Source organism: Lysinibacillus sp. ZYM-1, from assembly GCF_001308875.1.
GTDB lineage: Bacteria > Bacillota > Bacilli > Bacillales_A > Planococcaceae > Lysinibacillus.
Window position 1 is genome coordinate 56,781 of the sequence record NZ_KQ465113.1, and the last position, 114,565, is coordinate 171,345.

General features: G+C 35.7%; 105 protein-coding genes, 1 other RNA gene, 1 pseudogene and 1 riboswitch (1 of these 108 running past the window's edge). Of the genes and pseudogenes, 24 read left to right on the plus strand and 83 right to left on the minus strand.

Features of this window, described 5'->3' with window-relative positions:
* From AO843_RS24510 to AO843_RS08445, 4 genes are all read right to left on the minus strand, one after another.
* Positions 1-30: the beginning of a hypothetical protein gene (locus AO843_RS24510; RefSeq protein ID WP_156313945.1), read on the minus strand. Its footprint begins 132 nt before the window's first position; only the first 30 of its 162 coding nucleotides appear in the window; its start codon is at positions 28-30; its stop codon lies off the left edge, out of view.
* Positions 30-317 (minus strand): hypothetical protein, encoded by a 288-nt coding sequence (locus AO843_RS08440; protein WP_054610679.1) that lies wholly within the window; start codon positions 315-317, stop codon positions 30-32. The genes AO843_RS24510 and AO843_RS08440 overlap by 1 nt, the downstream gene beginning before the upstream one ends.
* Positions 318-446: 129 nt before the next feature.
* Positions 447-584 (minus strand): hypothetical protein, encoded by a 138-nt coding sequence (locus AO843_RS23965; protein ID WP_156313946.1) that lies wholly within the window; start codon positions 582-584, stop codon positions 447-449.
* Between the two features lie 19 nt (positions 585-603).
* Positions 604-846 (minus strand): hypothetical protein, encoded by a 243-nt coding sequence (locus tag AO843_RS08445; RefSeq protein WP_054610680.1) that lies wholly within the window; start codon positions 844-846, stop codon positions 604-606.
* Between the two features lie 51 nt (positions 847-897).
* On the opposite strand from AO843_RS08445, the gene AO843_RS08450 reads away from it, so the two are divergent.
* A complete protein-coding gene (locus AO843_RS08450; protein ID WP_255350370.1) occupies positions 898-1,950 on the plus strand; it encodes a site-specific integrase in 1,053 nt (350 codons plus the stop codon).
* 69 nt (positions 1,951-2,019) lie between these two features.
* Here the strand turns inward: AO843_RS08450 and sufB are convergent, their stop codons facing one another.
* The 5 genes from sufB to sufC all read right to left on the minus strand — a co-directional run bounded on the left by sufB (position 2,020) and on the right by sufC (position 7,265).
* The gene (sufB, locus tag AO843_RS08455) at positions 2,020-3,417 is read right to left on the minus strand and encodes a Fe-S cluster assembly protein SufB (RefSeq protein WP_054610682.1); all 1,398 of its coding nucleotides are present in this window, start codon (positions 3,415-3,417) and stop codon (positions 2,020-2,022) included.
* A 98-nt stretch (positions 3,418-3,515) separates the two neighbouring features.
* The gene (gene sufU / locus AO843_RS08460) at positions 3,516-3,941 is read right to left on the minus strand and encodes a Fe-S cluster assembly sulfur transfer protein SufU (protein WP_054610683.1); all 426 of its coding nucleotides are present in this window, start codon (positions 3,939-3,941) and stop codon (positions 3,516-3,518) included.
* The gene (locus AO843_RS08465; protein WP_054610684.1) at positions 3,931-5,160 is read right to left on the minus strand and encodes a cysteine desulfurase; all 1,230 of its coding nucleotides are present in this window, start codon (positions 5,158-5,160) and stop codon (positions 3,931-3,933) included. The genes sufU and AO843_RS08465 overlap by 11 nt, the downstream gene beginning before the upstream one ends.
* Entirely contained in the window at positions 5,160-6,467 is a 1,308-nt protein-coding gene (gene sufD, locus AO843_RS08470; RefSeq protein ID WP_054610685.1) for a Fe-S cluster assembly protein SufD, read from the minus strand. The genes AO843_RS08465 and sufD overlap by 1 nt, the downstream gene beginning before the upstream one ends.
* Positions 6,468-6,485: 18 nt before the next feature.
* On the minus strand, positions 6,486-7,265 hold the full coding sequence (sufC, locus tag AO843_RS08475; RefSeq protein ID WP_004228249.1) for a Fe-S cluster assembly ATPase SufC: 780 nt from the start codon (positions 7,263-7,265) through the stop codon (positions 6,486-6,488).
* 524 nt (positions 7,266-7,789) lie between these two features.
* On the opposite strand from sufC, the gene AO843_RS08480 reads away from it, so the two are divergent.
* Positions 7,790-8,692, plus strand: a complete 903-nt coding sequence (locus AO843_RS08480; RefSeq protein ID WP_054610686.1) for a LysR family transcriptional regulator — start codon at positions 7,790-7,792, stop codon at positions 8,690-8,692.
* A gap of 26 nt (positions 8,693-8,718) precedes the next feature.
* Here AO843_RS08480 and AO843_RS08485 read toward each other — a convergent pair whose 3' ends face one another.
* The 19 genes from AO843_RS08485 to AO843_RS08575 all read right to left on the minus strand — a co-directional run bounded on the left by AO843_RS08485 (position 8,719) and on the right by AO843_RS08575 (position 33,748).
* Positions 8,719-9,780, minus strand: coding sequence for a glycosyl hydrolase family 18 protein (locus tag AO843_RS08485; RefSeq protein WP_231630105.1), 1,062 nt, complete (start codon positions 9,778-9,780; stop codon positions 8,719-8,721).
* Between the two features lie 22 nt (positions 9,781-9,802).
* Positions 9,803-11,554, minus strand: a complete 1,752-nt coding sequence (locus AO843_RS08490) for a polysaccharide deacetylase family protein (RefSeq protein WP_054610688.1) — start codon at positions 11,552-11,554, stop codon at positions 9,803-9,805.
* Positions 11,551-13,422 (minus strand): glycosyltransferase family 2 protein, encoded by a 1,872-nt coding sequence (locus AO843_RS08495; protein WP_054610689.1) that lies wholly within the window; start codon positions 13,420-13,422, stop codon positions 11,551-11,553. The genes AO843_RS08490 and AO843_RS08495 overlap by 4 nt, the downstream gene beginning before the upstream one ends.
* Complete coding sequence (locus AO843_RS08500; protein ID WP_231630100.1) at positions 13,419-14,849, minus strand: polysaccharide deacetylase family protein; 1,431 nt, start codon at positions 14,847-14,849, stop codon at positions 13,419-13,421. The genes AO843_RS08495 and AO843_RS08500 overlap by 4 nt, the downstream gene beginning before the upstream one ends.
* Before the next feature lie 16 nt (positions 14,850-14,865).
* Positions 14,866-16,191, minus strand: a complete 1,326-nt coding sequence (locus tag AO843_RS08505; RefSeq protein ID WP_054610690.1) for a nucleotide sugar dehydrogenase — start codon at positions 16,189-16,191, stop codon at positions 14,866-14,868.
* 538 nt (positions 16,192-16,729) lie between these two features.
* Complete coding sequence (locus AO843_RS08510) at positions 16,730-19,909, minus strand: hypothetical protein (protein ID WP_054610691.1); 3,180 nt, start codon at positions 19,907-19,909, stop codon at positions 16,730-16,732.
* A complete protein-coding gene (locus AO843_RS08515; RefSeq protein ID WP_054610692.1) occupies positions 19,906-21,327 on the minus strand; it encodes a glycosyltransferase family 2 protein in 1,422 nt (473 codons plus the stop codon). Before AO843_RS08515 ends, AO843_RS08510 begins: the two co-directional genes overlap by 4 nt.
* Positions 21,324-22,370 (minus strand): HEAT repeat domain-containing protein, encoded by a 1,047-nt coding sequence (locus tag AO843_RS08520; protein WP_054610693.1) that lies wholly within the window; start codon positions 22,368-22,370, stop codon positions 21,324-21,326. Before AO843_RS08520 ends, AO843_RS08515 begins: the two co-directional genes overlap by 4 nt.
* The gene (locus tag AO843_RS08525) at positions 22,367-23,242 is read right to left on the minus strand and encodes a response regulator (protein ID WP_054610694.1); all 876 of its coding nucleotides are present in this window, start codon (positions 23,240-23,242) and stop codon (positions 22,367-22,369) included. The genes AO843_RS08520 and AO843_RS08525 overlap by 4 nt, the downstream gene beginning before the upstream one ends.
* A 262-nt stretch (positions 23,243-23,504) precedes the next feature.
* Positions 23,505-24,356, minus strand: a complete 852-nt coding sequence (locus AO843_RS08530; protein ID WP_054610695.1) for a MetQ/NlpA family ABC transporter substrate-binding protein — start codon at positions 24,354-24,356, stop codon at positions 23,505-23,507.
* 66 nt (positions 24,357-24,422) lie between these two features.
* On the minus strand, positions 24,423-25,091 hold the full coding sequence (locus AO843_RS08535) for a methionine ABC transporter permease (protein WP_054610696.1): 669 nt from the start codon (positions 25,089-25,091) through the stop codon (positions 24,423-24,425).
* Positions 25,081-26,109 (minus strand): methionine ABC transporter ATP-binding protein, encoded by a 1,029-nt coding sequence (locus AO843_RS08540; RefSeq protein WP_054610697.1) that lies wholly within the window; start codon positions 26,107-26,109, stop codon positions 25,081-25,083. The genes AO843_RS08535 and AO843_RS08540 overlap by 11 nt, the downstream gene beginning before the upstream one ends.
* Before the next feature lie 84 nt (positions 26,110-26,193).
* Positions 26,194-26,297, minus strand: a riboswitch (SAM riboswitch).
* A gap of 56 nt (positions 26,298-26,353) precedes the next feature.
* Positions 26,354-26,665, minus strand: coding sequence for a thioredoxin family protein (locus tag AO843_RS08545; RefSeq protein ID WP_054610698.1), 312 nt, complete (start codon positions 26,663-26,665; stop codon positions 26,354-26,356).
* A 15-nt stretch (positions 26,666-26,680) separates the two neighbouring features.
* Positions 26,681-27,022, minus strand: a complete 342-nt coding sequence (locus tag AO843_RS08550) for a toprim domain-containing protein (protein ID WP_054610699.1) — start codon at positions 27,020-27,022, stop codon at positions 26,681-26,683.
* A gap of 91 nt (positions 27,023-27,113) precedes the next feature.
* Positions 27,114-27,494, minus strand: coding sequence for a glycine cleavage system protein GcvH (gene gcvH / locus AO843_RS08555; RefSeq protein WP_054610700.1), 381 nt, complete (start codon positions 27,492-27,494; stop codon positions 27,114-27,116).
* A gap of 81 nt (positions 27,495-27,575) precedes the next feature.
* A complete protein-coding gene (locus tag AO843_RS08560) occupies positions 27,576-27,932 on the minus strand; it encodes an arsenate reductase family protein (protein WP_054610701.1) in 357 nt (118 codons plus the stop codon).
* A 183-nt stretch (positions 27,933-28,115) separates the two neighbouring features.
* Positions 28,116-29,900: an acyl-CoA dehydrogenase family protein gene (locus AO843_RS08565; RefSeq protein ID WP_054610702.1), complete on the minus strand. Its 1,785-nt coding sequence runs from the start codon at positions 29,898-29,900 to the stop codon at positions 28,116-28,118.
* 242 nt (positions 29,901-30,142) lie between these two features.
* Positions 30,143-31,315, minus strand: coding sequence for an acetyl-CoA C-acetyltransferase (locus AO843_RS08570; protein ID WP_054610703.1), 1,173 nt, complete (start codon positions 31,313-31,315; stop codon positions 30,143-30,145).
* 48 nt (positions 31,316-31,363) lie between these two features.
* Positions 31,364-33,748 carry a 3-hydroxyacyl-CoA dehydrogenase/enoyl-CoA hydratase family protein gene (locus AO843_RS08575; protein ID WP_054610704.1) on the minus strand — a complete coding sequence of 795 codons (2,385 nt, stop codon included), beginning with the start codon at positions 33,746-33,748 and terminating at the stop codon, positions 31,364-31,366.
* A gap of 375 nt (positions 33,749-34,123) precedes the next feature.
* Between AO843_RS08575 and AO843_RS08580 the strand changes: the two genes are divergently transcribed.
* Both AO843_RS08580 and AO843_RS08585 read left to right on the plus strand, forming a co-directional pair.
* Positions 34,124-34,441 carry a thioredoxin family protein gene (locus AO843_RS08580; RefSeq protein WP_054610705.1) on the plus strand — a complete coding sequence of 106 codons (318 nt, stop codon included), beginning with the start codon at positions 34,124-34,126 and terminating at the stop codon, positions 34,439-34,441.
* Between the two features lie 56 nt (positions 34,442-34,497).
* The gene (locus AO843_RS08585; protein ID WP_054610706.1) at positions 34,498-35,001 is read left to right on the plus strand and encodes a C39 family peptidase; all 504 of its coding nucleotides are present in this window, start codon (positions 34,498-34,500) and stop codon (positions 34,999-35,001) included.
* A 103-nt stretch (positions 35,002-35,104) separates the two neighbouring features.
* Here AO843_RS08585 and AO843_RS08590 read toward each other — a convergent pair whose 3' ends face one another.
* From AO843_RS08590 to AO843_RS08630, 9 genes are all read right to left on the minus strand, one after another.
* Positions 35,105-35,992: a 5'-3' exonuclease gene (locus AO843_RS08590; RefSeq protein WP_054610707.1), complete on the minus strand. Its 888-nt coding sequence runs from the start codon at positions 35,990-35,992 to the stop codon at positions 35,105-35,107.
* Between the two features lie 113 nt (positions 35,993-36,105).
* Complete coding sequence (locus AO843_RS08595; protein ID WP_054610708.1) at positions 36,106-37,098, minus strand: agmatinase family protein; 993 nt, start codon at positions 37,096-37,098, stop codon at positions 36,106-36,108.
* 270 nt (positions 37,099-37,368) lie between these two features.
* Positions 37,369-38,361, minus strand: coding sequence for a polysaccharide deacetylase family protein (locus AO843_RS08600; RefSeq protein ID WP_054610709.1), 993 nt, complete (start codon positions 38,359-38,361; stop codon positions 37,369-37,371).
* Positions 38,362-38,365: 4 nt separating this feature from the next.
* Complete coding sequence (locus tag AO843_RS08605) at positions 38,366-39,112, minus strand: hypothetical protein (protein WP_231630101.1); 747 nt, start codon at positions 39,110-39,112, stop codon at positions 38,366-38,368.
* Entirely contained in the window at positions 39,093-40,766 is a 1,674-nt protein-coding gene (locus AO843_RS08610; protein ID WP_054610710.1) for a GNAT family N-acetyltransferase, read from the minus strand. Before AO843_RS08610 ends, AO843_RS08605 begins: the two co-directional genes overlap by 20 nt.
* A gap of 1 nt (position 40,767) precedes the next feature.
* A complete protein-coding gene (locus AO843_RS08615) occupies positions 40,768-41,922 on the minus strand; it encodes a glycosyltransferase family 4 protein (RefSeq protein WP_231630102.1) in 1,155 nt (384 codons plus the stop codon).
* Positions 41,912-42,547: a sugar transferase gene (locus AO843_RS08620; RefSeq protein ID WP_054610711.1), complete on the minus strand. Its 636-nt coding sequence runs from the start codon at positions 42,545-42,547 to the stop codon at positions 41,912-41,914. The genes AO843_RS08615 and AO843_RS08620 overlap by 11 nt, the downstream gene beginning before the upstream one ends.
* A 141-nt stretch (positions 42,548-42,688) precedes the next feature.
* A complete protein-coding gene (locus AO843_RS08625) occupies positions 42,689-43,138 on the minus strand; it encodes an SACOL1771 family peroxiredoxin (protein ID WP_054610712.1) in 450 nt (149 codons plus the stop codon).
* A gap of 68 nt (positions 43,139-43,206) precedes the next feature.
* Entirely contained in the window at positions 43,207-44,808 is a 1,602-nt protein-coding gene (locus AO843_RS08630) for a Na/Pi cotransporter family protein (protein WP_231630106.1), read from the minus strand.
* 221 nt (positions 44,809-45,029) lie between these two features.
* On the opposite strand from AO843_RS08630, the gene AO843_RS08635 reads away from it, so the two are divergent.
* The gene (locus AO843_RS08635; RefSeq protein WP_054610714.1) at positions 45,030-45,653 is read left to right on the plus strand and encodes a hypothetical protein; all 624 of its coding nucleotides are present in this window, start codon (positions 45,030-45,032) and stop codon (positions 45,651-45,653) included.
* A 79-nt stretch (positions 45,654-45,732) separates the two neighbouring features.
* Here AO843_RS08635 and AO843_RS08640 read toward each other — a convergent pair whose 3' ends face one another.
* Together AO843_RS08640 and AO843_RS08645 are read right to left on the minus strand one after the other, a co-directional pair.
* Positions 45,733-47,346 (minus strand): GNAT family N-acetyltransferase, encoded by a 1,614-nt coding sequence (locus AO843_RS08640; protein WP_054610715.1) that lies wholly within the window; start codon positions 47,344-47,346, stop codon positions 45,733-45,735.
* A gap of 133 nt (positions 47,347-47,479) precedes the next feature.
* Positions 47,480-49,168 (minus strand): FAD-binding protein, encoded by a 1,689-nt coding sequence (locus AO843_RS08645; protein WP_054610716.1) that lies wholly within the window; start codon positions 49,166-49,168, stop codon positions 47,480-47,482.
* 232 nt (positions 49,169-49,400) lie between these two features.
* Here AO843_RS08645 and AO843_RS08650 point away from each other — a divergent pair, with 232 nt between their 5' ends.
* Positions 49,401-50,087 carry a ZIP family metal transporter gene (locus AO843_RS08650; protein WP_231630107.1) on the plus strand — a complete coding sequence of 229 codons (687 nt, stop codon included), beginning with the start codon at positions 49,401-49,403 and terminating at the stop codon, positions 50,085-50,087.
* Between the two features lie 48 nt (positions 50,088-50,135).
* Here the strand turns inward: AO843_RS08650 and AO843_RS08655 are convergent, their stop codons facing one another.
* Positions 50,136-51,197: an S-layer homology domain-containing protein gene (locus AO843_RS08655; RefSeq protein WP_054610718.1), complete on the minus strand. Its 1,062-nt coding sequence runs from the start codon at positions 51,195-51,197 to the stop codon at positions 50,136-50,138.
* A gap of 397 nt (positions 51,198-51,594) precedes the next feature.
* On the opposite strand from AO843_RS08655, the gene AO843_RS08660 reads away from it, so the two are divergent.
* Complete coding sequence (locus tag AO843_RS08660) at positions 51,595-52,494, plus strand: 3-hydroxyacyl-CoA dehydrogenase (RefSeq protein WP_054610719.1); 900 nt, start codon at positions 51,595-51,597, stop codon at positions 52,492-52,494.
* 49 nt (positions 52,495-52,543) lie between these two features.
* On the opposite strand, the gene AO843_RS08665 is transcribed toward AO843_RS08660, so the two are convergent.
* Entirely contained in the window at positions 52,544-52,741 is a 198-nt protein-coding gene (locus tag AO843_RS08665; protein WP_054610720.1) for a hypothetical protein, read from the minus strand.
* Positions 52,742-52,743: 2 nt separating this feature from the next.
* Entirely contained in the window at positions 52,744-53,301 is a 558-nt protein-coding gene (locus AO843_RS08670) for a sigma-70 family RNA polymerase sigma factor (protein ID WP_197278897.1), read from the minus strand.
* A gap of 166 nt (positions 53,302-53,467) precedes the next feature.
* On the opposite strand from AO843_RS08670, the gene AO843_RS23970 reads away from it, so the two are divergent.
* Both AO843_RS23970 and AO843_RS08675 read left to right on the plus strand, forming a co-directional pair.
* The gene (locus tag AO843_RS23970; RefSeq protein ID WP_082389422.1) at positions 53,468-53,623 is read left to right on the plus strand and encodes a YvrJ family protein; all 156 of its coding nucleotides are present in this window, start codon (positions 53,468-53,470) and stop codon (positions 53,621-53,623) included.
* 110 nt (positions 53,624-53,733) lie between these two features.
* Complete coding sequence (locus tag AO843_RS08675; RefSeq protein WP_054610722.1) at positions 53,734-54,018, plus strand: hypothetical protein; 285 nt, start codon at positions 53,734-53,736, stop codon at positions 54,016-54,018.
* A 25-nt stretch (positions 54,019-54,043) separates the two neighbouring features.
* Here AO843_RS08675 and AO843_RS08680 read toward each other — a convergent pair whose 3' ends face one another.
* On the minus strand, positions 54,044-54,553 hold the full coding sequence (locus tag AO843_RS08680) for a GNAT family N-acetyltransferase (protein ID WP_054610723.1): 510 nt from the start codon (positions 54,551-54,553) through the stop codon (positions 54,044-54,046).
* Between the two features lie 101 nt (positions 54,554-54,654).
* Positions 54,655-55,500: a pyridoxamine kinase gene (locus AO843_RS08685; protein WP_054610724.1), complete on the minus strand. Its 846-nt coding sequence runs from the start codon at positions 55,498-55,500 to the stop codon at positions 54,655-54,657.
* Positions 55,501-55,679: 179 nt separating this feature from the next.
* Here AO843_RS08685 and AO843_RS08690 point away from each other — a divergent pair, with 179 nt between their 5' ends.
* Positions 55,680-56,231, plus strand: a complete 552-nt coding sequence (locus AO843_RS08690; RefSeq protein ID WP_054610725.1) for an ECF transporter S component — start codon at positions 55,680-55,682, stop codon at positions 56,229-56,231.
* A gap of 140 nt (positions 56,232-56,371) precedes the next feature.
* On the plus strand, positions 56,372-56,812 hold the full coding sequence (locus AO843_RS08695; RefSeq protein WP_054610779.1) for a cell wall hydrolase: 441 nt from the start codon (positions 56,372-56,374) through the stop codon (positions 56,810-56,812).
* A gap of 75 nt (positions 56,813-56,887) precedes the next feature.
* Here the strand turns inward: AO843_RS08695 and AO843_RS08700 are convergent, their stop codons facing one another.
* Positions 56,888-57,097, minus strand: a complete 210-nt coding sequence (locus tag AO843_RS08700; RefSeq protein WP_054610726.1) for a YdbC family protein — start codon at positions 57,095-57,097, stop codon at positions 56,888-56,890.
* 366 nt (positions 57,098-57,463) lie between these two features.
* On the opposite strand from AO843_RS08700, the gene AO843_RS08705 reads away from it, so the two are divergent.
* Both AO843_RS08705 and AO843_RS08710 read left to right on the plus strand, forming a co-directional pair.
* Positions 57,464-58,828, plus strand: a complete 1,365-nt coding sequence (locus AO843_RS08705; protein ID WP_054610727.1) for an AAA family ATPase — start codon at positions 57,464-57,466, stop codon at positions 58,826-58,828.
* Positions 58,821-59,885 (plus strand): 5-methylcytosine restriction system specificity protein McrC, encoded by a 1,065-nt coding sequence (locus AO843_RS08710; RefSeq protein ID WP_054610728.1) that lies wholly within the window; start codon positions 58,821-58,823, stop codon positions 59,883-59,885. Before AO843_RS08705 ends, AO843_RS08710 begins: the two co-directional genes overlap by 8 nt.
* 174 nt (positions 59,886-60,059) lie before the next feature.
* Here the strand turns inward: AO843_RS08710 and AO843_RS08715 are convergent, their stop codons facing one another.
* The 3 genes from AO843_RS08715 to AO843_RS08725 form a co-directional block, all read right to left on the minus strand.
* Positions 60,060-62,303, minus strand: a complete 2,244-nt coding sequence (locus AO843_RS08715) for a 5'-nucleotidase C-terminal domain-containing protein (protein WP_054610729.1) — start codon at positions 62,301-62,303, stop codon at positions 60,060-60,062.
* 280 nt (positions 62,304-62,583) lie between these two features.
* The gene (locus AO843_RS08720) at positions 62,584-63,843 is read right to left on the minus strand and encodes an MFS transporter (protein WP_054610730.1); all 1,260 of its coding nucleotides are present in this window, start codon (positions 63,841-63,843) and stop codon (positions 62,584-62,586) included.
* Positions 63,844-64,011: 168 nt separating this feature from the next.
* On the minus strand, positions 64,012-65,475 hold the full coding sequence (locus AO843_RS08725; RefSeq protein WP_054610731.1) for an amidase: 1,464 nt from the start codon (positions 65,473-65,475) through the stop codon (positions 64,012-64,014).
* A gap of 129 nt (positions 65,476-65,604) precedes the next feature.
* On the opposite strand from AO843_RS08725, the gene AO843_RS08730 reads away from it, so the two are divergent.
* Both AO843_RS08730 and deoC read left to right on the plus strand, forming a co-directional pair.
* Positions 65,605-66,336, plus strand: coding sequence for a helix-turn-helix transcriptional regulator (locus AO843_RS08730; protein ID WP_054610732.1), 732 nt, complete (start codon positions 65,605-65,607; stop codon positions 66,334-66,336).
* Positions 66,337-66,651: 315 nt separating this feature from the next.
* On the plus strand, positions 66,652-67,299 hold the full coding sequence (gene deoC, locus AO843_RS08735) for a deoxyribose-phosphate aldolase (RefSeq protein WP_054610733.1): 648 nt from the start codon (positions 66,652-66,654) through the stop codon (positions 67,297-67,299).
* Between the two features lie 217 nt (positions 67,300-67,516).
* Here deoC and AO843_RS08740 read toward each other — a convergent pair whose 3' ends face one another.
* From AO843_RS08740 to AO843_RS08780, 9 genes are all read right to left on the minus strand, one after another.
* Positions 67,517-68,458, minus strand: coding sequence for an alpha/beta fold hydrolase (locus AO843_RS08740; RefSeq protein WP_054610734.1), 942 nt, complete (start codon positions 68,456-68,458; stop codon positions 67,517-67,519).
* 1,103 nt (positions 68,459-69,561) lie between these two features.
* Positions 69,562-70,749 carry a hypothetical protein gene (locus tag AO843_RS08745; RefSeq protein WP_054610735.1) on the minus strand — a complete coding sequence of 396 codons (1,188 nt, stop codon included), beginning with the start codon at positions 70,747-70,749 and terminating at the stop codon, positions 69,562-69,564.
* Complete coding sequence (locus AO843_RS08750) at positions 70,742-71,254, minus strand: hypothetical protein (protein ID WP_054610736.1); 513 nt, start codon at positions 71,252-71,254, stop codon at positions 70,742-70,744. Before AO843_RS08750 ends, AO843_RS08745 begins: the two co-directional genes overlap by 8 nt.
* 481 nt (positions 71,255-71,735) lie before the next feature.
* Positions 71,736-72,779, minus strand: coding sequence for a DNA-methyltransferase (locus tag AO843_RS08755; protein ID WP_054610737.1), 1,044 nt, complete (start codon positions 72,777-72,779; stop codon positions 71,736-71,738).
* Between the two features lie 77 nt (positions 72,780-72,856).
* Entirely contained in the window at positions 72,857-73,714 is an 858-nt protein-coding gene (locus AO843_RS08760) for a phospholipase D-like domain-containing protein (RefSeq protein WP_054610738.1), read from the minus strand.
* Complete coding sequence (locus AO843_RS08765) at positions 73,711-75,630, minus strand: DUF1998 domain-containing protein (protein WP_082389423.1); 1,920 nt, start codon at positions 75,628-75,630, stop codon at positions 73,711-73,713. The genes AO843_RS08760 and AO843_RS08765 overlap by 4 nt, the downstream gene beginning before the upstream one ends.
* Positions 75,631-79,146 (minus strand): helicase-related protein, encoded by a 3,516-nt coding sequence (locus AO843_RS08770; protein WP_054610739.1) that lies wholly within the window; start codon positions 79,144-79,146, stop codon positions 75,631-75,633.
* Positions 79,143-81,800 carry a DrmE family protein gene (locus AO843_RS08775; protein ID WP_054610740.1) on the minus strand — a complete coding sequence of 886 codons (2,658 nt, stop codon included), beginning with the start codon at positions 81,798-81,800 and terminating at the stop codon, positions 79,143-79,145. Before AO843_RS08775 ends, AO843_RS08770 begins: the two co-directional genes overlap by 4 nt.
* 1,024 nt (positions 81,801-82,824) lie before the next feature.
* Complete coding sequence (locus AO843_RS08780) at positions 82,825-84,003, minus strand: RNA-guided endonuclease InsQ/TnpB family protein (RefSeq protein WP_054610741.1); 1,179 nt, start codon at positions 84,001-84,003, stop codon at positions 82,825-82,827.
* A 1,096-nt stretch (positions 84,004-85,099) separates the two neighbouring features.
* On the opposite strand from AO843_RS08780, the gene AO843_RS08785 reads away from it, so the two are divergent.
* Both AO843_RS08785 and AO843_RS08790 read left to right on the plus strand, forming a co-directional pair.
* Positions 85,100-86,095, plus strand: a complete 996-nt coding sequence (locus AO843_RS08785) for a tyrosine-type recombinase/integrase (protein ID WP_054610742.1) — start codon at positions 85,100-85,102, stop codon at positions 86,093-86,095.
* 53 nt (positions 86,096-86,148) lie between these two features.
* Positions 86,149-86,556, plus strand: a complete 408-nt coding sequence (locus tag AO843_RS08790) for a hypothetical protein (RefSeq protein WP_054610743.1) — start codon at positions 86,149-86,151, stop codon at positions 86,554-86,556.
* Positions 86,557-86,743: 187 nt separating this feature from the next.
* Here AO843_RS08790 and AO843_RS08795 read toward each other — a convergent pair whose 3' ends face one another.
* Entirely contained in the window at positions 86,744-87,043 is a 300-nt protein-coding gene (locus AO843_RS08795) for a hypothetical protein (RefSeq protein ID WP_054610744.1), read from the minus strand.
* Between the two features lie 414 nt (positions 87,044-87,457).
* Here AO843_RS08795 and AO843_RS08805 point away from each other — a divergent pair, with 414 nt between their 5' ends.
* Complete coding sequence (locus AO843_RS08805; protein WP_054610746.1) at positions 87,458-87,811, plus strand: helix-turn-helix domain-containing protein; 354 nt, start codon at positions 87,458-87,460, stop codon at positions 87,809-87,811.
* An 81-nt stretch (positions 87,812-87,892) separates the two neighbouring features.
* Here the strand turns inward: AO843_RS08805 and AO843_RS08810 are convergent, their stop codons facing one another.
* Together AO843_RS08810 and AO843_RS08815 are read right to left on the minus strand one after the other, a co-directional pair.
* On the minus strand, positions 87,893-88,231 hold the full coding sequence (locus tag AO843_RS08810; RefSeq protein WP_054610747.1) for a nucleotide pyrophosphohydrolase: 339 nt from the start codon (positions 88,229-88,231) through the stop codon (positions 87,893-87,895).
* Position 88,232: 1 nt separating this feature from the next.
* Complete coding sequence (locus AO843_RS08815) at positions 88,233-89,870, minus strand: DUF2075 domain-containing protein (RefSeq protein ID WP_054610748.1); 1,638 nt, start codon at positions 89,868-89,870, stop codon at positions 88,233-88,235.
* A 482-nt stretch (positions 89,871-90,352) separates the two neighbouring features.
* Between AO843_RS08815 and AO843_RS24515 the strand changes: the two genes are divergently transcribed.
* Positions 90,353-90,511: a hypothetical protein gene (locus tag AO843_RS24515; protein ID WP_156313949.1), complete on the plus strand. Its 159-nt coding sequence runs from the start codon at positions 90,353-90,355 to the stop codon at positions 90,509-90,511.
* Between the two features lie 751 nt (positions 90,512-91,262).
* Here the strand turns inward: AO843_RS24515 and AO843_RS08820 are convergent.
* Both AO843_RS08820 and AO843_RS23975 read right to left on the minus strand, forming a co-directional pair.
* A complete protein-coding gene (locus tag AO843_RS08820; protein WP_054610749.1) occupies positions 91,263-92,306 on the minus strand; it encodes a PIN domain-containing protein in 1,044 nt (347 codons plus the stop codon).
* A 392-nt stretch (positions 92,307-92,698) separates the two neighbouring features.
* Positions 92,699-94,059, minus strand: a pseudogene (locus AO843_RS23975) (IS3 family transposase).
* 748 nt (positions 94,060-94,807) lie between these two features.
* Between AO843_RS23975 and AO843_RS08835 the strand changes: the two are divergent.
* The 3 genes from AO843_RS08835 (at position 94,808) to AO843_RS08845 (ending at position 97,499) form a co-directional block, all read left to right on the plus strand.
* On the plus strand, positions 94,808-95,056 hold the full coding sequence (locus AO843_RS08835; protein WP_054610750.1) for a helix-turn-helix domain-containing protein: 249 nt from the start codon (positions 94,808-94,810) through the stop codon (positions 95,054-95,056).
* Between the two features lie 17 nt (positions 95,057-95,073).
* Positions 95,074-96,192, plus strand: coding sequence for a tyrosine-type recombinase/integrase (locus AO843_RS08840; protein WP_054610751.1), 1,119 nt, complete (start codon positions 95,074-95,076; stop codon positions 96,190-96,192).
* A gap of 143 nt (positions 96,193-96,335) precedes the next feature.
* Complete coding sequence (locus AO843_RS08845) at positions 96,336-97,499, plus strand: tyrosine-type recombinase/integrase (protein ID WP_054610752.1); 1,164 nt, start codon at positions 96,336-96,338, stop codon at positions 97,497-97,499.
* Between the two features lie 355 nt (positions 97,500-97,854).
* On the opposite strand, the gene AO843_RS08850 is transcribed toward AO843_RS08845, so the two are convergent.
* The 16 genes from AO843_RS08850 to AO843_RS08920 form a co-directional block, all read right to left on the minus strand.
* On the minus strand, positions 97,855-98,124 hold the full coding sequence (locus AO843_RS08850) for a hypothetical protein (RefSeq protein ID WP_054610753.1): 270 nt from the start codon (positions 98,122-98,124) through the stop codon (positions 97,855-97,857).
* Positions 98,125-98,365: 241 nt separating this feature from the next.
* A complete protein-coding gene (locus AO843_RS08855) occupies positions 98,366-98,914 on the minus strand; it encodes a hypothetical protein (RefSeq protein WP_054610754.1) in 549 nt (182 codons plus the stop codon).
* A 227-nt stretch (positions 98,915-99,141) separates the two neighbouring features.
* Positions 99,142-99,717 (minus strand): recombinase family protein, encoded by a 576-nt coding sequence (locus AO843_RS08860; RefSeq protein WP_054610755.1) that lies wholly within the window; start codon positions 99,715-99,717, stop codon positions 99,142-99,144.
* A gap of 729 nt (positions 99,718-100,446) precedes the next feature.
* Positions 100,447-100,926: a hypothetical protein gene (locus AO843_RS08865; RefSeq protein ID WP_054610756.1), complete on the minus strand. Its 480-nt coding sequence runs from the start codon at positions 100,924-100,926 to the stop codon at positions 100,447-100,449.
* A 72-nt stretch (positions 100,927-100,998) separates the two neighbouring features.
* Positions 100,999-103,224, minus strand: a complete 2,226-nt coding sequence (locus tag AO843_RS08870) for a phage tail protein (protein WP_054610757.1) — start codon at positions 103,222-103,224, stop codon at positions 100,999-101,001.
* Positions 103,224-103,559, minus strand: a complete 336-nt coding sequence (locus tag AO843_RS08875; protein ID WP_054610758.1) for a hypothetical protein — start codon at positions 103,557-103,559, stop codon at positions 103,224-103,226. The genes AO843_RS08870 and AO843_RS08875 overlap by 1 nt, the downstream gene beginning before the upstream one ends.
* 83 nt (positions 103,560-103,642) lie before the next feature.
* Positions 103,643-103,873, minus strand: coding sequence for a hypothetical protein (locus AO843_RS08880; protein WP_036120754.1), 231 nt, complete (start codon positions 103,871-103,873; stop codon positions 103,643-103,645).
* A gap of 2 nt (positions 103,874-103,875) precedes the next feature.
* Positions 103,876-104,556 (minus strand): hypothetical protein, encoded by a 681-nt coding sequence (locus AO843_RS08885; RefSeq protein WP_054610759.1) that lies wholly within the window; start codon positions 104,554-104,556, stop codon positions 103,876-103,878.
* Positions 104,546-104,971, minus strand: a complete 426-nt coding sequence (locus tag AO843_RS08890; RefSeq protein ID WP_054610760.1) for a hypothetical protein — start codon at positions 104,969-104,971, stop codon at positions 104,546-104,548. Before AO843_RS08890 ends, AO843_RS08885 begins: the two co-directional genes overlap by 11 nt.
* Positions 104,972-105,145, minus strand: a complete 174-nt coding sequence (locus AO843_RS24840; RefSeq protein WP_197278898.1) for a hypothetical protein — start codon at positions 105,143-105,145, stop codon at positions 104,972-104,974.
* Between the two features lie 141 nt (positions 105,146-105,286).
* Positions 105,287-105,841 carry a hypothetical protein gene (locus AO843_RS08895; protein ID WP_054610761.1) on the minus strand — a complete coding sequence of 185 codons (555 nt, stop codon included), beginning with the start codon at positions 105,839-105,841 and terminating at the stop codon, positions 105,287-105,289.
* 34 nt (positions 105,842-105,875) lie between these two features.
* Positions 105,876-106,121, minus strand: coding sequence for a helix-turn-helix domain-containing protein (locus AO843_RS08900; RefSeq protein WP_054610762.1), 246 nt, complete (start codon positions 106,119-106,121; stop codon positions 105,876-105,878).
* A gap of 62 nt (positions 106,122-106,183) precedes the next feature.
* A complete protein-coding gene (locus AO843_RS08905) occupies positions 106,184-107,140 on the minus strand; it encodes a hypothetical protein (RefSeq protein WP_054610763.1) in 957 nt (318 codons plus the stop codon).
* A gap of 43 nt (positions 107,141-107,183) precedes the next feature.
* Positions 107,184-108,392, minus strand: coding sequence for a DEAD/DEAH box helicase family protein (locus AO843_RS08910; RefSeq protein WP_054610764.1), 1,209 nt, complete (start codon positions 108,390-108,392; stop codon positions 107,184-107,186).
* Between the two features lie 273 nt (positions 108,393-108,665).
* On the minus strand, positions 108,666-108,860 hold the full coding sequence (locus tag AO843_RS08915; protein ID WP_054610765.1) for a hypothetical protein: 195 nt from the start codon (positions 108,858-108,860) through the stop codon (positions 108,666-108,668).
* Positions 108,861-109,091: 231 nt separating this feature from the next.
* A complete protein-coding gene (locus AO843_RS08920; protein ID WP_054610766.1) occupies positions 109,092-109,634 on the minus strand; it encodes a DUF3102 domain-containing protein in 543 nt (180 codons plus the stop codon).
* Positions 109,635-109,847: 213 nt separating this feature from the next.
* On the opposite strand from AO843_RS08920, the gene AO843_RS08925 reads away from it, so the two are divergent.
* Entirely contained in the window at positions 109,848-110,180 is a 333-nt protein-coding gene (locus tag AO843_RS08925; protein WP_054610767.1) for a hypothetical protein, read from the plus strand.
* Between the two features lie 251 nt (positions 110,181-110,431).
* On the opposite strand, the gene AO843_RS08930 is transcribed toward AO843_RS08925, so the two are convergent.
* Positions 110,432-110,653 (minus strand): hypothetical protein, encoded by a 222-nt coding sequence (locus AO843_RS08930; RefSeq protein ID WP_054610768.1) that lies wholly within the window; start codon positions 110,651-110,653, stop codon positions 110,432-110,434.
* Complete coding sequence (locus tag AO843_RS08935; RefSeq protein WP_054610769.1) at positions 110,650-111,123, minus strand: hypothetical protein; 474 nt, start codon at positions 111,121-111,123, stop codon at positions 110,650-110,652. Before AO843_RS08935 ends, AO843_RS08930 begins: the two co-directional genes overlap by 4 nt.
* A 152-nt stretch (positions 111,124-111,275) precedes the next feature.
* On the opposite strand from AO843_RS08935, the gene AO843_RS08940 reads away from it, so the two are divergent.
* Entirely contained in the window at positions 111,276-111,497 is a 222-nt protein-coding gene (locus tag AO843_RS08940; RefSeq protein WP_054610770.1) for a helix-turn-helix domain-containing protein, read from the plus strand.
* A 72-nt stretch (positions 111,498-111,569) separates the two neighbouring features.
* Here AO843_RS08940 and AO843_RS08945 read toward each other — a convergent pair whose 3' ends face one another.
* From AO843_RS08945 to ssrA, 3 genes are all read right to left on the minus strand, one after another.
* The gene (locus AO843_RS08945) at positions 111,570-112,001 is read right to left on the minus strand and encodes a DUF4259 domain-containing protein (protein WP_054610771.1); all 432 of its coding nucleotides are present in this window, start codon (positions 111,999-112,001) and stop codon (positions 111,570-111,572) included.
* A gap of 714 nt (positions 112,002-112,715) precedes the next feature.
* Positions 112,716-113,690, minus strand: coding sequence for a tyrosine-type recombinase/integrase (locus tag AO843_RS08950; protein ID WP_054610772.1), 975 nt, complete (start codon positions 113,688-113,690; stop codon positions 112,716-112,718).
* 130 nt (positions 113,691-113,820) lie between these two features.
* Positions 113,821-114,176: a transfer-messenger RNA gene (gene ssrA, locus AO843_RS23980) on the minus strand.
* Positions 114,177-114,565 lie beyond the last annotated feature (389 nt).

Consider the following 114,565-nt stretch of genomic DNA (forward strand, 5'->3'; position numbering starts at 1 on the left):
TAAAAATTTACATAAGTCATATACCTTCATTATAATTTTCCTCCCTCGATGCCCATTTCATTCATGGTAATTAAGTATTCTGTATTGATAAGCGTTTGAGCTTGCATTTCTTCGGCTGTTGGTGGTGGCTCAACTGGCGGTGGATTGTATTCAGCTGGCGGTGTAAATTCACCTGTTTTACTGTTGTAGTACCATCCTTCTTGAATATGATTTTTCCCAGTAATATCAACCAATTTAATATTTGGTGCAAAATCAGGTTTTTCATTAGCTTCAAAAATCCAATGTGCTTTGTTGTAAAGTATCAGTGCAAATTTCATTTAATCACTCCCACCATTTCACAGTTAGTATGCCGTTACCACCGTCACCACCAAGCCCCCGGATGTCACCCACACCGCCAGCCCCTTTGCCGCCGATACCAATTGTAACGTTGACTACGGTACCAGGTGTTACCGTGACAGGTTGGTCAATAACAAAATGACCACCACCGCCACCGTGGTAGATTGGGTTAGCACCACCGCCACCAGAACAGTAAGCACCTTTACCGCCACCGCCACCACCACCGCTATAGTAGCCACTACTGCCACCCCAACCACCTGTGTTATCTTAGAACTGGCTGATGCCAGTAATAGACGCGTTACCCGTAGCACCACCAGCACCGCCAGGTAGCGTTAACAGCGTGCCGAAGCTTGTTGCGCCACCTGTCGCGCCTGTATGGTAAGTAGCAGTACCGCCAACATTACTATAGCCACCACCGCCACCACCTGCGCCACCACCTGTTAAATAAACCTCGGTTACGCCTGCAGGAACAACGAAAGTTCCGTTTGTGGTGAAAACTTTAGTTTTCATAACTTTCCCAGCATCTTTATTTTCTATCTGTGTACCAATATTGCCTATGCCCTGTTTAAAGACGAGGCAAGGAAAACTTGGTATTTCAAATTACGGTATAAAGATATGTATGGCCGTAATAAACAGAAAATGCAACGAGGTTTTAAAACAAGTAGAGAAGCAAAAAAAGCCGAAGCTGAATTTATAACAAGTATAGACAACATGTTTTCGGACCAAGTTACCATCCAAGAAGTTTTCGAACACAACATCAAACATAAAGCTCTTAAAGAGAAAACTATTACAAGACGAACAAACGAATATAATTTACACATTAAACCATTTTTCGGACATATTAAAATTAAAGACCTAAACACGAATCACTTTTTAGAATTTAAAACTTATCTAGAGAAACACTTCACTTCACTGAATAGTGCAAGAACCGTTTACAGCAATTTAAAAGTAATTGTAAATCACGCCATAAAATTTTTTGGTCTTCGAGTTGATCCCAGTATTTCTATTGATCCTATTAAGCGAATCAAGCCTGAAATAGAGATAATAAAACTTGCTGAGTTTAAAGAAAGAGTGAATCATGAAGCATTAGATTTACACTATTATCGACAAATGACAATGCTAATCTTTTTTACAGGTCTTAGAGTAGGTGAAGCTTTAGCGCTTCAATGGCAGTTTGTTGACTTAGAAAAGAATCAGATTTATATAAAGCACACTTGGGATTTTAATAAGAAAAAATTAGGACGACCTAAAACAGAGGCAAGCGAAGCATTTGTTCCTTTACCAAAATTCATAACAAAATTATTAGTTCAAATGAAAAAAGAATCCGAAGAAAAAATCTACGGATTCAAAGAAAATAACAATGAGTATTTTGTGTTTGGAGGGCTAGCTCCATACCACTATAGTCATTACCATAAAAAATATAAACAAGCTTTTCCTGAGTTGCGTATACATGACTTACGGCATAGTTACGCTGCACATTTAATCAACAAGAAAGTAGATATTTATTTAGTAAAAGAATTAATGCGTCACGATGATATTAAGCAAACCTCAAATACCTACGGCCATTTATATGTTGAACGTAAACATGAAGCTATGCATGTTTTCGATGATTAAAGTGGTATCAAAATGGTATCACACTATTATAGATACCACTTTAAAACATTGATATATCAACAACTACGCTTATCCAATACTACCTTCCATCTCGAATTTAATGAGACGGTTCATTTCTACTGCGTATTCCATTGGTAATTCTTTTGTGAATGGCTCGATGAAGCCCATTACGATCATTTCTGTCGCTTCTTCTTCAGAGATTCCACGAGACATTAAATAGAATAATTGTTCTTCAGACACTTTTGAAACTTTCGCTTCATGCTCTAAAGAAACATTATCATTAAGGATTTCGTTGTATGGAATTGTATCAGAAGTCGATTGGTTATCCATAATCAACGTATCACATTCAATGTTGGCACGTGCACCGCTAGCTTTCGGACCGAAACGAACTTGTCCCATATACGTAACTTTACCACCTTGTTTAGCAATCGATTTAGAAACGATTGTAGAAGATGTGTTTGGTGCCATATGAATCATTTTTGCGCCAGCATGTTGATGTTGACCTTTACCTGCTAATGCAATGGATAATGTCATACCACGAGCACCTTCACCTTTTAAGATACATGCTGGGTATTTCATTGTTAATTTAGAACCAATGTTACCATCAATCCATTCCATTGTACCATTTTCTTCAACAACTGTTCGTTTCGTTACAAGATTGTATACGTTGTTTGCCCAGTTTTGAATCGTTGTATAACGGCAATAAGCATCTTTACCGACAATAATTTCTACAACTGCTGAGTGTAAAGAGTTTGTTGTGTAAACAGGAGCTGTACAACCTTCAACATAGTGTACGTGCGCGCCTTCATCCACAATAATTAGCGTACGTTCGAATTGGCCCATATTTTCAGAGTTAATGCGGAAGTAAGCTTGTAACGGTGTTTCTACTTTTACACCTGGTGGTACATAGATAAATGATCCACCTGACCATACAGCTGAGTTTAAAGCAGCAAATTTATTGTCCGTGTAAGGAATCACTTTGCCCCAATATTTTTTGAAAATATCTTCGTTTTCACGTAATGCAGAGTCAGTATCTTTAAACACAATACCAAGATCTTCAAGGTCTTTTTTCATGTTGTGATAAACTACCTCAGATTCATATTGTGCTGATACACCTGCAAGATATTTTTGTTCTGCTTCTGGAATACCTAATTTGTCAAAAGTAGCTTTAATCTCATCAGGTACTTCATCCCATGATTTTTGTGTAGCTTCTGATGGTTTTACATAGTACGTAATTTCATCAAAATCTAAATCTCCAAGATCGCCACCCCATTGTGGCATTGGTTTTGTATAAAATGTTTCAAGTGCTTTTAAGCGGTACTCAAGCATCCACTCTGGCTCTTGTTTCATATTTGAAATTTCACGAACGATTTCTTCAGTTAAACCACGTTTTGAACGGAAAATTGATACGTCCTTGTCATGGAATCCGTATTTGTAATCGCCGATATCAGGCATTTTTTTAGCCATCTTTTCTCCTCCGTTCGTTGAGATGTATTATTCGGGTATCCACCCCTTGCTTGAATGAAAGCTAAGCCGTTTTCACCCAAGCAACAAGGATGAAAGATTTATTTCACACCTTTTTCCATTGCTTTCCAAGCTAATGTCGCACATTTAATTCGTGCAGGAAATTGTGAAACACCTTGTAATGCTTCAACATCCTCAAGGTCATATTTATCGCTATAATCCTCACCCATCATCATTTTAGAAAAAATATCTGAAAGCTCTATAGCTTCTTCAACTTTTTTCCCTTTGATGAGCTGTGTCATCATCGATGCAGAGGACATAGAAATAGAACAGCCTTCACCGTCAAATTTTGCATCCTCTACAATACCATCAGTCACCTTTAATGTTAAGTGAATACGGTCGCCACACGTTGGATTGTTCATATCAATCGTTACAGCATCCTCTTCTAAAGATCCTTTATTACGCGGATTTTTATAATGATCCATAATGACTGAACGATATAGTTGATCTAAATTATTAAAAGACATCGCCAAAATACTCCTTCGCAGAACGTAACCCTGCAACAAGACGGTCAATATCCTCCTCTGTATTGTACAGATAGAAGCTTGCACGCGCTGTCGCTACTTGCTGAAGACATTTCATTAGTGGCTGTGCACAATGATGGCCAGCACGAACAGCAATACCATTCATGTCTAGCACCGTTGCCACATCATGTGGATGTACATCATCTAAGTTAAATGTCACAAGTCCACAACGTTTCATTGGGTCACGTGGGCCAAAAATCTTCAAACCGTCAATTGTCTCAAGCTGATCCATTGCGTAGCCAGCAAGCTTATGCTCATGCTCTGCAATGTTATCTAGCCCGATCTCAGTTAAGAAATCAATAGCGGCTCCTAAACCTATTGCACCTGCAATAATAGGCGTTCCACCTTCAAATTTCCACGGTAATTCCTTCCACGTTGAATCATATAACCCAACAAAATCGATCATTTCGCCACCAAACTCAATTGGCTCCATCTTTTCAAGGTGTTCCTTTTTACCATATAGTACACCTATTCCAGTTGGTCCGCACATTTTATGCCCAGAGAAACCTAAGAAATCTACATCCAAATCTTGCACATCAATTTTCATATGCGGGGCAGCTTGTGCACCATCGGCTACCATGACAGCACCGTTAGCATGTGCAATTTGCGCAATTTCTTTAATTGGATTTATCGTTCCAAGTACGTTTGATGCCATTGACACCGAAACGATTTTTGTTCGAGGTGTAATCGTCGCACGTACTTTATCCAGGCTAATAGTGCCATCTGCTTCTAGATCAATGTATTTTAATGTCGCCTTTTTCTCTTTAGCTAACTGTTGCCAAGGAATAATATTGGAGTGATGCTCCATGTGAGTAATCACAATTTCATCACCCTCAACAACATTTGCACGTCCATAACTTGCAGCTACTGTATTTAAAGCTGTCGTTGTTCCACGCGTAAAAATAATCTCTTGTGTTGATTGAGCATTAATAAACTTACGAACCTTTTCACGTGCACCTTCATATTTATCTGTAGCACGGTTTCCTAATGTATGCACGCCACGGTGAACATTGGAATTATCATATTCATAATAAGCCTTGATTGCTTCAATCACTTGAACAGGTTTTTGTGACGTCGCTGCACTATCAAGATACACAAGTCTATGACCATTTACATCCTGATTTAAAATTGGGAAATAGCTTTTAATGTCTTTATTCATCATTAGCGAACTTTCCTTTCAATAACCTCCGTCAGTTGCTTTTGAACGCCCTCAATTGGTAATTGCGTAACAACTGGCGCAAGGAATCCATGGATAACAAGGCGCTCTGCCTCTGTTTTCGAGATACCACGGCTCATTAAATAGTAAAGCTGTAATGGATCTACTCGACCAACAGATGCTGCGTGTCCTGCTGTTACATCATCTTCATCAATTAATAAAATTGGGTTTGCATCCCCACGAGCTTTTTCTGAAAGCATTAATACACGTGATTCTTGCTGTGCATCTGCTTTCGTTGCACCATGTTCGATATAGCCAATACCATTAAAGATGGATTGAGCTGCATCTTTCATCACACCATGTTTTAAGATATGCCCGTTAGAGTTTTTACCCCAGTGACGAACCTCTGTAGTGAAGTTAAGTTTTTGTTCTCCTCGACCAACAACTACTGTTTTTGTATCTGCATGAGAACCGTCACCAATTAAATGAGTAATGTTTTCGGAAATTGTGTCTGAGTCATTCATTAAACCAAGAGCCCAATCTACTTTTGCGTCACGTGCTAAACGTGCACGACGATTTACATATGTTGTAAAGCCTTTTGCAAGTACATCCACTGCACCGTATGTTACTTGTGCATTATCTTGGACAACTACTTCCGCAATAATATTTGCTTGACCTTTTGCTTCTTCAACTGTTGAAATATATGTTTCCACATATGTTACAGCAGAATTTGCTTCAGCCACTACTAAAACGTGGTTGTATAATGAGGCTTCTGCATTATCATTTAAGAAAACAACTTGAAGTGGTTGTTCGATGATCACATTTTTTGGCACGTAGACAAATACGCCACCATTGACAAGTGCTGTATGAAGCGCCGTTAGCTTATGCTCATCCACTTTTACAGCTTCTGTCATAAAGTATTTTTGAACAAGCTCACCATGTTCACGAACTGCTGTGAAAATATCCGTAAAAATAACACCTTTATCAACAAGTTCTTGAGTTGTTTTAATGTATGCTGGTGTATTATTGCGTTGAATATAAAGATTTTCTTGTGCTTCAAGGTCAATTAACCCTTTTGCTTCTTCAGGTAGAGCATCCAATGATGGAAATGCCTCACTATGAACTGTAAATGCTGGGAAGTTCATGAAATCCCATTTTGTAATATTAGTTCTATCTGGTTTTGGCAAATCTAAACCAGTTACTTTGTCTAGTGCTGCCGCGCGAAGCTCTGTAAACCAAGTTGGTTCACCATTTGCTTCTGAGAACGAGCGCACGTCCTGTAATGTTACAGGCAAGTTAAGTTCCACTGTCATGCTAGTTCGTCCTCCCTCTTATGCTTCTTGTTCTTCTGTTTCTTCTTCAATACCTAATTCTTTTTTGATCCAGTCATAACCTTCTGCTTCTAAGCGTTGTGCAAGCTCTGCACCACCTGATTTCACAACACGTCCTTGCATCATTACGTGTACATGATCAGGTGTAATGTAGTTAAGAAGACGTTGATAGTGCGTAATCATTAAGCAGCCAAAGCCTTCGCCGCGCATTGCGTTGATTCCTTTTGATACTACTTTAAGCGCATCAATATCAAGACCAGAGTCAATTTCGTCTAAAATTGCGATCGTTGGTTTAATCATCATTAATTGAAGAATTTCATTACGTTTTTTCTCACCGCCAGAGAAACCTTCATTTAAATAACGTTGAGCCATATCTTCGTTCATTTCTAGGAATTCCATGTTTTTATCCAGTTCACGGATAAATTTCATTAATGAAATTTCATCGCCTTCTTCACGACGAGCATTAATAGCTGAACGTAAGAAATCAGCATTTGTTACTCCAGCAATTTCTGATGGATATTGCATAGCTAGGAATAAACCAGCTTGAGCACGCTCGTCTACTTCCATTTCAAGTACATCTTCGCCGTCAAGCTCAACAGTACCTGAAGTTACTTCATATTTAGGATGACCCATAATAGCAGAAGCTAGTGTCGATTTACCAGTTCCGTTTGGTCCCATGATTGCATGAATTTCATTTGTATTAATAGTAAGATTTACGCCTTTTAAAATCTCTTTCCCGTCGATTGCAACGTGAAGATCTTTAATAACTAAAGTTGACATGAAAATACCTCCATAGTGTTCAGTGAATGGGTCAACCATTCCTTAATTATCATCATTCTAATCTTAACTGAAAATCGTTCTCTATGCAAACCATTTCAATTACTTTCCTACTCCTCAAATAAATTCTTGAAAAATAAAGGCTTTGTAAGCATTTTCAGATTATTACTATTTCAAATAGACAATGAGAATGGACTTTCTTCATTTTCAATGAATTATCTTTAAATGAGAATCGATTTCATCTAGCTACATAGTGAAAACCTCGTGAAAAGTGCTAATTGTAGCGGTTTTGTGACAAATTTGCATAAACAACCATAACTATACTATAACCTATTTCATTAAAATGGAATCAATTAAAAAGAAGATATTTTCTATGCGATCTCTTTTATACTCAAAAGCAAATTCTTCCCTACGAGATTACAGAATACTTTAACTTTTTTAAGCAATTACAGTCACTTTTCAACTTCAATACTATATAATTAAGCTATAATCAATCTTATTTTTAGATTAATAGAGGTGAATTGTTAGTGGAGTTACGTCAATTACGCTATTTTGTGGAGGTTGCTGAACGTGAGCATATTTCAGAAGCCGCTGAGCATCTCCATGTAGCTCAATCAGCCATTAGTCGGCAGATCGCAAATCTTGAAGATGAGTTAGGCACTCCGTTATTCGAACGAGTGGGAAGAAATGTGAAATTGACTCCTATTGGGAAGACCTTTCTTGAACATACCATTACAGCATTAAAGGCCATTGATTTTGCTGCCAAGCAAGTAGAAGAATATCTCGATCCTGCTAAGGGATCTATTAAAATTGGTTTTCCAACAAGTTTGGCTAGCTATGTACTGCCAACCGTTATCTCGGCCTTTAAACGAGAATATCCTAATTTACAATTTCAGCTACGACAAGGATCTTATCGATTTTTAATTGACGCTGTCAAAAATCGGGAGTTAAACCTTGCCTTTTTAGGACCGCTTCCTCCAAAGGATGAAACAATTGAGTCGACTATTTTGTTTACTGAAAATATTGCAGCTCTTCTACCAGCCAATCATCCATTAGCGAAAAGAGAGTGTATTCAGCTTGCAGAGTTGAGAAATGATCTATTTGTGTTATTTCCGGAGGGCTACATTTTACATAAAGTAGCAATGGATGCTTGCCGTGCTGCTGGTTTTTCACCTAATATTATTTCAGAAGGGGAAGATTTGGATGCGCTTAAAGGCTTAGTGGCAGCTGGAATAGGCGTTAGCCTGTTACCAGAAAGTTCACTTTATGATTCAGCTGCTCGCTTTACTGTAAAGGTGCCCATTGAATCGCCCACAATTCCAAGAACAGTTGGTATTATTTCTCCTGTAAATCGGGAAATCGCCCCATCAGAAACCATTTTTTTAAATTTCGTAAAAAACTTCTTTTCTCGTTTGTCCCAATTTCAATAAAAAAATCGCCAATAAAGGCGATTTTTTTATTGAGACGAGCGCTCTTCAGTTGCCTGCTCACGAATCCATTGTAATGTTTTTACCCCTAATCCACCTGCTCGCCACAATACCACATCATGATAGCTTTTCTTTTGTACATGTTTGACCCACTTTTCAAGTGTTTCTTGATCAGCATACCAAACCTCATGACTAATATTGTTAGTATCTATATACGTAAAATAAACAGCTCCACTCGCCTTATCGCGTTGTTTGTCTGCGTTCGTTTCAGCGAGTACTTTCTCAGCCTCAAGCTCCGTTAAGGCAACTGTTTTACCTTGTGCTACCCAATCGAAACCACCAGTAGCAAAGGCAATGGCTAAATCTTGATTAGATTTCTTTATTTTTTTTAATAAATCATTGAGAAACGTAAAAGTAGCTTTCGCACCTGGACCACTATGATAACCATGTACATTATAGGCCATTACGGTATAGTTAGGCCCATCTGGTAATTTCACATCAAACGGAAAACGTGGCTCTAGCACTACATGCAGCGTAACATCCTTTTTAGCAAGTTCCCGGTAAAGCTCACTTAAAAATTGAACATATTTAGGAAGATCTTCTTTAGCTATCTTTTCATAATCAATCTCAATGCCATTCGGTTGGTATTGTTCAACTACCTGTAAAATATTACTGATATGCTTTTGCCTCGCTGAAGAATCTTGTAATAGTCTATGCAAAAGCGTACTATCTTTTTGAACAGATGGCGCATTTTCCGTAACATAATCATTAATAAGCGTTAGTATCACATGATGTGATTCATTAAATTGCTGCTGTGTTTGTTGCAACATATCGATTGCATTATCTGTTAACAATAATTCATCTTTACTATTAAAATAGGCACCGAAAACGCGTATATCTTGTAATCCATGTTGAGAACTTTGAACATCTTCCAGTGCGGATTTATTTTGCCATTCGGGTAACCAAATGGACAAACGGAGCTTGGCCTTATCCTTTAATTCTTCCTTTGCTATAGCTGGTGGTTCTTTACTATTACTGCAAGCAGTGATAAATAGTAAAGCTATACAGATAAACAACACAAAGTTTTTCACTTGTTTCAAATTTCACCCCGATTTAGAAGGTTTCAATAAAGAAATCTACAACATGATTAAACAATGTTGTACTTTTATACTTAACCTTCTCGAAATTCGTATATTGGTTCGTAAAAATGGTTTGATCATTTCTATCTGTAATTAAAATATCTTCAATTAATGTATCGTAAATATCATCTGCATACTGTTCATGTGACGTATCTTTATGACTAAACAATGCCCCAAATCCTATTTGTGATCCTTGAAGGTTTGGATTCATTTGAATAGTCTCAGATAATACATTATCTACATCTATTTCTATTTTATCCTTATTTACAAAAATGTTAAATACTCTATTTTCCGATAAGTTTCTTGGATACTCTTCTTCAGCAATCCGTGATCCCTTTTGTGTATCTTGATACGTATATACTGTTGCTTTATTAAATGCATACTCCTCTTCATTCCACTTAATCTCATTTAATGGAAAACGCGCCTTCTCCACTATGCCTGATGCAGGTAATTTTTCACTCACTACAAGCTCATTATCAATTAAGGCAACCCGCAGATAGCTATTCGTTTTATCATCATAATTTACGTAGAACGCCTGCTGACCAACAACATTCCCTTTAAATGTAAAGTTGACATTATATTCTTCTGGTAATGACTCCTTTAAGAGAATTCTACCTTCACTAGATGGAGCTGATGTTAACGTGATCTCATTATTTTCAAATTCTGCCGCCCCGTTAATCGTACGCCATTTTTGTGCTAATTCAGGATCCCCTACTTTAAATTCTACGTTTTGTTTACTAGCCTGTCTGATTTTCATCATCACATGATTGGTTGACCAATAGGGAGAAACCTGTAATCGATTTAAGTTATAAAGATCGCTATCTTTATCATTATAAGCACCCAATTCTAAATTAAAATGCATTAGAAACTTATCTTTAATTTCCTTGTCATTGACACTCTGTACCAGTGGATCCATATTGTTATACAGTGAGTTTGCATGCATAATCGCATAGGCTTTTGGTACTTCACCAAACTCTTGTTGATAGATATCCTGCATAAGCTTGTAATCTTTCTTAATACGAATGTCCATCTCTTGTCGAGTTTCACTTGGAATCATATATTGATTACGAATAAAATCCATTAAATAGTGGTTATAGTATTCGATCGTTGTTTTATTCGGTATATTATTTTCATCAATGACACCTAAGGACTGCCCTTTATCATTAAAAATATTAATATAAGTTAGCCGATATCCATTAGAACCTAATTCCCAATAACCACTTCTCTCCATTAACTTTAAATCTTTTGGTTTTAAAAATTTCTGATCGTGGGTATCCATTTTATTGGCATACGTAAACATCGTAGCCTTATAATTTAATTTTTCCATAATGTTTTGAGCAAAAATACTAGAATCTGTGCGTCCATCCTCAAATGATAAATACAACGCTTTTTCTGGTAAAGGTTTATTCTTTTGGTAAAAATCTAAAATATCCTTTTGTGTAATGGTTTGATAACCCTGTTTTTCAAGCAGCGTTAATTGTTCTTCTAAATTCTTTTTTGACACATATTTAGGGGAGTCATTTCTACTCACACCAAAATAGGAAAGTGCAATAAAACCCTCTTTATTGTTTAAAGGTACCGCCTCGGCAAATCTCTTGTCTGTCAGAAAAACGGCTTTTATTAAAATTATAGCTAACAAGACAACAATAATTAATTGAGCTATCGAGCGTATAAATTTCCGTCGATTTTTTTTAGCCGGCTGAAAGATTACATTTTTTTCATTCATTCCTTCTCACCCATTTTTCTAATTTTCAACATCGAAAATCGGGATTTTCGTAATTTTTGCTTTTCCATTTTCTTTTCTTTTGCCAGAATATCTTGAGGTGTTTCCCTTGTCCCCCATGTTGATTTCCAAAATGTAACCCAGGCAACTGGCATTTGCCAAAGCAAAATAAATTCATAATAAAGAACGAAGATAAACCCGAATAACCACAATTTACTTTTTCTAAAGAATAAATGAGCCAAACTCATCAGCATGGCCATTAAGAGTAAACCTATTAAAAAAGTTGTCGGAAAAATGCCATACATCATCGGCACATAAATTAAGTTGTATACAACGACAATTGGCGCAGCAATGGGCACGATTAAACCTATGATGAAGAAAAGAAACATGAAGGGTTCTTTTTTCCACATAAATAAAAACGCTCGTAAAGATTCTCGAAGCCAAGAACGTTTCCATCGCATTTGCTGTGATAAAAAAACTTTTGTGTTAGAAGGAACAATTGTAGAGCATATAGCATTATCCTGATAGCCTGTTCGATGAGTTTTCAAAATGTAGTTTGTCATACTACGATCATCACCAAATGTAGCAGGCTGCCCGAGGAATTTTTGATTGAGCCAAGCTGTTTCATTTTTTAAAATAAGCTCTTTTCGATAACAAGCTAATGGTCCCGATAAGCAAGTAACCGTATCAAACCACGATTCAGCTGCTTTCATAATACGAAAGGCAATATAATAACGGACTGTTTGTAATTTTGTCAGGGCATTTGTAAATTTATTTTCTACCTCTGTCCGACCAGCCACACCACCCATTTTGGGATCTTGGAAAGGCTGTACTAAATTGCGGATAGCATGGGGCTCTAAAAAACTATCTGAATCCACAAAAACCACTAAGTCATGTTTTGCTTGATGAACGCCCGCTACAAGCGCTTCCCGTTTTCCACCGTTTTGAGGCAGCTTAGAAAATTTTAAGCGATCGGTCGTTTTAAAACGTTCTCCCTCATAATGAATAAGGTCAATCATTCCCCTTGCTTTCTCCTCCGTCTCATCTGTAGAGCAATCATCCACAACAATCACTTCTAATTTATCAACAGGATAGTATTGATTAATACAGCTTGAAATCGTGCGATGTATCCATTCTTCCTCATTAAACACAGGGATAATAATGGATACGCCAGGCTCATAATTAGGGTTGATGGGTACATTTTTATAGAAAATACCAAATATATATCTACTTAATAGAAACGTTGCGGCGATAATGCTATAAAGATATAAAAATTTATTGAACCTAAAATAAATAACACTTTCTGCTCTCATCAGCATAACAATTAGAGAAACGACCAATAAGAATAAACTGGCCACAAAAATAGACATGCCCCACCGTTTTTTTATCATATAGTCATTTAAGGGTTGAAGAAATTCACAAGCAAAGTAATACCGTATTTGTCCATCTACTTCTTTAGTAAAATGCCGCACTATTTTTGCCTTTAATTTTACTTTTGCCTCATATCCCTCGGGCATTGCACCACCAGGAATCGTAAAATTCATTGCTAAAATTTCATCCATTAATAATTGTTGAGGATGTAGAGAATAAACAAGGATTCCGGTTACTGAAATATCTTCCGCATAGTATTTGTCTGAACTTATTCTACGTCTTGCTCTCTTAATCTGGACCTCAAAATGAGTTTCATAGCGTAAGCTTAACTGTTGGAGACGATAAATTTCATTGACATCAGTCGGATCAATTTCCTCTTTCTGATAAGAAGCACCTCGCCGATTTACAAGGTTTCGGACATTTTCGGGATCAGGAATATTTGATAGAATCCGGCGATCTGAACGTGGTACAGTTAAAACCTCTTTTTTCGTTTTCATCATTTATTCACATCCCCATTTGTATCTTCTTCAATCCAAGTTGACATTTTACTAAAGCTATATCCATCTTGTTGTAGCTTTTCAATAATTAATGGCAGTGCTTCTACTGTTTTAGTACCATCTAAGATGTGCATAACAATCACTTTTCCAGGCGCAGCTCTAGATACAACCCTTTCATAAATGTCTTGTGCACTGTAATCTAAATTCCAATCAAAAGAAGCAATGTCATACATGGCAATGGTTTTAATTCCTGCAGCGGTAACGACCTTGGCAGTTCGCTCATCCATGATTCCTTGTGCTGGTCTAAAATAAAGTAGTGGTGGTTCCTGTAAAGCATAGGTAAGAGCCTTATGGGCCTTTACCAAATCATCTTGTATTTCCTCCGGCGTCATCTTAGTAACATCTAAATGGTAATAAGAGTGACTGGCTACCTCATGCCCTTCCTCTAAAATCAACTTTGCTAATTGTGGATTCTTTTCCACCCCACTGCCGATTAAGAAAAACGTACTTTTAATATTATATTTTTGTAAAACATCCAAAACATCCTTCACTTGCTTTTCATGTGCCCAATCATCAAAAGTGATAGCAATTTCCTTTTTTGATGTCTCTTTTCGATAATATAAATTTGGTTTGACATCTTCATAATTTAAATTAGGGCTGATTGCATCATGACCAGCAATTTCTTCTACAGACTTTGTTAAATAACGTTCATCTAACACATCGCTTAAAGTAGTAATACTATACCCATGTTCTTCTGCTAATTGAGCTAGTAAAGGAACGGTATCTATAATGGCAGGATTAATGTAAGTGTTGAGATGAATAATAGAGCCTCTATCAATATATTTGCCAATATAGTCAATCAGTTCTTCGGCATTTTGCATTTTTCTATCAAGTGGATTAATAGATAACCCGACTACTGCTTTCATATCCAACGCAGCAGCTGCTAAGCGCATATTATCTGTAATATCACCCGAACGACTTCGAACAAATTTTGGTGTATATCCTAAATGTTCCTCAAATATTTGATTCGTTAAAAGAATCTCCTCATAGGTTTGGTCATAGTTCAAAGTTGATACATCTGGGAATGTCAATGTACCGTTTTGTACCTCATGACCTCTATTTATAATGTCTTGAACAAGCTCCGGCTCCTGTGCCACACGTAGACCCTCTAAGAAAAAGGTTGCTTTCATATTAGATTCATCTAATTTTGCCAGTAGTAGCTCCATTGTTTTATTATCCGCAAAACCATTAAATGTTAGTGCAACTTTTGGCACGATAATATCGGCATGGCTGATTGAATCACTCATCGTACCATCGGATTCCTTAATCTCTATAGAAGAATCAACAGGTTGAATGGTCTTTTGTGGAGCGGATTGGCATCCTGCTAAGAACATCAGGATTAGAAGCCCACATATTTTTAGCTGTTTCATGTCCCACGAACTCCCCTTATAATTTGTAATAATTTTTATTTTTAAACAGAAAATGGGTATTGCGTGTATCAAAAATTAGCGAAGCTTGTTGATCAATTAATGAATAATCAATTTTTGAATGATTTGTTAAAATTAATACCGCATCAGCATTTTGGATAATTTCTTCTGTTAATGGAACTGTATTGAAAAGGGATTGTTCTATAGGGAATGTTTGAATAAAAGGATCGATAATCTGTAGTGCGCACTGACTATCTAATAGTTGTTGAATAACACGAAGTGCGGGAGATTCTCGTGAATCATTTATATCTGGCTTATAAGTGACACCAATGACAACTATTTTTGCCTGGCTCAGTTTTATATTTTGCGTACGTAAGTAATGTTCAAGTCTCTCCACAACAAAATTGGGCATTGAATCATTAATTTTATCTGCCGCTTCAATTAATGATGCTGAGATACCATGCTGTTGACCAGCCCACAGTAAATACTTAGGGTCGACAGGGATACAATGTCCTCCCACACCTGGACCTGGTGTAAATGGCATAAATCCATAAGGCTTTGTCGATGCGGCATCTATGACTTCCCATATATCAATGTTCATTTTATAGCAAATCTGACTTAACTCATTCACAAGGGCGATATTGATTTGGCGAAACGTATTTTCCAACAGTTTCTCCATTTCAGCAACTTTCGGACTTGTTACAGTACATACATTGGTATGAATGACTGTTTCATAAAAAGCCTTTGACACTTCCAAACATGCTGAAGTGACACCTCCAACGACTTTCGGTGTATTGGAAACAGAAAAATTACTATTACCAGGATCCACTCGCTCTGGTGAATAAGCTAAAAATAAATCTTGACCTATGACAAAGCCATGTTTTTGCAAAATAGGTTGAACAATTTCCTCTGTTGTCCCAGGATAAGTGGTACTTTCAAGAATGACTAATGCATTTGCTTTTATATATTGCCCGATGTCATTTGCTGCATCTTCTATATAAGAAATATTAGGAGTGCCATCCACAGTTGTAGGCGTTGGAACACAAATGATGACAACATCTACAAATGAAAGTTTGGAAAAATCATAGGTCGCTTCAAATTGATGATGCGCTAATAGTTGCTGTATTTTTTCTTTTGAGATGTCAGCTATATAGCTTTCACCGTTTTGCAACAGTGCAATTTTTTCTTGATTTTTATCAAAGCCTAAAACATGAAAACCTCTCTGGACAATTTCGACAGCAAATGGTAACCCTACATAGCCGAGACCAATTACCCCTATTGTCGCTTTTTTTGTTTGAATTTTATTTAATAAAGCTGAGCTCAATGATTTCGTTTTTATCGTCATAAAAATAACTCCTTTAGCTAAACTTTCATTTTATTTTCATCGCCATTTTTTTCAGTACCTTCTCATTCGCAATACTTATTTATGGCGAGCATACTGCAAAGCAATTGGTCACTTCTCATCACCATTCTATACATACCCCTTTCATCTCCACATACATACGTATGATTTTTTTAGTCAAAGTAGATCAAAAAGATTCAAATTCCATAAAAAAACTTTCCCAACATTTATATAGTACTAATTGCAACTAAACAATTTCTAAACAATCTCTGCAATCACTATAAAACACCTATTTTAAAAAATTTCTAATAAAAATAGTGCAATAAATGTAGTAGTATTTAGCAAATAAATCCAGAGTCACTTATTAACTGTAAATGAAAAAAATAAAAAGCAATACTGATGAATGTTAATAATTAGAAAATTAACATTTTTCATTTTCCGAAAATCCCCTAAAAAAACCCCTCAAGCTTCGACTTTCATCAATACTTGAGGGGATGAGAATAAAAAAAATTAAGGTAGAAAAACTACCTTAATTTCTTTTTTAATAGGCTTTAAAGAGATCTTGTAACATGTAATAGGACTGTTTTAAACGCTCCTCATATTTTGGGCTTTGCCATGTCTCCCAAGTATACGCCGAAAGCGGTGGTAGAACATGATGATTAGCTACTGGTAAGGATTGAATAACGTTATTCTCCTTATCTACAAATAATGCTCCAACATAAATATTATCTACTTTAATAGAAGCTGTATCACCATCTTTATAAAGGTCACCTATAAACTCACGCTGACTAGGATCCTTGGCTTGAATTAATAACCAAGGGATACGAAGCTCGATGACATTGTCATCAGTCCATGTATAATCAACAAGAAAGTTATAATCTTTTCCTTTTGGATTAGCATTTCCTTGAAGTAATTTCCCTGTTTCATAATAACTAAAATCCGTAGTGGTATTTTGTTCAGGTAAAAATAGTCGCTTGTTTAACACATAATATATCGGTGCAAACCTCCCACTATTTTTAGCAACAATAGACATCCTTGGAGAGATTAAGTTTAAACGATGACCGTAAAAATAATCATGGAAGTCGTAGTATTCATCAATTAAAACTCTAGAATCTCCATTTTTATTGAGTTCCACTATAAAATCAACGCCATTTGAAAACGTCATATCTTTAATGGATGTAGCTGAAGAACTCCCTTGATCTGGTACAACATCTAATAAAATGCGAGGAGAAGTATTTTCTAACGCCTCACTTTTTAATTTCATGTATAAATATCGTTCATCATAATCTACAGCAAAATCTGTTGAATCATTTGGTGAAGTATCGTATAACTGCTGTCCTTCCCATTCATCTGTACTGCCATCTACTTTCACTTTAAGTCTATCAAAGCTAAGTAAACCAAACTGTTGCTCATTTGTTTGTGCGTTGGACCAAAATGGTCTACGATTCGGATCATCATAGTCCATCGTGTTCCATGTTCGTTTAAACCATTCATCTTGCCATGTAAAAACAAGCCCTCCTAATAATCCTTCATGCATAATATCCTCAAATAAATGTTGAAGTGTCTCCCCTTGTGCCTGTTCTGACATTTGCCCTTGATTCCAGCCATAAACATTATCATGGGTTTTACCACGTGATGCCGGGATGCCAAATTCTGCAATAAGAACAGGCATCTTATGAGCTGCATGAAGCTCTTTCAAATACCCTGCATAACTATTTTTATTTCCTCGGAAATCGACGTAATTTAAATAGTCCTTATCGAAATTAAAGAAATCAGGGTAATAGGGATACACATGATAGGAGGCAAATTGACCAGGTACTTTCATCTCTCTCTTTGTATAAATAACATTTGGATTGACACCGACTAAATCCTCTTCCTCAGATGGTTCTGATGGATGTTCAAGTATATCCGTTGTCACCCAGTTCGTAAAACTCATTGGGCGCATCCAATTATATTTATTCTTTTCATAGACTGTAATCAAATCCATTTGCTCGGCTAACCAGTACTCAAATGGTGTAGCGCCCTTCGTTTCAAAAAATGTACCGTTATATTGACCGATATTAGCATGTTTTTCATTGGTCCCAACAACCATATGTGGATACCATTCGATTCCTAGTACCCAACCTATCACGTATTTAGATACATCGACATCATACAAGCCAGATGCATGTCCTGGTCGAGGTGCCACATAAACATCTCCATGAATAACATCTACCATACGTTTCATTTCAGCTTGAAAATCTTCTAAGGTCTCTTTATCATAGGCATCCAATGAATTAGCTAACCCTTCTTCATTAATCCAAACACCGTGTAAAACATAAAGTGGTTTAGTTGGATTTTCTTCATTATATTTAGCAAGGGCCCTGTAAAAACCTGGCGGGTGTAAAGTATAAACACGTATTGTGTTGGCATTCATATCCGCAATTTGATTGAACCACCGATAATATTCCTCTTCGGTAATTGCGGCCTCCCCAGGGAAAGCACCAGGTTTCCCCATCCCAATATTGACACCCTTAAAGACTATTGATTCCCATTTGCCATCTCTTAACACTTCAAAAGATTGCCCCTGAATACGGGCATTATAGTTCAATTTTTCATGGTTGACAGTTTCTTGAACCTTTTTGTGTTCAAAAGTCTCAAATATTCTATCCATCACTGGTATGTAAATGGACCAATAAAAGGAACTGTCTGCATATTTCTCAGCGTATTTATAGATAGTTGGTAACCCTTTTATTTTATATAATGTAGGAACACGAGCTACATCATTGAAGTCTCCTGCAAAATAATAACTAGATGTATAGCGTTTATCTTGTGCAACAATTGCTGCAAATTGCTCAGGAATATCATTTTTTTGTAAAAGATCTGTACCTTCTTTTGTCAAATTCCATTTATAATTTGCAAGCGCATCATTGGCATATTTAGGCGTAATAATATCAAACCAATAATCGTATTTAGCACTTGCAGAGGAATGAAAGAATTTTTCCCCTTTTTCAGTAAATTGCACTTGAATACCTTTTGTTTGAACATGCTTGTCCAATTCTAAAACAAGGAGCTTGTTAGTTATTTCATTAAATAATAAAAAGCCGCCACCTTTATAGGACCAATCATCGCCGTACTCATCTATAACCCATTGCGGAATTTCTAAATTTTTATGATAATCAAGTTCATCAAAATAACGCCCAATCCAACCTGACCAAGTGATGCCTAAATAATCCTGTACCTCTTTTCGTACAGCTTCTGAGGTTGGCGATGCAAAAGTATTGAACTCCGCAATTAACATACTCTTCTTTTTACTAGCTAAACGTTCTACAATTGCCTGCCATTCTTTTGCGTCAAGTCCACCAACGATTTTTTCCGAACGTTCACCTAAACGCTTTTCTTTTTCTAAATCATCTTTGTAAACACCATACGTATCTGCCAAATAAATGACATCCATATCACTATATTCCTTTGGTAAGTCCTTTTCAGTGACACTTTTGGTTGTATCGTTTGGGATGGTGCCATAATAATCATTTTTTACATCGTATGGATGATCATTTAACCTATATTTATAATGATTTAAAAACCAATTCACTCCCAAATGCTCTCGATAGGATTCATTCGGAACCGTTTTATCGACAATCGCCACATTTAGCTGTTTTTCATCTTTCAAGTACCACCATGCAATTGGGATAAGAATAAGAATCAATATGACTATAACCCCTACATAGATTCGTTTCATATATTTTTCTCCTTTTCAGCAATGCCGACACGTTTCATATTTCCCCAATCACTTTTTCTTCGTAAAAAACGAACTAATCCTTCACAGCGCCAAAATAATGTAAGCGGGCGATACCAAAAAATTTCTGTAAACGCTAAAAGAATCATGCGTAATATTTCTCTTTTTTTCGGATAGGTATTCATACTCCAAGATTCGAACAAGATCGCCGCTATTGAAAAAATAACGCCGTAAATTACGAATAGTAATAGCAATATGAGAGCAACTTCATAATAAATTTTTCCTAAGAAAAATGCTACGACAATATAAATATACCCGCCTAGCTCAACAACAGGGCCTAGACATTCTACTAGCCAAAAATACGGGAATGAAATAAATCCAATCAAGCCAAACCTAGGATTCAAGGTCATTTTTTTATGCTTCCATAAGCTTTCAAATAAACCTTGATGCCACCTTCTTCGTTGATTTCGGAGCACTCCCAATGTTTGAGGTGCCTCAGTCCAGCAAACCGGGTCAGGTACAAATTCGATACGCTTATTTTCTTTTTTCTCCTTAATAAGCCGGTGAATATTTACAACAAGTTCCATATCTTCACCAATAATATTCGTTGAATATCCCCCTGCTTCAACAGCCCACTTTTTAGAAAAGACGCTAAATGCTCCTGAAATAATAAGAACTAAATTAAATTTGCTTAAGGCTATTCTCCCCATCAAAAATGCCCGCAGGTACTCTATTACTTGCATGATCACTAAGTAATTACTTGGTAATTGCGTCTCATAAATAGAACCAAATTGCATCTTTGCACCATTTGCAATACGAATATTACCACCAGCTGCAATGACTTCACCATCAGATAAAATAATCGGCTTCATCACACGAAGCAATGATTTCTCATCTAAAATGGAATCCCCATCTATGGAGCAAAAATACGGATATTGAGATACATTAATCCCTACATTTAATGCATCTGCCTTACCGCCGTTTTCTTTATCAACTAAAATACAATTTTTATAGATTTCAGATTCGTATATTTGCTTTATTTGTTTTGTAGGGATATTTGTTTGGACAATTTTATTGATTGGCTTCATTCGAAAATGTTTAATAACCGTTTGAAGTGTTTGATCTGTGGAGCCGTCGTTAATAATAATAATTTCTGTTTGGGGATATCGTAAATTCAGTAATGAGTAAACTGTATCTACCACCCCTACTTCTTCATTGTAAGCAGGGACAAGTAATGACACTGGTTTTGAATAAAAAGCATCGATATGAGCATCATCATACTCTGATGGATCTAAACGATAACGTTTTCTTAAATCAAGCATGGCGATGATGAACATTGTACAATATGAAACAATAACGAAAAGCATATAAAATAGAATGATGCCTCCAAAAAACATCATGCAATAATCGATTATTTTCATTTACTTCCCTCTTTTCTAGCTGCAATCTCCTGTGCCATTTCAATTGCATATGGATCATTTGAGGATTCGATGAATTGCTGTAACTTAGCTATTCCATGTCGATCTTCTACAATCGTCTTCGCGGCTTGGGAACGTACCCACCAATTCTCATCCTGAAGAAGTTGCTCTAAGTAACTATAAGTGTAAGCAAGTGGTACATGCTTAAAAATTTTGGCTACCATCAACCTTGCTTCCCACATATCTGAAGTTACAAATGGTATAAAGGGATCGATTTCATCAATAATACCAATTTCGTAAAGACCTTTTAATGCTCTGATGTTGATCTCCATCACATCATGACTTAATAATTTTTTTAATTCGTCTAGGTACTGCATATTTCGTTTTACAGCAGCAGTATCTATAACTGCAAATTGAATATTGGTTGGCCAGCAATTAAAATCATCAAAAAATCTAATAAAAACGTCTTCCTCTAATAAGACAAACAGTCTCCTATATTCACTTTCTGAATAATTGATATTGGGATTTTTTATCTTTTCCATAAATAAATCTGGTTGGAAAAGGGAGTATATCTTTAACAATTGGAAATGTTCTTCATCTGAAATTTTGTTTTTTTCAAATTCCTGACAAGAAAGTAGCAATTCCTCTATTTGTAAGTCTGCAATTCGATAGAGGGCATTCATTCGAATACTCCATCGTCTACTTGATAAATCCTTTTCATAGAATTTTTTTAAGTATTGATTGGCAAATTGTTTAATTTTCTGTTCCACATTTTCACTTATTATATTTTTTAAATAGGATGAAAAAATTCTTTCAATGGCTTCCACTTGAGCCGCGCCTCGAGGTACCAGGACCATACTAAATAGAGCATTGTTAAATAAGTAATCGTACCAGAGCTGAGAATAGTTTAGTAAATATCGATCCCTGACTTGTTCAAAGCGACTTTCACGCTGTCGTTGAACAAATAAATATATTAAAAAGGTAAAAAGTACAACTAGTAAGAGGGCTATTACTGTAAAAAGAAAAGTGATAGACAGCTTGATCATAGCCAAAACCTCGCAAAAGTCCTTTTTATTTTTGCTTCTAGCAAACGTAAATTAAATGGCTTAACGATATATTCATCAACGCCGCCTTCATATGCATTAAGAGCCGCTCCTTCAGAATTCCGTTCTGACATCATATATATTATAAATTTCTTTTCATTTGGCATATGGCGCAAAATATGCAAAATCTCTAAACCATTTTTACGAGGTAAAATATCATTCATCACAATTAAATGCATATGTCCTGTTTTATAACCGTCCGATTGTAAAAAGCTATAGCCGTCCTCATAAACTTTTACCTCTAAAGTAAAATGAGGAATGACTATTTGGTTAAGCGTTGACTCTAATACTTGTCTAAAAATGGCGTTCTGTTCAATAATACTGACTTTCACCAATTCTATTGGCTGAACACCATAATCGTGCACTTCGACTACGGACCATGATATTTGCCCATTCTCTGTAAGGACTTGCTTATTCTTCTCTAATAAATCTTCAAAGGTGACAGTATTATTTCTTATTTCAGTTATAGAGGCTTTCAAAGCTATCTGTTGAAATTTCCTTTCAGCTTTTAAGATAGCAAAAATCCGTTTTAGAAATGCTCTAGCCTCTACATCACTACTTTGCAAAAAGAATATTCCCCAATGATTTCCATCTGACAATTGAAAAAGTAAGTCTGTCTTACGTATTTTAGATTGTAAAAATGCAGTAATTTGATGATTATTTTCATTTGGCTTTGATTGCGTAGAATCAGCTTCTTTTAAAAAGACTGCTGTGATAGTATGGCGGGAACGAATAACACTTTCACGCCATATTTCAAAATAACGTCGTACTTCATGCTCCTGCATAACGTCCTGTTCGATTATTAAATCACTCATTAGGTTCACTCCATATTGTTGAAAGTATCTCTATCTAAATATTTTCTATCATTCATTTAATAGATAAACAACATAACAATAGTAATAAAAATAACTATTGAATTTCTAGACTTAATTATTGGAAGAGAATAATGTCACGAAAAAACTATTATAGTGTAATCCAAAATTCATACTATGTGATAAAGAAAAATAATTCTGATAAACGACGTCAAAAGAAAAAGGGTACGTAAGTATTTAATACTTACGTACCCTTTTATTTGGATTAGTTAACTGGTACTACTGCACCTTTCCATTCTTCTAAGATGAAGTCTTGGATTTCTTCAGATGTTAGTACTTCTAATAATGTTTTAATTTCTGGTCTTGATTCTTCTCCAGCACGTACTGCGATAATGTTTACATATGGAGATTCTTTGTCTTCAAGTGAAATAGCATCTTCAATTGGATTTAAGCCATTATCAATAGCAAAGTTAGAGTTGATAAGTACTGCGTCCCCTTCATCGTTTTCGTACATTTGTACAAGCATTTCTGGAGCAGTATTGGCATCGAATTTAAAGTTTTTAGGGTTTTCTTCAATATCCTTTAATTCTGCAGCTGTTTTATCAATGCCATCTTTTAATTTAATTAAGCCCTTAGCTTCTAATAATGACAGCATACGACCGTGATCTGATACTGAGTTAGAAAGTAAGATTGTTGCACCTTCAGGAAGTTCTTCTAAAGATTTATATTTTTTAGAGTAAATACCGATTGGTTCGATGTGAACACCACCAGCATTAACAAAATCATAGCCATTGTCTTTAATTTGTAACTCTAGGTAAGGAATATGTTGGAAGTAGTTTGCATCCAACTCTTTTGATTCTAAATCTTGGTTTGGTAGCACATAGTCTGTATATGGTTCGATTTTAAGATCAATACCTTTCTTAGCTAAGATCGGTTTTGCTTGTTCCAGAATAACTGCATGTGGTGTATTAGAAGCCCCCACTTTTAATGTAACATTTTCTTTACTATCTGTTTTATCACCAGATGCTGAATTTGAATCCTCTTTTTTATCAGTACCGCAAGCTGCTAGAGCTAGTACAAGTATTGATAAAAATAACCCTGCTAATAACTTCTTCATTTATGACACTCCCTTTATTTTGATGAAAATATGTTAGCGGTAAGAACCGGAATAACCTCATTATTGCTAGCGTTTATCGATTTTCACTGTAATGAAATCACCAATCCATTGAATGATAAAGACGACTACTAAGATCAAAATAGTTGCCATTAATGTCACATCTTGGCGATTTCGTTGGAAACCGTCTAGGAAAGCTAAGTTTCCAAGACCACCTGCACCGATAATTCCAGCCATTGCTGTATAACCAACAAGGGCTACAGCCGTAACCGTAATACCAGAAATCAATGCTGGTAATGATTCAGGGATTAGAACTTTCCAGATAATTGTGGATGTTTTTGCCCCCATTGAGCGAGCTGCTTCAATGACACCTTTATCAATCTCACGTAACGCAATTAATACCATACGTGCATAGAATGGAGCCGCACCGATAATTAAAGCAGGTAAAGCAGCATTGGCCCCACGGATTGTATCGAGTAAAAATTTAGTAAATGGAATTAATAAAATAATTAACACGATAAACGGGATAGAACGGAATATATTAACAATTGATCCCGTTAAAAAATTGATAAGTTTATTAGCCCATAACTGATTCGGACTTGTTAAAAATAATACGATCCCAATAACTAACCCAAGAATAAATGTGACAACCGTAGAAATAGCCGTCATATACAATGTTTCATACGTAGCTTGCAACATCTTGTCCCAGTCTACATTCGGAAAGAGATTAGTTAGCATCTGCAATCACCTCCGTTTGTACTTCAACAGTATTTAAATAGCTTAGGGCTTCAGTCACGTTTGCTTTCGACCCGTCAATTTGCACAATGAGGGTACCATATGCACCATTTTTCGTTTGTGAAATATTTCCGTGTACAATGCTTACTTCCACATCGAATTGCTTCACTAGATGTGAAATAACTGGCTGTTCTGTTTTTTCACCAACAAAAATCAATTTGACAAGTTGTCCAGTTGGGTAATTTGCTTTGATTTGTTCTACTGTATCCTGTGTTTCCTTTGTATTTGTAATTTGAGCTACAAATTTTTTGGTAATGGCCGCTTGTGGAGCTTGGAAAACTTGCAATACCTCTCCACGCTCGACAATTTCACCAGCCTCCATCACGGCTACACGATGACAAATTTTGCGAATTACATGCATTTCATGAGTAATGAGTACAATCGTTAACCCTAAACGTTCGTTAATATCAACCAATAAATCGAGAATGGCATCCGTCGTTTCAGGATCCAGTGCAGATGTTGCCTCATCACATAGTAGAACCTCTGGATTATTTGCTAATGCACGCGCAATCCCTACACGTTGCTTTTGTCCACCAGACAGCTGTGATGGGTATGCTTTATCGCGCCCTTCTAAGCCAACAAGTGCTATCAATTCTTTTACCCGTGCCTCACGTTGTGTTTTTGATACTCCTGCAATTTCTAAAGGGAAAGCAATATTTTCTGCAACTGTTCGTGACCAAAGTAAGTTGAAATGTTGGAAAATCATACTAACTCTTTGTCTGGCTGCTCGAAGTTTTTGCCCTTTTATCGATGAAAATTCTTGATTGTTCACCGTCACTGTTCCTGTTGTCGGTTTCTCTAAACCATTCAGTAAACGAATCATCGTACTTTTACCAGCGCCACTATAGCCGATAATGCCAAAAATTTCACCTTTATTAATAGTAAGGTTAACGTCTTTGACTGCCGTTAATTCGCCATTTGCTGTTTTGTATTTTTTCGTTATATTTTGAAGCTGTATCATAGCGAATACTCCTTTTCCTTATATAAAAAAACCCCTTCACTTATAGACAAGTAGAAGGGGTCACGTATCATACGTTAAACCGTTCTCTCATCTTTCAAAGAAAAATCTTTGGGTGATTTGGCACCTTTTCACTATGTGATGGTTGCCGGGCTTCATAGGGCACTTCCCTCCGCCGCTCTTCATAAGAGTTCGATATATTTAATGTTTTAGTAATATATTTGTTACTTTACCATGCTAATAAAGTTCAGTCAATTGATTTTTTTAACAATTCGTACAAAAAAGGTACGGATTGAAAAGCATATATCTTTTCTGTCACTTTTCCGTCATCACAGACAAGTAAGCATGGGACACTTTCAATTTGATACTCATAAGCAATTTGTTCTAAAAAATTGATATTTGCTTTACCCAATTTTAATTGAGGCAGTAATTGTTCTACAATTGACATCATTTTCGATGCTATTGCACACGTGCCACACATAGGTGTATATAAATAAAATGCAGCTTTTTCTCCCGACTGTAATGCCGTTTCCCACTGCTCTTTTGACCATTCTTCCATTTATTTCACGCAACCTTACAAAATATATTCATTATGGATTGAGAAATGTGCACGCAGTAAAATCGTCGCTAACACTTTTCTCGGTGTTGTTTCTACTTCCTTATAGGTTGGCATTGTACGTAAATGCTCTGCTTCAGGATAATATCTGTCCATTAATGCACGTAGCTTATCGCCTGAAGTATCGGCATCGAAAAAAGTGAACAGCTCGCAGCCCTCATAGGGATCGAGTAACTCTTCTAATTGATGCACACCAATTGTACCATTCGTACATAGTATTGTAACATTCTCACTTAAAATTGGCTCAATTTGTAGCTTATCTGAGCGTCCTTCTACTATCAAGCATTTCCCCTCGAACATTACGCCACCTCCATTTAGACATACCCACTTATAAGTCATTATATAATAAAAAACGCCGGTAGTTTCCGACGTTTTTTGATTATGGCTTGTCTTATTCCGCAGTCATCTCTTCGTATTGTTCTGCTGTCATCAGTTTGTCAATTTCTGATGCATCAGCAGGTTCTACGACGATCATCCATGCTTTTTCATATGGTGATTCATTAACGAATTCTGGGCTATCTTCTAAATCTGCATTTACTTCAACTACAGTACCTGAGATTGGTGCATATAATTCAGAAACAGTTTTTACTGATTCTACGCTACCGAATGGATCATCTGTTTTGATTTCATCGCCAACTTGTGGAAGCTCAACGAAAACGATATCTCCTAATTCAGATTGTGCGAAGTGCGTAATACCAATACGTACTTTTCCATCTTCTACTTTTACCCATTCATGCTCTTCAGAGTAACGTAAGTCTTTCGGTGTGCTCATGCAAAAAACCCCTCCATAATTATGTAATATATTCACTTTCAGTGTGCCATACTTCTCCTATAAAAACAAGAATAAAAACGGCTATATCCAAGCTTGTTCAAAATCGGATTCTTTAAACCCTAAAGTTACTTTTTTTCCATCCGTTACAATTGGACGTTTCATTAACATACCATCCGAAGCAAGTAGCTCAAGCTGTTCTTCCTCTGACATATCCGCTAGCTTGTCCTTCAAACCAAGGTCACGATATTTCATGCCGGACGTGTTAAAAAACTTCTTCAAAGGCAGTCCACTTGCTTGCCATAAAGCTGTTATTTCATCCTTTGTGGGCGGTTGCTCTACGATGTGTACCTCTTCATAGGAAACATCATGATCATTTAACCACTTTTGTGCTTTTTTACATGTTGTACATTTGGGATAATGGATAAACTGAATCGTCATTAAAATACTCCTCTGCTGTCTTTTTCTGTAGTATACCATCATAATCCTTTGGAATGGTGGAACTTCGCTCATTTTCGTAAGTCTATCCATCCGTTTCGTATTTTTATCCGTCACTTTCAAACTTTATCTGGAACAACAAAAAGACTAGCTACCCTCTCACGGATGCTAGCCTTTTTCATACGATTAAACGATATATTTTTCTGCTTCAATTAATTTCACAGATGCCTCACGTTTCTTCGTAATTAGGTTGTATGGATTATTACGTGTTAATTTACGTAATGCAGATAAAGTCATACGTGCTGCATCACCATCTGCTGATGCAAGAATTGTATCTTTTGCTTCTTTCTCAATTTCAGCAAATGCTTCTTGGCAGAAGATTTGAGTATATAGCAATTTTTGATGCGCTTTTTCAACACCATCACGAGCAATTGCTTTTTCTGTACGTAATACAGCTGATTCCAATGCAAATAATTGGTTAGCGATATTCGCAATATTCACTAATACTTCTTGCTCTTGATCAAGCTTCTCACCAAAGCGTTGGGCTGCTAAGCCTGCAGCTAATACAGCAATCTTCTTCGCATTTTTCACCAAGTATTTTTCCTGAGCTAGTGGCTCTGTACCGATATCCTCTGGCATTAACATAAGAAGCTCTTGCTGTAAATTTTGCGCCACTTGTAATAATGGCAGCTCTCCTTTTAGTGCCTTCTTCATAAATGTACCTGGTACAATCAAACGGTTAATTTCATTTGTGCCTTCAAAAATTCGATTAATACGAGAATCGCGGTAAATACGCTCAACCTCATATTCAGCCATGAAGCCATAGCCGCCGTGTAATTGTACCGCTTCATCTGCAATATAATCTAATGTTTCTGATCCAAATACTTTAGCAATTGAGCACTCAATTGCATACTCAGCGATAGCACCTGCAATTACTTTTCCTTGCTTTTGCTCCTCAAGACTCAGTTGACTTAAACGATCTTCAAATAGACCAACCGTACGATAATTTAATGATTCTGATGCATACAATTGAGAAGCCATCGTTGATAATTTTTCTTTTGTAAGGTTGAAATCAGAAAGCTTTGTTTTAAATTGCTGACGTTGGTTTGTATATTGTATCGCTAACTCTAATGCACGTTTTGATCCACCAATTGTACCAACCCCAAGTTTATAACGACCAATATTTAAAATATTGAAGGCAATAACATGCCCACGACCGATTTCACCTAATAGATTTTCTACAGGTACTTCCGCATCTTCTAACACTAGTGTACGAGTGGACGAAGATTTAATTCCCATTTTCTTTTCTTCAGGCCCAACTGAGACACCATTGAATGCACGCTCCACAATAAATGCAGAGAATTTATCGCCATCAATTTTAGCGTAAACGACAAACACATCTGCAAAGCCTGCATTTGTAATCCATTGCTTTTCACCATTTAATATATAATGTGTACCTGCATCATTTAGTTTCGCAGTTGTTTTTGCCCCTAAAGCATCTGAGCCTGAACCTGGTTCTGTTAATGCATAAGCAGCAATTAATTCGCCTGAAGCAAGCTTAGGTAAATATTTTTTCTTTTGATCTTCGTTACCGAATAGTACGATTGGTAAAGAGCCAATACCTACATGCGCACCATGAGTGATGGAGAAACCACCTGCTACAGACATTTTTTCAGCAATTAACGCTGAAGAAACTTTGTCTAAGCCAAGTCCTTCGTATTCTTCCGGCACATCTGCTCCAAGTAAACCTAATTCACCAGCACTTTTAAGGAGACGTACTGAATGCTCAAATTCATGATGTTCTAAATTTTCAACTACAGGTAACACTTCATTCGCTACATATTCTTCTGTTGTTTTAGCAATCATTTTGTGCTCGTCAGTGAAATCTTCAGGTGTAAACACACGATCTAATTCCACATCTTCAATTAGAAATCCGCCGCCTTTAATGAAATCCGTTGTTTTTTCAGTCATATTAATTCCTCCCAATATATCTATTTTGATAGTTTAATCCCCTCATCAATAAAGCCTCTTCCTGGCCGGAGGCTTTATCTTGATTCAGCATGTTCTTCTTCTCTATAGAGAAGGTTCTTAACGCGCCAATTTTGGTACACAAAACAGTTGTGAACTACAACAAACATATATAGAAAAGCCTGAAGTATACAATGTTCGGAGGCAACCGTAAACAGTACACCTCAAGCTGATCTAGCGAAAAATTATAGAATTTCAAATACTCCAGCAGCCCCCATGCCGCCGCCAATACACATTGTTACTACGCCATATTTCTTACCTTGACGCTTTAATTCATGAATAAGCTTTAATGTTAAAATTGCACCCGTTGCACCAAGTGGATGTCCTAATGCAATAGCTCCACCATTCACATTGACTTTATCTTGATTGATGCCTAAATGACGAACCACCTGTAAGGATTGTGAAGCAAATGCTTCATTGATTTCCCATAGATCAATATCATCTATTGATAAACCTGCAATTTCTAGCGCTTTGGGTACCGCCACAATCGGACCAATCCCCATTACTTCAGGCGGTACACCACCTACTGCAAAGCCTAGGAATTTTGCCATTGGTGTCAACCCTTGCTTGACAGCCTCCTCACGATCCATCACTAGTACAGCTGCTGCACCATCAGAAGTTTGAGAAGAGTTACCCGCTGTTACACTCCCCTTCACATGGAAAGCTGGACGAAGCTTTGCTAAACCTTCCACAGATGTACCTGGGCGGACACCTTCATCCATACTGAACGTGAATTGTTTAACCTGCGGCTTATTGTTATCATCAACGTAATGTTGTTCCACTTCGATTGGTACAATCTCATCATTGAATTTACCTTCTTTAATTGCCTTTTCAGCAAGCGCATGTGAACGAACTGCAAAAGCATCTTGATCTTCTCGACTAACAGTATACTGGCGAGCCACTTCCTCAGCTGTATGTCCCATACCCATATAATATTGTGGAGCTGTTTCAGCTAACGTTGGATTTAAGCGAGGTGTGTTCCCCACCATTGGCACCATACTCATTGACTCTACACCACCAGCAAGTATGGCCTTTGAATGTCCTAGCATGATTCGCTCAGCTGCATAGGCAATCGCCTGTAAACCTGAAGAACAAAATCTATTAATCGTTAGAGCAGGAGTCGTGTCTGGTAATCCAGCAAGTGCGCCAATACTGCGTGCTACATTCATCCCTTGTTCCGCTTCTGGCATAGCACAGCCTAAGATTAAATCATCAATCGGTCCCTCATAGCCCGCTCTTTTTAACGTTTCTTTCACAACGGCAGCACCAAAATCATCTGGTCTTACTGTTGCTAAAGAACCTTTTTTTGCTTTTCCAATTGGAGTTCGTGCTCCTGCTACAATAACGGCTTCACGCATCGTATAATCCCCCTTTGTTTCATGTGCAAGTTTTGTCTATTTCGTCCATTAGTTACGAAGTGGTTTCCCTTTTAACAGCATATGTTGCATTCTTTGCTGTGAAAGTGGGTCAGCAACAAGGCTAAGGAATGCCTCACGCTCTAAGTTTAATAGATACTGTTCATCGACTAATGTGCCGTACGGAACCTTACCACCCGCAATAACATAAGCTAGCTTTTTAGCAATTTTCAAATCATGCTTACTGATAAAGCCTGACTCATACATACCTTGCGCACCAATGAGTAATGTACCGTAGCCTGATGCACCAACCACAGGAACTTTTGTTGGCACAGGTGGTTGATAGCCTGCTTCGTAAAGCGCTAATGCCGCTTGCTTCGCGTCATACAATTGATGATCTGGGTTAACAGAGACACCATCTGCGAAGTTTAAGAAGTTGTTTTCATGAGCTTCCTCACCAGATGTTGAAACCTTCGCCATCGCAATTGTTTCAAATACTTTATTAGCAATATGTTGATAGTCTACCTCTACACCATTTGGTAGACCCTTTAGGAATTTTTGATAAAGCGCTTTATTACCCCCACCGCCTGGAATTAACCCAACGCCTACTTCCACTAAGCCCATATATGTTTCCATCGTTGCTTGGATATGCGCTGCAGGTAAGCAAACCTCTGCACCGCCACCTAATGTCATTGCAAACGGTGCTGCCACAACTGGTTTACGTGAATATTTAATTTTTTGCATCGCATCTTGGAAAGCCTTAATCACGAAATCTAGCTCAAAGATATTATCATCCTGTGCTTCTACTAAAATCATTCCTAGATTTGCGCCAACACAGAAGTTTTTCCCCTGGTTCCCTATAACTAAGCCCTTATAATTAGTCTCTACCTCGTCGATTGCAAAGTTAATCATTTGAATAATATCTAAGCCAATAGCATTCGACTGCGAATGGAATTCTAATAATGCAATACCATCACCTAAATCTATTAAACTAGCACCTGTGTTTGACTTAATCACACCGTGCTTTTTCTTATATCGTTTTAAATCAATTTCTTTGTCATTAATTGGCACTTTCACATATTGTGAACCATTAAAGTAAGCCAAATCACCATCTATGTCTGAATAGAATGTTTCAAAGCCATTTGCTAACATCTCTTTTACAAAGGCAGGTACTTCTCGACCCTCTGCCTCCATTTTTGCTACAGCTTCTTTCACACCAAGAGCATCCCAAATTTCAAATGGTCCTTGTTGCCAGCCGAAGCCCCATTTCATCGCATTATCAATAGCCACAATATCATCTGCAATTTTACCGTATAGCTGAGCAGAATAAATTAATGTTGGAGCAAAAATTCCCCATAACAACTCTCCTGTACGATCTTTTGCATATGTCAAAGCCTTCACTTTATTTGCCAACCCACGAGTTTGTTTCGCCATTTCAATAGAAGGTGTCTTTAATTTTTTCACAGGACTATATGCCAAAGTTGTTGGATCAATTTCATGGATCTCTTTTCCTTGCTTTAGGAAGAAGCCTTGGCCTGATTTTGCACCTAACCAACCGTTCGCGACCATCTTTTGCAAAAATTCTGGGACAGCAAACACCTGCTGCTCCTCACCAGTTGTTTGATCGTAGACATTTTTTGCGACATGAATAAATGTATCTAAACCAACAACATCTAGCGTACGGAAAGTTGCCGATTTAGGACGCCCAATAAGTGGACCCGTCACAGAATCTACTTCACCAACTGAATAACCACCTTTTAACATCTCCTGTAAAGTTATCAGTAACCCATAAGTACCAATGCGATTAGCGATAAAGTTTGGTGTATCCTTTGCAAGCACGACACCCTTACCAAGCACATCTTCCCCAAATGTCTTCATAAAGTTAACCACTTCAGGTGCAGTTGTATGGGCTGGAATCACCTCTAGTAATTTTAAATAACGAGGAGGGTTGAAAAAATGTGTTCCTAGGAAATGCTTTTTAAAATCTTCTGAACGTCCTTCTGCCATAGCATTAATACTAATCCCAGATGTGTTTGAACTAATAATTGTTCCAGGCTTACGAACCGCATCGATTTTTTCATAAAGTTTTTGTTTTATTGGTAAATTTTCTACGACAACTTCGATAATCCAATCTACGTCTTTTAGTTTCCCTAGATCATCCTCAAAGTTGCCAACCGTTAGTAGTGATAAATTTTTCTTAGAAGTAAGTGGTGCTGGCTTTTGCTTTAATAACTTTTGCAAAGCTCCGTTTACAATACGATTTCTTACAGCTGGGTGCTCTAAAGAAAGACCTTTTGCTTCTTCCTCATGCGTTAGTTCCTTCGGTGCAATATCTAATAGTAATGTTGGTATACCGATATTAGCTAAATGTGCTGCAATTCCAGAGCCCATCACCCCAGAACCTAGAACAGCTGCTTTTTTAATGTTATAAGTCACAAGCATTTCCCCCTTATTCTTCCATTGAATGAATAGCCATTCATTTTTTGGTCAAAAAAATATCTAGTGCACCTTAGTTGATTTTTGCCCCTCTATTAAATGAAATTTACTGCATTCAACCAAGTGCAACTAAGGTTTATCTCCGTTCCAAAACATTTCCATTGAATGAAGATAAAACTACTTTTCTGTTTTTAGTGTAGATTATTTTGTCTAATTTAGCAATCTTTTTTCAAGAATTATTTCAGCAATATACATCTTTTTTTGTTGTTTACGAGCTAAAAGCAAACAATAAGTAGCTATCGATATAGCCAAACAGAAAACTTTCAGGTTGCGGAAAAAATGTGTAGAATGGTAAGCAAGGAGAGTGAATACCAAATGAAAACAATTACTACTGCAGAACAATTTAATGAATTAATCACTGGCGATCAAAAAGTACTAGTGAAATTTTACGCTGGCTGGTGCCCTGATTGCACACGCATGAACATGTTCATCGACCCAATCATTGAAGAATATAACCAATATGATTGGTATGAACTAAACCGCGACGAGCTTCCAGAAATTGCAGACAAATATGATGTTATGGGCATCCCAAGTTTATTAATTTTCAAAAATGGTGAAAAGCTTGCTCACTTACACAGTGCCAATGCAAAAACACCTCAGCAAGTAACAGAATTTTTATCTGCTCAACAGTAATAAATAAAGAGCTGCATTTCTTCATGAAATGCAGCTCTTTTTAAAAGGAGATTGTTATGCGTAAACAATTGGTTCTACTCGGAACATCACAATATGATTCATCGATTGCACCAAACTACCGTCATTCTGCCTGTGGACCTACTACCATGCACGTTATTTTAAATTATTTGAATGACTCGGCTCCGTCGATAAATGAGCTCTATAAACAGCTTGGTAGCACTAAAATTGGTTTATTCAAATGGCGATTGATTCGTAATCTACGTCGACTACATCCATCCTGGGATGTTCGCACTTGTTCGTTAAAAGAGGCCTTACAAGAAATTGACGCAGGTCGCCCTGTTGCTATACGTTTTGATCGCTATTTTAGTCTTCGTTGGCGAGATAAAAAATCTACCTTCGCCTATCATTGGGTACCGCTTATTGGCTATGACATTAGAGATAATAAACTTTGGTTAATTTTTCATGATAATGGCAAACCAAACCATGACAGTATCATTCGTCAGGCACTCTATCAAGACAATGAAAAGGTATTATCCTTTGTTAAAATAACCCCTCACTAGAACAAATAGTGAATAGCCTATTATTTGCTCCCTCCCTACGCGTCTCCTTCCTACAAAACTGCAATAAAAAAGCAGAGTATATGACGATACTCTGCGATAAATATTAAATAAAGGAATACAAAGAACGGGCATGCTTTGCTATGAGCGTGTAGCCACTCTCTTCGATCTCTTTAATAATGTGCGGTTCATAATTTGGTAACAAAAGGCTTGAAAAATCTGCGTCAATTGGTACATCGGTTTGAATAGTTGCAAGCTCATGCGATAATTTCAACATATCTAAATTGTCTTGAATTTTTGATCGTTGACCTGGCTTTAATTCTTCGAGCGACGCTAAAACCTTGTCAATCGACCCATATGTTTGAATTAATGTGAGGGCTTGCTTAGGACCAATGCCTTTAACACCTGGATAGCCATCACTTGTATCGCCCATAAACGCTTTCACCTGCGCAAACTGTGCTGGTTCAATACTATATTCCTCTTTAAAACGTGCATGTGTATAAGTATCATATTCTGTGTAGCCCTTTTTCATAAAAGCAATCTCTGTAGATGGTCTCAAAAGCTGGAGCAAATCTTTATCACCACTAATTACAGTAATGTCCGCTTCATCCTGCCATTTGGTAATCATGGAGCCAATTAAATCATCAGCTTCCATGCCTCTCACACCAAAATTTTGCCAGCCAATTTGTAGCGATAATTTTTTCGCCATATCAAATTGAGGCAACATTTCCTCTGGTGGTGCTGGGCGATTTGCTTTATAGCCATCAAATAAATCATTGCGGAATGTATGTGCCCCCATATCCCAGCAAACTGCCATATGTGTTGGTTTCATAAGTGATTGTGCAGTTAGTACATGTCGTACAAACCCTTGTGCTCCATTAGTTGGTGTGCCATCTGCCAAGCGAATAAAATGCCCCATGGCAGCCGAAGCGAAAAATGAACGGAATAACAATGCCATACCGTCAATAATCAGTAGTTTTGGTTTTGTTGTCATGATGAATGTCCTCTCTATAACCATACAAAGTTTGTATAAATTTTTGATTCCTATCCAACATTATAGCAAACTTTCAACAATCAGCATTGTCAATACACGGCAATATGCTTACTTTACAACGTAACTTTCCCTTTTTTGGATATGCGATTGCGATGATCGAGTTGAATGCCTGTTAACCATTGTAAAAATGCCGTCACACCAATCTTAACAGTTTCTGGACGTAGCATTCCTTCCTTAGGATCTGCATAAACAAAATCAATGTGGCGAACCCCTTCATTTTCACCAATAAGTTTGAGAATATCAAATAATTCATAGGCTGTTAGACCACCTGGTGTTGCAGCAGGTACATCCCGAGCAAACATAATATCAAGTGCATCTAAATCAACTGAGACATAAATTCGATCAACCTCATACATAAGCTGACGTAACATTTCACGTATTGTCAGCTGAATACCATCCCGTCGCATTTGCTTTAATGTAATCATATGAATGCCCTGTTCTCTTGCATAATGAATCATTTCAGGTGAGTTGAAAAAACCGTGCAATCCAACATTATATATATGTCTCCCTTCTACAATTCCCGCGGCAATCAATTGATGGATCGGAGAATCTTGAGCTAGTCCAACTTCCTCCTGGTTTCTTGCATCTAAATGTGTGTCGATCTGAATAATGCCAATACGATCCTGCGGAAAAGCATTCTTTATTCCTCTTAATGAACATGCGGTAATCGCATGGTCTCCTCCAATCAAACAAGTAAAGCTTTTTTGAAAAGCTATACTTAAATTTTCTGCTGCCGCTTCAATGGCAGATTCCGAAAGCATTCTATCTTGTTCATGAATCGCTACATCTCCAATATCAACGACCGACAGTGCACGTAAGTTTATTTGCTCATCTAAGTTATATGATTGGAAGCTTGGCCAAACTTTACGAAACGCAGTTGGGTATTGCGCTTTTGCGGATGCTCCCCCAGCATACGATAATAGAGCTCCATACACGACAATATCCACATCGTTTGGGTTTGGATTTGTTTGCTGCTTAATCCATTGATGCATGGCCGATCCATTTTCTTGCTTCCATTGGCATTCTGGTTCTATAAACATATACATCTACCACCTTCATATCTTTTCTATTCAAGTTAAATTAGCCTACACAAATTTCCATTTCCCTTATAATGTCCCAACCAATTTTTTCTTTATTTAATAGTACCATTCGTACCTTCTCTTCGGCATTGTTTTTCTTTTTTCCTCTTTTCTGTTAAATTTTCTCTGATAACACAAAAAAGCAAACTAGAAACCAGTTTGCTTCAAAAATCATGCATCTATTTTTTCACTGAGAGTTAGAACATTGCCTATCTTTTTTACGATGATCTTAGTATGTTACTTTTGTTGTTTGGAGAGGTTTTCGCAAAGTTCAGCCACCTCAAACATGGAATAGCTTTGAAAATTGTATTGACTGCGCAATTCTTGAAAATAACGTAATAGTTCCTCTAGAATCGCTAAATTTTTATCCGTATTCTTGCCAAAGTTATGAGGATGCCACCATAAATGATAAAATGCTTGTGCCTTTGCAGCCTCGAGCATGCTTTCTTTTATGCGTTTAACCTTTGAACCTTCGAATACATGTAGTGGACGAAAATAAGGCCTTAAAAAGGCACTTGAAGGAATATTAATCAGTTGCTCGCCTCGCATTTCCTCCAAAGTCGCCATATGATGGCCAGTTAAATTGATATAGCTATCAAGCCATTTTTTTGCTCCCAAAAGTCTCCCTTTTTTCGTAAACTTTTGAGCATCATACAATGGATGATTTTCAGTTCCTCTATAACAAATATAGCCTGCTTCTACACATGCTTTAAAATAGTCTTTATTTACTTGATTTCTTGGAAAAACAATTGATTTCATAGGCGAAATATAGCCCTCGCATATGGTCTTTGACGCATCTAAATCTGCACAAAAGGCAGCTTCTGTTTGACCTTTTTCCAAGCAATAATAATGGGAAAAGGTATGGCTGCCTATTTCCTGATGTGGTGTACGTTTAATATCTTCTATTAAAGATTTACCAAAATGTAAGAGGTCCTCTTGTTCGTTTTCGCCTACTTTTGCTAGCTGCGTATGTGCTGCATAGCGCATATTATCATATTTCACAGGGATACCTCGTAAATAATGAGCCATTTCTGCCTTGGATTCTGCAAACAACAGTCCGACTGTAGCCCAAGTTGCATGAATTTCATACTGCTCAAATAATGCTAGTATTCTGGGCAAGGCTTTCCGTACACCATATAGGTTTTTATTGTATTGTCCATATCGAAATACATCATGGACGCCCCAATTAAGCTCAAAATCTAATGAAATAACGAGACCCCCACCATTCATATTGCTACTTCCTCCATTTTTGCACACCTAGTAACAGTGCACGTATTTTTGATTGAGTGACGTAGCCTGAGTAAACATTGACAACCTGTCCACCAAAGCTCAGTTTGAAGGCACGCACATTTCGATTGTCGGTTAATTCACCCATATCATATAAAACAAAACCTTGCCCTTTAAAATGGAGTAAGTTATGCCAGATTAAAAAGCGATTAGCATAGCGATAAGGTCTCTTTAAATGTGCCGACATAGTTGTTGCATCAGAAGTCGCTTCATAATAAGACATCGCTTTATTCTCATGTACAATATCCAGTCGATAGCACAGTGTTTGTCCACAAATGCTTTGGATCTCAGATAATAATAATGCTCCCTGTTCGTTTAGAAGCATGATCGTTTCCATTTGAGTTTTACCAATACCTTCAAGCTTTTTTCGTTTCGCAAAATGATTATAAAATTGTTGAAAGGCTCGTAAGTTCTCTATGGAAGGCTCTTTATACAAAATAACCTGATAATATTCTTTATGTGCGCGTCGTAAAATTTTGCGATTCCCTTCAGAAAGGGCTAAGTACAATGAAAGTTCATGCTCTTGTAGATCAATATGAATCGTTTCACTTTTAACAAGCTTTCGACTTGGTACAAGTGAATTTGTATAGCCTATTACTTTCATGGATTTTCGAACATTCGCTGGCTTTTCAAGAAAATAAAAATGCTGCATTGCGATATTCCATCGCTTACTTTTAATGGACAGAATGAACATCGCCCCCACTCTCCGTATATTTTTCTACACGATGTCGCTCAAAACGAGCCACTTTATAATGTTTCATTCGAGAAATAGGTTTATAGCCTAGTTGTACTAAGCGCTTCCGTTTTCGCCATTGCCAAAAGCTTGCCGCCACCCACAATGTTTGTCCTGGTTTGATTTTTCTAAAATATGCAGTTATAACATCGATCTGCTTGAAAATATCATAGGCTAAAAAATAGGTTTGCTTCGGTAACGCTTCTACCATTTGCAATGAATCCACACGCCAATTTGTGGCATGTAATGCAAACGCTGGTTTATTCGTCTCTGCAAAGGAGTCCTTATAAACCGTATACCCCTTATAATAGAGAGCAATGACTTCTTCCTGATCAAGTTGCATCGCTTCCTGAATCGGCATTTCTTCAAATAAGTTACCCACAGGCTGCTGTGGTGATACATCCTCTGATGGAGATAATTCATATAGCTCCACTTGTTTCAAACGAATAAACCTTTCCACGAATTGTTGTCCATATTCTAGCCAATCTTTGAGCTTTCCATACTTTACTAAAAAGCGGATACGTCCAAGGGTGTTACGTTTCCAATCTACAACTCGCTGATTACTTTTTACATATTCCTTGAGCCGCTCCTTAACCATTAACAAACTTGTCACTAACCTTGCACGTTTCGTGCCACTGCTGGCCAACATGCGTCTAGTAAAATCGATACTAGTACGCCAATCGAATTTGTAAGGCTCATAGCCAATACTCATATCAAATAGGCGATAGTTGGCGGCATACGTTCGCTGGATGGATTCTTGATTGACTATACGGCCAGCACCAAATAAATTAAATGTCGGCTCATGGGCAAGAGCATAGGTTACGTAGCGTCCACGACAACAAAGACCATATGTGAAAGCAATCCACTGATTTTCAAAGACAAGTGCATCCACCTCTACCTGTAAGGCCTCTCCGTTCAGCATTGTTAACCGCTCAAAAAAATCTCTTTTTTTCCCCTTTGTAAAATCACTCGTATCCAGTTTTTTTGCCCATCGTCGATCAAATAATCGAAACATTTGCCATAGCTCGTCTTGTGCGGGGACACGCCTTGTTAATGAGCCTAATTTTCGTAGCTTTCTTTCCCGGCGATCGACACCATGCATTTTTCGACGTTGCTGGAAATGATGCGGAAAGTCTACTTCAGAAAAAGCGAGATAAGGAGTGACAACACGGAAAATGCTTGTTCTTAGCTGTCTTTCCACGAAGTATTGTTCGATGATTTTAGTAGACTCTTTACTTTCCAATAAACCATGCAGTGAAAAGATAACGTGCCGATGCTTTTTAATAAGTTCATCGAATACAAAGATCGTTGCCTCCATTAACCATTCTTTTTTGGCAACAACTCCGGTGTAATTGGCAATATTTTCACCTGCAAAGGCATACACTCTAATCCCCCATCGAAATGAGACCGTAAAGGGGAAAAAAGCTTTGATGACTCCTTCATGTTCAACAGCGAAAAGCTCTACTCGTTCTTTTCGCCCCACTATCTGCCACCAATTATAAAACCAAGCAAATTCAATAAATGGATTATCATTGTCCTCGTACTCTAAAATGCCATCCCAAATCTCCTTATACCACATGAGCTCATCATCTGTTCTAATGCGAATTAATTGCAATTTAATCCCCTTTCTTTACGAATTCTGAAACAGCTTGTTGATAGACCGTTAACGTTTTTTGATACATGGGGGAAAACGTGAAATACTGTAAATAACGGTGTTCGCTTGCATTGCCCATTTGTTGGCATAAGGTAGCATCCATTAATAAATGACGAAGCCTCTTCTTCAATAATTCTTTATCCTCTCGCTCCAGTAAAAAACCATTGTCATGATCAACAACTAGCTCTTTAACGCCACCTACATTTGTGGCAACTATAGGGAGTCCTACACGCATCGCTTCAATAATAGAGATTGGCAGACCCTCCCAATCTGACAATAGAACAAATAAGTGACTTTTCTCCAGATAGGTGTGAACGTCTAATTGATCACCCAAAAATGATATGCGATCTGTTAAATCATGCTGTTCAACAAATTCTTCGAGGGCTGGTCTTAAAGAACCATCACCTATCAATTGAAGCTGCCATGGAACATCCGTAAGCTCTGCTAATGCCTCCAGCAATAAATCATGTCTTTTTGGCACTTCAAAACGAGCAACCATCACAATGACTGGCTGCTCCATATAGGTCTTTTCTGTTGTTAAATGACTGTTTTCTATTGGGTCAATACCATTATGAATAGTTAATAGTTTATGAGCTGGTGCAACTTTTTTCATGAGTGCAAGCTCCCGATCATAATCAGATACCGTTATAATTTTTGTGGTGAATCGCTGAACTGATTTTTCCATTCGATAATAAAGTGCCTGTTTCTTTTGAGGAACACCTTCTGTAAAGCTCCAACTATGTGCAGTAAATACAGTTGGGATGTGTAGCAAGCTTCCTACCACACGACCTATCACTCCTGCCTTGGATGAATGCGTGGCTACTACATCAGGTTGAATGTTTTTGAAGACAGCTCTTAATTGCCAAAATGTTTGGAAATCTTTTGTTAAATGAATAGCTCGTTGCATAACAGGAATACGGACGACCGTAATTTTTTCTTCTTGTAAGCGCCAAAGGGTTGGCTGATAGGAGCCTGTCACAACTGTCACTTCATGACCATCTCGTTTTAGCTGGATCGCTAATGCCTCGACATGCTTCTGCGCTCCCCCAATTTTATCCATTCGTGTAATAAGCTGAACAATTTTCAGTACTGCCACTCCTCGTAATTTAATAGGCACCAGTTCTTGCTACTACAACATAAAGAGTCTTCAACACAATTTGGATGTCCATCCAAAAGGAGTAATGATCAACATATTCAATGTCATATGAAATTTTTTGCCCATGGGAAATATTAGATCGACCGTTAATCTGAGCAAGACCCGTTAAACCTGGTTTTACCTCTAGTCGTCTAGCTTGTAATTCGTTATAAGCATTCGTAATTGTTGGAACCTCTGGACGCGGCCCCACAATGCTCATTTCCCCCTTCAATACATTTAAAAGTTGAGGAATTTCATCAATACTTAGCTTTCGAAGGACGGCACCTACTTTGGTGATCCGTGTATCATGCTCTGCTTTAAAATAATAGTCATCAGGGATACCATCGATACACATAGCAGGCATATTGACTGGCACTGCCTGTATACACATTGTACGTAGCTTCCAAATAACAAAGCGGTGATGATCGAGGCCAGTTCGTATTTGTTTAAAAAAAATGGGGCGACCTGTTGTGATGAGTAAAATGAGGAATACAGTTAGCATTAGAGGGATTGTCATAAAAAGTAAAAATAATGCCCCGATAATATCGAATATTCTTTTGCCGTACTGACCATAGAATGTGAGATTCTGAGTTGTCTGAACGTGCAATTCATCATCCTTTGCATTTTTTTAGCACTTAACACTATATATTCATTTTGAACATTTCTAGAACTATTTTAAGAAAAGTGCTCCATTATGAAAAAAAAGAGTTATTACAGCGACACATGCTGAATAACTCCATTTTCCTTATTATATGCATCCATCCAAAATTTGAGCATCACATTCGATTGCCACATTGCCTTTTAATGCTTTGCTAATCATACATGTTTGTTCCGCTTTTTGTGCGAAGCGAGCAATTCTTGATTCAAGATGTTCTGTTAGTTCTGGGACAACTATTTTTGGCTTGTGGACAATTTTTTCATAAGTAAAAACACCGTTCTCTACACTGACAAACCCCTCTGACTGTAGGGATAAATCGAGCACGGACACCCCCGATCTTTCGAGAAGGGCGGCTAATGTAATTAAATAGCAGGTGGCTGCTGCACCTAATAACATTTCATCCGGATTCGTACCAATGCCAGGCCCATCCATCTCCCGAGGAATAGAAATTTGAGTTTGCAGATTGCTTGCCATTATATTCCCCGTACCATTTCTTCCATCTGACCAAGTTAAGTCCATTGTAAATTTATGCTGAACCATTATATATCCTCCTTTAAGTTTGAGAGCTAAGAAAAATGCCCGTTCTCCTATGGAGACGAGCATTTCTACTATTCTATTGTCACTGTGCTTTTTTCTGCCTCTATATGGCGGCCTTTTTTTGTCACGTTTTGGTATTCAGCTAGACGAGCCGTTGTACGCCAATAATGGTAGACGAGTCGGTCAATCCATAATAGAGCCTCAACTTTCGATACTGCTGTCTCTAACTCTACCACATTTTCAACTGTATGCTCGAAATAAGCGTTTCGTTTATCACGTCGTACCGCCGCCATCTCAGAAGAAGTAACCTCAAGCAAGGTTGCGATCTCAGGAAGCCGCTCATCCTCATCAATGATCAATAGAACCTCTTGCAATACTTCCAGCCACTTTTGCGTTAATGTTGCCTGTAATTGAAAGGCATTAGGATGTTGCTCACGTAAGGCCTTTGTCAAACGATATAAATGATCAATAGCATGCAAAAGTGCTATATGCTTATACCGTTCCTTTTGTGAAGAGGATTGTATGGCATCCATAAATAAACGTGTTTTTTCAATAGCGTCATCAATTTGAGCCAATTTACTGTCTATTTCAGTTGTTCGTTTTTTTCCTTGAACAAGGGATATAAGAACAGTCGTTACTTCCTTTGTAATATCCTGTAAGGTATTAAAGGATACCTCAACAGCTACACCAGGTAACTTGGTTACACTAACATCCAAATTACGTGTTAAATGATTACCCTTTTCAGGAATCATCTTTTCAATGGCCCTTGCAAAAGGACGAACAAATGGCACAAAGAAAATCGCACCAATTACACTAAATAATGTATGAAAAACGGCGATGCCAAGTGTCTCATCAAAGCTACCGTTGAGGGACTTTGTGACAATTTCTGTTACCTTAAATATAAACGATGCACCTAGCGTCACAATAATAGCAGTCACTACATTAAACAGAACATGTGTCACAGCTGTTCGTTTTGCAGCTGTTGAGGCGCCGATTGCGGCAAATAATGCCGTAGCTGTAGTACCAATATTTTGCCCGATCACTAAATAGGCAGCCTGCTCAAAATCAATTGCACCTGCATATAAAGCGGTTAAAGTGGCAGCTATAGCTGCACTAGAAGCCTGCATAATTACCGTCATAATAAGGCCTAAAACAATTAAAATTAATTTACCACTAATTGAACCGGCATCGAATGAGTCAAATGGTATTTTATCTTGCACAGCTGCCATTCCACCCTGAAGGATATTAATGCCTAAAAATAATAAACCAAAGCCAGTAACAAGTCCTCCCACCGCTTTGTAATCACGAGGTGCAAGCAATTGCACAAAAACGCCAAGTGCAATAAAAGGTAGTGACATTGTTTGCATATTAATCTTGAAGCCGATTAGTGAGATAATCCAACCAGTACTTGTACTTCCGATATTCGCACCAATAATAACTCCAATCGATTGTACAAATGTAAGTAGTCCGGCACTGACAAAACCAATTGTTATCAACGTGGTGGCAGTGGAGGATTGGACAAGCATTGTCATGAATGTACCCGATAATACAGAGCTAATGGTTCCGCCTGTAAAACGATTCAGCCATTTTTTCAAGGCATCTCCAGCCAATTCCTTTAAACCGTTCGTTAGCATCGTCATACCAAGTAAAAATAATCCAATGCCCCCTAGCACATTTATCAACCTATCAACTCCCTACTAGATATAATTCTTTTATGAATAACTCTATTTCCAAGGCGTTTTATTCCTCAAACATTCTTAATAGTACCATTATTAATTTTGATAAAATAGGGATGTTTTCCTTTATCGAACAAAATCAACCATTATTTTACGAAAAACAATGTGACAAATTTTATGGTAGAATAGAATAAATAATTCTTTAGGAGATTTTTAAAATGACTTTAACAAAGCAAGAAGCAATACAAGCACTTAAAAAGAATAAGTTTATCGGTTTTACTATCACTACTGGCAATATTATTATGAAAAAGATGAATAAAACCGATTATAATATTTTTGTCTTTGAAGAAGGAAAAGAGAAACCATTACGTTATGTAGGTTCAATTATGAACGTTATGGCAACAATGAGCGATAAAGCATCTAATAAGGATTTTGTTATTGTAGAACAGTTACCATCACAAAATAACATTGCTGAAACTCAAGCATCTGAAAGTGAAGCAGCAGTAGAAGAAAAAGCTGCTCCATCGGCAGAAAAAGAAGATGTAGTAGTTGAAGGAGCAGAAGAAAGCCGTGCTATTGCAGGCTATGAAGATCTATATGAAATGACAAAAAGTGGTCGCATTATTACTGTACGTGAAAATCGTCCATTAGCTCGTTGTAATGATGAATATGGCTTCCATATTGCACGACTTACAAAAGACGGAAAAGCTTCTAGTCACAATGTCTTTGAGCTTTGGACGCAAACATTCCCTGAGCTTGAGCAAACTCAATTCAAGGGTGCTTTAAAAGCAAAATATGGGACAGGCTGTAAGCTAATCGATAAACCTGGTATCCATTTTTAATCTACCATAACCTGAAGTCTCGAAAAGCTTCGATTTTTAAATAACAAACCCTCAGTTGGAAATGCTGAGGGTTTGCTGTTTATAATTGATATACTTTTCGCCAATTGAACAACTTTACTATGTTAATTTGGGCCACTTTATGAAAACCTGCATGCACGAGTTTTCGTCTTCTTTGCCCCTCATACCATGGAACTAACGTACAAACGGTTCTCCCTTCACGCTGCACATCTACAACAATTTCCTTAAGTAGTTGGCTGTCATATTCCCTGATAAATGACATATTGGCAGATAGGTCATACGTATAGCCACTCTCTTCTTCATACGCTACTTGATCGTGCCTCCTATATACGATTTGATTGCCATCTCCAAAGAGTCGATATCCCTTATAAAAATGAGATATATAACTAGTTCGCTCATTCATCGTCATGATATTCTTCATTTGTAACTCTTGAAAGTTCACTTGTCCTTTAGCCTGTTTTTGCTCCGCGATATAAATGTCTATACTATGAAAAGTTAGTATTCGTTGAGGAACTCTTTTTATTGCTCGTAACCATCCTCTTGTACGGGCATGCTTTAAAAAATAAAGCAATTCTCCTAATCTGTCCCGCTTCAATTTCACGAGCTGGTGATTGTTTGTTAATTTACCTTTTATCCGATCTCGTAATACCAGCCATGATCGAATAAAGCGCTCTGTGGTACCTTTCGTACTCATGACAAATTTTCGTGTAAAATCAATATGGGTATACCATTCAAACTTATACGGCTCATAGCCACTCCCAAAATCATAGTAACGATAGCCTAAATCATGTGCTTTTAACATATTTTCCTTCTCTATCAAACGGCCTGGGCCAAACCTATTGAAATCAGGCTCATGTCCCATTGCCTGACAAAAATTACGATCTCTACAGCATAGATCAATCGTAAAACCAATCCAATACCCTTCAAATTGCAAGCTATCAACCTCTACTCTAAATGCCTTATTTGAGGCATTGGCCAAACGTTCATAAAACAAGCGAGTCTGAGTTTCTGTAAAACCACTTTTATCAATTTTCTTGCGCCATCTTCGTGTAAATAACGTAAACATTTCATGGAAATGACTAACATCAACGCCCTGAAAGTCTACGCGACCAAGTAATTTTAATTTTTTTTCAAGACGTTTTATACTTTTAAATTTCTTGCGATGCTGTTTCAAAAAATCTTCAAGTGTAATCGATTGAAAATCTATATATGACGTTACAGTTCGAAATATAGAATAAGGCATCTGGTATTCTATCGCATATTTTTCAAGCTCTTGAGAAGTAGCTTTACTTTCTAATAACCCATGAAGCACTATCAAATAACGCTTATATTTTTGTGTGAATACCTTCAATATATAATCCACAGCGCGATCTAGCCATTGCTTCTCTGCTATAACTTCCATATAAGTAGCATATCCTTGTCCTAAAAAACCAAAGTGATGGACCTTACCAAATCGCACTGAATGAACCAACGGAAAAAAAGCCACTGCCATACCTTGATGTTCGACTACATATATTTCTACATTGTCATGTATACCAAGCGTTGTCCACCATGTCATTACCCATTCGTATTCAATAAAAGGATTATTATTCATTTCTCGTTCAAGTATGCCTGACCAAGTACTTCGATAGGGCTCTAACGCTTCCATTGTAGTGATTATTTTGTAAGCTAACAACGCACTTAATCGCTCCCTTTTCCGTTATCGTCACCCTACATTTAGTAGCCACTATATTCCTAGCAAAAAAGTATTAGAACAAGCAACGTAAAACCCTCCTCATTCAAATTAAATAGGGAGGGTTTAGTCAACCTTATACCTTTATAAGTGGTGCCTCTACTATTGTCACTGCATTGGCCATATGTGTAGCCGCCACATAGCTAAGTGTCATTCCAGGTCCAATGGTTGCGCCTGGGCCAGGATATGTTTCCCCCATAATAGACGCTGAGCAATTACCTGATGCATACAATCCTTCTATTGGTTGGCCATCCTCTTTCATAACACGAGCAAATTCATCCACCACTAAACCACCCTTTGTGCCGATATCGCCAGGATAAAGACGCAATGCATAGAATGGAGCTTTCTTTAATTCTGCTAAATTTGGATTTGGTAGTGTCGGGTCCCCGTAGTAATTATCGTAAGCACTATCGCCCCGATAAAAATCATCATCATGACCATTCTGTGCAAAGGTGTTAAATCGATTTACCGTCTCCTCTAAGCTTTCAGGTAGCACATCCATTAGTCTCGCAAGCTCGTCAATCGTCTCGGCACTTTTCACGATTCCATGATCATACCAGCTTTTCGGAAACGCTTGTCCCGGGAACAGCCCCGTAAAAATATAACGGCTTTTAGCAGATGCATCAATAAGTATCCAGGAAGGAACAGCATGCTTTGTCGCCGCTTGATGCTTGTACATGGTATCTACAAACTCATGATAAGGTGCCGCTTCATTGACAAAACGTTGCCCTGCACTGTCTACAACAATCATATTGGGAACGCCCCGATCTGCTACAAGGAAGAATGGTTGTCCTTGTGGATCAATAACAGAAGGTGCTCCCCACACCTTATCCATTAAATCGAGCGTAGCACCAATTTTCACACCGGGTTCAATGATGTCCCCCGTTTGCCCCTCAGGAGAAGAAGTCCATGCAACATTAGTTGGCGCTGGCAGATATTTTTCACGCAGTGCCTGATTATGTGAAAACCCACCTGATGACAGTACAACGCCCCTCTTTGCACCTATCCGTAGCTCTTGTCCATCACGTTCTATCACAACCCCTACCACTCTTTCATTGTCCATAATGAAATCTTTAAAAGTCGTCGATAACCAAAGCTCTCCATTTGCTTCGGCAAGTGATAATCGTAAACGTGCTACTAATGCCTCACCTAACGCTACTGGCTCGCTCTTTGTTACCTTTGATTTTACTAAACGCATCCCTAATTTCAGCGCGGTCGTTTTTCCTTTTAACGTCCTTGTAATCATATTGACCTTATGAAACTCGTAACTATTCATCGTAAAGCCTTTTGTTGATAGAGTAGAACGACGCATGTTATTCGCTAATGAGCCCATTTTCGTTAAATCGAAAATAAGTGGTTCAATGGAACGTCCCTGCGACAAGCCACCTAATTTTTCAGGATAATAATCGGAATAGCCTTTCGCATATTGGAAGCGCATATGGTTCGTTTTATTGTATAAAAAACGTAACATTTCTGGTCCTCTCGTAATATAAGCTTCCTTTAAAGCTTCTGGCACACGATCACCAATTGTAGAATCTAAATATTGGCGTGCAAGTTCATGTGTATCTGGTACACCTGCACCTTTAATAACATGATTATTGGGAATCCATAAGGCACCACCAGAAATTGCAGAAGCACCACCGTAACGATCTGTTTTTTCAATCACTAATGATTTCAAACCTTGTAATTTTGCTGTTAAACCTGCTGTCAATCCCGCTGCTCCAGAGCCTACTACAACCACATCAAAACTTGCATCCCACTTCATTCAACTATTCCTCCCTTATGAGCTAAATCGATGAATATGATCTTACTATTAAAAAGTATAGAATTAAACTAATATTCAGTCAATTTAATAAGTTCGCCATTTTCCTACATTATGAAGGAGTTCTCCTCTTTCAAGAAAGTCTGCTACAAGCATATTCAACTTTACTTAGCATATATTTGGAAAAATGACTTTAAGTTTATGATGAGGCGGGGGAATTTTACAGGTGAGTGCAATGATACTTGGTGGATTTCTATTTTTCAGTGTGAGTATGGGGGGCGCTATTGCCTGGGTTTTCTCTAAGCTATTTCAACATACTACTCAGGGGTTATCATTATTATGCGGGGGTTTTTTGTTAGGCTTACTGGTGTTAGATATCATCCCCTCTTCCTTTCAAATCTATCAATCATTTGGTATTTTACTTGGTATATTTATTGGCTACTTCATTTTTCAACTATTAGACAGTTTATTTCATGCTTCTCATGCACAAAATCCCTCTGTCTCTTTACTGACCCTTGCCATGATTATCCACACAATACCTATTAGTCTCACTGTCGGAAATTTACTAGGAAATGCAGCATTAAGTATTTCTCTCACAGCCTCCATTATTCTTCATCATGTTCCAGAAGGCTTTGCTTTATCTACCGCACTCATTTCCCAAGGTGAAAGGTTATGGAGAGTTTTCTTTTACTTCTTTATTTTTTCCATTTTCTTTAGTATTTTTATCTGGGTTGGTCAATATTGGACATTAACAGAAAAGGCACAAGGCATCCTAATGGGAATTTCAATAGGGTTAATTGCCACAGCCAGCATTTCTGAATTCATTTTGCATCACGTGCGAACAGTCTCCTTTAGAACATTTTTTATGTTTCTCTTTTTGGGCTATATGCTAAGCTATATCTTCCATAGATTAATTGAGTAGATGATAAAAAAGGCAATCCACCATCATCAAGTGGATTGCCTTTTATGTTTATTCTTCCTCACTTAATTTCATTAAAGTAAGTGTGAGAATTTTAGAAACCTCTGCACGAGTAAGATTTCCTTTTGGATTAAACTTCCCATTCGTACCATTTAAAATGCCAAACTGCTGCAATAAACCAATAGCTTCTACTGTTTCCTTGCGCATCTGATTTTTATCTGTAAATGTGTTGTTTTTGCTTACTTGAGAGACATCCACTTCCATAGCTTGTAAATACATTGCCGTCACGTATGCCATTTCTTCACGTGTAACAGGTTTTTTGGGCTCAAATTTTTTTCCATCAAAAATATCAATCAAGCCATACCCTTCTAAAATAGCTACTTCCTTTGCACCCCAGAAACCATTGAGGTCCGTATAAGTAGCTGGTCCTTCAAAATCTTCATTTACATCTAAGCCTGATGCTCTGAAAATAATAGCTGCCAATTCTCCACGAGTAACTTGCCCATTTGGATTAAAAGTAGTGGCAGATGTGCCATTAATAATATCTGTTTGATATAACAATTGAATATAGCTTTCAGCCCAATGTCCAATTACATCTTTGAAGTACCCACCTGGTTTTAACGCCACATCTGCACGAGCAAATACTAGTAACATACCATTTAAATCTTCCGCACTAACAACTTCCCATTTGCCAGCCGTATAGATTTCACACTTAAAGGTATTGCCAGTTTGCGTAATTTTAATTTGAAAAGCATTACCGAATAACTTCTTTAGTTCTTCATAGCTTTCCTTAAACTCTTTTTCTCCCTCCGGATAAAGGTTCGTATCATCTGTGTAGGATTGGAGGATCGCCTCTAATGAAACTTTTACTGTTATACTATTATTCGTAGTAACAATTGTAACCTCACTATCTTCAAAGCCTATTTTAGATAGCAATAACATTTTATAGATATCTTGATAGGTCATTCCTTGTAATTGACTAGTAGCTGCAACAGCCTGATTTGGATGCATAATACTTGCAACATCTACCGCTTCCTGTGCATGTGCCTGCCCACCAAATCCTCCTGTAAAACATGCAATACTTAGTGCACTTGTTAATAGAATTTTCTTCATTTTTCTTCCTCCTTTGATTCATAGAATCAGTGTACTAAATCAATAGTTTATAAATCTATTAAAAAATGTAAATTATACAATAATTATATAAAAGACCTATTTTTATCACATTAGAATATAACTACTTCCATTTTTTACTTGAATCGAAATTAAAGAAGAAACAAGGTAAAACAAGGACAGACTAGTTGCTATTCTTTTTTATTTCAGAGGTTTTGTTATATTGGATATTCGGTACATAAATGAAGAGGAGTAACACATAAAACTTTATATCGTTATAATGATAGAGGCTATCATTTGATTTTCATTCAGCGAAAGAAGTAGTATGTAATTGTAACGAAGGATTTTTTACATATCCACACTATTATTTCAATGTAACAATTTCAAAGGAGGAATTTCAATGAATTATCAAAACATTACGGTCGCAGGTAGCGGTGTCCTAGGAAGTCAAATTGCTTATCAATCTGCTTTTAAAGGTTTCCAAGTAACGATTTACGACATTAATGACGAGGCGTTGAAAAATGCACAGGATCGTATCACAAAATTGAAACCACTTTACCAACAAGACTTAGGAGCTACACAAGAAGAAGTGGATGCTGCCTATGCTCGACTAACATTTAAAAGTGACTTAGCACAAGCTGTTGCCAATGCTGATCTTGTAATTGAAGCAATCCCTGAAGTTGTCCAAATTAAAACAGAATTTTATACGAACCTTGGCAAAGTAGCTCCTGCAAAAACAATCTTTGCGACGAACTCATCTACTTTATTGCCAAGCCAATTCGCAGAAGCAACTGGCCGTCCTGAGAAGTTTTTAGCGCTACACTTTGCGAATACAATTTGGAAAAACAACACAGCAGAAATTATGAAGCACCCTGGCACAGATATGAAAGTATTTGATGAGGTTGTTGAATTTGCACGAGCAATCGGCATGGTACCACTACCATTATATAAAGAACAACCTGGCTATATTTTAAATTCATTACTAGTACCATTCTTAGATGCAGCCGAATCATTATTAGTAAAAGAAGTGGCTGATCCGGAAACAATCGATAAAACATGGATGATTGGTACTGGCGCTCCACTTGGTCCATTCGCCATCTTAGACATCGTTGGCATCAACACTGCCTATAACATTGTTGAAGCAAAAGCAACGGCTACTGGTGATGAAAACATGAAAAAACTAGCCAACCTATTGAAAACAGAGTACATCGAAAAAGGTAAACTCGGTCGTGCAACAGGTGAAGGCTTCTACACATACCCAAATCCAAACTTTGCAAAACCAGATTTCTTAAAAGGCTGATCAGAGAGAGCAATTGTCCACAATCAAGGACAATTGCTCTTTTTTAGGCTCATGTGAAGAAATCCCAAAAACTAGGGGTATTTATAAATTCCTGCGTTGCAAGTTTTTCAATAATTTTTAATTTAATCTCCTGTTCCAAATCTTCTCTTTCCTGATAGCTTGTTTGATGGAGACATTGTTTAATTTTTGGAGAGAAGTTCTCGATAAATAGTAGTGACTCCTCATTGTAGTTATTTTCCCTTTCCATACTTAATCCTCCTCTTTTTTTAGCATCTGATGTAGTTTTTTCAATGCCTTGCGATGAAGATTGGATATATTTTGAGGTGTTGTTTGTAATGTTTCAGCAATAGTTTTTATCGAACAGTCTTTGACATAAATCATTTCTAAAATTTGGAGCTGCTTGTCCGTTAAGTTTTGTAAAGATTGAAAAAGTTGTTCATCTTCAACCGTATCTAATAATCCTTCTTCAATCCTTTCGTCATTTCTAGCAATGCCAGTTCTAGTTAGGCCATCGTCTACAATTAATAAGAAACGGTCGTGCAATCTTCTCCTTTTTTTATCAAAATCCAAGCTATAGAAATAAATTAAATTACTGACATATTTAATTTTTTGAACTTTTATATAGTGGGATTGAAATGTTTCATCCACCATTTTCATATTACAATCGGTTGGATATAAGATTGCTTTTTCAACCAAATAAAGATTTTTAGCATTAGCCAAAAAACTTTTGATAATCGGATTTTTTATCTGTTCCATATTCCTGCAAAAAAATTCTTCGATCTTGTGGTTACCGTTATTCATTATCATCACTCCTATCTATCCGTCTGCTTGCTAAATAAAGTGAATATCATATATCTATTATAAACCAAAACAAGAACAAACGTTCCCTAAATACAAAATTATATTGATTTTATTTAAAATGAAATCACTTTAAGGTATGTAAGACACAACTTTGGTGAAGGAGGAAGATGTTATGATAACACCCGAAACTATTCAAATGTGGATGAACCTAATTGGTAATTCTGGGTTTCCAATTGCCATCACCGTCTATCTCTTAGTTCGATTTGAGAAGAAAATTGACCATTTAGAAGCTAACATCATGCGAGAATTAAATAAAAATAAAGATTAAAGTAAAAAAATAAACGGCAACATTCTTTTAAAGAATGTTGCCGTGAGATTTCACTGCCCATCTGCATACAATAAATGTAAAAGTAAATATGTCTTAGATGGGAGGGGATTATGATTAATCACAATACAGTGGGATCAACCTATATAGTAATGACGGTATTTCTTATGCTAGGCATTTCCTATAATTTCTTTTATGATTTATTCCCCATTCAAATTGAATACTTGGGTAATCTTGTATTTTGGCTGACACTCCCATTATCAGTCATCATTATCGCGCTAAGCATATGGTTACTTAAAAAGAAAATGGGCATTGTCAGCTCTTTACTTGCACTTGTTATTGCGGGGATTACTTTATTTATTGTATTATTTTCATTGTTTTATTGGAGTTCGCCATAAATGCCGAAAGCCTTTGAAGGATTGCTTACTTCAAAGGCTTTACATATAAAACCATATAATCTTCATCAAAGTATTGTTGGTCAATTTTTAACGCCCTTTTCTCTGTCCCAAACACCTGGAAACCTAATGATGTGTAAAGTCCTTTTGCAGAATCATTCGAAGACACTACTGTTAAATTGATCTGCTCAACATCCGCTAATTTGCTTCCTTGGTTTATTACTTCTAGCATTAAACGTTTACCTAAGCTCAGCCCTCGCTTTTTTGGCGATACATAAACGGCAAAAATACTCGCTTTATGCTTTATTTTGATTTTGCTTTCTTGCACCAATGTGGCAACCCCTAGCAATTCACCTTGATCAAATGCACCGAAGGTATAAGAACCTTGTGCTTCAAGTCTACTTGCAAACAACTCAAGCACCATATCTTTTTCCTCTTCAAAACTTGAACCAAATGCCTCAGGATTCGTTTGTAATCCCTCTAACCTTAAAGTTCGATATAGCTCAGCATCTTTTGCTGTTAATAACCTAATTTCCATCCCTTCTCCTCCTAATACTTTTCCTATTTATCGGCCAAGGTGAATGACATTTGTTGTACTTGATGTTGTTACAATGTTTTTAGATCGCTAAAGATTCTTTTCTAAAGTAGCATGCGTAAAAACTTTTCAAAATGGACACCTGCCTCGCGAGGAACTTGCTCCTTGGATGTCGCTTCAATGGCAGCGGCTAAAAACGTTTCTGCTAGCTTCATTGACTCTACTAAATCTTGCCCACGCATCATGCCGCCCATAATAATGGATGCAAATAAATCACCCGTGCCCGAGTAGCTCTCACCATTATAGTCACGGATACTATGAAACGAGCGACTCGCATCGATATACATATTCCCGACATAGCGCTTGCCCGCATCTGCAGGTGGGTTCATACCGGTAATAATCACATTTGCGCCAGTTGCCTGTTGTAATTGAAGGCCAGCTTCCTCAAGTGCCTGCATATAATTTATTTCATGTTGATAGCTTTGTAACTTCTCATACGACAAACCTGTTAGTAAACAACATTCCGTCACATTTGGTGTAATAATGTCAGCACACTGCACTAGCTCTCTCATCCGATCAAGCAAGTCACCTGTATACATTTTATATACCTCACCATGATCGCCCATCACCGGATCGACCAATAAGGCTGTATCGTTTGTGTGAAACACCTCTAAAAATCGAAAAATATTATCGATTTGATCTTTACCTGTAACAAATCCTGTATGAATACCATCAAAGGTCGCCCCAAGCTTGCTCCACTCATCCACAAAATAGTCCATCTTTGACGTTAAATCCTCACAATAAAAGCTTGAATACCCTGTTTGCGCCGTTAAAATAGCAGTTGGCAATGGTACCGCCTGCACGCCCATTACAGCTAATACAGGCATTGCAGCCGTTAAAGAGCACTTCCCAAAGGACGACATATCCTGAATTACAGCCACTTTTTTCATCATTCATTCCACCTAACTCATCCTGCTTGTACTCATCTCATCGTATCACAATTAGGTAGATGCGAAAATATCATCAATCTGACCCCTAACTTTTTTATGAAATTGGCACTTTTACAACAGTCAGTCCTTTGCTAAAGTAAAAATCATCAAAATATTCATCATAGTGAGGAAGATAAAAGATGCAAAATATACAACGATCATCCTATACAAGACCACGCACGAAAACATTTGATTTAGTGATTACAGCCATTTTAGCAGCACTTGTTTTCGTTGCTACAATGTTTATTAATCTAAAGCTACCATTTGGTCAAGGTGGTCTTATTCATTTAGGGACATCTATGCTTTTCATCTCTGCCGTTTTATTCGGACCTAAAAAAGGGGCGCTTGCTGGAGCAATCGGGATGGGCTTATTCGATATCGTAGGGGGCTGGTTAATTTGGGCTCCAACTACAATTATTTCACGCGCATTACAAGGCTATATCGTTGGTAAAATCGCCTGGTCAAAAGGACATAAAGGTGACAATATCGGATTGAACATTTTAGGAGCCATCGTATCAATGCCTGTGATGATTGCCATTTACTATGTCGGGCAAGCAATCATGTTTAATAGCTGGATCGCACCATTAGCATCCATTCCTGGAGACATTATTCAAAACATTGTTGGCTTAATCATCGCCATTCCAGTTTGTGTTGTGCTGAAAAAAACACCATACTTCAAAAAGAATTTCTAATGGAAATACGCCATCTTGCTGATTTTTATTGCAGCATGGATGGCATTTTTCTTTATTTGTAAATAGAAAAACAGGCAATTTTCAAGATAAGGTGAAATTAGCCTCGTTCATTTTCATACTATATGGTGGAGGTGGTAAACATACCAAGAGTAAAATACCGCGATGCAGACGTTGCCTTAATGGCAAGGATGATGAGAGCTGAAGCTGAAGGTGAAGGTCAGCAAGGAATGTTATACGTAGGCAATGTAATTGTCAATCGAGCTGTTGCATCTTGTTTAGACTTCAACGATGTTAGAACCATTGAGCAAGTCATTTACCAGGTACAAGGAGGAAACTATTCGTTTGAAGCCGTTCAAAAAGGCAATATGTTTTACCAACGAGCAAGAGAAACGGAAAAAAGATTAGCCAAACAGAACTTAGACTTCTGGCGTCAACACCCAGCCAAATACGCACTTTGGTACTTCAATCCATATGCGCCATGTCCCCCAACATGGTACGGCCAACCGTTTACTGGGCAATTCAAAAACCATTGTTTCTATGAACCAGCCCCAGATACTTGTGCAAGTGTTTATATGGGATAGCGTGGGATTTTATTTTTATTAGCAAATTTTTAGAGGGAACTGTCTTAATAGCAGTTCCCTTTTTTATGTTCATATCTATTTCAACAACTCTTTTAAACCTTGTAACTCATCCGCTGAAAGCGTTATACCCTTACCCATTTTTTCGTGGTTTGGTGCCCACTCGCGAATGTCGTATTTTGGAGCATTACCGTTCCAGCTAATAAGATTGAGCTCCTTTTTCCAGCCCTTTGCTGATTCTGAAAGGACGCCGATATGTTCGATCATTTCAAATTTAATTTCTGCCATAGTTGCCTCCAATATTTTTTAATACATATTATCATTATTTTAACATGAATACTTTTAAAGTTATTTTACGGACGATTGTGTAGCTCAGCACCATATTAGCACTTAATAGAACAATTATACTCTCCACTTCTAAACAGTGTACTGGTAAAGAACATTCATCATATGTGTCTTTTATATGGCTATCATTGTCGCTCTACTTCTTCTCATTACCTATATTGATTAAATCCTCTAACACTCTTCTCACTTTAAATTAATAAGTTAATCATTAAGTAGCAGTAAAATTCCCTTACTCATCTCATTTAAATAATCTAAATACTCTTAAAATGTATTATAATGAAATAAATTTTCCCAAAGGTGGTTATATATATGAAAAAAATTAAATATGCCTGGTTTGTGGGCGCACAGCATGCCGGACAAGATTTGGTTGATGATTTTATTGAAAATGGTTACTGGATGAATGGCTATGATGATAAATATTTAGATATTGTCAATGAAGTGAAAGTGGGAGACTTGATTGCCATAAAATCTACATACACAAGAAAAAATAATTTACCATTCAATAACAACGGGAAAGTTGTATCCGTTCTTGGAATAAAAGCAATTGGTACAGTAACCAAAAATTATCTCGATGGCAAAACAATAGATGTGGAGTGGCAACAATTTAACCATGTACGAGAATGGTATATTTTTTCACTTTGGAATACCATTCAAAAAATTGAAGCGGACAAGGACTGGATTTATGAAAGTCTCTTACAGTTCACGTTTGACAATCAATCCCAAGACTTTAACCGTTTTTTAAGTGATCCTAAATATAGTTCCAAGTTTGACATTAACGCTACTGTTACTAGTCATTCAATCAATGTGACACCCCTTACAGAAGATGAATATACAACTGACGATTTTTTACGTGAAGTATTTCTAAATAAACTAGAAGCTAGTAAACTAGTTCGACTATTAGAGCGAAAAAAAAATGTAATTTTACAAGGTGCTCCAGGCGTAGGAAAAACATTTATGGCTAAACGATTGGCCTATTTGTTAATAGGCAAGAAAGCTATAGACAATATTGAAATGGTACAATTCCATCAAAGCTACTCCTATGAAGATTTTATACAAGGTTATCGTCCTTCTGATGAAGGCTTTGAATTAGTAGAGGGTCCTTTTATACGCTTTTGCCAAAAAGCTGCAGCAGATCCACAACATAGATATATTTTTATTATCGATGAAATCAATCGTGGAAATTTAAGCAAAATTTTTGGTGAGCTCATGATGCTTATTGAAACAGATAAACGAGGAGAATCACTGCAATTAGTTTATGGAGAAACACCATTTTCAGTCCCAGATAATGTTTTTATTATAGGTATGATGAATACAGCTGACCGTAGTTTAGCGATGCTTGATTATGCATTACGTCGCCGCTTCGCCTTTTATCATGTAAAACCTGCATTTCATCTCCAATCGTTTAAACAACATTTACTAAACCAAAAAGTGGATGATCAATTAGTTGACCATATTATTTCTAAATTCCAAGAGTTAAATAAGAAAGTAAAGGCTGATCCCCAATTAGGTGATGGTTTTTGCATTGGCCATAGTTATTTTTGTCACTACGACAACAGCGAGGAATGGTTCCAGGAAATTATTGAATATGAAATTGAGCCTTTGTTAAAAGAATATTGGTTTGATCAAATAGACATGGCACAAAAGGCTGTTAAGGAGCTCCTTATAAATGACTGAATCAGTAAGTCGAAAAATTCCAATAAAAAACTTATATTATATGTTAGCCTATGTTTGGGATATGCCACTTTCCATGCAACAAAAGAAGCTCGAATCTGAATCCTTTAATCGAATAGAAAATTTACTAGCATCGCTCTTCGAATTTCATTTATCTCTCCTAATTAAGCGTGGCTTAGTAAAGGAATATATTGAAATTCGACAACCTGAGCAGTTATTAAAAGGTAAATTATTAATGGCAGATTCTATAAAAGAACGAACTATGCAGCATAAAAAATTTATGTGTCAGTATGATGAGTTAACAGATGATATTGTTATAAATCAGCTTGTTAAAACAACACTATACGAATTTATGAAAATACCAACACTTTCACCTGAAATTTTAAATCGTTTAATACGCTTACGCCCTTATTTACAGCATATTCAACTACTTAATTGGCAAAAAAACAGTTTTGACCAAATTAAACTTAAACGACATAACCTGCATTACTCTATTTTAATTCATATTGCCCAGCTCCTATATGAAAGGAAGATTACACAAGAACACGATGGGAGTATAACTTTTCAAACATTTTTAAATGATATGCAGTTACATGCCTTATTTGAAAAATTTTTATTGAGATTTTATCAAAAGCATTTACCTACTTATAAAGTCCATCGTCCTATTATTGATTGGCAATTAAGTGGGAGCGAAAGTAAAAATGCATTACCATATCTACCTAAAATGCATACAGACATAGTAATTGAAGATAATAAAAATCAAGTAATAATGGATGCCAAATTTTATCAAGAAACTTTAACCAAAACTCAATTCGGTGAAGAGCGTCTACATAGTGTTAACTTATATCAGCTCTTCGCTTATGTAATGAATAGTAGATTTACTGGTAAGAAATCAGGTATTTTAATTTATCCAATGGTTGAGAAACATATCAATGTATCCTATCAAATTATGAACCATACCATTTCTGCCTATACTGTTAATCTAAATGAAGAATGGTCAAAAATTGAGCAACGATTATTAGAAATTATCACACCATATTTGCAAGATGGGGTGAGCTGATCTCTATTGAAGATTCATACGACTTCACTTCAATACTAAATTTGATTACCAAATACCGATAACCCAAAAGATTGACATTATTTTTTAGTCCTACGCAAATCATTAAAATCACCCTATAATAAAGGCTGAAGACAGTAGCTATAAAACTACCTCTCTTCAGCCCTTTTTCATTATTTACTTTTTAACTTTTACATAACTGCTATAAACATAACCCGTTTTCTCTTTATAAGAAATTTTGTACCAGCCTTGTTCTTCCCCTAAAATCGTTATTTCAGTATTTTTTGAAATTGTGCCATATACTTTTCCTACGTTCGATGGTTTCGAACGAACATTTAAGTGATGTGCTGTCACAATGCCTTTAGTTGGTTGTGGTTTAGTGACAGGAGGCTTTGATTTATCTGGTGCTGGTTTGCCTGGATTTGCTGGTTTTTCTACTGGCTTATCTGTTTCTTTATCTTGCTCAGCTTTAGAGTTATTGATTGCCTTTACTAGCTTTTGATAAAATTCACCTGTCGTTTTTACTCCATTAAATTGGCTTTCTTTAACGTTGGCTTTTGCTGCTAGCTCTGCTATTTCTTCTTTTGTTATGGCATCCTTGACATTAATAGATGCAATATTTGTATATTTTCCATCTTCCGTAGTAGGAATTGCTAAAATGTCTTTGTTGATTAATTCCACAACAGCAGCACGAGTTGGTGATTTTGTATCGACACCGATAATTTTCCAGTTATTTTGGATTACTGGCTCATAAACACCGTTCATCTCTTCTTTCAGGTATCGAATTGCTAGATTACGAATTGTCCCACCTGTTTCCCCATAAGCACTTTCATCTTTAGAGGACCAAGTCATATTGAACTTACGCCCTTCAAGCGCCTGACCTTTTGATACGAGAAAATCCATTCTATATGCGTTCATACCAAGCTTTAAATGATCTTCCATTTTAATTGGCGTTCCATCCAATTTGCGAAGATTTTTGATTCTGTTGCCTGGCTGCTCAGTTAAATCAATATCATACTTTACATGACCAAAATAGTCATTTGTACTATATTTCGATGAACGTCTTGTTTTATCAAAACTAATCGTTACATCTCCATCTCGTGAGCTATTAAAATAGCCAACAGCCCATTCCATATAATCTTTTAAATCTTTTCCTGTTACTTCATAAACAGATACTTCTCCGCCAGCAAATTGATAATTATAGGCAATATCCTTTTTCTTAATAGGACCTATATCCAAAGAAGCTTTGTCATTATCAATCTGATGCGCTACTACATCAGCCTTACTATAATGCAGCATTACCTCATGGAAGAAGTCTGATAAAGGCGTTTCTTGGATGTGTACTGTAGGAATTCCCTTAATTTCATTTTTCGGGACAAGATTTGTTCCTTTCAGCTGTGCCACTTCGATATTAGCATCTTCACGGGCAAACTCATGGTATGGCTTCAATATTTCTTCTAGTTCTTTATCAGATTCAACAAATGTGCCATCTTCGTTCTTTACCGGAATAGCCGAAGCATCTTTTTCTTTTAGCACTAATTGTTCGCCTTGGCGAGTAAATGTTAAATCAATTCGTGAAATATGTGTTCCATATTTATTAGGCTCTGTTATAAAAACGCCATTCACATCTTCTTTATTAATCAAAACATGATTATGACCTGCAAAAATAGCTGTTAGCTCTGGAATGGCATTAGCCATCTCCTTTACGCCAGTCCCTGGAATACCATTTTCATTTTCCAGACCCATATGCATGAGGCCAATCATGACATCTACTTTACCCTCTAATTCTTTGACGGCTTTTTTAGTCTCTTCAATTGGATTTTTGACAACTAATCCATCTAGATGATCCGTGCCCTTTTCATACTCTGTAATCAGTGGCGTTACCATCCCGATAACGCCGATTTTTACCCCTTCACGTTCAATAATTGTATATGCAGGTAAATAACGCTCTCCATTTTCTTTATAAACATTACCAGCTAGTCTTGTACCATTAAATTGGCTAGAAACTTTATCAAGGATATCTAAACCGAAGTTGAACTCATGGTTTCCATATGTCCAAGCCTCATAGCCCATTTCATTAGCAGCAACCATCATTGGTGATTGTGGCTGATCATTGAATAGTTCTGCAGAATTATCCTGTATTAAATCTCCATTTTCCAACAAGATTGTATTTGGATTATCGTTACGAATATCTTTGATAATTGTATATAATTGCGTTAAACTTCCTGTGAGATTTGGGCCATCCACCGCATAATCCCAAGGCATAGAACGGCCATGAATATCGGATGTAGCGAGGAGTGTAATATGAATATCTTTATCTTCCTCTTGTGCATTTGCAGGGGTTTGCGTAAAGAAAATCCCTGTTGCCAGTATTAAGGCCACCATACTTAGTATAGATATAACTTTTTTAAATTTACTCATTTCCTAGTTTTCTCCCTTTAATTCTGAATTTTAAGATTCCTACCCAGTTTAGCATTTATGGTGATGGTCATCCAGGTAAAATTAATCATAAAAGTAATAATATTGCATAGTTTTAACAAATTTCAGTGTGATTAAGGGGAAAAAAGCTATAGTAAAGGGATATTCAACAAGCGTTTAACGCCCGTTCAATACCCCTAATTTAGAAATGTAATCATGTTATGACATAGATAATATCTGATTATTAAGATTTACATGACAATTATTTTTAGGATTCACCTAGTCATTGTAGATCTGCTTTCATGTGCTTTTCCTTTAAAAACAGCACTCCTATCAAACCGATGACGGAGAATATGACTGGTGAAATGAAACCATAATAGTAACCATCACTTAAATTGCCAGTAGCAGCTTGAAAATGATCTAAAATATAGCCGAAAATAATCGGAAGCAATGCAGCACTTAGAAAGCCTCCTGTATTGGCAAACCCAGAAACAATGCCAGATTCAGTGATAGGGAAAGTTTGACGTACAGCCGCAAAGGTCAAAGCACTTGCGCCATAGCCAAAGCCAATAAAAAAGAATAGTACAATAAGCCAGAAGATTGACGGATGCCCTTTCCATAAAAGAAATGAAAACCAGCTCAATAAAACAGCCATATGAACAACAATATAGGGCCTTTTAATCGATCCTAACCACCCTGCTATCCAACTCATTAAAGGAGCTCCTAAAAGCGCCCCAATAAGTCCTATCATAATCAGCTGGCTTGCCTCTGAACGTGTCATCTCATACATATTAATTCCATAGGGCACAGCCCACGAACTAATAAAGCCAACATAGCCCCCGACAACCCCAAAATGACAAAAAAATAAAGCCCAAGCTTGTCGATTCGAAAATATTCTCCGTAATAAAACGGCCGTTTTTTCACGTTGTATCACCTCAGCTTCAACTACCGGTTTAGCTGGAAAGATACGTTTCGTATTTTTAACAAGCACAAAATAAAGAAGCACACCACATAAACATAATAAGAGTCCTGTTGAAAAAAAAGAAATTCTCCAACCAAATAAAAGGATCAAAGTGGCAAAAGGAACTGTCGCCAATAAGAAGCCCAGACTCCCTGTCATACCAACAAAGCCAATTAAACGAACAAACTCCTTTTTCTGAAACCATTGCGCCAAAATGAGCACCATATTCACCCATATGGTCGCATCTCCTACTCCCGTAAGTATTCTAGAAAAAAATAGGACGAATTCATGTGTACCTAGACTATAAAGAATTGTCCCTAGCCCCGTAAGTGTGGCACCAATGATAAGAAAAAAGTTCGGCCCAAACCGATCAGCTAAAATCCCCATCGGAATTTGCAAACTTGTGTACACAAAAAATTGGATACTCGTTAATAGCCCGATCGTCGATGCCGTCACACCAAAATCCGTCATCAATTGGTCTGTAATTAACCCTGGAGCGGTTCGTTGACTTGCCATTAACAAATAAGTAAACAATACAGCAACAAATACAATCCATCTGTACCTGTGACGTTGTTTGTCCAATAATCACTACTCCTATTAGCTTTTATTTTATGTATATGAATCTTGGGTTGGGGTGAAGACCTGTTTTTGAAGAAGTGTACTAGGTAAATGACAAATCTTGTATAGTCACCATTAAAAGAAAACGCACCAAGTCTATCTTATGGAATGACTGGGTGCGTTCATACTAAATTATACTACTGGCTGAGGCTGTGCTTCGCTCACATGTACTGGTGGCTTACGATCTTTCCAAGGGATCGCTTCTTCTAACTGTCTACCAAGTTGTAATAATGTCAATTCATCTGCAAATTTACCTGTCATTTGTAGACCAATGGGTAAGCCTGATTTACTTTCTGCTAACGGCAAGGATAATGAAGGCTGACCAGTAGCATTGAATAAATTTGTAAACGGCGCATATGTGAAAATTTGCTCCGTCCATTCAACAGCTGAAATATTAGGATTATTCGCATTTAATTCGCCAATTTTAGCAGGAAGTGTGCCGATTGTTGGGCTCAATAAAATGTCGTAATCTTCAAAGAAGCCTGCTACTTGACGCGAAACAAGTGCATTTATATTTATTGCTTCCAATAATTCAGATGCTTTTAAATTACCGCCATATTCATAGCATTTCCAAATGGCCGCTTCAATATTGTCTGGGGAAACTGCTTTTCCAGTCCCTTCTGCGGCACCCTTAATCATTTTATAAATATTGGCTGTCCATATATCGACCGTCGCCTTTGTAAATGTCGCTTGTTCATATTTCGGACGCGCTTCCACTACTTCGTGCCCTAGGTCCTTTAAAACATGAACTGTTTTATGAACAGCCTCAATGCATTCCGGGTCTACAAATGCGCCAGAATTTGCTTCCGTTGTCCATGCGATTTTTAAAGGACGTACTTTTTCATTAATTAGTTGTCCATACGGTGCATGTGTTACTTCTAATTTTGAATAACTCCCTAAATCAGGTCCTGCTACTTGATCCAGTAAAACGGCTGTATCGCGAATTGTCCGGGTAACCGCAAATTCAATCGCAATACCATTTAAAGGCTCGCTATTAAATGGACCAGTAGGAACTCTTCCCCTTGTTGGCTTTAATCCAACTAACCCACTGCAAGATGCGGGAATACGAATAGAGCCACCCCCATCATTTGCATGAGCAATTGGTACAATACCACTTGCCACAGCTGCTGCTGATCCACCACTCGAACCACCTGGACTATGATTTAAGTTCCACGGATTACGTGTGGCACCATAAATAACTGCTTCAGTCGCTGCATTATAACCAAACTCAGGTGTGGTCGTAGTCCCTGCCAAAATTAAACCAGCTTTTCTAAAACGCGTCATTAATTCACTATCAACTGGTATAACCGTATTTTCGCCTATACGGCTCCCCATACTATGCGGGACACCTTCTGCATGTAATACAAGCTCTTTAATTAAAAATGGAACACCTGCAAACGGGGCATTTTTATCAACTTTCTCAATCGCTTTGTCAGCTTGCTCTTCTAATACACTGACTACCGCATTAAGAGATGGGTTTACTTTTTCTATTCCTTCTAACGCTAGCTTCTTGAGCTCTTGTGGTGTTACCTCTTTTGATTTTACTAGTTCTGCTAACCCAATTGCGTCATATGAAGCATACTCTTGTAAATTCATATCATCACCTCATGTAGAATTATCTTACAACTATAATGTACTGAATATTCTCATATTTTTATATTACCCAAAAGGATAATTGTTCTCAGAGTAGAATATAAGTGCTTAATAGAGAAATGAGGTGTTTTCATGTTTTATGGAAGTGATGTAGAAAAAATTCTTAAAGCTAGTTATCATATTTCCAATATGAATGTGAAACAGAGTAATGAGCGTTTTAAACATGAACTACTGCATACGTTAAATCAACATCTCGGTTATCATCATATGTTATTTTGGGAAATGGCCAATAACGAATTAAATGCACCTGTACTTTTTAATATCGAGGTTCATACGATTAATGAATATTTACACCTTTATAAAAATTTTGATCCACTACATCCTCAAAATATAGATACACAACATGCCATTCAGTTGCTAAATAACAATAAAGCCATGTGCCTACAAAAACAAACGCATTATAAAGAAGTATTTTTGAGAGAAAATTGTTATGAAGATGAAATGGCGATGTATTTGAAAATAGACGATAAACATGTAGCTGTAATCGGCTTTTTAAGAAAAATTGGCGAAAAGTTATTTAATGAAAAGGATATTTTAATGTTAGTGTATTTAAAAAGAAATATAGAAAATATATACGCCTTACATTTATATTCACAGCCTTCTATACGGTTTGAAATGACAGCACGAGAAAAAGAAGTTTTGAATTTTGTTTCCAAAGGCATGAAAAATGTGGAGATTGCTCAGCAATTAATCGTCAGTGAAAATACAATCAAAAAACATCTTCAAAACCTCTATCGAAAATTTCAAGTAACGAATCGTACCCAGTTGCTAGCTAAATGTTTGAAATATATTGACCATGTTTAATAATTGGAATCTGAAGTTTTTTAACTAATACACTATCTAAAAATACGAAAGGACCGAAACCCTATACTCCTATTGGTTTCGGTCTTTTTTTGCCTATGTACTTTTTAACTTAGAATTATTTGTTAATGGATGGTTAAAAAACAAGTAAACTGGATGGTCATAAAAATGATAAACCCTTTATTATTAGACATGTGGGTAACTTAATTTCCTCACAGAGCTATTTAGAATAGAAACATAGCTTTCAAGTTTTAAAAAGTGACAATGTCATATCACCTATTTTCAGAAACATATCTTGAAGCCGGAGATGATATATTTATGGACTATGCAAAACTAGTAGACCACACATTACTTTCACCTAATACGACCGAAAAGGAAATCATTCAATTATGCCAAGAAGCAATCCAATATGGCTTCGCATCTGTATGCGTGAATCCTGCATGGGTAAGCTTATCTGCAGAACTATTACGTAAATCGGATGTGAATGTATGCACAGTAATAGGCTTTCCTTTAGGTGCAAACACGACCGAAACGAAAGTCTTTGAGACTATAAATGCAATTGGTAACGGGGCTACAGAAATAGATGTCGTAATGAATATTGCAGAATTAAAAAATAACAAAAACAATATGCTAGTCGAAAAAGAAATTTCAATGATTGTAAACGCTGCAAAAGAAAAAGCGCTTGTAAAAGTGATTATAGAAGCATGTCTATTAACAAATGAAGAAAAAGTACGTGCATGCGAAATATCTGTAAAAGCGGGCGCCGATTATCTTAAAACCTCCACAGGTTTTTCTCTGCACGGAGCAACTGTTGAAGATGTTGCGATAATGAGACAAGCAGTTGGACCAAATGTTGGAGTAAAAGCTTCAGGCGGTGTCAGTAACATTGATGATATCAAATTAATGATAGATGCAGGTGCATCGAGAATAGGCACTAGTTCTGCTGTAAAAATATTTGATTTATAGTATGCAATAATTTAAGTATCAATAAAAAGTGAAAAAACCGTCTTAAAAGGCGGTTTTAGTTCACTTTGACATATGCATAAATTTAGTTCACTTTGACATATGCATAAAAATTAACTTCACTGAGGCTTTACGTTCAGTTGTTGACTCGTTCTCACCTTCCAAATTTAGGCGGACATCTTCCTGACCGTTATTGAATGAAGGTCCTTTCTCAGTACATTCAGTTTACCTCTTTCATAAATTCTCTGAAGTTTTCAACGATTTCTTTTGCTTTCGTACGATATAAATAATGATCCCCATCAAATGTCATCACTTGCCCATATACAGAATCTTTTATCTGTTTTTCATGCTCTGGCACCCATCTATCAGTGACTGGATGATTCGCTTGTATAAAGAAAATAACAGGAAGATTTTTTGGGAATGATAGTTTTTCAGCCGCTTTAAAATTTTCATACATAACTTCAGCTTCATTTAACTGAGTGGAGTTATACATGTTTTTGTGCTTAAGCATTCTCAATTGTTCCTTTGTTTTTTCATCATATGATAGTTCGGCGTACGGGTCATCACCTAGCTTCACTTGCAATCTAGCTAAACCCGATTGTTTAAGAAATTTAATAGTTCTGATGATGGAAGAACCAATCTTTTTCTCACTGATCGACGGGACACTGCTATCGAGCCCAACAAATGCACTCACTTCATTTGAATATGTATTCACATAATCCAGTCCATAAAGACCCGAAATTGAGTGACCCATTAGAATATACCGCTCAATATGAAGCTGCTGTAAAGCTTCATGCACTTCACTAACAATATTCTCTGTACTCCGTTCCTTCTCAGTAAAATCACTTAACCCATAACCAAATGGCTCAACGACAACAACCTTGTAAAATGGAGACAATTCATCTACTAATGGTTGAAAATCAAGTCCTGGTGCCGGTGTTCCATAGCCAGGTAGAAGCACGACAGTTTCCTCGCCTTCCCCTTGAATAAAGACATTCATATTTTTCCCATCTACTGTTACAGACTGACCATACGTTTCTATTTTCCCTTGCTCCATTTTGCTATAGACAATATTGACTAGGAAAACAATCGCTAAAAAAAGTAATATGGCGATAACTAAACCTGCTATGATTTTACTTATAATGATTATCGTTTTTTTCATTCTGTTTGCACGAAGGTTTAGAACGGCAAGTGAAGCCGTTTTCTACTTTGGTCTCGTGCCACTCCTCCTTTTCGTTATCAACTTCGCATCTTCACTCACATCTGAGTATTCCGGTCACTTTCTTAAACCGTTTAGGATAGCTTATAAAATGAAGATGTACTCCCTATGACAACAATATGAACGGAGTATGAACAAATAAAAAATGTTACGGCGTCATATGTGAGAAAGTTTTACATATGGGGCCGTTACATTGTGGGGTTGTTACTATAATTTGGATGTAGTTATTCTTTCGGGGATGCAATAGGCAAAGTGGAAATGAAAGTGGTCCTTTGCCGACCTTTATGATGAATCGATTCAATCGTTTAATAATGGCAAGTCCCATACTGATATCAGCATTCTTATTCTTACTTAAGTATCAATAGTCTAAAATCAAATTAAGTATACAGCTCTGCCGTCCTGGGTGTTGCTGGAGGTGTGGGTGGTTTGAACATGAAAATTGATTTACTAAATGCTAGTTTGACTGACTAATAATTTAATTTTAAATAAATGGTTTATTAATAACTTGATTAATCATTTAATAAAGATAATAAAAAATCTCTAGTTTGGATTATTTCACTATTTTCTTTATTCAAAGAGAAAATTTGTATTATATGCATCAATCAAACTTACAAACTCTGTGTCTATTTCGCGATTATAATTAATCGTAAATTTCATCATCATCCCTGGGTTTATTCTTTTAGTACCAGTTGCATTATTACTACAAATTGATAAATGAATCACTTATGGAAACTATATAAAGTAAGTTTTTATGAAATTTATCTAATGAAAGTACGGAGTGACTGGGATATACAATATACAAACGACATGAGCATTATGCTCATAATGCAGGAGGGAAACAAATGGGATTATATTAATTAAATACTTGGATTATCGGACCATTTTTCTTAATATTTAATTTAATAAACGAACTAAAATTAATTATCAATCATATTCAATTTTAGTTCGTTTTATAAAGATATTTAAAATACTACAAATTATGTATAAATCAGAAACCTAATCTTTACTCAAAATTATTCTCTTTTACCACATAATTAAACTCGCTATTATTCACTATCTGGTTGTTCTCCACTAGGATTTTCTACTGTAGTAATCTTTACATTCGGGTTTAAAAATTCATTCTTATCTAGGGTCTCTATTATTTTATCATTGATATTATTATTTACTTTTTTTAAATTTCGTTTAATCTTATAATCCTCTATATTAACTATATACTTATTAAATTTATTTTCATGTGTGAATTTCTCTATACCACTCATTGCTTCTCTTAAATTTATTACTTCTTGAGCAATTACTTCTTTGTCACTACCATCATTCTTTTGGGATTGTTTCTCTAACCTATTTTTTCTAAGTCCTAAGCCTAAAAGAATCGTATTTGCTAAAAATCCTATTGCTATATATCCAACCATTATATCCATCAAAGTAGGACTATTTTTACTTATCTCTTTAATTTCTATTTTTTCAGAATTACCTTCCAATAATGACTCTTTTATAAACTCTATAGCAAGTATATTTAGAGTTCCTTTTTCTGTATCGAAAATTGCAATTATCGGCCGTGAATAACGAATATACGTATCAAAAAATGCATTATAATACTTATTAACAAAATTTTTATTAGCAGGATTTTTTAAAAATTCATCGAACTCTTTTTCATTCATTTCATCAATTAGCTTAAAATTGATTAAGTTATCAAGAAAAATATCAAACTCTTTTTTTGTTTTATCAATTTTTTTATGTATTTCAGTCTTTAGCTTATCGTTATCCTTACCTAACAAAAGAATTATATACTCTAACAAATTCTCAAGGTTTATCTCTTCATTTATATTAAAATTTGGCCAAATATAATCTAAAATTTTACTTCTATCCATTTTAATATCAATTTTCTTAAGAGAAGAATATAAATCTCTATGAAGCTTAAATATTAATTCAATTTTTTTTATTTTTATATTCGGTTTTAAAGAAACCAAATCACCTAGATAATAAAAATTTTCGGTATCTGTCCTATTATTTATATTAAAGTTTTTCAGTTTAGAATATTGATTGTATAAATCGAAGCTTCCATTAAAAATTATAGGGATTTGAGTTTCGGGTAAGTCTTCAAGCTTCTCAGTAAGTTGATCTAAAACATATTTTTTATAATATTCACTCGTTAAGTTATCTAGAATATAAGATATCTTCCACGGACTTAAATATTTGTTTGAACTTTGTTTAATTTTTAAATTAAATCTACTCATCATTTTCTCTCCTTTTTAGTTTATTAATAAAATCTGCAGCATCTTTAATCTCTTTTTTTAAAAAATCTCTTTCTGCTTTGATTTTTTCTAAGTCTTTCCTCAATTCAGCATTCTCTTCTTCAACTTTGTCATTGCTGTACTTTGTTATATTTGCTATAGAACCAACTGTAATACCCAAACATATCAGCACTAATGGATTGGAATCTACATCAACAAAGAATTGAACAAATTTACTATTTTGATCGAACCCTTGAAAACCTATCCCTAAAAAAATTATTACCAATCCTATTAAGAAATTGAACTTAGAAAATTTATAAAAGAAATTATCAATTTTTTTAAAAGACAATATTCTCACAAAAGTAGTTGAAAGTGTAATTAATGCTGCCCCAATATTAATTAAATTTAACTGAGCATCTGAAAAAGAATACAATTGTATATTAAATAATATCCCAAAACCTATCATCAAGCCTGAAATTAAATAATATATACTTGCTTGATCTTTCATTACACCTCACTCCTCACTCCTCACTCCTCACATTTATAATAGCAAATATTTCAAAAAATATAATTAGTTTATCTTACTTTTCTTTAATTTAACCTTATTTAAAGTTATTTACACATATTTGACTCCCAAATTAAATGCCACAGCAAAAAATCACCTAAAAACACAAAAAGCCCAAAATCCTTGTTATTAAAGGGTTCAGACTTTTTTGAAATCACATGATTCCTAAGTATGGAGACGGCGGGTCTTGAAACGGAAAATATAAAAAGTGCTGAAATACCAGTGTTTTCAATAGTTTTTCAGCACCTATTTTAAAGCCTGACCCACAGTTTGACCCAAAATGAGAAAAAACTTTATTTTGCTTACGGAGGCAAATATGTATTTCATAATAAGTTAATACCTTTAAAATAAACCGCCTAATATAATTATTAGACGGCTTTTTTTTTATTAGAATTTAATTAATTGTGTTAATAACAATCATTCTTCAACTACTTGAAATATCGTTTTCAAGATTAAAAAAACGATATTTTGCACCTTCTAGATATTCTTCAGTTATTTCGGATACTATCCATCTTCTGTTTAATTTTTCTGCTACCTCAGCTGTAACGCAACTACCACCAAAAGGATCAAATACTACATCGTTTTCATCGGTTAAAAACTTGATAAAAAATTCTGGTAGTTCATGTGGAAATCTAGCTGGATGTGTTTTTAGTCCTATTTCTTTACATGCTTTTAGATAACGGTCAGAAGAAGAAGTATTAGCAATTTCTAAAACGTTATCAGAAAAATCTTCAATAAATTTCTTCTCTAAATAACTTTCAAAGCCCTCTAAGTATTCCTTATATACATCATCAATATACTTTGCAAAATCTAATTCTGTATTGTAACCAATTAAATTCTGTGATATAGCTCCACCATTATCTTTTTGCCAAGAAGTTTCAGAAACTACATGTTGAGATGGACGTTTACCACTGTTATAACCGTTCTTTAAAAGCCTTTTCATACTCGCTTTATAAGGGACTAATACATTTTTATTATTAGCTTTCGGATTGTCAGTCTTAGATAACCACCACACCGGATTAACTGAATCCTTGACCCTTATTTTTTCAATATTTACCCATTGAATAGGACTTGGCAACTTCGCTGGATTATACCAGTAAAACTCTTGAGCCAAATTGAAACTTGATGGGCCATTACACAATTCTGCTAACAATTCGAAATGATATAAAGAGCGTACAGGCCTTTTAGGTTTATAAGCTCCACCAATATCAATTACTAGACTGCCATTTGGTTTAAGAATACGCTTAAATTCAAAAGCAAAATTATTTATAAACCAATTTATATATTCTTTCTCATCTTCATTCCCGTAGCTTTTTTTTCTTACTAAAGCAAATGGAGGTGATGTCATAATTAAATCTATACTTTCATCTGGAATCATTTTGATAAATTCAATTGTATCAGCTAAATAAGCTTTCCCTAAATTTGTTTCAAAATATGGTTTATTTGGAATTGAATTAAATATCGACATTAATATCCTACTTTCTAAATATAACTACCTTAATTATATATAAAAGTAGGGTATGCAGCAAAACTACTTTTGAATCACTAAATTTCCCTAAAGTGTGATAAATCTATCCAGCTTTTCACTAATAATGATATCTTTGAACAATCTTCTTCAAATAATTTTATTCCAATTTCAAATTGTTGGCTCAATGCTCTTTCACTAAAATTTGCAGAACCCAAATATCCATATCTATTATCAACAATTAAAAACTTTGAGTGAAACAATAGTTCATCATTAATATTTATTCTAGGCACTAAAATTCTCAAATTATCCTTAGGAAGGATTTTAGTAATATTATTAATAAAAGTTTGAGTGTATTCAAGTTCTATTGCATCAACTATAAACCATATTTTTAAATGTTGGTGAATGGCTAATGCCGATTGAATAGAATTGATTAAGATTCTTATTCCTGAAATCGAAAAATATGGCGCACAAAAAATTATCTGGTTTTGTGCAATAGACAAAATATCTTTTAAATACGCTGTAAGTTCCTCAAACTCCATACGTAGATTCTGAGGTAATTGCTCTTTTATTTTGAATTGCATATTCCATAATAATCTGCTCGGAGATTTTAAATTGAGTTTTACATTGAAATCTCTATAAAAACACATCATTTTGAAACTTTCATCCAATAATTCTTTGTTACTCAGACAATATTCTCCACTGCTTAATTCTTCAATTAAAGATTCGGATTTTAAAATACTAAATAAAACAGACACAATTTCGTTTGATTCAGGTAAATGTGGTCTTACCAGTAAAGTCCAATCTTCTTTACTAAAGGTTTTTTCTGTGGAATTTATAAATAACAATGAAGTTCTTAATAATTCAAGTTTATCTGTAAGATTATATTTTGTTAGAAATTTATATATATCTACGATTTTTCCACCTACATTAATCATATATTTACTTTACTATCAAAAAACCCTATAATTTCTTTCTCTCCAACTATTCCACCGATCAATAAAGTCCTACTCAATCCTCTATTAAAATGTTGACATGAAAATTTTAAATAAGAGCATGCATGGCAAGCTGCTTTATGATCTTTACAAACAGGGTCATATAAACATAGTTGTGTGTGATCAAAAGAAGCATTAATCCATCTTTCCAAATCATTTTCAAATGCCGCAATTAAATTCCCCATTCCACCTCCTTGTATTTTTGATACATAAATTGCATACGAGAAACTAGATGGGAAAATATATTCGGAGATACTATCAACATCTAATCCAATTATTGATTTTCCTGCATTCAGCATCATATGACTTAAAGTATGTAATAATTGGAATACTAGAGCAGAAATCATTTTTTCATCTAAGGCTTCATTTAATTTCAAATTAACTTCTGCTAATTCAGATGGATCATACATCCCTAATCTAGTTTTAAAGTATAAGAATAACTCTGATTCATCCTTATTTAATTCTTTTTCCGTTTTATCGATAAAACCATTGATTTCTAACCACTTAAGTATACGTTGTGGACTAATTTTAAAAATAATAGCCTCGTTTTCACTTAACAATACAGGAACAACGGTCTGTACTGATCCCTGAATTTTCTGTTTGTACGGATTTAGAATTACTTCATTTCTATTCGGACTTTTCCTTGTAAAGCCTGGAGATACTGTTAATACAGGAAATTTATCTAATAAAGTTGCTTTTTCTATACCTAAGATTTTAAATTTTGATTTTACATTCTCTAAAATATCTTTTTGCAAGTAATCCTCTGAATCAATCGCTTCTTCAATTTTATCATTAACAGTTTTACCATCACTTTCGTAAATGCTAAAAAGATATTCATGAAGTAACCTATCATTATTTATTAAATCTTCATCTAAATGTGTATTTATTGAGTTAAGTATATTTTCAATATCTACTTTTAATGACTTATTTTCTAATAACTGAGGCTGATTCATTCTTTCAGAAATTAATTTCAATACTAATTCTTTTTCTGCTTCATTTTGTGTTAAATCTAATAGATTACGCGCAAAATTATTAGATTCTTGAAATTTAAAGTTCTCTTTAAAATTCACTCTGTTTATTTTCTCCAACTCTAGTAACGCTGCTAATTGTACAAATGGGAAGTCATTATTATTTTTCCTTTCAATTAATTCTTCGTTGTTTAAATTTACTATACTTATTATTGCTGGTTTAAATACATCACCGTCTGATGCATGTTTACCGCTCATAAAACGTTTCATCTCTCCTGTTTTCGGTAATGTAGTGATATTTGCACCCAGAGATCCTAAAGTAATATTCTTCTTTTTGTTATACCATGTGGCAGTTAAAAAGCTTCTCGTATCATTCATTGCAATGCCATCATATTTCTGTTTAAAGCTGCTCCCCCCATTATGAGAAACTTTTAAACCCTTTAAATCTCCATTTTCATGAATCATCACATATGGAAATTGTTTTAAACTTGATTTAGCATTACAAAAAACACAATTTAATGTGGGATTATCATTCTTTAGGGACTCTATTTGGTAATACTCATGTACATTATCACAAGCGCTGCATCTAAACACTAACGGAAATAACTCGTATTCAACTTCTTGTATATCTCCGAAATAATATTTCTTAGGATCTTTAGGAAATAATGATACCGACATTCCCCCAGATTCTTCAGATTCCTGTGATAACTTCTCATTTAATGGCCATTTCGAGATAAATTTAATTAGTTCATCTTTAATTCTTGAAGTATCAAACGCTACTTTACTTAAATGTAAATTATTCACTTTGAAATATCTACCATTATGAAGGAACACTGCACCAGGTAAGTATTTAAACATTACCTGGCTACGTCCTCTCGTAAAATCGTACATTTATTTACCTCCTCTTGCATCTGAAGATTTACTATTATGCAACACTGTTCCTGTATCTCTTCCAACTTGAATTGGAATACCTTCTTCTATCTCTCTAAAGCTATTCATAGGGTTTAATACTTCTTTATCTTTAATATTCGTTGCTGTTGGACTAATTCTTATAAGCTCCATTTTTTCTTTATATAGATTTTTAATAAACACTTTTAATTTTTCTCTAGTAGCTAGCGGGAAGAATTCTGATTTACATCCATAAATATTATAAAGTTGTTCTAATAATTCTGTATGAGCTGAATTACCAGCAGCATTTCTATCAGATATATACTTATCCACTTTTCCGCATTTATCAAGTACCTCTTTATTATAGGCAGAATGAATTCCTAATAATAAACTGCATAAAATACTAGAAAATGATTTTTCAACAGCTTTTGTTGCCATTCGATTTATCGGGACAGGATCTACTAATTGATCTAAAAATTTATGGTTTTCAATAAAATATTGATATTGGGATCTTTCTTTTAAATTTGTAGATTTAAATGAAACAAACACTAAACCTACATTCGATCTTGCAGAACGACTTGAAGCTTGAATATATTCGGATTGTTTAGAAGGCATTCCTGCCATAAAGAAACTGTTAACCCTATCTAAATCAACACCATGACTTATTAAACTGGTTGCATTCAATACATTTAACTTCTCATCGCATGAAACAGTTTTTTCTGATTCGATACGATCTATAACTTTAATGATTTTTTCCATATCGTTTTCACCAGTTAAAAAGTCCGTGTTCAATTTCATATCTTCAAATTCATTCAATCTTCTATCTATATCGTATCCCATAGCTTTATTATTCACGTACACTGTAGATAAATCATAATCCCCCAGTATATCAATTAATTCAGTTGGATCTTTTAAATCAAATTCTTTTAAATAATCGCCTGGGTTATTATACATTTTAAAAATTTCTTTTTGGTACAAATAAACAGCCCTTGCTATTACTTCTTCTTGAGATTTGGAATGAGGGAGTAGACCTATATATAACCTTCTATCTCTCTTTGGTATAGATGTTGCATAAAATGACTCGCCAGGCTTATATCCCATCGAAGGATATTTTCTAGGTTTTCGCATATACAAGTGTTTTATATGCTTTTCATATGCCTCAATTGTCGCAGTAGCTGCAATAATTTTAGGAATATGATTAGGTGACTTTCCGTAAGTCTTTGCTAATTCCATTAAATAACCTTCATTATGTGAAGATAGTGAACCTAACTCATCTTTAAGCAAATGTAGTTCATCCTGTATGAAAAGCGTAGGCACTGGATCATAAAAATTATTTCTAGTTTTCATTATTTCTTTATTACTTTTGGATGCTTTAGAATCACAAGAATCATAAACGTCATATCTTCCTACTATGCATCTATCAGAAAAATATCCATGCTTTTCACATCTACCTTGTGCTTGTCCAAATAATTGAGAAAACTCTCGGTATCTGCCTGCTATTGCGGTTTTATCAACCGTTCCACATATAACACTCGGAACAAACCTGTATACTTCAGAATCCGTTATAAATATTGGAATATTTCCATTCATATTTTGTTTTACAAAACAACTATCATTGTTACATTTATGAACGTATCTCCATTGTGATTCGTTAAACAGAAAATTGACTTGTCCATTACAACTTGGACATTTATGAATCAACATTTTATTAATTTTAGATTTTTCATTAGCAAATGCTTCATCTTTAGTTTTTTTTCTAACAAAGTTGTCAGTATTACCACCGCCTGCAAAAAATCCAATTGAAAACGGCATTCCTTTTCCATTTAAACTCATATCAGTTAATCTGAATTTCTCTGCTACAATTAATATTTTCGCTATACGGTCTAATTGATTCTTTGATAGCATCCTTAAAGGAAATCTCAGCCAAGCTGACACTCCTCTATCTTTTCCCCTTAAACGGTCATAAAATAATGTAGTTAAAATTGTCCCTAAATACGCTTCAGTTTTACCCCCACCAGTAGGAAACCATAAAACATCTGCATAAAGTGATGATTCAACAATTTCTTCTGCTTTTGGATCATTTGAAAGCATTTCGCGATTGTAAAGTGTGGGAAACATTCTAACTATAAATATGATTTGAAATAGACGCCAACCAGTATATTTACTAACCTCTTCAAAAACTTGATTAGTTAAATTAAATCCTTTCATTAAATTTGAATCTTTTGTTAATGCATAGATACCTAATTCAAAGGATTTAATTTCTTCTTCGAATTGATTTAATAAGTTGCTACATTGATCAATTTCAGCTTGATTTATAAGTGAAATATCCTCATCGCCTTTATTATCAATGAAAACTTTCCAATCACTTGCATATTCTTTCATCTTGTAAGTAATCTCATTTAGTTTACTTAACGCACCTCTTGGGTCTATCAAGTCTTTAAAATCTACCGGAATATCATCTCTTGTTCGATATAACTGTTGAAAAAATCTAGGCATGAACTCAGTTACTAATTTTAAATCCTCAGAGTCTACTAACTTTTTAGCAATAGCAGTACAATTCAACCCTTTCACATCAAATTTATTATCTAAAATGTAATTATTTCTAACACCATCAAATATGAACGATTCATGTAAATTTTCGCTAATTAGTATTTCTATTTTACTATCGTATAATTCTATAGGATGGAACTCATATTCACTAGGATCTGACGATGAATTTATTAATGTAACTATTACTTTTTTATTATCAAGATTATGTAAATAATCTAACAAATCAACTTTCATTTCAAAACTATAGTTAGGTAATAAAACATCTATATCGCTTATTTCATTTATAAATGCATTATATTCTACTTCTGATTCGAAAATTTTTGGAATATCTATTATCCCTTTTTTACTCACTATTCCGTTCTTCGGTTTAAATAGCTCAGGATCTGATTTAACAGTTTGAATCAACATTTCAAAATCTTCAAATATCCTTTCATACGATCGTTGCTCAAATATTAATCCATCATTTTTATAATTAACTACTACATCATTAAAAGTAAATGTATGTTTCTTATATTTTTCAACTAATAATAGCCCCTTAGACTTTTGAACTTCTTGTCTATCCGACTCTTGTCCATCTTTTTTATCTAGGTTTAAATAATTCAATGACTCCATTTGTTCTTCAAATGAAGGCTTCACTCTTGTGAAAAATGAAAATTCCCCTGAAATCTTAAAGGAAATAGGTAATTTTTTATTTACTAAAAACTCCATTCCTATACTTACATTTTTAGAAATACTGCTGAATCTTACATCTGGATCCATTTCATTCTCAACTTCTAACTCATTTTCATTTTTAAAAATGCTATTAGGGAATGTCACTCCTCCAAAAATAATTGATCTAGGCTTTTTATTAACCACGTAGTCAATGCCTTTCCCTAACAATCCATCTCTAAGTACTTTTTCCATATATTCAGTAATTTTAATCTGTGTCTTTTCTTTCTCTTCAATTGAACTCATAATAATTGAACTCATAATTTTTCCTCCTGTAATGAATTTTCACTTAAAATTACAAAGGCTAATTCTTTCTCTAGATTTTTGTATAATAATTCGTTAGGTACGTTTACTCTATTTTTAGGATCTATATCTTTCACAGTTGAAAACGTGATTAAAGAAATAATATCTTCCGTAGGGATGGTAATATCATCACCAATCCTAATCCATTCCTCAACAAATTCATATTGAAGTAATTGCTTCGAATAAGAATTAATTAGACTGGAAATAGTTTTACCTAGTTGAATGTGAATACTTCTTAGTTTAGAAACCGAGCTTAATACAATTCGCATACTTTCCTCAAATTCCGTTTTACCAGAAATCTTTATTAAAGCCTGTAAATTAGTCTGATTTCTAACAATGTTTGTGTGTTTAAACCAATTTGCTATAGTTGCATAATTTTTAATATTTCCACCCTGTAAATTTATATCTTTTAAGATTTCTTCATAAATAGTCTTTTTAAATCTCTGACCATTATAATAATTTGTCCAAACACTTTCTAAAATCTGATTCCAGATACCAACGCCATGATTTATCCATTTCATCAATGGTGTAGTAGCAGCTAATTTTAATATTTCATTAAATAAATCTGATTTCATATCATGGTTTATTCTTATCCATAAATCGTCTAACTTCAATTTACTAACTTCTATACTTTTGATTAGTTCTTTATTAGCCCTTTGAATTTTTAAAGAGTCTTCCATAGGTATAAAAAGCCATTCTTTGGTCCCTTCGAAGTCTTCAACCTCTACTAATTGAGCCTCAGTAGTATTTGAATAGTTAAATAGACTTGAATTTTTTATATAATCATTTACAGTTAATTCATATTTATTATTTGATTTTAATAACTCTATCAATTTAACATCATCAAATATCGTAATATTTATATTTTCTGTATTTAATACTTCTGATACTTGAGTTAATTTAAATTTATAATTGTTTTCTACCGTAATTTTTAGTGGTTGCCTTAAATTATCATCATTTGTACATGTTATACCAATACTTTCCAGTGATTTGAGAAGGGTTCTACAATCACTAACATTTTTATAAATCATATCAATATGTTTAAAATATCTAGTTTTGTCATTTAACACACTTATTAATTCAATATTCACATCATAAAAATTGAATGAAGATAAATACTTGGTTGGAAATGGTGTTGTTAAAAAAAATGTATCTGCAACTGGAAATTGATTTTTCAATTGCATTTCATGAAACTCTTTATATGTTAATATTTCTACAGCACTCACATTATTTTCGTCCAAATTCGCTGAAATTAATTGGCGTTCAAAATTATCAATAATTAATATAATAATTTTCGTAGATGCGCTCTTTTTAAGTTTTGAATATAAAATTTCTCCTCTTAAACTTGTATTTAATTCATATAAAAGTTTATATAATTCTTCAAAAGCTCTATAAAAATGATGGCTTAAGTAAGTATCTATACTTTTTTCTTCTTCATCTGAAGGTGGAATTTGTTTGAACTTATTATAAATATCGTAAATATTTAATTGTTTATATATCCTCTTAGTTGTTTCATATTGACTTAAAGGAGTTATTATATTTAACATTTGGACCTTTAATCTATCAATATTTTGAATTTTCTCGGGGTATAATCCGTTAGATTTTCTGCATAATACTAGTTCATTTTCATAATTTATTAAAGCTTCAATTAAATTTTTATCAATTGATGAATACTCATTGATATTAAAACTAATATTACTTGATTTAACTACAGCTAAACTATTATTTGTACCCCAGGTATGGAGTAACTCATTATTTAATTCATATGGTAATAGACTGTTTAAAATACTATGAGTCGATTGAGTAACTGGAAATTTAAAGGAATTGTTATCAACTAAATATGATAGGCGTATATCGTTTGAAGGGAGTATCACTATAACATGCTGCGCTTTTTTCTTAGCCCAGTCTATTAACTGCTTAGCTCTTTTTCTATGATATGTTGGAATTAGATCGACAATAATAAACTTCACTTTTTTATCCAATTCATCGACCAATTCTTTCCTATGTGCGCGGTAAAAACCAATCCACGGTAGTGTACCATCATCGTTAAAATTTCTATTTTGAGAATTTGTATTAAAATTGAATACCTTAAATTGTCCATTTTTTACAATATATGTAGGTACATAATCTCTTAAATATTTTCCAAAAAAGGTAGAGTTCCAAACATGTTGTAATAAATCTATATTGTGAGAAACTAATAAAACTCCTTCATTTGGACTAAAGGCTATAAACTCACGCCCCTTATTAATGTTATTTCCAATTAATTTTAATAACTTTGATGCAATATCATTAAATACTATGTTATACGTAACTAATATAGAAAATGAGGATGCTAACTGCGGTAACGACAAGTAGGTAACCCCACCAAATTCATTGCATTTCCTTTTCATATTTTCTATTACGCTATTCAATATAAATTTATCCAAATTATTAATTTCGATTTTCCGATTATAATAATCTTCTGGATTACAAGCTATTCTTTCTTCAAAATTAAATACTTCGTTTTCAATAAAAGTAGCACCATAATCTTCTATCAAATCAAAATTTTCAGATTCATATTTCACAGTTGACGGTGTAATAAAAGAATTTAAATTTTGACGATTAATTTTCAACTTTTTCACCCTTACAATTGATTTATTTACTATATTTTACTCAATTTTTTTTTAATAGAAATTAATGCTAAAAATTTTCATCCAACTTATTACAGAAACAGCAATTTTAAATCAAAATAAACCCAATCCTACATTTTGTGAACTTGCATTAGCCTCTGCTATAAGTCGCATATAAATATAGCTTTAAAACAGTGGATAGATCAAAGTGGATTGGCTGATACAAATGATATCTATCTACATAGCACATTATGAATTCATTGGATTTGCGATGTCTGTGTATCCATACAAACTTACCTATTGAACCTGAGGCGGGTCTAACACGCAATTAGTCAGCCTCGGTCCGCAATCATTTTTAGTTTTCTACAATAATTACTATTTTGGTTGCTATATTAATTCTTTATGTGGAATTTTAATATTAAACTGCCTTCACAATGAATCATCTAATTATTCCGCAAATTATTTCTTTAAAAAATTGGTGACCTCACTTTTTTTGTTACATATAGTATATATTACTTATTAAAAAATTAGAAATTTCGAACTAGCAGGATAGAAAACCAGGGTTGTTTTTTTACATTAAAAAGAAGTTCAAAAATACTTAACTGTCAGATTTTATTTTAGTAACCGATTTTTCACTCAGGCTTTTACATTGGTCCTTTTTTAGTAAGTAATCTTTTCATCATTTCAATCCGCTTCGACATCTTTAATAAACGAATGTAGCCTATAAGACGGACTTCTTTCAAAGTGTCCATCTTATAGGCTACAGTTTATATACTCCAAAGGCTAATACTTCCCACAATTAAATCAAAATATTTCAATCGATTTGACGCTTAAACATATATAGGCGAAGCGTCGGAACTAATACTGCTTTATATAATAAAACACTTGGCGATTTATTAGCTTTAACTATACGCCATTCCTTCTTCATAGCACCTGTTTTTGCATATAATCTGCTACTAACATTTGTTTGAGGCTCCAAAGGCTTAAATTCCCGACGATTAAATCGGTATGTTATTAGTTTATAGAGTTAATATGTGCTATTAAATTTATTTATAGCCCATTCTTTTAAATTTATAGCTGCATGGTAATCTCTATTTATAGTATTGCCACATATACATTTAAATGTTCTCATCCAGCCTTTTAAATCCTTTTTAATTACTTTACATTGACTACATTTCTTTGAAGACGGAAAATAACGATTCACTAAAATAAATTTAATGCCAAATAACTTACATTTAAATTCCATCAAATTTCTAAATTCAAAAAAGCACTGTCGTTGAATTTGTTTAGCTCTGTGTTTATTTTTCATCATTAACTTAACATTTAAATCTTCCATAGCAATAAATCTTGGTTTTCGATTTATTATTTCGTTTATTACTTTACGTATATGATTTAAACGAATATTTCTTAATCGCTTATGCAACTTAAGTATTTGTAACTTAAGTTTATTTATATTTTTGGTTATTACCATTCTCCCTTCAACTTTATTCATTTCAAATTTCTTAGACAATTGTCGTTGTAATCTTTTTAATTTCTTTTCAAGTCTTATTACAATATCAGTTCGATTAATATTGGCATACCGTTTATTCTCACTAGTAACTGCCAAATCTACTACACCTAAATCTATTCCTATTCCTTCTTCAGTAAGGTCCATTTTGTTCGTTTCAACTTTGACACTTACAGATAACCACCAATTTAGACCATCAAAGTATATTCGCGGATTATAATATTCAATCTTTTCACCTGTTGGTATACGTCCTTTTTCAGCTAATCGGATTCGGTTTTTAATTTTTTTATTTTGCCTTGCAGATAATGAGATTTTTTCTAATGTCACATGCGTAGCACTAATTTTAATCTTATTATACTTATTAGCAAATGAGGGCTTTGATTTTCTTTTTGATTTGAACTTGGGATAATGATTAATGCGCTCAAAGAACCTAATAAATGCGTTACAAGCATCCGTTATTGCTTGGTTTAATAAATCTCTACTAAATTCATTTAACCAACTATATTCTTGTAATTCTTTAAGCTTTGTAAGTCTTTTCATCATCTCAAACGGTCTAATAAACTTCTTACCATTTTTGTAATTATCCCGTTGTTCAGCCAAGACCCAATTATATATATACCTTGCTGCACCAGCCATTCTAAAAAAACGTGTAATTTGTTTATTATTGGGGACAAGCATTACTTTGTACGTTTTATACATATAACCTCCCGCTAAAATAAAAACTTTTATTAGTAGTTATCCCCAAAATTAAAATAATTATGCTTGTTATATATAAAACCACAAATCAGTACTAACAATATTTTTTCAGGTTTTTATCTCGTCTTTATTAAAATTCAGAATATCTACTGCTATCATAAATATATAAATATTTTTCTTTTTATCTTATATCTCGCTTTCAACAATCTATTCCGCTCACTTCTGTGACATCTTATTCAAAAAATCTTTATTTGACCATGAATGCAAATAAAGCCATTAACCTAGCTCTATCTAAATTTAGATAGACCACTAATTTCATTTCGACATTAAATCCAACAAAGCAAATAACATTCCTAACTACTAATCTTCAAAAATCGTTTAACAATCTCATAAGTATTTAACTTATTTCACATATATCGAATAATCCATTACATTTCTAATTGGCTAGACCCACAGCATTCATTGGTCGTGAAGCAAAAAAGACACGTTGATTTTTTGCTTCGTACTCATAACAACGTTTTATATAGAAAGAGAAATCCAGTTTCAAATCATACTGTTGCCAAACTTTGAACTGGTCTGTATCGCATAGCTGTTGCTAGATACCAGTTAATCTCACCGTCTCTAATTAGCTCGGGGACCCAATAAGCGGTGATAATACACCTAAAAATACAAGAGGCTAACACTCCAAGGGCAAGAGTGAATAAATTAACGCCAAGTAAAAATGTGACTGCATAAATCAAGTATGTTTAACGTTAACTATGATCTTGAAAACTTTATGTCTGCGGACATTGACCTTGCTTTTCTTAAACTATTAGAAGCTAGCAGAATTGCTAGTATAAGCAAGCTTCACCCGCTTTATAAGCGTTAAGCATTCGTGCTTAAAGTTGTGAAAAATAGTACTTAACAATATTTTATGAGGATACCAACAATAAGTATGTTTATATAGCTCCATATAGACAGAACGTTATAAGAGTTAGAAAGTCTTATGATAAAGACCTTTCGTAAGTACCTTTTATATAAATCTCATAAAGATCTTAAAAATTTTATATAGGCGAAGTCTGCTCTTTTTTAAAATCGTAATAAAATATACTAGAAAGGATTGGTTATCATCGGAAATAGAGGATGGATTAAAACAGAAGTAGAACTGCGGAATGCAGCAGAAAAAAATGATGATTTAAGTAATAAAGGTGCGTACTTAAATTTAATGTTACAGTTAAATAAAGTAGCGCGACATGCAAAAGGGATAAGTGTAAATAAATCCTTACCACAGTATTATAGCCATATGGATCTATTTTGCCGCTTCTTGGCAGATAACTATAATTTAAAAACACTTGCTAACATACAAAACAAGCATCTCATAGAATACGTTATTGAACGTCAAAGTGAAGGAAAATCAGCTGCTACAGTTAAAAATGATTTAGCTGCTATACGTTATTTTCATGACCAAATCCCTCAAACTCGGTATTTACTAAGTAGTAACCAAGTATTGAGCGAAAAATATATCAATTTTAATCTAGAGAGAAGACGTTTCGGTGGGATTGATCGTCGCCCTACAAATTTAGAATATCAAGCATTTATTAGCCTTGCTAGGCAAACTAGAAACCCTAAAATAGCCTTTATAATTATTTTAGGTAAGGAATTGGGTTTACGTATCCATGAAGCGGTTAGATTGAGCCGTTCAGATGTAGAAAGAGCTTTCAGAGAGAGCTTTTTAACGGTTAAGGGAAAAGGGGGACTTATTCGCCAAGTGCCACTTAATGACGTAGCCATCACAACATTAGAAGCTGCTATACAAAACATTTCGCGTGGTCAAAAAATCTTTGTCCCACCTAGTCAAAATGCACATCAAGTAATTCAACGTGTTCAAGACTTCATTAAAAATAACCGGCAAAAAGTCATTGATCCATTAAATTCTCGACCAAAAGGGATTGAAATAACTATGCACAGCTTCAGGCACGCTTATGCAAAAGAGCAGTATGACTCATTTATCTTTCTAGGACATTCAGAAGATGCTGCTCGTTTAAAAGTTGCACAACTAATTGGACACAATCGAGATGATGTCACGAAAATTTATTTAGCAGAAACTCGTATCTAGAAATATACTTTCTTACCGCTACAATATTTAAAATATTAATAGGAGATGATTCCATGCAGGATGAATTGAAATCAGCAGAGGTTTTAGAATTAGAACAAAAAGTATTGTTACTCGAGAAAAAGCTTCAATCTGAAACGAAAAGGCTTAGAGAAGCCGTTGGAGCTTGGAGACGTAAATTTGAGGGAAGAGGTTTACGCAAGGACTCTATAAGAGAGGGCTATAATGCTGAAAGAGGGACACATTATAAAGTATTTGTCTTAGATTTACCGGGGAATTTAGAGATTGAGTTTGTATTGGATATTATTAAAAATGAAATGTTAGAAGACTTATATCCTTTTACTTTTAGAAAGGTTGATTTTTCACGCCGCTATAAAGGTTGGTTAATGGAAGTAGAAAGAACATTAAATAAACAAATGCAACTAGAAACAGAACTTTTAATGAAATACTATAGTCAAAATTAAAAAATTCGTTTTTTCCAGAAGTGAATTATATAAAACACAAAGAAAGGAGATTTCTACCTCTCTTTGTGTTTTAGAGTATTTAACCTTCAATAAGTTGATTTTCACCCCCAATATTGAAATACAATTATAACAAAAGCAGTTTTTTAGAAAATTTTACTTACAAAAAAACTGCACAATTAAATGCTATTTAAAAGGTTATATTTGTTATAGTCCCTTTTCCACGAATATATAATTCACTATTCTTAGCTTCTTTAATAGCTTTATTTACTAGTGATTCATATTGTTTAGTAGGTACACCCTCATATTCTAAATTTATCCCCACGTAAGGAACACGATAGCCTTTTGCTTCTACTAACGTACCTAGTTCTTTAAACAATTCAGATGTAATATCTTCATGTGCTAAATTTCGTGTAGCCGCTTCATCCTCTAAACTCTCTACAATTTTGTATACATCCATCGTGAGTTGACCTTTAAAGAGTACTTTCATCGTTTAACGACCTCCCTAGTATTTTTTCTCTGAGTACAATCCCATCTAAAAAGCCTTGCTTGTATATATCTTGAAATAATAAGTGTTGATAATTAAGAATTGATATCTGTATCGACTCAGAAATCTCTTTAACTTCTATTTCACTTATACCTGAAAGAGTTTTGGATAATTTCTGTTTAACATCTTTAACCATTTCATTTTGGTGATTCCTAAAAACTTTATTATGATAAAGCACATCAATCCTTTCATCTATTAATAAAATAAGTGCCGATTCAAAGTTTCCGATAACGTTCAACCCCATTCATTACTTATTATGTATATTTGCATTTTAAGTATAATTTATTTTCTATTGATTGTAAAATACAATAACTGTACGATTAATTAAACGATAAAAGTGGAGTTGAAATAACATATATGAATAACTTGCAAATAGGACAGTTAATACGTTCATTACGCAAAGAAAGTAATTTAAGTATGAGTGATTTTGCTCATAAATTAGATATTTCTCAAGCATCTATTTCACGGATAGAAAGCGGCATTCAGGAAGCGAATTATACACTGTTAGGTGAAATTTGCGAGCAATTTGGACTAACGCTTAGCTCATTCTTTTTGTTACTGGAAAACAAAGTTGATACAACTATTAAGATTCCACAAGATAAATTTCTACAAAGTGAGAATATAGATGATGAATTATTTAGTATCATTAAAAATTTATCAGAGGAACAAAAAAAGGGATTGTATGTACTATTACTTCCCTATATCAAATAAATTTCCATAAGAAAAACCTTAGTTTCTCGTATTCAAACGAAAACTAAGGTTTTTAAATTGCCTTTTAAATGTTTTATAAATTTATATCTCATTGTATTTAGTATTTTTTCCAGCAAACTTTTCAATTGGATATTTTTCATTATTTTTTTGAAGTTTATTATTTATTATTTTTACTAAGTCCAAATCCGTTTCATTCGCAAATAATATCGCATAAATCAAAACATCCGCTAGCTCCTCCTCCATCTTATCTAAATTCTTTTCAACTGCTTCCTCACTCGTTTTCCATTGAAATAGCTCTAATAATTCACTTGCTTCTAATGATAAGGAGAGTGCTAGATCCTTAGGATTATGGAATTGCTGCCAGTTACGTTGGTCTCGGAATTGCAAAATACTTTTACGTAGTTGTTCTAACTCACTCATACTATTCACCTACTTTTTGATATTCTAGAAGTTTATTGCGCAACGCTTCATCACTTGAATAAATGTACAGACCTTTAATTCCACGCTTCATCAAGATATTGATTGAGTTTAGGACGATTTTTTCCTTTGCTTCATTTACATTTTCAATTCCGTCCATACCTGTATATGCACCTTTATCCATATACTTACTCGTATCAATGCTGATTTCATCTTTAACAGCGTCATATTGAACAGATGGCCCAAGCACGACACCAACATAATTTAAATCAAAGCCCTGTATTGTATAAATTGATCCAGCCTCGTGAACGGTTTCTGCTTTTTCTGCCCATGTATATTTCGTACTTGTTGTATTCCATGGCAGTTGGTATTCACCATTGGATTCTTTCACGTAGTAGGTCCCACCATCTTTTTTATGTATGTAATCAAACGTTGATACAACACGACTTAAACCGTGCTGAGTATTTTGGGATTTAATTTCATCATGCATGTCCTTCAAAGATTCAAATACTTTAAATTCATAGTTTTTATCTTTAGGAAGCGGCAATAATTTTTTACGCTTGAATTCGTTTATCCAATTGATTACGTCATCATTTGCTTGCATGCGAAATTGATTTGTTAACTGGTATTCTTCGTGAAAAGTACTTAATTTCTTAAGTCCTTCTAGTGTTGCTGCTCCCCATAGACTCTTCAGTTTTAATACTTGATCTTGATCATAAATAATGACAACTACCTTTGCTAGCTTCAAAAACTCCTCTAAATGATTATTGCCGTGGAATCCATTATAAGTATCTGGCTTTGTTAGCAATAAATGTGCTTCATCTACGAAAATGATATCAGCCTTTTTTCCCTCTTTTTGCAATATATTAATAAGAGATGTAGGTTTTGCAAAGTTTTTTCCTTTTAAATGTTTCACTTGTTTTGCTATGTTTTTATATGTTTTAAACATTTCCTCATGGTTCACAGCTAAATAATTTTCTGTACGATATAAATTTGAAGATGCTTCTTCTACTCTTTCTTGAATCGTATTGAAAATAGAACTTAACACAACGCTTTTTCCAACGCCCGCTTCACCTTCAATGATTAATAGACTTCCATATTCGCTTGTGTTTTGAGTAACCCGTTTCTCGCAAAACTCGAGTACTTTATCTTTTAATTCAAGTTGTTCTAAAGATAAATCTTTGAAAGGAGATAATTTAAAAATATCTTTGTTTTCAATTACATGTAACACATTGTCAACAAGCTTTTGTTCATATAGTTTTTGCCAAAGTTCTTTAAATAGTTGTTGATCGTAATAAGTTTTATTGTAGTAGTTATGAGTAAAATCGTTAGCCGTCTTACTTTTATTTTGAAGCGTATATTTTTCATCACCAAGGAAATAGTTAATCAGTTTTGTCTCTAGATGAAAGGTTGCTGATCGATTAAAGTGTTCGTGCTTAATCAAATTTACTTGTTGAATATTTTTACGTGCTTTTAAATGAGCTTTCATACGATTTTTAAAATAAACCGTTTCACCAATATAAGCTTCTTTATTGCCATTCAAAACATAAATAACTGGATAATTTAAATACTGCTCTTTGTTGTTGATTTGATTGATGCTTTCTTGTATAAAAGGCCATGATAGTATTTCGATAGCTGTCATTTCTTTTCTCCTTATCACAATACTACGTATATATAATTTAACTAGTCATAATTTATGTTACTATTTTATCATAATTATCCCTTTTTACTTGTAATAGACTTCTGATCAAATAGAAGCTAATATTTTATCACCAATTACTACTAGGGGTTAACTTAGCGTACCTTACAGGTACATAAACACCCTATTCTCTATCTGCTGCTTTTAAATCCTTCAGGTATTACCTTCAGTTACTAGAACCCTCTATAATGGTGTTGAAATGTTTAATAACTGCAAATCTCAATGGTGGGAATACATCACCTATCACACTTTTTTATTTATGTGTAAAACCTGCAAAAAACCATTTGATGGGGAATTAAGTTAATTTCCGTGTTTTACGATTTGTTAATAAAAAATACTTATAATTTGATGGATAAATCATTTGCTGTTTATTTCCTATAAAAAAGATATAATACTAGTAAAGAAAGGCAAACGGAGGGATTTTTATGACAAGATTTTTAAAAACGTTAGAAGCCCGTATGAAAGAACCAGAGCTTAATCTGAATTTTTCAAAGACCGTTCAACCTAACAAAAAACTAATTAAGAAAAATGAAGCTGCCTACAACCAAGCAAAAGAAAATTTTTATTTGGTACGAGACAAATAAAATAAATTATTCCTTACCAATTCTAAATAGGTAAGGAATTTTTTTAATTCAGAAATAATATTTATTTAGAAGTTATTTTGAACATTTATAAGGAAGTATATCGAGATTTTCACAAGAGCCATCTTGTTCGTCCTATAAAGGTTTACTAGCAATTCATCTTAATTATGTTGATAATCTTCGGATAGTGAATCATTTTCAATATAAGGAGCGAAAGCATGAGCATATCATGTAATCTAAGCTCACTAAGGTCCTGATTTTTAATACTTATAAAGACACCTCTTTAAGAACTTTACTTAATTAATTGTATTATTACCTTTATAAGTTTGTAGTTTATGTTAGAGCTATTATGTGCAGGTCAATAAGCTTTACTGGGATTGTTATTGCAGTTGACGCGCTCTATTTACGGTAATTTTTCAATGGTATCCGGGATTAGTGATGATGGAGATACTTCGGATATCGATGAAATTTTAATTTATTCTCTTGTAATAGGAGGAGACTACAATTAGTATAAAAAAACACTACTCAAAGTTGAGTAGTGTCAGAGTGTCGACAAACTAAATTCGTAACAAAAAGTTATCATATGTCAGCATTTAATTTCAGTTTTCTATGTTCAAATGTTTTTCCGCCCCCAAAGGGTTTGGAAAATCAAAAATGAATTGTGCTTATAGCCGCCCAACTTAAAAATAATAGACAAAGTTGAGTATTGTTTCTTCTTTATTATAAAATACAACCAATATTCCGGAGAGCCTAATTAATAATAATCGTAGGGACTTGATATAAATATCATTTCATCATTATTGAACTTAGCGGTAATATCAGCATTTTCAGGAGCTTCTTCTCCTAATTTAATATTATCTATAAAAATCTCCACCGGGATTTCTTCTGAACCGTGATATATTTCATCTTTGTAATCCTTCCATAAAAAACCTTTTGTTTCACTGTCATACGGGGAACTTTCGACATCTAATACTGAACAATATGCAGTGTAGTCAAATTGAAGTACTAAACTTAATTTTGCATAATTGTCACCGATTTCTGTAATCAAAGGCTTATTTACAAAGGATAAGTCGCTAACATCTACTTCATTAACCTCTCCATCGATATCATCAAGTATAAAGGAATCAAAGAGGTCATCCTTTATGTTTTCCAAAATTTCATCTTCGTGTTCGTTAAATACCTGTATAACAAATTCATATCTTGCGTCTTCACTCGCAATAAGATTAAATAAGCTATCTAGTGAATCTAAATAAATTAGTTCTTTATTTTCCTCGCAATAATTTTTCATATCACTATCAGTACTAAGAATATAGCAAGCATCTTCCTTTTTCTGAAACCATTGCTTTAATGCACTTAATGTAAATGCATCCGGAATTTCTTCTTTTTTCTTAGAACTAAACGGTGGTAATTCTTCAAAATATCTTTTAAAAATATCATCTACATCTACATTATTTATCGGGATATTTTCTATATTGGTACTTTGTTTAAATTCGTCATACTGATTTTTTACTTCATTTAAAGCTATATTGACTGGTTTTCTTTCAGCAAAAATCGATTTAAATGGTGAAGTGTTTTTAAGTACATATGCTTCTTTAATAACACTATTTACAAACTGTCTTGTTTCTTCAATAGTTTTATCGATATTCGAAATTACTTCATTATCAATAATTGTTGTTGAGTATAATTGAATACGTCCTGCTGAAATTAAATCGTTTAACTTATTGAATTTAGAGCCTCCAAACTCGAAATTGTTTTTTATATAAATTGAAGTATCTAGAAACACATTTTTCAGTTTCATTTCTTACACCACCAAATATTATTTTTCTCTATATATTCTAATAATATATCATCTTTCTATAGATGAAGGGCATTTTTTCTTTAGAAATTATGGATTCTAAAATATATTTCCTCTGTTTTCTTATCTACATGGCCCAGTAGAAATGGTGGTATTATGGAGTTTTTACTTTGCAAAGGAATTTGCTTTTATATAGGTGAAGAAGAATTAATAACAACAGATGTTTATTTTTCAGAGGATTAAACCGTAGTAGCTTCTTTAACAATTGGGCTTTTTGAATCAGATGAGAATAAAGAACTCCAACAAAACCAGCTAATAATAACTTTGCTGTTATGCAACAATCGGGTGCTTTTCTTAAATTAAAGTGACCTCAAAAAGTTAGACATTATATTAGGTTAAGCTGCGGATTGGATTCGGTACTGTATCGGACTCAATCCTTTTAATTTTCCTTTGACACGTTTGTGATTGTAGTATTCGATATACACTTCAAGCTCACGCTTGAACTGAACCATACTCTCAAATTCTTGTATATATAATAACTCAGATTTTAATAAACCAAAAAAGTTCTCAATTACTGCATTATCTAAACAGTTGCCTTTACGAGACATGCTTTGGCTAATACCCTGCTGTTTTAAGGCGTAAGAGTAATGTTTCATTTGATAATGTCAACCTTAATCCGAATGTAAGACAGGGGCATCTCCTTCGGATAAGCATTTAAAAGCTTTGTCTAACATTTTCGAAACAAGTTCATATGTAGGGCGGCTTTGTATATTATAGGCGATAATTTCACCTATAAATAAGTCTAGTACAGGGGAAAGATATAACTTCTCGCCAAATAAATGAAATTCAGTTACGTCCGTTACCCACTTTTCATTTGGTTTTGTGGCACCGAAATCAAGTTTAAGAATGTTTGGCACAATTTTACCTACTTTGCCTTTATAAGAACGGTATTTTTTCATAAGTACAAGCGATTTTAAACCCAATTCTTTCATTAGCCGTTGAACGGTTTTATGATTGATCAGGAAGCCTTGATTACGCAATTCTAACGTTATTCGGCGATAACCATATCTTCCCTTATGGTCGTGAAAGATAGTAGAAATCATCGATTTCATTTCGGCATATTTATTAGGTTGGTCAAAGCGACTTGTCCAGTAATAATAAGTACTACGTTTTATGCCAGCTAAGTTTATTAACTCTTTTCGCTAAATTGATTCCTTAGTTCATAGACTACTTTCGCTTTTAATGTTTCCTATTCTTGAACTAAGGCATTCAACTTTTTTAGAATGGAATTCTTCATACGTAAACGCTCATTCTCTGCTTGTAACGCCTCTAAAGAACCTTCTTCGAAGATTCGATTCTTAGCTTTGTCCTTCTTCAACTTTGTATGCTCCTTTTTCTTAAGAATTAGGGAGTCTATACTTTCAGTTCCAAGACTAATTCGCCATTTTCTAATTGTACCTGGAGTAGGTAAATTAAAATGTAGTGCAGCCTCGAAAGAAGACAACCCATTCTCGTTCATATAATTGAGTATGTATAGTTTATTTTCAAAAGTATAACGTGTATAGCTCTTTTTAAGAGATTCTGTTTCATGGAAATAATATTTGTCAATCCAAAAATTAAGCATTTCAGTAGTAGTTAAATTGAGTAATTTAGCAATTGAAGTAAAGCTTTCATCACAGTTTTCAAAACGACTAATCGCATCTATTTTCTGTTCAAGAGTAATTCCTGCCCTGCCATAAAAAAGGCACTTCCAAATGTTAGAGTCGTGTTTAACATTTGGGGTGCAGATCACAACTCCATTGTATTCATATTCTTAACCAATTTAAGGATTGCTTTATTATCAGTCCCCATAGATTTAGCTATTTTATAGGAGCTTTCCGTTCCACTTAAGTAGCGCTCAACAGCTTGTAATTTATCTTCGGCAGTATATTTGACCATAAAAATAAACTGCACCTCCAATTGTTAGATATGTCTAACAATTAGGGAGCAGTTCAAATTTAACAGTAAACTAAGGTTTTTGTATTAAAACTGATAGATGAATTTAAATTCAGTACTACTTTGTACTTCATCTATTTACTCAATTTTTCAAAGTCTTATCGTATAATCGGTAAATAACAGACATAATTTTCTTGTCTATTTCACTAACAAATTCAACTACCTCGTTCTCAATATTTTCTACATTTTTTTCCATTGAAAACACCACCTCTTATAAAATATTAGGACTATTTATATTTCATCACAGTGATGTGCTGTTCCATTTTTAAAATAAAAATGAAAAAGCATTTCATAAATATGACCCCCTAATTCAAACTTTTTGCGCAATAGGAGGTCATTTGATAAATATTCAGTTCTGTTAAAACTAGGTTTTGTAAATCTTAGCATACTGTCTTTAATTTTTCAACTTCTATCAAAAGAAATAAAAGAAGAAATAAATAAAAATTACTCTTAAAAAAATAAAATCTGGCGGGTATATTGTTTAGACAAAAAGCAAAGGAGCCAACAAAATGACAGAACAAGAATTTAAACAATATCTAGAAGAGTTGAAAAATGAAATTATTACAGCTATTACTAAGCAAATATCCAAACCTGAGAAACAGTTACTAACTATTAGAGAAGCGGCTGAATATTTAGGAGTTTCGTATAACACCTTTCAAAAATTTAAATGTGAAGGGTTAAAAGTATTTGAAATCGATGGTACTAAACGAATCTATAAACACGAATTAGATAAATTTATAGAAAAAAATAGCTACTAGCAAACGGAGGAGTTATTATGGCAAAAATAAAAGCAATTAAATCATATAAGTTAGTATCAGGGGAAACAAGATATAAATTCAAGATTTATCTAGGAACCACTTCTACCGGTAAACGAATTGAAACTACTCGACGTGGTTTTAAAACAATAACAGCTGCAACAAATGAATATTTACGACTTAAAATAAAATTTAAAGAAGGCTATCGCCCTGAAAAAAAGACATTTAGTGATATTTATAATGAATGGTTATCAATTTATCGAAAATCCGTTAAACCTTCGACCTATCATAAAACAAAACAACTTTTTCATGATCATACCCTGCCTTGTTTAGGTCACATTAAAATTCAATCTATTACTTACAAACATTGCGAAAATGCAGCATACATTTGGTATGATCAATTAAAAAAACACAAAACAGTCGAACATTATGCAGCCAAAGTATTTGATTATGCGATGAAATTAGATGTTATTGAACGAAATCCCATGAAGGCAGTTACGACACCCATTAAAAAGCAAAAAGAATCCACCAAAGACTACTATAGCCGTGAAGAACTAATAGAGTTTTTAGAAGCTACTAAAAATGAAGATATAAAAAAATATGCATATTTACGGCTACTATGCTATACAGGTATTAGGCGTGGAGAAGGTTTTTCCTTACAATGGAGTGACATCAATTTTGATAAAAAGGAAATTACAATAAACAAAGCTGTTACCTATGATGAAAATGGGAAACTAATAATTTCTTCCACTAAAACATCTGATCATAGACTATTAAAGATTGATGATCGCACACTTGAAATTTTAAATGAGTGGAAAACAATTCAATCCGTTTTGCATTATAATTTAAGTACCTATAGCCTTGTATTTTCTGATAAGAAAAATAATATTACTTATCCATCTAAGGCTTGGGACTGGTGCAATAATATCCAAGAAAAATATAAACTCAAAAAGATTTCTCCCCATGATTTAAGACGTACACATGCAACAATATACTATATAAGTGGTGCAACACCATATGAAATAAAGAAAAGGTTAGGTCATAGCTTTAAAGATATTACTTCAGATGTTTATATTATCGAAACGGATGAAATCAAGACTAATGCATTTAAAAATTTTATTCAATATATGAACTATTAGAACAAGTTTTTTAGCTTGTTCTTTTATTTTTCTTTTCTATAAACTCTAATTTGTCTTTAAACGCTATAAATAATATGATAAATATGTAAGGTACTACTTACTTTACACTCTGTCTCCGTAAGCAGTACAGAGGAGGAATTATTTTGGCGAGAAATCCCCAAATTAAAGAGTACACATTAAAAGATGGCGAAAAGCGTTTTATGTTTAAGTTTTACCTTGGTACAGATTCATTAACTGGAAAGCCTTTAACTACTACTCGACGTGGTTTCAAATCACGTAAAGAAGCTCAAGATGCTATGAATCAGTTACAGCTCGAGGTATACAGTGGCACATATAAAAAACAACAATATGAAACGTATCAAGATATTTATAACATGTGGGTTGAGCAGTACGAAAACAGCGTTGAGGAAAGTACATTTGTAAAAACTATCGGTATCTTTAAAAATCACATTTTACCTGCTATGGGTACTTATAAAGTGGACAAGATTGATATTGCAACTTGCCAAAAGCATGTAAATCAGTGGGCTAAGAAGCTAAAGCGGTTTCGCATGGTTAAGTCCTATGCTGCCAAAGTTCTCGATTATGCGATTAAACATGGCTACATTGATAAAAATCCTTTTACATTGGTTGAGATGCCTAAGAAGCGAAAGCAAATCGTTTTAGATGACGCAGAATTTGAAAACTTTTACGAACGAGAACAATTAATAAAACTACTTCAGAGCTTTGAACAGCAAAATAATCTAATGGTTTATACAATATTTCATGTATTGAGCTATTCAGGTATGCGTAAAGGCGAGGTATTAGCACTGACGTGGAATGATATCAACTTTGAACGAAGTGAAATTCGTATTAACAAAGCGATTTCACGCGGTAAGGATTGTCAATTGTACCTGAAGACAACTAAAAATGGTGTAGTACGAACAATTAAAATGGATGAAACGTCAATGTCTTTACTATCAAAATGGAAGTTACAACAAAGTAAGATCTATTTAGAAAAAGGCATTAATACATCTAATAAAAAACAACTCGTATTTAGCAATAAACATAACCGCTTCATCCAACCTGTTCAAACGCAAAAGTGGCTCCATAAGGTAATTGATAAATACAAGCTTCAGCCTATTACTACACATGGTTTACGACATACCCATTGCTCATTATTATTTGAAGCGGGTGCAAGTATTAAAGAAGTACAGGAGAGGCTAGGACATACAGATGTAAAAACAACAATGGACATTTATACGCATGTGACCAAGAAAACCAAAGCTAGCACCATTGAAAAATTTGATGCATACATCAATTCACGCTAATTCTTTGACCCAATTTTGACCTAGTTTGACCCAAAAAATGACCCAAAAGCGTTTGATATTAGTTGAAAGTTTTTGAAATAAAAAAAGCGCCAAACCCTTGATATATCAAGGAATTTGACACTTTTTGAAACTATATTGTTTCCAATGTATGGAGACGGCGGGAGTCGAACCCGCGTCCCTTATTCGTTATTGCATCGCTATAACATCCGCATTGTTGTATCGTTGACTGTACCGTCATTTGAAACGGTGATATAAACGTACTGGCGGACAAATATCCGTTCAATGGTCGTACACTGCATAGTCGACCTTCTTACGAATCATCTTACGTTACTTTACATCGGAAGTAAAGCCGATTTCATCCAAAAATTAAAACGGTATTACGATAATATAAATCTACTGCATCATTGATCGCCTGCTCTAACGTTGCTCTTTCTTCGTCAATCCTCCGCATTATGTATGAAATAACTTCATATTCTTTCCGATTATATTTCTTAAAGGTCCCTAATCCTCCGAAACCTGGTACTACTTTCGCCATCGCATCTGCTAACGCTTTAGGACGTTTGTTTTTCAAAGATACTCCAAGCATAGTCGCTAAATCTGTTGGTCTTATTGTACGTTCAAACATCGTCAATCACTCTCCTTACGTACCGAGTATAACGCCCTTAAAATAGCATGAGAATAGGCTTTCTCGACTTTTTATACGTTAATGTAAAATGGTATTTACTTCACTTTTATTTTGGGCTATTATTTATGTAACATTTGAAAAAACGAGTTACGAGCGTAGGGGATTCCTGCGCTTATTTTTTTGACGCAAAACTGACGCAATAAACGAACATCGACATATAAAAATCCAAATATTGCAAGTACTACTTTTGACGATTATTATTATGCAACGTATTTAATAACTTATTTTCAAATTCAGATAATGAATCAGATGAGATTTGAAGGTTTGTATTAATAATTTTTGAATTTAATTTACATTTTTCAGTAAACTTATTTTTGAAATCCTTATAAATGACAACCATCTCACCCACTAGCGTTATATTTTCATATTCTCTAGGTTTATTTAAAGTAAACATGAACGACTGTCCTGGAGCGATGAAAACTCCACTTAAAGAATTTAAAAATTCTATCAATAATTCTTCTTCTGTGATATCTTCCGAAAATTTAATAGATTCAATTGTTGCCCCTGTGTTGCCGTAGTTTTTTATCATAAGCAACTTTTCGGTACGGTATCCAACATTTCCCATCACGGATGCTACTACATAAGGTCGATTTGCTTCATCTATCGATCTTTTGGTAACCTTTAATGATCTAACAGCAATTACAACTGATATTACAGAGATTGTGAAAGTCGCTAATGTTGTTAAAACAGCAATTCTTTGGTCAACTGTTAAATAGTTAATAAAATCCAATTAAACCCCTCTTTTCCTTCGTGCTTCAAACTAGTTTTATTTTAGCATTTTATTAACTGACTCTTAATATTAAAACCGATAAAGTTTACATCATTTTCTCTTTCCTAACCCCCAAATGAAAAAAAAGTTGCGTGTAAATAGCGAACACCAGATGACGCCTGTCAGAATCGAGGCCTTTGGGGGTCACGCACTTTCAACGCAAAAAAGAACGATCAAGCGACGTTCGCTCAATCGTTAATTAATTCGTTTTCTTTTCGTTTTCTCTTTTCTCTCGCTAAAGTTGCGACTGAAATTCCAGTCTTTGCTTCAACTTCTTTATAACTATTCGATTCCAATAGCTGCATTGCAGTGTCTAATCGTTTCTTATCAAATTTCTTCGGTCTGCCTTCTCGGAAATCATCACGTTGTTTTGCGATTGCTTTGCCTTCTTGCGTTCGCTCAATGATTAAATTGCGTTCCATTTCAGCTACAGCTAATAACGTAGTAAGGAAGAATCGCCCCATAGTTGTATTCTCTAACAATCCCACGTTAAGCACATGCACACGTACACCGCGCTCGAATAACGCTTCGACAACATCGATACCCTCTTTAGTGTTACGTGCTAATCGATCAAGTTTCGTTACCACTAACGTATCACCTTCCGTTAGCAACTCCATAATTTCATTAAATACAGGTCGATCCGTCTTAGTACCCGTAAACTTCTCTTTATAGATTTCCGAACAACCTTCTGACTCTAACGACTGAATTTGCGATTCTAAATCTTGCGCTACCGTCGATACCCGAGCATACCCGTATTTAGCCATTATATCGCCCCTGACTTTTGATAATAAGTTTTGATAACGTTTATAAGGCTATAATATCGCATCGATAAAACGTTGTCAATACTGTTAAGTTATGATAATGAAATAGCGTCATATGTAAACCCCTCGAGTTTCAGACCGCCCCACCCAATCCGACTTCCTGCCCCCTGTAATCTGCGTTAACATTACGTTATCTAACTTTACATAAACCGTAATAATTACGTTTCCTTCTATTATATGTACCGCTGAATCCTTCGTATTATGTAAGGTAATGTAAAGTGTTTAAGGTGCGCGTCCACTCGGAGCCTCTACCCGTCAATTATGTGTCAGAACTATACTCTACTAAAGTTGCCTTTTCGACTTTCTTCTATATAATGTCGTCAATTTCGGAAGGTTTAGTAAATGACGGATTATGCCGATTGCCAAACGGTGATAAACGTCGAGAATCAAAGTGTTTTAAGGGCGCGTGCATTTCCGTCATCTGCCCGATAATCTAGCGTTGATTTTGCGTTACTTCCCATCGCTATTATTTGAAATCGGACATATTCGGAAATGCAAATTTCGAGTTTCTTCTATATAATGCGTCAGTTTTGCGTTATGTCCGATTGCGATTATTTGAAATCGGAGTCCTTACGCAATTAGGCATAAAAAAAAGACGAGCAAGCATCGCTATAAAAGCCAATGCCTGCCCGTTTGTTATTCATCTGATAACGATAATACATATAGTTGTTGCTATAGTTTTATAGATATGTTTTCCAACCCTAAGAATTGATGATATAGTATCGTGCTACCTAAAGTCACAGTTCCATTAGGTGCAATTGCTAATTCAATAGCTTTATACTCGTATGGATTAGTTGATTGATTATTACAAGATGTTAAGAAGATACGATACACTATGGGACGCATATTTTCTGGCAATATAAAAAGAACTGTTCCTTTAGTCGTTACACCATTTTTAATAGCGCCTTTCATAATTAGATTATTGTGGTTATCTACGGCAAATTTCGGTTCATATCCTACACCATAAGATTCCCAACCGTTTAGTAATTCAGCTTCTTGCCAAACTACATCAGCCAAAAGGCCAGTAACTTTAGTATCTAATCCCTTTAATGTTGTATCTATGATATCCATATTCGCGTTTTGCGGAAGCACACTATACATATCCGTACCTTCCGGCTTTCCTAAATTATAATTTGGTGTATATTTAACCACGTTGTATCCTCTCCATTTCAATTAATTTCACTAGGCCTACGTTAAATTCTTCTCTGGCTTTTGTAATTCGTATTAATAACCTCTTTGAAATCTTGCCTCTTCGATTAGTTTCGCTAGCCCATACGCAATCTTTTCGATGTCCGCATCTTCCCGCACAGTAAAGTTGTTGCCGGTAATAACGACTCCTCCGCCTGTACCGCCTTGACCTTCGTCATAAGCCTTCGCTTCTTGTGCCGTAAGAATTTTTTCGTTTTTGTGTAAACGCGCTGAATACCCGTCATATGGTACGGAGTCTAATCCGCTGTAATGCGATTTCTTGCCGCCTTTTTTCCCCTCGCCAGCACCGATTAAATCACCAACAAAGTTTACGCCAGCGCTAATACCGTTCGTAATCCAGCTCGGCATCTTAGCTTTGCCGATGAAGCCGATAAAGTCCTTAACATGTCCGTATGCAGTCGAAACCCATCCGCTAAGTGTTTCAAACCATCCCTGGACGATAGCTAGTGCGCCAGAAAAATTATCGAACGCATTTTTAACGCCAGTTAAGATAAAGTCGACAAGGGGAGCTAATACGTTGTCCCATACCCACTTTATAACAGCAGATAGCGCCTCCCACGCTATTGATAAAGCCAGTAAAATAGGTTTTGCAATCGACCATAACGTAGAGAAGAGCTGCGCTAAAAACGAGATGGCTGGAGAGATTACATTATCAAAGACCATCATTGCAATGTCCCCGACTATTTGAATCCAATCCCATAGTCCACTTAAGATAGGCTCGATAATGTCCCATGCGCTTGTTAAGATGTCTGATACTGTGTCCCATGCTGTAGAGAAAGCGTCTACTAGTTGTTCAAATATAGGCTGAAATTGTGCTATTTTTTCAGTAATGTACGACTTGACTTCTTCAAATTTTGTTTTAAGCGAATCAAAAGAGCCTTCACCGAAAATCTTATCGAATACTCCACCTACACCACCTTCGTTAAAAGCCATCATCAACTCGGATATTTTCGATTTAATCCCGGTAATAATTCCGTTGATTTTTTCAGCCACATCCGGTGGAAATAGGACGCTTATTAAACCTTCTACACCGCCTTTTTGGAACACGGACCACAAGTCTTTTACTACGGTAACTACTTTTTCGATAGCACCGCGGAACGTTTCGCTATTGTCGTAAAGCGCTTTGAGTCCGACTACTGCTGCGGCTATTCCTGCGGCGATTAACGATACTGGATTCGCTAATGCGGCGATTACACCTACTACAGCTAACGCAGCTACAAATGTGCCAATCGCTCCAGCTACGTATGCTATTTGCGTTCGCCATTTCACGAATATATCGTATAAAGCGATTGCTTTATCCGTTACTCTTCCAAGCATTCCGCCTAGTTTATTACTAAGTGCGTCGGTATCAATGCCATCAAACATCTTGTTTAGTCGCCGTAAAAAGTCACCTAACTTTGTATTACTTTCCATTCCCATATTTCTAAAAAATGTCTGCGACTTCTCCTCGAGTTGCGACCACAATCCTTTTGTCGTATTTCCCATCTTATTAACCATTTCGTCAGTTACACCCATTTTGGTTAATAATTTATCTAAACCAGCCATCTTAGCAGACATGCCGTCCATTTTAGTGATTTTTTGCAATTCCTTTTTATCTAGTCCAACTGCTTCATACATTGAAACGTAGTCACCTTGCATAAGCTCTTTTGTTGAGAAAGCTGCCTGTTGAGTGTCTACGCCAGAAAGTGCCTGTATACGTTCAACTAAACCCCAAACTTGTTTTAACTCATTAAGGTTCTTACTGATTCCTATGAATGCTTTTGAGTTTGTCATCATATCTGTACTATTCAATACTGGACTATCAATAGCAGCCTTTTCAATCATTTGAAGATACTTTTTAGCTTGTTTATCATCACCAAACATTCCGCTAATAGCCATCGCATTTTGTTCGTAGTTTGCTGCAGCGCCTATTGTTGCGTTAAACAACTTGGCCGCCCCATTCACACCAGCGTATGCCCCCATTAGACCAATTAAAGAACTTTGCATACCACTAAAACTTGCACTAAGCCCATTAGTTCCCGCACGTAAGCCTGTCATCCGAGTAGAAAAGTTACCCATACGATTTGACGTTGAAGATACAGCGCTACCAAACCTATTTAACGCTGTTTGAGATTGACTTACCGACTCACTTGTCGCTCTGCTTGTCCGGTTCATACGGTCCATCATCTGCGTGATACGTCTAAGACGGCTTGTTCCATTGCTATCTCTGACGCGAAATATTGCGGTTAGATTTACGGCCATTAGATTCGCTCAACTCTCTTTGCTACTACGTCAGCCAATCGATCAGCTTGTTGGCTTGCTGTAATGTATCGTTTGCGTGCGCTTCTATCTCCGTTGGCATATTCGACGGCTCCATTCAACGCCTCTAATCGTTTACGAGCATGGTCGGCTTGTATACGGCCACTCATTGCAATGGCTAGTAACGGTACTTTTAATTCGGTCGCATGTTTAACCTTGATTTGCGGCACTTTACCGTGAAGGCGTTCTACTTCTACAACAAACTTAGCTGCAGCAAGTATTATTTCGTTATCATCTAGTAATTGCGTTATTTCCTGCTTACGTTTGATTAGTTTCATCCCCTATGTCCTCCTTTGTTTTTGCATATAAAAAAGGCACAACGTTAGTTAAAAAAAACGTCATGCCTTGCGTTAATATTGCGTTATTCAGTTTGCTCTTGTTGGGAAGCTCTTTTAACATTTGCGTATAAAACTTTCGATTCTATTGAACCGAGTGCTCTTGCGACTTGCATTGCGATTGCTACGTCCTGCTGCTCGATTGTGCCTTCTTGCAATTTCTGTTTTAATCCAGATTCTACTATGCGGAAATTAACACCTTTTCCCTTCGCTTGTTGTGCTAACAAAGCTTCTACATGTTCGTTATATTTACTCATTATTATTTACCCACCTTCTCCGTAGTTGTCGGTGCTACGTCAATATATTTGTAATCTCTTGGCTTATTGCCAAATGTGTATTGTGACACTTGCTCTAGTAGTTTACGAACTCCGCTTATAGTTCCAGTTGCACCAAAAACCTGAGCGCTGTCTGTCGGATGAATTTGCGTCATGATATAGCGTGTTTTTCCTGCTTGATGATTAGCAGTCACTAAGTCAGTTATTTCACGGTAAATATCGTTATATGCGCTACTGTACTCCTTATGGTCATCGATACATGAAAGAATAAGGTCCCGAGCAAGTTGTAATTTCGGGTTAACTTTGTCCTCGAACTCCGCTCGAATTCCGTCAGCATATTCAGGCTTGTATTTTTCAACGACTTCAACAGACGAAATTATAGTTTCAGGCATTGCTTGATGAACTAACGTTAAATCACGCTCGCGTCGTGTAACAACCTCTTTTTGTAGCGCAATATCATCGTCAATCTTAACAAGTTGAGCAGTTGCATCCGTCCCATGCTTAACGCTTTCCGTAAACGTTTGCTCATACTGTGTCTGTAATTCTCTTAAACGTGAGCGTGCACTTTCTGCATCTTTTTGGTACTGTAAGAGTTTAGCTGCTCGTTCAGCACCTTCTCTTTTGAATTCTCGTAATAGTTGATATTCCTGTACTTTAATTGCCATGTGTTTTGATCCCCTTTGTTTTTAGTATTTGAATAATCTTTTCAAACTTGGCGATACACCACATTCGCCATGTCGGAATAACAGGCGTTGGCTGTTCGTCTTGCTTGTCCAACTCGAATAATTCGACTAACATTTCCTCGTTACGAGTAATCTGCTCGCTTGTACCTTCGACCTCTCTGCGATAAATCACCGGGTAATGAGCGCTCATTAATTCTCGATACAACTCTTGGCTATCCGTCTGCAACTCGCTAATTTCAAACGAATATAAATCGTCTAGCAAGTCGATAACATCGTCATAAGGCTTTGAGATTTCGCCAATTAAATTGGATATGCCTCGTTCATCCGTTTGGTAGATTAAAAGTGAAATGAACGGAACATCTCGCAAATTGACGATTGAAAGTAAGGCAAAGCGCATTTAATCACCGCCTTTTAACAGTTGCTCAATTACATACGTTGCTGCCTCTGATTGTGCAAAATATCGAGCATCCAGCGTTGCAACATCTTCCGGCAAGAATATCCGATGCTGGCGTTCTCCCTCGTCGATGTAAACGCAATGTTCTCCGTTGTCATTACTGTAGTAAATCTGCATTAATAAAACACCATCCCATTAATTACTCGCGGCCTTGGCGGTCGCTGTCCGTGGATTTCGATACCGTTTCGATTGAATTGTTTCTTTCTTCGCTTCGGCTTTGCTCGCTTACCTTCGCCATGATAATTAGATGAATACTTTTTATGCTCCATATCGTTTCATTTCCTCGCTTTCTTCTTTAAAACCTTGTTTCCAGGCTTCGATTTCTTGTTCGTTTGGCTCACGCCTCAATAATCGACTTGCAAATTGTTTAACAAATTCGTTCCACAACTCGTCTGTGAAACTAGCTGATCGTTGGTAATAGTCATAGATGTGTAATTGTCCTTTTGAAGTATTACAGCTACGACAGCAAACAACCACGTTATCATCGATATTGTGACCGAGATATACATGGTCGAGCGTCGCTTGTTTCGCATGTTCCTTTACCCGTGTAAGTTCGTCACCACAGTAACAGCATTTATCTGCAGTTAATACAGCGTTAATAGTCACATCTGTATAAAACATAGTGCTATTATGACGATATTGGTGTTTACGGAATCGCTCTCGTAAGTAGGCTCCATTTTCATAGCGAGCTTTACTACGACATGCCTTGCATTGGTACTCTCGTCCTTGTGGAGCTTTTGGGCGTCGAGTAAATTCGGTTAGATTTTTAACCTCTTTGCAAGTGCGACATTTGCGTGTCATTTCATTAATCACTGGCTCTCATCTCCCTAAAATGCTTTACTTTTGATTAAATTTGTGATATTGTGTAATCATGGATAATTCCATTTAATTTTTCAAAACTGCGCAAAAAAGCAATAAACTCATCTGTTATTTCAAACTGTCGAGTAATCGCTGCTAACAACGCAACAGACGGACATTTCCGCATGTTCTCCACTTCACTAATTGTTGTTCGAGCGAAGCCGATTTTTGAAGCGAACTTTTCTTGCGTCAAACCATGATACGAACGTAGTGCCTTAATCGTGTGTGGTTTCATCACTTGTCCTCCTTTGTATATAATTGTTCAATTTTGACACTAAGTGTATAAAATAAAATGGGCTATCGCCCTCTACTTATATAGGGATTTGTCCGACGTATAATCTGCCTGTAAACACTGATAATATCAACTTTTTCTGCATTTTTACGAGCCTTCTCTGCTTCATCTAGCGAGCTATACGTTACAACTTTTCCATGTTCATAACTTACCTTTTTCGACTTCACTTTAAATACTGGCTTTTTCTTCGCAATCTCCGTTTCGATATCATTTTCTAGGTAAACTTGCTCATGAAGTCTATATCGATCATCTACCGACTCCCCATAAATAGGCGCATAATATTCAACCGGCAAATACGAGCCTGTGCTTTTATATCGTTTTGTTACATCGTACGAGGCTTTGCGGCATGCATCACAACAAAATCGACTATCTACTCGCTTTGGTTTCGCATTACGGAAATTATCACCTTCCATAGCGAACATGTTCAGACAAAACATATACTTACATCTTCGAAACTTCTTACGTTGTTGGACGTAATACGAGTAATCTAGTACGGTAGAATAATACGGTAGCGCCTCGAATCCAAACGTGTAAATCAACGCCATATACCGAAATAGCGACCATTCGATTATCGACATTAAATCGTTATATAAATCTGTAATTGTAAATTCGGAACGCTCAACGTATGCCCGATCATTAACAGGCGGTTGTGTTCTAAGACTCTCACGATCAATATGCTCCGAATATTTAGCAAGTTCTCTAGCCATCCCTTCCAACGTTGTAACCTTCGCAGTTTTTAGTGCTATGTCATCCGCATTTGCGTAGCATTCTAGTATTGATGGTCTTTTAACTTTAGGGATATCATCGCTATACTTGACGTTGTGGTAAGCTTTGATAATTTTTTCAGTATAAATAGAACCCGGATAAACGTTTTCATATGTTATCGTAATGCCTTCTGCTTCTGCGATTTCAATTAATGCGCGACCCGCTCGTCGTAATTTAGTTGCAACTGTTTTCGTCATATCCATTTCCCCTTTAGTAGAATTTTTTTGAAGAAATTAACTTTTAAATCTCGTAATTCGCCCACTTTTCAAGCGCTTCACGCATTCGGCTTGCAGGAATATAAGCATGAATCGGCTCACCTTTACGTATACGACTGCGGAAAATCCATTGGACTAACTCACTGACTGCGTATAATTCTTCCTCTACTTTTTCGCCGTTTTCTTGGAAGAACGTTAGCTTATTTCTATTCATATAGCGATTTAGTAAGTAAGCAACTGCGCGTCTGTCTGCGTATTCATTCGTAGCGCGAGCGTTATGTGCGATAAAACAACCTTTATATCCCCTCGGTGATAACGAAGGCTCAACTTCCTTTAATGTCGAGATGTAAACGTCTGAAGCTTTAGCATTATCTGCATATCGTCTAAAAAAGTTAGAAGTGTTATCACGAATCCTCTTCAATGTATCAGCGTCATAATTACGTAGCTTGGTCTGACTAAGCGCACCTTTCTCATTACCAACGTCGTTTAATTTTCCTTCATAGACAGTAATTAGCGCCCGTAACTGCTCCCTATTTTCACGTCGTACATCATACTCAACTAATTCGTATCTATCTCCGACTTTTTCAACCGCCTTGAAATCGTACTCAAATCCGTAAATATTGAAGTAATACCTCTGCATCTGACACTTGAAGAGATACGTTAAAATAAACGCTTTTGGAAACGCCTTAAATACCGCTGGAGGAAACGCCCAAACCATAAACGTATCACGAAATAAATAAAGATTACCTGCTTGAGCTAGTTCTCTAATATCTCGGTATCGTGAATCATCGTTAGGATCACCCGTCCATTCTACTTGCCTAGTTTCATTGTTTAATACAACGTCTCCATTCTGGATTAATCGGCGAATATCAGCTTTTTTGATTGGTACGTCTGACACAATATCCATTACTTCGTCCAAGATTAACGTATAACCACTTTGCTCTAGCAACTCGATTAATTCATCATCAGCTCGCGAGAACAATTCGTGCGTAGTAGCAATATCTGCACCAATCGCGATTAACTGTTTTAGATGCGTCATCTTAGGACCACCACCGATATGTAAAGGCTCTAAGAAATTTCGGTCTTTTACATTTTCGCGAATACGCGTAATTTCTGATTTAAAAGGCGTAACAAATATAAATCTATCTAACAGACTTGCTTCGTTCATGTACTGAATTGCATAATTCGTCTTACCACTGCCCATCACTGAATCAATTACTGTAATATTCGTCATCATAATACCTCCGATTAATATTGTTTTTGCAACATCTCCGTCGCAGAATTTCGTAGAAACGTTGATATATCAAGGTTTATAGCGTATGTCCCTTAAAGATAATAGACGATATATTAGTATTGCTATGCAAGACAGCGTCAGCTGGCTTAAGTGTTTTAACTTACTTTTGATGTCGTTATTAAATGATTAAAACCCTTTGCGTCGGCTAAAGCCTCCGCAGCTATCAATCTATCAAATAATTACGATAGAATAGATGACAAAACTAGATGCCGATTACTGCGGTTGTTGCCGTGGAGAACTTTTAGCAAGAACTTCATCGATAAGATGTGATCGTTCAAATATAAAGACAAGCTTGCCCCGCCTATGTCGACTCGGCTCCATTTTGATTAAGGCCTGTCCTGCATCGATGATTTCCTGCGCTACTTGGCGAGAATGGATTACGATAAATTTTTCGATTTTCGCTTGCATTGCTGTTCATCCTCCTGTATAATGACATTATAAATTGATATTTGATAATATAGGTTAAGTCTGCAAAAAAACAGAAATACCAACTTTTATTATATCGTCAGCACTTGCGGAATGTAAAGTGCTTTTTTGCATTTTTTTTACCTTCTATTACATATACCCGAACCAAAACTCAGTTTCGGACATACATCTAATAAACTCGCTTCCTACTATAATACTGCATACAAACACGTCCTATTTAGGGACAACTTCCTTCTCAACTACGATTTCTTTTGGCTTTGTTACAGACGCTAACTCGTCCGATAGCCGTTCGTTTTGACGTGTAAGGATTTCTTCGCTTCGTTTCTTTTCTGCAATAATAGCATCTTTACGTTTCAATTCCGCCTTTACCTCACGCAGTTCCCGTACAGTCATTTCGTCAACCGACTTAGTTTCGCCAGTAGACGGTATTGTGTGCGGAGAGTCTACGAATTGTTGGCGGTCGACTTCGCTTGGTAGCGATAGCATTTCGAATATCTTACTCGCTGTCAAATTCGCCGATGTCTGCGGATTTCCGAATTGCTCATACGCTTGTATGAACTTGTGTACGTGGTCGCGTTTAAATCCGATTGATTCCGCCCAATTTCCGAACTCGCCGTGTGCTAAGTCATTCTCCTTAACGTGCTTCAACCGTTTACCAATCTCGAAAATAGCTTCGCCAGCTACACGTTGATAAGCGTTGATTTCTGCTGTGATTACGTTTATATCAGTAGACAGCGTTGATAATTCGTTTCCCATCTCCGTTAATTCTCCTTTCGTTTTAGACGTTCCAGCCTTCGCATGATAAATACGTCAACTTGCGATTTAAAGCCGGATATAGCCACGTTTATAAAGGTGAAATGAAGACGCTAAGCTTCCTAAGAACTCAAACGCATTTTCAGATTTGATTTCCGCTAAAACACAATTCTTACTATAAATGGTGTTATACTATAATAAAGGAGGGAATACAAAGTGGAATTTAAATTTGGGGACGGTTCTCTTTTTCTACCCCCTTTACACATTACGATTATAGCAATAACCATTATTTTCCTTTTAATAAGATGGAGCAAGCAATTAGAAACAAGACGTTTTACTATTTACTTTTACTTTCTAATTAGTACTTACATTGCTCCAATCTTTTCTCGCAGTACAAAAGATGGTATCTTTCAGCTTTGGATTCCTTTAGGATTTATAGTAGTATTCTTTTACTTGTTTCGTAGCGATAGAAATCATCCAGCTAAAATGAAAGCCTGTATTCTAGGTCTTTCCATAGCAATATATCAGTTAATTCTGCAATATTTCTGACGGATTTTTCTATCCCATTAACGGATGCTCTGGTTATAAGATTAGAAAAGCTAGGCGTTGGCGCACCTAGCTTTCAACGACCATTGTTGGCGCAACGATCCTTCGTGTTCATTGCCAAAGCCAGTTGGCGCTGACCTAGCGTGTTTATTGTCCGTAATGTTGGCGCAAAACGGACGGCTCAACTCGTTTGCGCGAGTGAGGATTTAACTTTTCATATATTAAGATGGATGTCTAATTCGGAATGTCGTTAATTACATCATTACATATATAAACAAAGCTATTGCGATAGAAAACGCTGTTGTACCGTAGTACCACACTCTAAGTTCACCGTCCTCTCCTTCTTCACCGAAAAAATATGCGTCTACTTGCTTTGCTGTATTGGCGGCTGCTTTCGTTAGTAACTTAATGTATGCCTTCTTATATTCACGCTCAAACGACTGCGCTGACGCTTCACGCGCAACTCCTTGTTTCATGCTGGAATCCCCCCAATTACTAACTCCTGACCATCAACTATCAAGGCGCGATAGAAATCTGAACAAACTACATGCATATGATCGAAAATCGGAATTGTTTTAAGTGCTTTATTTGATAAACGCATTACAATAGTTCGCCAAGCACCTTTCTCTGTGGAAACAGCCTCGTAGTTATTTAAATAGTCACTACTATCTGCGATAACAATCTCCGTTGCTTGGTCGGCTACTTTTTTCGTATACTCTGCTATTAAACGCTTGCACTTACGAATAGTGTCGTCAATCATTTCCTGTACGTATAACGGAACTGGAATTGTAGGAACTGTGTAATCCCATCTACAGTTACGTCGCTTCACAAACACCTGATAAGACGTTGAGAATACGCCTTCTTTTTCAAACGATACAATTTGATACTCCACTGACCAAACTTCATTGTCTGTTAACCATTTGCCCTCGTCTAACGTCGTAAACATTTCACATTCCGCCTCTCTTAGTGTCATTTTTGCACACTACAGTATGCTTTATAGTTAATATAATATACACTACAGTGTGCATTGTCAACAATAAATTGAAGTTATATACACCACAGTGTAAAATGAAATTAAAAAAAGGATTGTGACTACATATGATTAAAGTACATTTATCTCGTTTATTAGGTGAGAAAAGAATGAAGATTTCAGAGTTAGCAAAAGAAACTGGATTACATAGAAATGGACTATCACGTTTATATAACGAGGAAACTGATGGAATAAAGTTCGATACATTGGAGAAGGTTTGCAAAGCTTTGAATTGCGAAATTAGCGATCTAATCGAAATCGTGGACGAAGAAAGAGCGCATGCCGACTAATAATTGGCTGCGCTCTTTATATTTTGTTCAGGGATAGAGAGAAATGTTATAGGGGTTGGAGGAGTTTTTATGCTATCCAAGGCTGTGAAGCAGTGCCTCCAACTTGGCAATTAGCTGCTGCACATGTGCCCGCCATTCGTCCCAGCTCGATGATTCTCGCCACAGCTCCGCCAGATCCCCCTCGCAGTCTCCCTCAATATCAGCCCAAATCACATTCAAATGCTTCAGCAAAGACCCAAGCGCGGCTCGACTGGCTGTGAACGCCCGTACTTGTGTCAAGGAGCGCTCCTCCTCATGATCGTAGTCCAGGCTTCCATTCTCCTGGAACTCTATATACAGCTCTGCGAGGGCAAGTACTGTTTCGTCATAAAGGAAATCGCCTTCTCGAAACTTCGCCATCAATTCGCCCAAATCCAACGTGTCACGAGGAAGCAAGTCCTCGATCGCTGTCAGTAGATCCAACCCTTCATCGCTTTCCAATGCTTTGATTCCCCATGCTCCCATTCGGCTTCCTCCCTGTTTGCGTCTTTCTTTTTTCATTGTAATGTGCGCATCCAATGCGTGTCAAACAGACTGATATCTAACCCAATGAGCATAAGGCTTTTAATAGTTTGACACTTGACTACCGCATCCATTTTCAGCAGAATAGCTGCTCGCTCCGGGAAATCGGCGCAGAGAGGTTACCTATTATCGCTAGACTCGTAGAAATACGTGAATAGAAACAATAAGTAACAATCGCATATTTCAGCGTCATAGTGACGTCCTGGGTGGCTCGTATGCTCCTGTTAGAATGGGATATTTCTATCCGTATGTACTCGTCTAATTATCGTCCTAGACGTGCGGTAGTCCTTAATTGAGCGTATTTGTACGCTGATTGTCCGCATGTACATGCTTACCCTAGCCGTAACTAGCCGATAAACCATGCCGCGCCCTTAATGGTGGCGCTCACCAATTCGTCGCAACCGTAACAGGAAACGGCTTGACCTGCGATATATCCGATTTTTTGCAACGGTTCGGCAACCTTTCCAGGTTATTTTAACGACGAATTATGGGCAACCTCGTCGCTACTGCTAAAAAAAGATGCACTTAATAGAAGTTGCACCATCGAAAAAATTTCGATATAATGAACCCTAAGAAACGCTATTGCTGCCAGGCAATTTTTAGCGTAGATATTAAGTTAGGAGTCGTTAGTGCGTCAACACTAGCGGCTTTTTCTGTTTATAAATAATCACGTAAAGACTCTGCAACAAATTCTTTCTCTAAATCGAGATAGACGGTTGTTGTCTCCAAACTTTTGTGTCCGAGAGCTTTCGATATTAAAGCGACATTAGCGCCTTGATTTAATAAGTTAGTCGCAAATGCTCGTCTTAACGCGTGAGCATTGACGTTCTTTAAGCCGAACTCTCTTGCATACTTCGTTAATGACTTCGAAATGGCGTTACTGGATGACTGGCTATTATTAATGCCTTGTCCATTAGCGGATAAGAAAACGTAAGTGTTACGCGTATTGTATTTACGGCGAATCTGCTTGTTTTTCTCGATTAATACTTTCAACATTTCCGCCAACTGATCGTCTATCGGTAGCTTTAACGTATCGCGATTTTTAAGGACAGCACCGTCCATATCAATCGTATTAGAGGTAAAGTTGATATGACGTTCACGCAATTCTCCAATCGTTGTAATACGTAGCCCCGTTTTATACATTAGTAAAATCGCAACTGAATCACGGAAACCAACGTAAGTGCTGCGGTCAATAAGCGATAGCAATAATTCAACGTCGCTCTCTTTTGATGCGCCTTTAATCGTCTTATCAACTTTAATTTGAATCTTCGACCAAAAACGAATCTCAATCCAACGGTTATCGAAGAAACGATTTAGTATCGCCTTCAACGATTTCAAGCGAACTAGCTTCGTTGCTTTTGATACGTCGATTTCGTTCAAGTAATCGTAAATCATATCCGCATCAATATCCTCGACGTATCGAACGCTCGTCACCTTGATAAATTCGTTCCATGCAAACGCATAGCTTTCGATTGTCCGCGGTCTATTACCGCTGATTTCCATTTGACGATATACCGTTTTTAGCGCTTGGAGAACCGTCAATGAGTCGCGTCTACTCTCAACGCGCTTAATATCAATATCGAATGTCTCATCGACGGCAAATGCGCCATGCTTTCTGGTACGTTTAACCACGCAAAAAAACCTCCTAATCCGTTAAGATTAGAAGGTCGATTGTTGTCCGCTTGACTGTACGATTGTACAGTGTCAGACGCTATGTACGCCATTTGAACGTTGATATAACGCTACAAATAACGATTGTTTATTATGGAGACGGCGGGAGTCGAACCCGCGTCCAAAGACTCCAATACTTCAGCTTCTACGCGTGTAGTTTGCCTATTTACGATTCGCGTAACATTATGCCGACAAACAGGCGTCCTGTACGCTAACCTGGAAATCTCTTGTCGGTGACTCAGGTGGCACCATCGACCGTATCCCACTAAAGTTGGGCCCCACGTTCTCTACATGGGCGATAGAGAGGCAGAGCGCTTACGAGCTTACGCTGCGAAAGCTAAGTTTTGTTGTTTGCCAGTTATTATATAACTGTCGTTGTTGACGGAGCCGAGCCCTCCGACGCGCGACTAAAGCTTGAACCATCCCTGTCGAATCCGTAACGTCCCCTTGATAGATGATCCGAAGCGGTTAGGCCTCGTTCAAACAAAGAGCTAGAATTGCTTCTAGTACGGTGGGAGCTTAAAAGTACGCTTCCATGAAATCTGGCAATCAGTAATACTTATTATAAAACAAAACCAGCGATAGTTCAAGTGTCCTGCCATAGTAGAAAAAATTGGCTTAGGTACACATGCTATCCGTCACTTTGAGTTTTTTATCCGTCACTTTCGCTGCTCTATCCACCACATTTCAACTTCTATCCCTCACTTCCGCGATTCTATCCGCCGCACCCCGCACCCCACCCAAAAGCAAAAAGCCCACCAACTATGGCACTGACTGTCGTTTTTGAGACAGTAAGAAAACACCTTTTAAACAGCCAATTGTCGGTATTTAACGGG

What these genes read in the sequence shown, in the direction of transcription:
- AO843_RS08440 (WP_054610679.1), bottom strand. Translation starts at nt 317, where the DNA reads ATGAAATTTGCACTGATACTTTACAACAAAGCACATTGGATTTTTGAA.
- AO843_RS08445 (WP_054610680.1), bottom strand. Translation starts at nt 846, where the DNA reads ATGAAAACTAAAGTTTTCACCACAAACGGAACTTTCGTTGTTCCTGCA.
- sufB (WP_054610682.1), bottom strand. Translation starts at nt 3,417, where the DNA reads ATGGCTAAAAAAATGCCTGATATCGGCGATTACAAATACGGATTCCAT.
- sufU (WP_054610683.1), bottom strand. Translation starts at nt 3,941, where the DNA reads ATGTCTTTTAATAATTTAGATCAACTATATCGTTCAGTCATTATGGAT.
- AO843_RS08465 (WP_054610684.1), bottom strand. Translation starts at nt 5,160, where the DNA reads ATGATGAATAAAGACATTAAAAGCTATTTCCCAATTTTAAATCAGGAT.
- sufD (WP_054610685.1), bottom strand. Translation starts at nt 6,467, where the DNA reads ATGACAGTGGAACTTAACTTGCCTGTAACATTACAGGACGTGCGCTCG.
- sufC (WP_004228249.1), bottom strand. Translation starts at nt 7,265, where the DNA reads ATGTCAACTTTAGTTATTAAAGATCTTCACGTTGCAATCGACGGGAAA.
- AO843_RS08490 (WP_054610688.1), bottom strand. Translation starts at nt 11,554, where the DNA reads ATGAATGAAAAAAATGTAATCTTTCAGCCGGCTAAAAAAAATCGACGG.
- AO843_RS08495 (WP_054610689.1), bottom strand. Translation starts at nt 13,422, where the DNA reads ATGATGAAAACGAAAAAAGAGGTTTTAACTGTACCACGTTCAGATCGC.
- AO843_RS08500 (WP_231630100.1), bottom strand. Translation starts at nt 14,849, where the DNA reads ATGAAACAGCTAAAAATATGTGGGCTTCTAATCCTGATGTTCTTAGCA.
- AO843_RS08505 (WP_054610690.1), bottom strand. Translation starts at nt 16,191, where the DNA reads ATGACGATAAAAACGAAATCATTGAGCTCAGCTTTATTAAATAAAATT.
- AO843_RS08510 (WP_054610691.1), bottom strand. Translation starts at nt 19,909, where the DNA reads ATGAAACGAATCTATGTAGGGGTTATAGTCATATTGATTCTTATTCTT.
- AO843_RS08515 (WP_054610692.1), bottom strand. Translation starts at nt 21,327, where the DNA reads ATGAAAATAATCGATTATTGCATGATGTTTTTTGGAGGCATCATTCTA.
- AO843_RS08520 (WP_054610693.1), bottom strand. Translation starts at nt 22,370, where the DNA reads ATGATCAAGCTGTCTATCACTTTTCTTTTTACAGTAATAGCCCTCTTA.
- AO843_RS08525 (WP_054610694.1), bottom strand. Translation starts at nt 23,242, where the DNA reads ATGAGTGATTTAATAATCGAACAGGACGTTATGCAGGAGCATGAAGTA.
- AO843_RS08530 (WP_054610695.1), bottom strand. Translation starts at nt 24,356, where the DNA reads ATGAAGAAGTTATTAGCAGGGTTATTTTTATCAATACTTGTACTAGCT.
- AO843_RS08535 (WP_054610696.1), bottom strand. Translation starts at nt 25,091, where the DNA reads ATGCTAACTAATCTCTTTCCGAATGTAGACTGGGACAAGATGTTGCAA.
- AO843_RS08540 (WP_054610697.1), bottom strand. Translation starts at nt 26,109, where the DNA reads ATGATACAGCTTCAAAATATAACGAAAAAATACAAAACAGCAAATGGC.
- AO843_RS08545 (WP_054610698.1), bottom strand. Translation starts at nt 26,665, where the DNA reads ATGGAAGAATGGTCAAAAGAGCAGTGGGAAACGGCATTACAGTCGGGA.
- AO843_RS08550 (WP_054610699.1), bottom strand. Translation starts at nt 27,022, where the DNA reads ATGTTCGAGGGGAAATGCTTGATAGTAGAAGGACGCTCAGATAAGCTA.
- gcvH (WP_054610700.1), bottom strand. Translation starts at nt 27,494, where the DNA reads ATGAGCACACCGAAAGACTTACGTTACTCTGAAGAGCATGAATGGGTA.
- AO843_RS08560 (WP_054610701.1), bottom strand. Translation starts at nt 27,932, where the DNA reads ATGACGATTCAGTTTATCCATTATCCCAAATGTACAACATGTAAAAAA.
- AO843_RS08565 (WP_054610702.1), bottom strand. Translation starts at nt 29,900, where the DNA reads ATGACTGAAAAAACAACGGATTTCATTAAAGGCGGCGGATTTCTAATT.
- AO843_RS08570 (WP_054610703.1), bottom strand. Translation starts at nt 31,315, where the DNA reads ATGCGTGAAGCCGTTATTGTAGCAGGAGCACGAACTCCAATTGGAAAA.
- AO843_RS08580 (WP_054610705.1), top strand. Translation starts at nt 34,124, where the DNA reads ATGAAAACAATTACTACTGCAGAACAATTTAATGAATTAATCACTGGC.
- AO843_RS08585 (WP_054610706.1), top strand. Translation starts at nt 34,498, where the DNA reads ATGCGTAAACAATTGGTTCTACTCGGAACATCACAATATGATTCATCG.
- AO843_RS08590 (WP_054610707.1), bottom strand. Translation starts at nt 35,992, where the DNA reads ATGACAACAAAACCAAAACTACTGATTATTGACGGTATGGCATTGTTA.
- AO843_RS08595 (WP_054610708.1), bottom strand. Translation starts at nt 37,098, where the DNA reads ATGTATATGTTTATAGAACCAGAATGCCAATGGAAGCAAGAAAATGGA.
- AO843_RS08600 (WP_054610709.1), bottom strand. Translation starts at nt 38,361, where the DNA reads ATGAATGGTGGGGGTCTCGTTATTTCATTAGATTTTGAGCTTAATTGG.
- AO843_RS08605 (WP_231630101.1), bottom strand. Translation starts at nt 39,112, where the DNA reads ATGTTCATTCTGTCCATTAAAAGTAAGCGATGGAATATCGCAATGCAG.
- AO843_RS08625 (WP_054610712.1), bottom strand. Translation starts at nt 43,138, where the DNA reads ATGGTTCAGCATAAATTTACAATGGACTTAACTTGGTCAGATGGAAGA.
- AO843_RS08635 (WP_054610714.1), top strand. Translation starts at nt 45,030, where the DNA reads ATGACTTTAACAAAGCAAGAAGCAATACAAGCACTTAAAAAGAATAAG.
- AO843_RS08645 (WP_054610716.1), bottom strand. Translation starts at nt 49,168, where the DNA reads ATGAAGTGGGATGCAAGTTTTGATGTGGTTGTAGTAGGCTCTGGAGCA.
- AO843_RS08650 (WP_231630107.1), top strand. Translation starts at nt 49,401, where the DNA reads ATGATACTTGGTGGATTTCTATTTTTCAGTGTGAGTATGGGGGGCGCT.
- AO843_RS08655 (WP_054610718.1), bottom strand. Translation starts at nt 51,197, where the DNA reads ATGAAGAAAATTCTATTAACAAGTGCACTAAGTATTGCATGTTTTACA.
- AO843_RS08660 (WP_054610719.1), top strand. Translation starts at nt 51,595, where the DNA reads ATGAATTATCAAAACATTACGGTCGCAGGTAGCGGTGTCCTAGGAAGT.
- AO843_RS08665 (WP_054610720.1), bottom strand. Translation starts at nt 52,741, where the DNA reads ATGGAAAGGGAAAATAACTACAATGAGGAGTCACTACTATTTATCGAG.
- AO843_RS08670 (WP_197278897.1), bottom strand. Translation starts at nt 53,301, where the DNA reads ATGATAATGAATAACGGTAACCACAAGATCGAAGAATTTTTTTGCAGG.
- AO843_RS23970 (WP_082389422.1), top strand. Translation starts at nt 53,468, where the DNA reads ATGATAACACCCGAAACTATTCAAATGTGGATGAACCTAATTGGTAAT.
- AO843_RS08675 (WP_054610722.1), top strand. Translation starts at nt 53,734, where the DNA reads ATGATTAATCACAATACAGTGGGATCAACCTATATAGTAATGACGGTA.
- AO843_RS08680 (WP_054610723.1), bottom strand. Translation starts at nt 54,553, where the DNA reads ATGGAAATTAGGTTATTAACAGCAAAAGATGCTGAGCTATATCGAACT.
- AO843_RS08685 (WP_054610724.1), bottom strand. Translation starts at nt 55,500, where the DNA reads ATGAAAAAAGTGGCTGTAATTCAGGATATGTCGTCCTTTGGGAAGTGC.
- AO843_RS08690 (WP_054610725.1), top strand. Translation starts at nt 55,680, where the DNA reads ATGCAAAATATACAACGATCATCCTATACAAGACCACGCACGAAAACA.
- AO843_RS08700 (WP_054610726.1), bottom strand. Translation starts at nt 57,097, where the DNA reads ATGGCAGAAATTAAATTTGAAATGATCGAACATATCGGCGTCCTTTCA.
- AO843_RS08705 (WP_054610727.1), top strand. Translation starts at nt 57,464, where the DNA reads ATGAAAAAAATTAAATATGCCTGGTTTGTGGGCGCACAGCATGCCGGA.
- AO843_RS08710 (WP_054610728.1), top strand. Translation starts at nt 58,821, where the DNA reads ATGACTGAATCAGTAAGTCGAAAAATTCCAATAAAAAACTTATATTAT.
- AO843_RS08715 (WP_054610729.1), bottom strand. Translation starts at nt 62,303, where the DNA reads ATGAGTAAATTTAAAAAAGTTATATCTATACTAAGTATGGTGGCCTTA.
- AO843_RS08725 (WP_054610731.1), bottom strand. Translation starts at nt 65,475, where the DNA reads ATGAATTTACAAGAGTATGCTTCATATGACGCAATTGGGTTAGCAGAA.
- AO843_RS08730 (WP_054610732.1), top strand. Translation starts at nt 65,605, where the DNA reads ATGTTTTATGGAAGTGATGTAGAAAAAATTCTTAAAGCTAGTTATCAT.
- deoC (WP_054610733.1), top strand. Translation starts at nt 66,652, where the DNA reads ATGGACTATGCAAAACTAGTAGACCACACATTACTTTCACCTAATACG.
- AO843_RS08740 (WP_054610734.1), bottom strand. Translation starts at nt 68,458, where the DNA reads ATGAAAAAAACGATAATCATTATAAGTAAAATCATAGCAGGTTTAGTT.
- AO843_RS08745 (WP_054610735.1), bottom strand. Translation starts at nt 70,749, where the DNA reads ATGAGTAGATTTAATTTAAAAATTAAACAAAGTTCAAACAAATATTTA.
- AO843_RS08750 (WP_054610736.1), bottom strand. Translation starts at nt 71,254, where the DNA reads ATGAAAGATCAAGCAAGTATATATTATTTAATTTCAGGCTTGATGATA.
- AO843_RS08755 (WP_054610737.1), bottom strand. Translation starts at nt 72,779, where the DNA reads ATGTCGATATTTAATTCAATTCCAAATAAACCATATTTTGAAACAAAT.
- AO843_RS08760 (WP_054610738.1), bottom strand. Translation starts at nt 73,714, where the DNA reads ATGATTAATGTAGGTGGAAAAATCGTAGATATATATAAATTTCTAACA.
- AO843_RS08765 (WP_082389423.1), bottom strand. Translation starts at nt 75,630, where the DNA reads ATGTACGATTTTACGAGAGGACGTAGCCAGGTAATGTTTAAATACTTA.
- AO843_RS08770 (WP_054610739.1), bottom strand. Translation starts at nt 79,146, where the DNA reads ATGAGTTCAATTATTATGAGTTCAATTGAAGAGAAAGAAAAGACACAG.
- AO843_RS08780 (WP_054610741.1), bottom strand. Translation starts at nt 84,003, where the DNA reads ATGTATAAAACGTACAAAGTAATGCTTGTCCCCAATAATAAACAAATT.
- AO843_RS08790 (WP_054610743.1), top strand. Translation starts at nt 86,149, where the DNA reads ATGCAGGATGAATTGAAATCAGCAGAGGTTTTAGAATTAGAACAAAAA.
- AO843_RS08795 (WP_054610744.1), bottom strand. Translation starts at nt 87,043, where the DNA reads ATGAAAGTACTCTTTAAAGGTCAACTCACGATGGATGTATACAAAATT.
- AO843_RS08805 (WP_054610746.1), top strand. Translation starts at nt 87,458, where the DNA reads ATGAATAACTTGCAAATAGGACAGTTAATACGTTCATTACGCAAAGAA.
- AO843_RS08810 (WP_054610747.1), bottom strand. Translation starts at nt 88,231, where the DNA reads ATGAGTGAGTTAGAACAACTACGTAAAAGTATTTTGCAATTCCGAGAC.
- AO843_RS08815 (WP_054610748.1), bottom strand. Translation starts at nt 89,870, where the DNA reads ATGACAGCTATCGAAATACTATCATGGCCTTTTATACAAGAAAGCATC.
- AO843_RS24515 (WP_156313949.1), top strand. Translation starts at nt 90,353, where the DNA reads ATGACAAGATTTTTAAAAACGTTAGAAGCCCGTATGAAAGAACCAGAG.
- AO843_RS08820 (WP_054610749.1), bottom strand. Translation starts at nt 92,306, where the DNA reads ATGAAACTGAAAAATGTGTTTCTAGATACTTCAATTTATATAAAAAAC.
- AO843_RS08835 (WP_054610750.1), top strand. Translation starts at nt 94,808, where the DNA reads ATGACAGAACAAGAATTTAAACAATATCTAGAAGAGTTGAAAAATGAA.
- AO843_RS08840 (WP_054610751.1), top strand. Translation starts at nt 95,074, where the DNA reads ATGGCAAAAATAAAAGCAATTAAATCATATAAGTTAGTATCAGGGGAA.
- AO843_RS08850 (WP_054610753.1), bottom strand. Translation starts at nt 98,124, where the DNA reads ATGTTTGAACGTACAATAAGACCAACAGATTTAGCGACTATGCTTGGA.
- AO843_RS08860 (WP_054610755.1), bottom strand. Translation starts at nt 99,717, where the DNA reads ATGGCTAAATACGGGTATGCTCGGGTATCGACGGTAGCGCAAGATTTA.
- AO843_RS08870 (WP_054610757.1), bottom strand. Translation starts at nt 103,224, where the DNA reads ATGGCCGTAAATCTAACCGCAATATTTCGCGTCAGAGATAGCAATGGA.
- AO843_RS08875 (WP_054610758.1), bottom strand. Translation starts at nt 103,559, where the DNA reads ATGAAACTAATCAAACGTAAGCAGGAAATAACGCAATTACTAGATGAT.
- AO843_RS08880 (WP_036120754.1), bottom strand. Translation starts at nt 103,873, where the DNA reads ATGAGTAAATATAACGAACATGTAGAAGCTTTGTTAGCACAACAAGCG.
- AO843_RS08885 (WP_054610759.1), bottom strand. Translation starts at nt 104,556, where the DNA reads ATGGCAATTAAAGTACAGGAATATCAACTATTACGAGAATTCAAAAGA.
- AO843_RS08890 (WP_054610760.1), bottom strand. Translation starts at nt 104,971, where the DNA reads ATGCGCTTTGCCTTACTTTCAATCGTCAATTTGCGAGATGTTCCGTTC.
- AO843_RS24840 (WP_197278898.1), bottom strand. Translation starts at nt 105,145, where the DNA reads ATGCAGATTTACTACAGTAATGACAACGGAGAACATTGCGTTTACATC.
- AO843_RS08900 (WP_054610762.1), bottom strand. Translation starts at nt 106,121, where the DNA reads ATGAAACCACACACGATTAAGGCACTACGTTCGTATCATGGTTTGACG.
- AO843_RS08905 (WP_054610763.1), bottom strand. Translation starts at nt 107,140, where the DNA reads ATGACGAAAACAGTTGCAACTAAATTACGACGAGCGGGTCGCGCATTA.
- AO843_RS08910 (WP_054610764.1), bottom strand. Translation starts at nt 108,392, where the DNA reads ATGACGAATATTACAGTAATTGATTCAGTGATGGGCAGTGGTAAGACG.
- AO843_RS08915 (WP_054610765.1), bottom strand. Translation starts at nt 108,860, where the DNA reads ATGCAAGCGAAAATCGAAAAATTTATCGTAATCCATTCTCGCCAAGTA.
- AO843_RS08920 (WP_054610766.1), bottom strand. Translation starts at nt 109,634, where the DNA reads ATGGGAAACGAATTATCAACGCTGTCTACTGATATAAACGTAATCACA.
- AO843_RS08930 (WP_054610768.1), bottom strand. Translation starts at nt 110,653, where the DNA reads ATGAAACAAGGAGTTGCGCGTGAAGCGTCAGCGCAGTCGTTTGAGCGT.
- AO843_RS08935 (WP_054610769.1), bottom strand. Translation starts at nt 111,123, where the DNA reads ATGTTTACGACGTTAGACGAGGGCAAATGGTTAACAGACAATGAAGTT.
- AO843_RS08940 (WP_054610770.1), top strand. Translation starts at nt 111,276, where the DNA reads ATGATTAAAGTACATTTATCTCGTTTATTAGGTGAGAAAAGAATGAAG.
- AO843_RS08945 (WP_054610771.1), bottom strand. Translation starts at nt 112,001, where the DNA reads ATGGGAGCATGGGGAATCAAAGCATTGGAAAGCGATGAAGGGTTGGAT.